At 67.8% G+C, this 112,435-nt stretch carries 109 protein-coding genes and 1 tRNA gene (2 of these 110 running past the window's edge); 68 read left to right on the top strand and 42 right to left on the bottom strand.

Going from position 1 to position 112,435, the window contains the following annotated elements; all coding sequences use genetic code 11:
• On the top strand, positions 1-75 hold the final stretch of the coding sequence (locus tag BLS50_RS22540; RefSeq protein ID WP_074804184.1) for a 3-hydroxybutyryl-CoA dehydrogenase. It extends 936 nt beyond the left edge of the window; the window shows 75 of its 1,011 coding nt (coding positions 937-1,011); the start codon falls outside the window, past its left edge; the stop codon is at positions 73-75.
• An 11-nt stretch (positions 76-86) separates the two neighbouring features.
• Here BLS50_RS22540 and BLS50_RS22535 read toward each other — a convergent pair whose 3' ends face one another.
• Complete coding sequence (locus BLS50_RS22535) at positions 87-1,424, bottom strand: MFS transporter (protein WP_074804182.1); 1,338 nt, start codon at positions 1,422-1,424, stop codon at positions 87-89.
• Between the two features lie 110 nt (positions 1,425-1,534).
• Positions 1,535-2,452 carry a LysR family transcriptional regulator gene (locus tag BLS50_RS22530; protein ID WP_074804180.1) on the bottom strand — a complete coding sequence of 306 codons (918 nt, stop codon included), beginning with the start codon at positions 2,450-2,452 and terminating at the stop codon, positions 1,535-1,537.
• Positions 2,453-2,553: 101 nt separating this feature from the next.
• On the opposite strand from BLS50_RS22530, the gene BLS50_RS22525 reads away from it, so the two are divergent.
• The 10 genes from BLS50_RS22525 to BLS50_RS22480 all read left to right on the top strand — a co-directional run bounded on the left by BLS50_RS22525 (position 2,554) and on the right by BLS50_RS22480 (position 13,431).
• Positions 2,554-4,107 (top strand): AMP-binding protein, encoded by a 1,554-nt coding sequence (locus tag BLS50_RS22525; protein ID WP_074804178.1) that lies wholly within the window; start codon positions 2,554-2,556, stop codon positions 4,105-4,107.
• Positions 4,108-4,118: 11 nt separating this feature from the next.
• A complete protein-coding gene (locus tag BLS50_RS22520) occupies positions 4,119-5,306 on the top strand; it encodes an acyl-CoA dehydrogenase family protein (protein ID WP_074804176.1) in 1,188 nt (395 codons plus the stop codon).
• Positions 5,303-6,445, top strand: coding sequence for a CaiB/BaiF CoA transferase family protein (locus tag BLS50_RS22515; protein WP_074804174.1), 1,143 nt, complete (start codon positions 5,303-5,305; stop codon positions 6,443-6,445). The genes BLS50_RS22520 and BLS50_RS22515 overlap by 4 nt, the downstream gene beginning before the upstream one ends.
• Before the next feature lie 43 nt (positions 6,446-6,488).
• Positions 6,489-7,787 (top strand): MFS transporter, encoded by a 1,299-nt coding sequence (locus tag BLS50_RS22510; RefSeq protein ID WP_074804172.1) that lies wholly within the window; start codon positions 6,489-6,491, stop codon positions 7,785-7,787.
• 114 nt (positions 7,788-7,901) lie between these two features.
• Complete coding sequence (locus tag BLS50_RS22505) at positions 7,902-8,960, top strand: porin (RefSeq protein WP_074806605.1); 1,059 nt, start codon at positions 7,902-7,904, stop codon at positions 8,958-8,960.
• 39 nt (positions 8,961-8,999) lie between these two features.
• Positions 9,000-9,413 carry a BON domain-containing protein gene (locus BLS50_RS22500; RefSeq protein ID WP_074804170.1) on the top strand — a complete coding sequence of 138 codons (414 nt, stop codon included), beginning with the start codon at positions 9,000-9,002 and terminating at the stop codon, positions 9,411-9,413.
• A gap of 46 nt (positions 9,414-9,459) precedes the next feature.
• Positions 9,460-10,794 (top strand): serine hydrolase domain-containing protein, encoded by a 1,335-nt coding sequence (locus BLS50_RS22495; protein ID WP_074804168.1) that lies wholly within the window; start codon positions 9,460-9,462, stop codon positions 10,792-10,794.
• Between the two features lie 342 nt (positions 10,795-11,136).
• Complete coding sequence (locus tag BLS50_RS22490; protein ID WP_074804166.1) at positions 11,137-11,883, top strand: SDR family oxidoreductase; 747 nt, start codon at positions 11,137-11,139, stop codon at positions 11,881-11,883.
• Between the two features lie 152 nt (positions 11,884-12,035).
• On the top strand, positions 12,036-12,890 hold the full coding sequence (locus tag BLS50_RS22485; RefSeq protein WP_027805836.1) for a DJ-1/PfpI family protein: 855 nt from the start codon (positions 12,036-12,038) through the stop codon (positions 12,888-12,890).
• A gap of 67 nt (positions 12,891-12,957) precedes the next feature.
• Entirely contained in the window at positions 12,958-13,431 is a 474-nt protein-coding gene (locus BLS50_RS22480; protein WP_027805835.1) for a YybH family protein, read from the top strand.
• Between the two features lie 101 nt (positions 13,432-13,532).
• Here BLS50_RS22480 and BLS50_RS22475 read toward each other — a convergent pair whose 3' ends face one another.
• Together BLS50_RS22475 and BLS50_RS22470 are read right to left on the bottom strand one after the other, a co-directional pair.
• On the bottom strand, positions 13,533-14,480 hold the full coding sequence (locus BLS50_RS22475) for a GlxA family transcriptional regulator (protein ID WP_027805834.1): 948 nt from the start codon (positions 14,478-14,480) through the stop codon (positions 13,533-13,535).
• Positions 14,481-14,640: 160 nt separating this feature from the next.
• The gene (locus BLS50_RS22470) at positions 14,641-15,162 is read right to left on the bottom strand and encodes a GNAT family N-acetyltransferase (protein ID WP_074804164.1); all 522 of its coding nucleotides are present in this window, start codon (positions 15,160-15,162) and stop codon (positions 14,641-14,643) included.
• A 276-nt stretch (positions 15,163-15,438) separates the two neighbouring features.
• On the opposite strand from BLS50_RS22470, the gene BLS50_RS22465 reads away from it, so the two are divergent.
• On the top strand, positions 15,439-15,822 hold the full coding sequence (locus BLS50_RS22465; RefSeq protein ID WP_011548356.1) for a hypothetical protein: 384 nt from the start codon (positions 15,439-15,441) through the stop codon (positions 15,820-15,822).
• A gap of 167 nt (positions 15,823-15,989) precedes the next feature.
• On the opposite strand, the gene BLS50_RS22460 is transcribed toward BLS50_RS22465, so the two are convergent.
• Positions 15,990-16,847: a helix-turn-helix transcriptional regulator gene (locus BLS50_RS22460; protein WP_027805831.1), complete on the bottom strand. Its 858-nt coding sequence runs from the start codon at positions 16,845-16,847 to the stop codon at positions 15,990-15,992.
• 95 nt (positions 16,848-16,942) lie between these two features.
• Here BLS50_RS22460 and BLS50_RS22455 point away from each other — a divergent pair, with 95 nt between their 5' ends.
• Positions 16,943-17,836 (top strand): SDR family oxidoreductase, encoded by an 894-nt coding sequence (locus tag BLS50_RS22455; RefSeq protein WP_074806602.1) that lies wholly within the window; start codon positions 16,943-16,945, stop codon positions 17,834-17,836.
• Positions 17,837-17,881: 45 nt separating this feature from the next.
• Here BLS50_RS22455 and BLS50_RS22450 read toward each other — a convergent pair whose 3' ends face one another.
• The 5 genes from BLS50_RS22450 to BLS50_RS22430 all read right to left on the bottom strand — a co-directional run bounded on the left by BLS50_RS22450 (position 17,882) and on the right by BLS50_RS22430 (position 22,629).
• Complete coding sequence (locus tag BLS50_RS22450; RefSeq protein WP_074804162.1) at positions 17,882-18,871, bottom strand: zinc-dependent alcohol dehydrogenase family protein; 990 nt, start codon at positions 18,869-18,871, stop codon at positions 17,882-17,884.
• A 123-nt stretch (positions 18,872-18,994) separates the two neighbouring features.
• On the bottom strand, positions 18,995-19,897 hold the full coding sequence (locus BLS50_RS22445; RefSeq protein WP_074804160.1) for a LysR family transcriptional regulator: 903 nt from the start codon (positions 19,895-19,897) through the stop codon (positions 18,995-18,997).
• A gap of 79 nt (positions 19,898-19,976) precedes the next feature.
• Positions 19,977-21,356 carry an FAD-containing oxidoreductase gene (locus BLS50_RS22440; protein ID WP_074804158.1) on the bottom strand — a complete coding sequence of 460 codons (1,380 nt, stop codon included), beginning with the start codon at positions 21,354-21,356 and terminating at the stop codon, positions 19,977-19,979.
• A gap of 181 nt (positions 21,357-21,537) precedes the next feature.
• The gene (locus BLS50_RS22435; protein WP_074804156.1) at positions 21,538-22,116 is read right to left on the bottom strand and encodes a hypothetical protein; all 579 of its coding nucleotides are present in this window, start codon (positions 22,114-22,116) and stop codon (positions 21,538-21,540) included.
• Positions 22,117-22,164: 48 nt separating this feature from the next.
• Complete coding sequence (locus tag BLS50_RS22430; RefSeq protein ID WP_074804154.1) at positions 22,165-22,629, bottom strand: GNAT family N-acetyltransferase; 465 nt, start codon at positions 22,627-22,629, stop codon at positions 22,165-22,167.
• A 150-nt stretch (positions 22,630-22,779) separates the two neighbouring features.
• On the opposite strand from BLS50_RS22430, the gene BLS50_RS22425 reads away from it, so the two are divergent.
• The 5 genes from BLS50_RS22425 to BLS50_RS22405 all read left to right on the top strand — a co-directional run bounded on the left by BLS50_RS22425 (position 22,780) and on the right by BLS50_RS22405 (position 28,968).
• Positions 22,780-23,418, top strand: coding sequence for a LysE family translocator (locus tag BLS50_RS22425; RefSeq protein ID WP_011548348.1), 639 nt, complete (start codon positions 22,780-22,782; stop codon positions 23,416-23,418).
• A 426-nt stretch (positions 23,419-23,844) separates the two neighbouring features.
• Entirely contained in the window at positions 23,845-24,636 is a 792-nt protein-coding gene (locus BLS50_RS22420) for a DUF3348 domain-containing protein (RefSeq protein WP_074804152.1), read from the top strand.
• Between the two features lie 10 nt (positions 24,637-24,646).
• The gene (locus BLS50_RS22415) at positions 24,647-27,694 is read left to right on the top strand and encodes a DUF802 domain-containing protein (protein WP_074804150.1); all 3,048 of its coding nucleotides are present in this window, start codon (positions 24,647-24,649) and stop codon (positions 27,692-27,694) included.
• A gap of 3 nt (positions 27,695-27,697) precedes the next feature.
• Positions 27,698-28,342 (top strand): OmpA family protein, encoded by a 645-nt coding sequence (locus tag BLS50_RS22410; RefSeq protein ID WP_006479648.1) that lies wholly within the window; start codon positions 27,698-27,700, stop codon positions 28,340-28,342.
• Complete coding sequence (locus BLS50_RS22405) at positions 28,339-28,968, top strand: DUF2894 domain-containing protein (protein WP_074804148.1); 630 nt, start codon at positions 28,339-28,341, stop codon at positions 28,966-28,968. The genes BLS50_RS22410 and BLS50_RS22405 overlap by 4 nt, the downstream gene beginning before the upstream one ends.
• Before the next feature lie 32 nt (positions 28,969-29,000).
• On the opposite strand, the gene BLS50_RS22400 is transcribed toward BLS50_RS22405, so the two are convergent.
• Together BLS50_RS22400 and BLS50_RS22395 are read right to left on the bottom strand one after the other, a co-directional pair.
• Positions 29,001-29,573 (bottom strand): NADPH-dependent FMN reductase, encoded by a 573-nt coding sequence (locus tag BLS50_RS22400; RefSeq protein WP_074804146.1) that lies wholly within the window; start codon positions 29,571-29,573, stop codon positions 29,001-29,003.
• A gap of 53 nt (positions 29,574-29,626) precedes the next feature.
• Positions 29,627-30,331, bottom strand: coding sequence for a histone acetyltransferase (locus BLS50_RS22395; RefSeq protein ID WP_171984435.1), 705 nt, complete (start codon positions 30,329-30,331; stop codon positions 29,627-29,629).
• Between BLS50_RS22395 and BLS50_RS36025 the strand changes: the two genes are divergently transcribed.
• Positions 30,330-30,578 carry a hypothetical protein gene (locus tag BLS50_RS36025; RefSeq protein WP_124591469.1) on the top strand — a complete coding sequence of 83 codons (249 nt, stop codon included), beginning with the start codon at positions 30,330-30,332 and terminating at the stop codon, positions 30,576-30,578. The two genes, BLS50_RS22395 and BLS50_RS36025, sit on opposite strands and share 2 nt — an antisense overlap.
• Before the next feature lie 443 nt (positions 30,579-31,021).
• Positions 31,022-32,221: a CmlA/FloR family chloramphenicol efflux MFS transporter gene (gene cml / locus BLS50_RS22390; protein ID WP_074804142.1), complete on the top strand. Its 1,200-nt coding sequence runs from the start codon at positions 31,022-31,024 to the stop codon at positions 32,219-32,221.
• A gap of 62 nt (positions 32,222-32,283) precedes the next feature.
• Here cml and BLS50_RS22385 read toward each other — a convergent pair whose 3' ends face one another.
• The gene (locus tag BLS50_RS22385) at positions 32,284-33,567 is read right to left on the bottom strand and encodes an isoprenylcysteine carboxylmethyltransferase family protein (RefSeq protein WP_012338610.1); all 1,284 of its coding nucleotides are present in this window, start codon (positions 33,565-33,567) and stop codon (positions 32,284-32,286) included.
• 127 nt (positions 33,568-33,694) lie between these two features.
• A complete protein-coding gene (locus tag BLS50_RS36390) occupies positions 33,695-35,917 on the bottom strand; it encodes a collagen-like triple helix repeat-containing protein (RefSeq protein WP_074804140.1) in 2,223 nt (740 codons plus the stop codon).
• Between the two features lie 364 nt (positions 35,918-36,281).
• Here BLS50_RS36390 and BLS50_RS22375 point away from each other — a divergent pair, with 364 nt between their 5' ends.
• On the top strand, positions 36,282-36,680 hold the full coding sequence (locus BLS50_RS22375) for a carboxymuconolactone decarboxylase family protein (RefSeq protein WP_027810390.1): 399 nt from the start codon (positions 36,282-36,284) through the stop codon (positions 36,678-36,680).
• Positions 36,681-36,737: 57 nt separating this feature from the next.
• Here BLS50_RS22375 and BLS50_RS22370 read toward each other — a convergent pair whose 3' ends face one another.
• The 3 genes from BLS50_RS22370 to BLS50_RS22360 are packed head-to-tail and all read right to left on the bottom strand — an operon-like array spanning position 36,738 to position 40,220.
• Complete coding sequence (locus BLS50_RS22370) at positions 36,738-37,721, bottom strand: alpha/beta fold hydrolase (protein ID WP_074804138.1); 984 nt, start codon at positions 37,719-37,721, stop codon at positions 36,738-36,740.
• A gap of 7 nt (positions 37,722-37,728) precedes the next feature.
• Entirely contained in the window at positions 37,729-39,321 is a 1,593-nt protein-coding gene (locus BLS50_RS22365; protein WP_074804136.1) for a flavin-containing monooxygenase, read from the bottom strand.
• On the bottom strand, positions 39,318-40,220 hold the full coding sequence (locus tag BLS50_RS22360; protein ID WP_074804134.1) for an SDR family NAD(P)-dependent oxidoreductase: 903 nt from the start codon (positions 40,218-40,220) through the stop codon (positions 39,318-39,320). The genes BLS50_RS22365 and BLS50_RS22360 overlap by 4 nt, the downstream gene beginning before the upstream one ends.
• An 87-nt stretch (positions 40,221-40,307) precedes the next feature.
• On the opposite strand from BLS50_RS22360, the gene BLS50_RS22355 reads away from it, so the two are divergent.
• From BLS50_RS22355 to BLS50_RS22340, 4 genes are all read left to right on the top strand, one after another.
• Positions 40,308-40,964 (top strand): TetR/AcrR family transcriptional regulator, encoded by a 657-nt coding sequence (locus BLS50_RS22355; RefSeq protein ID WP_006479640.1) that lies wholly within the window; start codon positions 40,308-40,310, stop codon positions 40,962-40,964.
• Positions 40,965-41,278: 314 nt separating this feature from the next.
• Positions 41,279-41,761, top strand: coding sequence for a DUF4189 domain-containing protein (locus BLS50_RS22350; RefSeq protein WP_074804132.1), 483 nt, complete (start codon positions 41,279-41,281; stop codon positions 41,759-41,761).
• A 53-nt stretch (positions 41,762-41,814) separates the two neighbouring features.
• Positions 41,815-42,252: a hypothetical protein gene (locus BLS50_RS22345; protein WP_074804130.1), complete on the top strand. Its 438-nt coding sequence runs from the start codon at positions 41,815-41,817 to the stop codon at positions 42,250-42,252.
• Positions 42,253-42,424: 172 nt separating this feature from the next.
• Positions 42,425-42,769, top strand: coding sequence for a hypothetical protein (locus BLS50_RS22340; RefSeq protein WP_124547969.1), 345 nt, complete (start codon positions 42,425-42,427; stop codon positions 42,767-42,769).
• 97 nt (positions 42,770-42,866) lie between these two features.
• On the opposite strand, the gene BLS50_RS22335 is transcribed toward BLS50_RS22340, so the two are convergent.
• Complete coding sequence (locus BLS50_RS22335) at positions 42,867-43,808, bottom strand: LysR family transcriptional regulator (RefSeq protein WP_074804129.1); 942 nt, start codon at positions 43,806-43,808, stop codon at positions 42,867-42,869.
• Between the two features lie 126 nt (positions 43,809-43,934).
• Between BLS50_RS22335 and BLS50_RS22330 the strand changes: the two genes are divergently transcribed.
• The 11 genes from BLS50_RS22330 (at position 43,935) to BLS50_RS22275 (ending at position 60,314) form a co-directional block, all read left to right on the top strand.
• Positions 43,935-44,579, top strand: coding sequence for a glutathione S-transferase family protein (locus tag BLS50_RS22330; protein ID WP_074804127.1), 645 nt, complete (start codon positions 43,935-43,937; stop codon positions 44,577-44,579).
• A gap of 35 nt (positions 44,580-44,614) precedes the next feature.
• On the top strand, positions 44,615-46,678 hold the full coding sequence (locus BLS50_RS22325; RefSeq protein WP_074804126.1) for a pyridoxamine 5'-phosphate oxidase family protein: 2,064 nt from the start codon (positions 44,615-44,617) through the stop codon (positions 46,676-46,678).
• Between the two features lie 120 nt (positions 46,679-46,798).
• A complete protein-coding gene (locus BLS50_RS22320; protein WP_006486164.1) occupies positions 46,799-47,002 on the top strand; it encodes a DUF2970 domain-containing protein in 204 nt (67 codons plus the stop codon).
• 651 nt (positions 47,003-47,653) lie between these two features.
• Positions 47,654-49,885, top strand: coding sequence for a TonB-dependent siderophore receptor (locus tag BLS50_RS22310; protein ID WP_074806601.1), 2,232 nt, complete (start codon positions 47,654-47,656; stop codon positions 49,883-49,885).
• Between the two features lie 59 nt (positions 49,886-49,944).
• Positions 49,945-50,589, top strand: coding sequence for a nicotinamide riboside transporter PnuC (gene pnuC, locus BLS50_RS22305; RefSeq protein ID WP_006479634.1), 645 nt, complete (start codon positions 49,945-49,947; stop codon positions 50,587-50,589).
• Between the two features lie 36 nt (positions 50,590-50,625).
• The gene (locus tag BLS50_RS22300) at positions 50,626-51,816 is read left to right on the top strand and encodes a phosphotransferase enzyme family protein (protein WP_074804124.1); all 1,191 of its coding nucleotides are present in this window, start codon (positions 50,626-50,628) and stop codon (positions 51,814-51,816) included.
• A 243-nt stretch (positions 51,817-52,059) separates the two neighbouring features.
• A complete protein-coding gene (locus tag BLS50_RS22295; protein WP_074804122.1) occupies positions 52,060-53,373 on the top strand; it encodes a TolC family protein in 1,314 nt (437 codons plus the stop codon).
• A 26-nt stretch (positions 53,374-53,399) separates the two neighbouring features.
• A complete protein-coding gene (locus tag BLS50_RS22290) occupies positions 53,400-54,869 on the top strand; it encodes an efflux RND transporter periplasmic adaptor subunit (protein WP_074804120.1) in 1,470 nt (489 codons plus the stop codon).
• A gap of 128 nt (positions 54,870-54,997) precedes the next feature.
• The gene (locus tag BLS50_RS22285) at positions 54,998-58,210 is read left to right on the top strand and encodes an efflux RND transporter permease subunit (RefSeq protein WP_074804118.1); all 3,213 of its coding nucleotides are present in this window, start codon (positions 54,998-55,000) and stop codon (positions 58,208-58,210) included.
• Positions 58,210-58,893 carry a heavy metal response regulator transcription factor IrlR gene (gene irlR / locus BLS50_RS22280; protein ID WP_006490455.1) on the top strand — a complete coding sequence of 228 codons (684 nt, stop codon included), beginning with the start codon at positions 58,210-58,212 and terminating at the stop codon, positions 58,891-58,893. Before BLS50_RS22285 ends, irlR begins: the two co-directional genes overlap by 1 nt.
• A complete protein-coding gene (locus tag BLS50_RS22275; protein WP_074804116.1) occupies positions 58,890-60,314 on the top strand; it encodes a heavy metal sensor histidine kinase in 1,425 nt (474 codons plus the stop codon). The genes irlR and BLS50_RS22275 overlap by 4 nt, the downstream gene beginning before the upstream one ends.
• A gap of 79 nt (positions 60,315-60,393) precedes the next feature.
• Here BLS50_RS22275 and BLS50_RS22270 read toward each other — a convergent pair whose 3' ends face one another.
• Positions 60,394-60,681, bottom strand: a complete 288-nt coding sequence (locus BLS50_RS22270; RefSeq protein ID WP_053525626.1) for a DUF4148 domain-containing protein — start codon at positions 60,679-60,681, stop codon at positions 60,394-60,396.
• Positions 60,682-60,887: 206 nt separating this feature from the next.
• Here BLS50_RS22270 and BLS50_RS22265 point away from each other — a divergent pair, with 206 nt between their 5' ends.
• Positions 60,888-61,214: a hypothetical protein gene (locus BLS50_RS22265; protein WP_074804114.1), complete on the top strand. Its 327-nt coding sequence runs from the start codon at positions 60,888-60,890 to the stop codon at positions 61,212-61,214.
• A 200-nt stretch (positions 61,215-61,414) separates the two neighbouring features.
• On the opposite strand, the gene BLS50_RS22260 is transcribed toward BLS50_RS22265, so the two are convergent.
• Positions 61,415-62,575, bottom strand: coding sequence for a porin (locus tag BLS50_RS22260; protein ID WP_074804113.1), 1,161 nt, complete (start codon positions 62,573-62,575; stop codon positions 61,415-61,417).
• Between the two features lie 315 nt (positions 62,576-62,890).
• Here BLS50_RS22260 and BLS50_RS22255 point away from each other — a divergent pair, with 315 nt between their 5' ends.
• Positions 62,891-63,166, top strand: a complete 276-nt coding sequence (locus tag BLS50_RS22255) for a DUF4148 domain-containing protein (protein WP_069230756.1) — start codon at positions 62,891-62,893, stop codon at positions 63,164-63,166.
• Positions 63,167-63,228: 62 nt separating this feature from the next.
• Positions 63,229-63,717 carry a hypothetical protein gene (locus tag BLS50_RS22250; RefSeq protein WP_074806597.1) on the top strand — a complete coding sequence of 163 codons (489 nt, stop codon included), beginning with the start codon at positions 63,229-63,231 and terminating at the stop codon, positions 63,715-63,717.
• Between the two features lie 22 nt (positions 63,718-63,739).
• Here the strand turns inward: BLS50_RS22250 and BLS50_RS22245 are convergent, their stop codons facing one another.
• Positions 63,740-64,465, bottom strand: coding sequence for a ZIP family metal transporter (locus tag BLS50_RS22245; RefSeq protein WP_074804111.1), 726 nt, complete (start codon positions 64,463-64,465; stop codon positions 63,740-63,742).
• A 165-nt stretch (positions 64,466-64,630) separates the two neighbouring features.
• A complete protein-coding gene (locus tag BLS50_RS22240) occupies positions 64,631-65,926 on the bottom strand; it encodes an O-acetylhomoserine aminocarboxypropyltransferase/cysteine synthase family protein (RefSeq protein ID WP_074804110.1) in 1,296 nt (431 codons plus the stop codon).
• A 149-nt stretch (positions 65,927-66,075) separates the two neighbouring features.
• On the opposite strand from BLS50_RS22240, the gene BLS50_RS22235 reads away from it, so the two are divergent.
• Positions 66,076-66,747: an O-methyltransferase gene (locus BLS50_RS22235; RefSeq protein ID WP_074804109.1), complete on the top strand. Its 672-nt coding sequence runs from the start codon at positions 66,076-66,078 to the stop codon at positions 66,745-66,747.
• A gap of 12 nt (positions 66,748-66,759) precedes the next feature.
• Here BLS50_RS22235 and BLS50_RS22230 read toward each other — a convergent pair whose 3' ends face one another.
• The 5 genes from BLS50_RS22230 to BLS50_RS36020 all read right to left on the bottom strand — a co-directional run bounded on the left by BLS50_RS22230 (position 66,760) and on the right by BLS50_RS36020 (position 71,794).
• Positions 66,760-67,911 carry a DUF1176 domain-containing protein gene (locus tag BLS50_RS22230; RefSeq protein ID WP_074804107.1) on the bottom strand — a complete coding sequence of 384 codons (1,152 nt, stop codon included), beginning with the start codon at positions 67,909-67,911 and terminating at the stop codon, positions 66,760-66,762.
• A 258-nt stretch (positions 67,912-68,169) separates the two neighbouring features.
• Positions 68,170-68,985 (bottom strand): nucleotidyltransferase domain-containing protein, encoded by an 816-nt coding sequence (locus BLS50_RS22225; RefSeq protein WP_074804105.1) that lies wholly within the window; start codon positions 68,983-68,985, stop codon positions 68,170-68,172.
• A 55-nt stretch (positions 68,986-69,040) separates the two neighbouring features.
• A complete protein-coding gene (locus BLS50_RS22220) occupies positions 69,041-70,264 on the bottom strand; it encodes an RtcB family protein (RefSeq protein WP_027810110.1) in 1,224 nt (407 codons plus the stop codon).
• A 61-nt stretch (positions 70,265-70,325) separates the two neighbouring features.
• Complete coding sequence (locus BLS50_RS22215; protein WP_074806593.1) at positions 70,326-71,465, bottom strand: slipin family protein; 1,140 nt, start codon at positions 71,463-71,465, stop codon at positions 70,326-70,328.
• A 256-nt stretch (positions 71,466-71,721) separates the two neighbouring features.
• Positions 71,722-71,794 (bottom strand) — tRNA-Phe (locus BLS50_RS36020).
• Between the two features lie 338 nt (positions 71,795-72,132).
• On the opposite strand from BLS50_RS36020, the gene rtcR reads away from it, so the two are divergent.
• Together rtcR and BLS50_RS22205 are read left to right on the top strand one after the other, a co-directional pair.
• Positions 72,133-73,749 carry an RNA repair transcriptional activator RtcR gene (gene rtcR, locus BLS50_RS22210; protein WP_011694660.1) on the top strand — a complete coding sequence of 539 codons (1,617 nt, stop codon included), beginning with the start codon at positions 72,133-72,135 and terminating at the stop codon, positions 73,747-73,749.
• An 83-nt stretch (positions 73,750-73,832) separates the two neighbouring features.
• Complete coding sequence (locus BLS50_RS22205; protein ID WP_011548308.1) at positions 73,833-74,372, top strand: SUKH-3 domain-containing protein; 540 nt, start codon at positions 73,833-73,835, stop codon at positions 74,370-74,372.
• 12 nt (positions 74,373-74,384) lie between these two features.
• Here the strand turns inward: BLS50_RS22205 and BLS50_RS22200 are convergent, their stop codons facing one another.
• Positions 74,385-74,981: a nuclear transport factor 2 family protein gene (locus BLS50_RS22200; protein ID WP_011548307.1), complete on the bottom strand. Its 597-nt coding sequence runs from the start codon at positions 74,979-74,981 to the stop codon at positions 74,385-74,387.
• A 139-nt stretch (positions 74,982-75,120) separates the two neighbouring features.
• Here BLS50_RS22200 and BLS50_RS22195 point away from each other — a divergent pair, with 139 nt between their 5' ends.
• Positions 75,121-75,663: a MarR family winged helix-turn-helix transcriptional regulator gene (locus BLS50_RS22195; protein WP_011548306.1), complete on the top strand. Its 543-nt coding sequence runs from the start codon at positions 75,121-75,123 to the stop codon at positions 75,661-75,663.
• 19 nt (positions 75,664-75,682) lie between these two features.
• Here the strand turns inward: BLS50_RS22195 and BLS50_RS22190 are convergent, their stop codons facing one another.
• Positions 75,683-76,894: an IscS subfamily cysteine desulfurase gene (locus tag BLS50_RS22190; protein ID WP_041489420.1), complete on the bottom strand. Its 1,212-nt coding sequence runs from the start codon at positions 76,892-76,894 to the stop codon at positions 75,683-75,685.
• 275 nt (positions 76,895-77,169) lie between these two features.
• Between BLS50_RS22190 and BLS50_RS22185 the strand changes: the two genes are divergently transcribed.
• From BLS50_RS22185 to BLS50_RS22170, 4 genes are all read left to right on the top strand, one after another.
• A complete protein-coding gene (locus BLS50_RS22185; protein WP_050768810.1) occupies positions 77,170-77,697 on the top strand; it encodes a flavin reductase family protein in 528 nt (175 codons plus the stop codon).
• A gap of 35 nt (positions 77,698-77,732) precedes the next feature.
• Positions 77,733-79,211 (top strand): 4-hydroxyphenylacetate 3-hydroxylase family protein, encoded by a 1,479-nt coding sequence (locus BLS50_RS22180; protein WP_074804103.1) that lies wholly within the window; start codon positions 77,733-77,735, stop codon positions 79,209-79,211.
• Positions 79,212-79,261: 50 nt separating this feature from the next.
• On the top strand, positions 79,262-79,648 hold the full coding sequence (locus tag BLS50_RS22175) for a cupin domain-containing protein (protein ID WP_012338573.1): 387 nt from the start codon (positions 79,262-79,264) through the stop codon (positions 79,646-79,648).
• A gap of 64 nt (positions 79,649-79,712) precedes the next feature.
• On the top strand, positions 79,713-80,402 hold the full coding sequence (locus BLS50_RS22170) for a DUF2848 domain-containing protein (RefSeq protein WP_041489492.1): 690 nt from the start codon (positions 79,713-79,715) through the stop codon (positions 80,400-80,402).
• Positions 80,403-80,427: 25 nt separating this feature from the next.
• Here BLS50_RS22170 and BLS50_RS22165 read toward each other — a convergent pair whose 3' ends face one another.
• Both BLS50_RS22165 and BLS50_RS22160 read right to left on the bottom strand, forming a co-directional pair.
• Positions 80,428-81,180, bottom strand: coding sequence for a class I SAM-dependent methyltransferase (locus tag BLS50_RS22165; protein ID WP_011548300.1), 753 nt, complete (start codon positions 81,178-81,180; stop codon positions 80,428-80,430).
• 13 nt (positions 81,181-81,193) lie between these two features.
• A complete protein-coding gene (locus BLS50_RS22160; protein ID WP_074804101.1) occupies positions 81,194-81,820 on the bottom strand; it encodes a LysE family translocator in 627 nt (208 codons plus the stop codon).
• Positions 81,821-81,986: 166 nt separating this feature from the next.
• Here BLS50_RS22160 and BLS50_RS22155 point away from each other — a divergent pair, with 166 nt between their 5' ends.
• The 3 genes from BLS50_RS22155 to BLS50_RS22145 all read left to right on the top strand — a co-directional run bounded on the left by BLS50_RS22155 (position 81,987) and on the right by BLS50_RS22145 (position 84,438).
• A complete protein-coding gene (locus BLS50_RS22155) occupies positions 81,987-82,787 on the top strand; it encodes an AraC family transcriptional regulator (RefSeq protein WP_074804099.1) in 801 nt (266 codons plus the stop codon).
• Positions 82,788-82,907: 120 nt separating this feature from the next.
• Positions 82,908-83,327, top strand: a complete 420-nt coding sequence (locus BLS50_RS22150) for an ATP--cob(I)alamin adenosyltransferase (protein WP_011548298.1) — start codon at positions 82,908-82,910, stop codon at positions 83,325-83,327.
• Positions 83,328-83,433: 106 nt separating this feature from the next.
• Positions 83,434-84,438, top strand: a complete 1,005-nt coding sequence (locus tag BLS50_RS22145) for a LysR family transcriptional regulator (protein ID WP_011548297.1) — start codon at positions 83,434-83,436, stop codon at positions 84,436-84,438.
• 231 nt (positions 84,439-84,669) lie between these two features.
• On the opposite strand, the gene BLS50_RS22140 is transcribed toward BLS50_RS22145, so the two are convergent.
• Positions 84,670-85,590 (bottom strand): LysR substrate-binding domain-containing protein, encoded by a 921-nt coding sequence (locus BLS50_RS22140; RefSeq protein WP_011548296.1) that lies wholly within the window; start codon positions 85,588-85,590, stop codon positions 84,670-84,672.
• Positions 85,591-85,698: 108 nt separating this feature from the next.
• Between BLS50_RS22140 and BLS50_RS22135 the strand changes: the two genes are divergently transcribed.
• Both BLS50_RS22135 and BLS50_RS22130 read left to right on the top strand, forming a co-directional pair.
• Positions 85,699-86,781, top strand: a complete 1,083-nt coding sequence (locus BLS50_RS22135; RefSeq protein ID WP_074804097.1) for a tartrate dehydrogenase — start codon at positions 85,699-85,701, stop codon at positions 86,779-86,781.
• A gap of 177 nt (positions 86,782-86,958) precedes the next feature.
• The gene (locus tag BLS50_RS22130; RefSeq protein ID WP_074804094.1) at positions 86,959-88,269 is read left to right on the top strand and encodes an MFS transporter; all 1,311 of its coding nucleotides are present in this window, start codon (positions 86,959-86,961) and stop codon (positions 88,267-88,269) included.
• A 120-nt stretch (positions 88,270-88,389) separates the two neighbouring features.
• On the opposite strand, the gene BLS50_RS22125 is transcribed toward BLS50_RS22130, so the two are convergent.
• From BLS50_RS22125 to BLS50_RS22110, 4 genes are all read right to left on the bottom strand, one after another.
• Positions 88,390-88,887, bottom strand: a complete 498-nt coding sequence (locus tag BLS50_RS22125; RefSeq protein ID WP_074804092.1) for a P-loop NTPase family protein — start codon at positions 88,885-88,887, stop codon at positions 88,390-88,392.
• A gap of 223 nt (positions 88,888-89,110) precedes the next feature.
• The gene (argG, locus tag BLS50_RS22120; protein WP_074804090.1) at positions 89,111-90,448 is read right to left on the bottom strand and encodes an argininosuccinate synthase; all 1,338 of its coding nucleotides are present in this window, start codon (positions 90,446-90,448) and stop codon (positions 89,111-89,113) included.
• 318 nt (positions 90,449-90,766) lie between these two features.
• Entirely contained in the window at positions 90,767-91,837 is a 1,071-nt protein-coding gene (locus BLS50_RS22115; protein ID WP_011548292.1) for an FUSC family protein, read from the bottom strand.
• Positions 91,838-91,985: 148 nt separating this feature from the next.
• Positions 91,986-93,518 carry a sensor domain-containing diguanylate cyclase gene (locus BLS50_RS22110; RefSeq protein ID WP_074804089.1) on the bottom strand — a complete coding sequence of 511 codons (1,533 nt, stop codon included), beginning with the start codon at positions 93,516-93,518 and terminating at the stop codon, positions 91,986-91,988.
• Here BLS50_RS22110 and BLS50_RS36015 point away from each other — a divergent pair.
• The 5 genes from BLS50_RS36015 (at position 93,457) to BLS50_RS22090 (ending at position 98,239) form a co-directional block, all read left to right on the top strand.
• Complete coding sequence (locus BLS50_RS36015) at positions 93,457-93,699, top strand: hypothetical protein (protein WP_176934231.1); 243 nt, start codon at positions 93,457-93,459, stop codon at positions 93,697-93,699. The two genes, BLS50_RS22110 and BLS50_RS36015, sit on opposite strands and share 62 nt — an antisense overlap.
• Before the next feature lie 405 nt (positions 93,700-94,104).
• Positions 94,105-95,640: an amino acid permease gene (locus tag BLS50_RS22105; protein WP_012338562.1), complete on the top strand. Its 1,536-nt coding sequence runs from the start codon at positions 94,105-94,107 to the stop codon at positions 95,638-95,640.
• Positions 95,641-95,906: 266 nt separating this feature from the next.
• The gene (locus tag BLS50_RS22100) at positions 95,907-96,152 is read left to right on the top strand and encodes a DUF3717 domain-containing protein (protein ID WP_074804087.1); all 246 of its coding nucleotides are present in this window, start codon (positions 95,907-95,909) and stop codon (positions 96,150-96,152) included.
• 262 nt (positions 96,153-96,414) lie between these two features.
• Positions 96,415-97,332: a LysR family transcriptional regulator gene (locus BLS50_RS22095; RefSeq protein WP_006479595.1), complete on the top strand. Its 918-nt coding sequence runs from the start codon at positions 96,415-96,417 to the stop codon at positions 97,330-97,332.
• Between the two features lie 109 nt (positions 97,333-97,441).
• A complete protein-coding gene (locus tag BLS50_RS22090; RefSeq protein ID WP_074804085.1) occupies positions 97,442-98,239 on the top strand; it encodes an alpha/beta fold hydrolase in 798 nt (265 codons plus the stop codon).
• A gap of 38 nt (positions 98,240-98,277) precedes the next feature.
• On the opposite strand, the gene BLS50_RS22085 is transcribed toward BLS50_RS22090, so the two are convergent.
• Together BLS50_RS22085 and BLS50_RS22080 are read right to left on the bottom strand one after the other, a co-directional pair.
• The gene (locus tag BLS50_RS22085) at positions 98,278-98,631 is read right to left on the bottom strand and encodes a hypothetical protein (RefSeq protein ID WP_006482519.1); all 354 of its coding nucleotides are present in this window, start codon (positions 98,629-98,631) and stop codon (positions 98,278-98,280) included.
• A 185-nt stretch (positions 98,632-98,816) separates the two neighbouring features.
• A complete protein-coding gene (locus BLS50_RS22080) occupies positions 98,817-99,437 on the bottom strand; it encodes a TetR/AcrR family transcriptional regulator (RefSeq protein WP_074804083.1) in 621 nt (206 codons plus the stop codon).
• Between the two features lie 95 nt (positions 99,438-99,532).
• On the opposite strand from BLS50_RS22080, the gene BLS50_RS22075 reads away from it, so the two are divergent.
• On the top strand, positions 99,533-100,774 hold the full coding sequence (locus BLS50_RS22075) for a glycosyltransferase (protein ID WP_074804081.1): 1,242 nt from the start codon (positions 99,533-99,535) through the stop codon (positions 100,772-100,774).
• Positions 100,775-100,794: 20 nt separating this feature from the next.
• On the opposite strand, the gene hutC is transcribed toward BLS50_RS22075, so the two are convergent.
• From hutC to BLS50_RS22060, 3 genes are all read right to left on the bottom strand, one after another.
• A complete protein-coding gene (gene hutC / locus BLS50_RS22070) occupies positions 100,795-101,490 on the bottom strand; it encodes a histidine utilization repressor (protein WP_011548284.1) in 696 nt (231 codons plus the stop codon).
• 181 nt (positions 101,491-101,671) lie between these two features.
• Entirely contained in the window at positions 101,672-102,799 is a 1,128-nt protein-coding gene (locus BLS50_RS22065) for a porin (protein ID WP_074804078.1), read from the bottom strand.
• Between the two features lie 136 nt (positions 102,800-102,935).
• A complete protein-coding gene (locus BLS50_RS22060) occupies positions 102,936-103,250 on the bottom strand; it encodes a hypothetical protein (RefSeq protein WP_074804076.1) in 315 nt (104 codons plus the stop codon).
• Positions 103,251-103,927: 677 nt separating this feature from the next.
• On the opposite strand from BLS50_RS22060, the gene BLS50_RS22050 reads away from it, so the two are divergent.
• The 6 genes from BLS50_RS22050 to BLS50_RS22030 all read left to right on the top strand — a co-directional run bounded on the left by BLS50_RS22050 (position 103,928) and on the right by BLS50_RS22030 (position 107,605).
• Positions 103,928-104,617 (top strand): ABC transporter permease, encoded by a 690-nt coding sequence (locus BLS50_RS22050; protein WP_074804074.1) that lies wholly within the window; start codon positions 103,928-103,930, stop codon positions 104,615-104,617.
• Positions 104,614-105,327: an ABC transporter permease gene (locus BLS50_RS22045; protein WP_027805616.1), complete on the top strand. Its 714-nt coding sequence runs from the start codon at positions 104,614-104,616 to the stop codon at positions 105,325-105,327. The genes BLS50_RS22050 and BLS50_RS22045 overlap by 4 nt, the downstream gene beginning before the upstream one ends.
• 33 nt (positions 105,328-105,360) lie before the next feature.
• Entirely contained in the window at positions 105,361-106,128 is a 768-nt protein-coding gene (locus BLS50_RS22040; RefSeq protein ID WP_074804072.1) for an ABC transporter ATP-binding protein, read from the top strand.
• Positions 106,129-106,211: 83 nt separating this feature from the next.
• Positions 106,212-106,646: a cupin domain-containing protein gene (locus BLS50_RS22035; RefSeq protein WP_027813051.1), complete on the top strand. Its 435-nt coding sequence runs from the start codon at positions 106,212-106,214 to the stop codon at positions 106,644-106,646.
• A gap of 294 nt (positions 106,647-106,940) precedes the next feature.
• Positions 106,941-107,078 (top strand): HHHH-motif protein, encoded by a 138-nt coding sequence (locus BLS50_RS36010; protein ID WP_176934276.1) that lies wholly within the window; start codon positions 106,941-106,943, stop codon positions 107,076-107,078.
• Between the two features lie 62 nt (positions 107,079-107,140).
• The gene (locus BLS50_RS22030) at positions 107,141-107,605 is read left to right on the top strand and encodes a DUF3761 domain-containing protein (RefSeq protein ID WP_011548278.1); all 465 of its coding nucleotides are present in this window, start codon (positions 107,141-107,143) and stop codon (positions 107,603-107,605) included.
• An 82-nt stretch (positions 107,606-107,687) separates the two neighbouring features.
• Here BLS50_RS22030 and BLS50_RS22025 read toward each other — a convergent pair whose 3' ends face one another.
• Positions 107,688-109,064, bottom strand: coding sequence for a polyhydroxyalkanoate depolymerase (locus tag BLS50_RS22025; RefSeq protein ID WP_074804070.1), 1,377 nt, complete (start codon positions 109,062-109,064; stop codon positions 107,688-107,690).
• Between the two features lie 287 nt (positions 109,065-109,351).
• Between BLS50_RS22025 and BLS50_RS22020 the strand changes: the two genes are divergently transcribed.
• The 4 genes from BLS50_RS22020 to BLS50_RS22005 all read left to right on the top strand — a co-directional run.
• Positions 109,352-110,014, top strand: coding sequence for a glutathione S-transferase family protein (locus BLS50_RS22020; protein ID WP_074804068.1), 663 nt, complete (start codon positions 109,352-109,354; stop codon positions 110,012-110,014).
• 241 nt (positions 110,015-110,255) lie between these two features.
• The gene (locus BLS50_RS22015) at positions 110,256-111,506 is read left to right on the top strand and encodes a Crp/Fnr family transcriptional regulator (RefSeq protein ID WP_074804066.1); all 1,251 of its coding nucleotides are present in this window, start codon (positions 110,256-110,258) and stop codon (positions 111,504-111,506) included.
• A 13-nt stretch (positions 111,507-111,519) separates the two neighbouring features.
• Positions 111,520-112,284, top strand: a complete 765-nt coding sequence (locus tag BLS50_RS22010) for a flagellar motor protein (protein WP_011548274.1) — start codon at positions 111,520-111,522, stop codon at positions 112,282-112,284.
• A gap of 70 nt (positions 112,285-112,354) precedes the next feature.
• On the top strand, positions 112,355-112,435 hold the 5' end (the start) of the coding sequence (locus BLS50_RS22005) for an OmpA/MotB family protein (protein WP_074804064.1). The gene runs 591 nt beyond the window's last position; the window shows 81 of its 672 coding nt (coding positions 1-81); the start codon lies at positions 112,355-112,357; its stop codon lies beyond the right edge, outside the window.

Genomic DNA, 112,435 nt, shown 5'->3' with positions numbered 1-112,435 from the left:
GAATTCGCGCGGCTGCTCGACCATCTCGGGCTGGCGCCGGCGTTCGACAGCGCGCGGCGCGACGCCGGGCCCTGAGCGGCGCGCGCTCATGCCGGGTCGCCGCGCGAACCGTCGGCGGGCGTGGTGCGCGTCTCGCGCATCACGCACAGCGTCGCGACCGTGACGAGGCCGAGCGCGATGAGGAACAGCGACACCGGCCACGACGCGTGATAGCGCGCGAGCAATGCGGTCGCGATCAGCGGCGACATCCCGCCCGCGAAGATCGACGCGACTTCGTGTCCGAGCGCGACGCCCGAATAGCGCACTTCGGTGCTGAACAGCTCGCCGACGAGCGCGGGCAGCGTGCCGATCATCGCGCCGTGGCTCACCGCCGTGCCGACCGTCAGCGCGAGCCACACAAGCGGCGTCACGCGCGTATCGAGCAGCCAGAAGAACGGAAACGCGCACGCGACGAGGCTCAGCGCGCCGATCAGGTACACCGGCTTGCGGCCGATCCGGTCGGACAGCCGGCCCCACGCGAGCATCGCGCCCATCTCGACGATCATCGCGATCATCACGCCGGTCAGCATCGTGCCGTTCGGAATCCCGACGTACTTGCCGTAGACGAGCGAGAACGCGAGGAAGATGTACGCACCGCCGTTCTCGGCCACGCGCAGCCCCATCGCGAGCAGGATTTCCTTCGGGTGGCGGCGGATGCACTCGACGATCGGCAAATGCGTGTGCGCGCCGCGCTTGCCGGCCTGCTCGAAGTCGCGGCTTTCCGGCAGATGGCGGCGGATATAGATGCCGATCGCGAAGATCGCGACGCTCGCGAGGAACGGCAGCCGCCAGCCCCACGTGCGGAACGCGTCGTCCGGCAGCGCCTGCGCGGCGAGAAACGCAGCCGACGACAGCACGAAGCCGCCGCCCACGCCGAGTTGGCTCCACGCCGCGTAATAGCCGCGCTGATCGGGCGGCGCGTTTTCGCTGATCATCAGCACGCCGCCGCCCCATTCGCCGCCGGACGCGATGCCCTGCAGCAGGCGCAGCACGACGAGCGCGGCCGGCGCCCACAGGCCGACCTGCGCATAGGTCGGCAGCAGGCCGATCGCGAACGTCGACGCACCCATGATCAGCAGTGTCCACACGAGCGATGCCTTGCGCCCGTAGCGATCGCCGACGTGGCCGAACACGATCCCGCCGAGCGGCCGCGCGACGAAGCCGAGCGCGAACGCCGCGAATGCGGCGAGGCTGCCGGCGAGCGGCGATGCGCCGGGCGGGAAGAACACGTGACCGAACACCAGCGCCGCGGCCGTGCCGTACACGAAAAAGTCGTACCACTCCATCGCGTTGCCGGCGACGGAGGCGATGACGATCCGGCGCAGTTGCCGGTCGGCGAGCGGCCGGACGGCGCTCGGGGATTGCACGGTGTCGGTCGGGTACATGGCGGAACTCTGAAGGGGGAGGCGGGCGCGTGCCGTCTCGTGCGGCACTGCGGGCTAGTGTTGTCGGCCCCGCCGGCCCCGGTCAAATCCGCAGAAAAAGGGGAGTGTCATCACTCCCGCAAATGATGGTCGGGGCGCGATGTGGCGCTTTCCCGCAGCAGCGCGATCATCCGCTGCGCGAGCGGCGGCACGTATGCGCCGGCGCGGTGCATCGCGCCGATGCGGCGGTCCAGTTCGAGTTCTCCGGCGCGCAGGTCGAGCGCGCGCAGTCCGGTCACCTGGCCGAGCGCGTCGGCGCCGCCGACGCACAGCAGCGACGTGCCGCGCAGCAACTGCAGCAGCGACGTGTTGCCGAAATCGGTCTCGACACGCAGGCGCGGCGCCGGCAGCCCGCGCGCGCGGAACGCGTCGTCGATCCGGTGCCGCACCGGGATCGTCGTCTCCGGCAGCAGCCATTCCTGGTCGGCGAGATCCGCGAGCGTGAGCGCGCGCTTGCGCTGCAGCGGGTGGTCGGCATCGGCGAGCACCGTGAGCCGGTCGTCGAACAGCACGATGGTGTCGAGCGTCGGGTCCGGCTGCTGCGGCTCGGGCGCCACCACCAGGTCGAGCTCGCCGGCCGCGAGCAGGTCGAGCAGCTCGCGGGCGAGCCGGCAGCGCAGCCGCAGCCGCGCTGCCGGCCGCTCGCGGATCAGTTGCCGGCACGCGCCGAGCACGAACGCATTGGGCACGGTCGGCGAGTAGCCGACCCGCACGACACCCTGTTCGCCGCCGCGGATCGCACGCATCTCCTGCATCGCATCGTCGAATTCGAGCGCGATCCGCTGCGCGCGGGCGACGAAGCGCGCGCCGGCGGGCGTCGGCGTCATCCCGTTCGCGGTGCGCTCGAACAGCGTCACGCCGACCTGTGCCTCCAGCCGCTGCACGGCCTTGGTCAACGCGGGCTGCGACAGCCCCAGCGCGTCGGCCGCCTTGCCGATGCTGCCGTGCTGCTCCACGGCCAGCAGGTACTCCAGATCGCGGGTATCCATCAGGGGATTCCTGTCGGTTATGACTTTATAGCCAGCAATGCATTGTGGTGATGCCTCGGCATCTTACAGACTGGCGGCACTGTTCGACCAGGAGAATCGTCTTGAGCTTCGCCTATTTCCTGCGGCGTGCGGCCCGTTACTGGGGCAGCCAGCCCGCCGTGATCCACCGCGACCGCGCCGTCACGTATCGTCAGCTCGACGAACGTTCGACGCGCCTCGCGAACGCGCTGCGCGGCCTCGGCTTCGCCCGCGGCGAGCGCATCGCCGTGCAGGCGCGCAACTGCATCGAGCTCGTCGAGATCGAGTGCGCGCTGTACAAGGCCGGCCTCGTGAAGGCCGCGCTGAACCCGCGCTTCACGGCGGCCGAGGCTGCCGACGTCGTCGGCAACTGCACGCCCGTCGCGTTCATCGGCGGACGCGGCTATACGGACTACACGCCCGATTCGCCGGGCTTCGGGTCGATCGAGCGGTTCGTGTCGCTCGACGGCGCGGTCTCGGGCTATCTCGACTACGAAACGCTGCTCGCGAAAGGTAGCGATACGCTGCCCGACTACGTACTGGCGGCCGACGATCTCGCGGTGCTGCACTTCTCGTCCGGCTCGACCGGGCGCATCAAGGCCGCGATGCAGAGCTACGGCAACCGGCTCGCGTCGCTGCGCAAGATCGTGCTCGGGATGGACCGTCCCGCGCAACCGGGCGACCGGCTCGCGCTGATCGGGCCGATCACGCATGCGTCGGGGATGCTGATGCAACCGTACCTGTTCTGCGGCGCGACGCTGGTGCTGTTCGACGCGTTCGAGCCCGCGCAATTCCTCGCCGAAGTCACTCGCCAGCGCATCACGCACACGTTCATGGTGCCGGCGATGGTCAACATGCTGCTGAATACGCCGGCACTCGCGCAGGCCGACCTGCGCAGCCTGAAGGTGCTCGGCTACGGCGCCGCGCCGATGGCACCGGCGCGCATCGAAGAAGCATGGGCGCGTATCGGCCCGGTGCTGTCGCAAGGCTACGGCGCGAGCGAATCGACGTCGGGCGTCACGCGGCTGGGGATCGCCGATCACGCGCATGCGCTGCTGCACGACCGCGAGCGGCTCGCATCGTGCGGCCGGCCGCTCGGCGAAACGGAAGTGCGGGTGGTCGATGCGGACGGGCGCGAAGTCGAGGGCGATGCGATCGGCGAGCTCGTGATTCGCGGCGCGGACGTGTTCCAGGGCTACTGGAATGCGCCGGAGCTCACGCGCGAGGTGCTGGTGGACGGCTGGCTGCACACCGGCGACCTCGCCCGCACCGATCGCGAAGGCTTCATCTACCTGGTCGACCGCAAGCACGACATGATCATTTCGGGCGGCTTCAACGTGTATCCGACCGAAGTCGAAGCGACGCTGTACCGGCACGAAAGCGTGCTCGAGGCCTGCGTCGTCGGTGTGCCCGACGACAAGTGGGGCGAGGCCGTGAAGGCCGTCGTCGTGCTGCGTTCTGGTCATGCCGCGCAGGCAGCCGACCTCGTCGCGCACTGCCGCGCGCAGCTCGCCGACTACAAGGCGCCGCGCTCCGTCGATTTCGTCGCGGAACTGCCGAAGAACGCGAGCGGCAAGGTCGCCCGCAAGCTCGTGCGCGAGCCGTACTGGCGCGGCGTCACGCGTCGCGTCAACTGAAGGAGCCCGCCATGTTCGATCATTTGCAACGCCCCGAATTCGTCGCGCTGCGCGCGGCCGTGCTGCGCTTCGTCGACGACGAACTGCGCCCGATCGAGCGCGAGCTCGGGCTCGATTCGGAAGACGTGTGGCCGCGCGACGTGCTGCGCCGCGTGTGGCAACGCTCGGCCGCGCTCGGCTTCTATACCGCGAGCCTGCCCGTCGAGATCGGCGGCCAGGGGCTGTCGATCGCCGAGGTGTGCGCGCTGAAGGCCGACCTGGCCGCTTGCGGCGCGGCGCTCGCGCCGCACGTGCTCGGCGAACTCGGCGGGCCGCCGCGTATCGGCAACATGCTGAAGTACGCGACCACCGTGCAACTCGACCGCTATTTCCGGCCGGTGATGCGCGGCGAGAAATCGACGTGCTTCGCGCTGACCGAGCCGCACTCGGGCTCGGACGCGATGAGCATCCGCACGACGGCGGTCGAGGACGGCGATTCGCTCATCATCAACGGTACGAAGCACTACATCAGCGGCGCGCCGTTCGCCGATTTCGCGATCGTGATGTGCGTGACCGATGCAACCGCGACGCCGCCGCAGATCACGGCCGTGCTGGTCGATCTCGACCTGCCTGGCGTGAGCGTTCAGCACGAGTACGTGCCGATGTCGGGCCAGCATATCGACGCGGACATCCGCTTCGTCGACGTGCGCGTGCCGCGCGAGAACGTGTTCGGCGGGGTCGGCAACGGCTTCCGGCTCGGCATGTCGCGCATCAACGTGAACCGGCTGCTGCATTGCCCGACGATGCTGGGCCTCGCGATGTCCGCGTATCGCGCGTCGCTCGACCATGCGCGCACGCGCCGGCAGTTCGGTGGCCCGATCGCGCGCTTCCAGGCGATCCAGCACATGCTCGCCGACATGGCCGCCGCGCTGTGGGCGTGCGAAAGCATGATCGCGCACACGGCCGCGCTCGCCGATGCGGGCGCCGACCTGCGGATGACGGCGTCCGCGTGCAAGCTGTACGTGTCGGAGCGGTGCTTCGAGGTCGCGGACAAGGCCGTGCAGATTCACGGCAACGTCGGCGTGACGCGCGGCCATCCGGTCGAGCAGACGTTCCGCAAGCTGCGGATGTTCCGCATCCTGACCGGCACGAGCGAGATCCAGCGCAACGCGATCGCGAAGGCGATTCTCGACCCGGCCGGCGCGGGGCGCGACGCATGACGGCCCGCGGCCCGCGCGGTGCGTGGCCGACCGGCGACGATCACGCGCCCGCGTGGTCGTGCCTGCGCGGCGTGCGCATCGTCGATGCCGGCCAGTTGCTGCCCGGCCCGCATGCGTGCGCGCTGCTGCGACAGCTCGGCGCGGACGTGATCAAGGTCGAGCCGCCGGGTGGCGATGCATTGCGGCAGTTTGGCGCCGACACGTTCGCGCAGTTCAACCGCGGCAAGCGCTCGCTCGTGCTCGACCTGAAGACGCCGGACGGGCGCGCGCGTTTTCTCGATCTGGTGCGCGACGCCGACGCGGTGGTCGAAGGCAACCGGCCCGGCGTGATGGCGCGGCTCGGGCTCGATTACGCGACGCTGGCCCGCGCGAACCCGCGCATCGTGCTGTGCTCGATCACCGGCTACGGGCAGGACGGCCCGTATGCGAACCGGCCCGGCCACGACCTGAATTTTCTCGCCGATGCCGGCTACTGGTCGGTGCCCGCGCAACTGCACGACACCGTCGCCCGGCCGCGCGTGCGGCTCGCCGATCATGCGGCCGCGATGCATGCGGCACTCGCGCTGGCCGTCGCGGTGATGAGTGCGCGGGCGAACGGGCTCGGCCAGCACCTCGACGTGTCGATTCACGACGCGATGTTCGCGTGGACCGCGCCGGCCGCCTGGGCGTTGCACACGGGCCACGATACACCGGATACCGCACGCTGGGTGATGCCCGACAACGACCTGTTCGAAACCGCCGACGGGCGGCACATCGCGCTCGCGACGTTCGAGGACAAGTTCTGGGCCGCGTTTGCCGACGCGCTCGGCGATGCATGCCCGGCGCTGCGGGAGCCGCGCTACACACGGCGCGCGGGCCGGCAGCAGCACCGGCACGCGCTCGGCGCGCACTTGCGCGCGCTGTTCGCGACGCGCACGCAGGACGACTGGATGCGCGTGCTCGGCGCGCTCGGGCTGCCGGTGTCGCGCGTGCCCGATGCCGGCGAGCTGTTCGACGATCCGCAGGTGCGGGCTCGCGGCGTCGCGCGCGAAGTGGCGGCCGACCGCACGCTCGCGGTGCGCTTCCCGGTGAAATTCTCGCTCGGGTTGCCGGACGGCGACGACCGTGTGCCGGCGCCCGGCGAACACGGTGGCGGGTAGCGCGACGCTCCGACCGCCCACGATAACCAAACAGGAGACAGCCATGACGAATGGTGCGCAGTACCGCCCCGGACGGGCGTGGTCCATCGCGACGATGCTCGCGCTGATGATGTTGGTGAATTTTCTCGACAAGGTCGTGCTCGGCCTCGTGTCGGTGCCGATGATGCGCGACCTGCATCTGAGCCCGACGCAGTTCGGCGTGATCGGCGGCAGCCTCAACTGGCTGTTCGCGGTTGCGGCGGTCGCGGGCGGCATCGCCGCGAACCGCTGGCCCGCGAAATGGCTGCTGTTCGCGATGGCCGCCGCGTGGGCGCTGCTGCAATTGCCGATGCTGGTGGCCGGCTCGATCTGGGTCGTCATCGCGTGCCGCGTGCTGCTCGGCATCGGCGAAGGCCCCGCGTCGCCGGTTGCGACGCACGCGATCTACAAGTGGTTTCCCGATACGAGGCGCAACCTGCCCGTCGCGCTGCTGCACCAGGGCAGCGCGCTCGGCCTGCTGATCGCGGGGCTGTCGATTCCAGTCATCACGACGCACTGGGGCTGGCGCGCGAACTTCGCGGTGCTCGCGCTGCTCGGAGCCGTGTGGTGCATCGCATGGGCGGTGCTCGGCGAGGAGGGCACGCTGGCACGGACGCCGCGCGCGGCGGGCGGCGATCGCGTGCCGTACGGGCGGCTGCTGACCGACCGCACGGTGCTCGGCAATTTCCTCGGCCACTTCGCGGCGAACTGGATTCTCGCGATGACGCTCACCTGGATGCCCACCTACCTGCAGCTCGGGCTCGGCTTCGGGCCGCACGAGGCCGGCCGCATGTTCGCGCTGTTCGTCGCGGTCACGTCGCCGCTCAGCCTCGCGCTCGCGTGGCTGTCGCAAACCCTGCTCGCGCGCGGCATGCCGTCGCGGCATGGCCGCGGCACCTTCATCGCGATCACGCTGGCGGTCGCCGGCGCGATGCTGGCGATGCTGCCGGTGCCGGACGTCCCGCGCGCGGCCAAGCTCGTGCTGCTGACGCTCGGCAGCGGCCTCACGCTGACGATGTACTCGATCGGCCCCGCGATGCTCGCCGAAGTGACGCCGGACGCGCAACGCGGCGGCGTGCTCGCACTCAGCAACGGTTTCGCGTCGCTCGCCGGCCTGGGCGCGCCGGTCGTCACCGGGATGCTGATCGAAGGCGCCGGCGCGTCGGTGGCGTACGGCTTCGAACAGGCCAGCATCGTGTGCGGCGTCGTGCTGATTGCGTGCGGCGCGCTCGGCGCCTGGTGTCTCGATCCGCAGCGCTCGCTGCGGCGTCTCGCGGGCGAACCGGCGCGCGCCGCGCCGCCGGTCGGCGCGTGCGGTCGCTAGCCCCGCACCGCGCATCACATCGTTTTCAGCGTGCGGCCCGCTTGCCGGGTGGCGGCGCTTTTCGACGGCAGGCAGTACCACGATACGCCGCGCAACGACGCGGCAGGAGGAGACATGAAGAAGATGATCGCGGCGACGCTGGTCGGCGCGCTGTGTGCAAGCGCGCACGCGCAGTCGAGCGTGACGCTGTTCGGCCGAATCGGCGGCGGCGTGCGGTGGGTCAACGGGCTGCCGGGCGGCAGCCAGGTCGGCTTCAACAACAACATCATCGCTGGCAACGAATTCGGCATTCGCGGCCGGGAGGATCTCGGCAACGGGCTGAAGGCGCTGTTCGTGCTCGACGGCGCGTTCAACAGCGGCACCGGCGCGCTCAAGACGTCGGGCACGCTGTTTTCGCAGGCCGCGTATGTCGGGCTCGCCGGCGATTTCGGCCGCCTGACGCTCGGCCGCCAGTTCAACGTCGCGGAAGATCTCGGCATCGCGCTCGATCCGCTCGGCGGGCGCGGGCAGTCGCTCGCGGTCGAGCCGGGTGTGCTGTTCGACGGCAACTTCTTCACGCTCGATTCGCGTTTCAACAACACGATCAAGTATCTCGGGCAGGTGGGCGGGCTGCGCTTCGGCGCGAACTATTCGCCGGGCGGCGTCGCCGGCCGCTCGCATGCGGGCACCAGCTATTCGACGGCCGCGATGTACACGTATTCGGACCTGATGGGCGGCGTGTCGTATGCGAAGACGTACAGCCCCGACGGCTCGCAGTCTGCGCAGACGATCCAGGCGGGCGGCACGCTGCAGCTCGGCCGTGCGCGCTTCTATCTGAGCTATGCGTCGCTGAACGTGCGCGCGAACAAGGCCGGCGCGCCGTCGCGACGCGACGATATCCCTTCGTTCGGCGTCGTCGTGCAGCCGTTGCCGTCGGTGCAGTTGAGCGCGGCCGCGTTCTACGATCGCGCGCGCAATCTTGGCAACGTGTCGGGCGCGGACGGCCACAAGCTGACGACCTACGCGATCGCCGAGTATTTCCTGTCGAAGCGCACTGAGCTGTATGTCGAAATCGACCGCAACGGGATGACGGGCGCGTACATGCGCGACCCGGCGACGATCGCGGCGCTGAACCTGCGGCGCGGCGCGAGCGCGACGACCGGCGTGTCGATCGGGCTGATGACGCAGTTCTGAGGTTTTCCGTTCAACGATTTTCAGGAGCGTGATCCGATCATGCGTACTTCATCCAGATTCACCGTGGGGCTGCTGGTGGCAGCGTGCTGGACCTTGGCCGCCCATGCGCAGCCCGATGCCGCGAGCGCGGCGCTTCCAGCGTCATCGACTGCGATCGCCCCGGAATCCGCGCAAGCGCCAGCGCCAGCGCCAGCGCCAGCGTCGGCCGGCGTGCCGCCCGCGCAGCGCAAGGCGGCCGACCGCAAGCTGAAGCGCCGCGTCAGCACCGCGCTCGCTCGCACGAAAAACCTGAACGCGACACGCATCCTCGTGCGGATGCGCGACGGCGGCGTGACGCTCGCCGGCTCGGTCACCGATACGACCCAGGTGAATCTCGCGGCGGCGGTCGCGCGGCGGGTCGACGGCGTGACGTCGGTATCGAACCAGTTGCGCATCGATGGCCAGCAGCCGTGATGTTGCGCGTATCGCGCGATCCTTTTCCACTACGAGGCATGATTCGATGCGAATTCATCGACGCTTTACCCCGATCCGGCGAGGCCGCCGGCTGGCCGGCACCTTCGCGCTGGCCGGCGGGCTCGCGCTCGCGGCGACGGTTGCCGCCGCAGCCGACGGCGCGGCACCGACCGGCATGATGCAGGGCTTCCCGCCGCCGGCCGACCGGATCGTCGACAAGGCGAACGCGTTCACGCCGGCCCGGCTGCGCTGGGCGTTGAGCAACACGCGGCTGCTCGCGCCGACGGCCGGCATCCGGCATGCGGCCGCGCCGATGCCGCTCTCCGAGCAACCGGCGTCCGGTCTCGACGCGCTGCCCGTGACGATCGGCGGCGAGACGCTGACGCTCGACGCGTACCTGCGTGCGACCCACACCGACGGGTTCATCGTGCTGCAGCGCGGCCGGGTCGTCTACGAGCGCTACTTCGACGGTTTCCGGCCCGACCAGCAGCACGCATGGGCGTCGATGACGAAATCGGTGACGGGGCTGCTCGCCGCGCAGATGATCGAATCCGGCGTGCTCGATGCGAATGCGCCGTTGTCGAGCACGGTGCCGGAGCTGGCCGACACGCCGTTCGGCAGCGCGACGCTGCAGCAGAACCTCGACATGGAAGTGCCCACCGCCTATGCGCCGGGCGTCCCGCCCGATCTCGGGCTGTTCGGCGCGGTCGGGCTCGTGCCCCACCGCGAAGGCGCGCCGGCGAGCATCGTCGATTTCCTGCTGACCGTGCGGCGTGTGCCGGACGCCGCGCCGGGCAGCGTATGGTTCTATCAGAACGGGTCGCCGGAAGCCGTTTCGTGGGCGATGCAGCGTGCGACGGGGCAGTCGTGGAGTGCTTTGGTCGAGCGGTGGCTGTGGCGCGATTTCGCGGAAGACGATGCGTACGTCGCGGTGGACCGCAATGCGATGGCGATGGCGAGCGGCGGGCTGTACACGACGCTGCGCGACGCCGCGCGCTTCGCGGAACGCGTGCGCACCGGGCTCGGCGGCGCGCGCGGCACGCTGCCGGCCACGACGATCCGCGCGGCATTGCAGCCAGCGCACAACGCGGCGCTGTTCGCGAAGGGCAACGTGGTGCCCGGCAAGGACGGCTACGCGTATCGCGACTACTGGTATCAGGTGAACGATGGCGATGGCGCGTTTGCGGCAGCGGGGCGCTTCGGCCAGGCGATTCTCGTCGATCCGAAAGCCGCGCTGACGATCGTGAAGTTCTCGTCGTCGCCGGACTTCGCGCCGCGCGCGCTCGATGCGCAGGGCGAGGCGTCCCGGCCGCGCGCGGCGCTCGAGCGCGGCGATGCGCTGAGCGCGGTCGCGCGCGCGGTCGCGGAGAAACTGCGGTAGCGCAACGCCCGAACGAGCGATAAGCGGGCTATCGGGGAAAACCGTATAGCCGCGTCGCGCGTTGCCGTTTCGTCAGCTTGCTCATGCAAGCCATTCACGTCAGATCGAAGCGCGCACGGTCCAGCGGACCTGCGCGCTTTCGCTTTTCCAGCAGCGTCGCCCGCGCCTGCTCACTTTTCGTCCGTTCGCGGGTAATGGCGTTTTTCGAGGGTTATACGACCTTTGAGCCATTTACGTCCCGTTCCATACTTCACATGAACGATCAAGCCGGAACCCGCATGCAAACGCGATGACGCGTCGCCTATCGGGCCTGGTCAACCACGACATGAAAAGGAACGGAAGATGCGACTCAAGAGCAAATCGGCGTTGATCACGGGCGGTACCAGCGGCATCGGTCTGGCCACCGCGAAGCTGTTCATTGCAGAAGGCGCGCGCGTCGCGGTGACGGGGCGCGACGAATGCGTATTCGAGCGCGTGAAGGCGGAGCTCGGCGAGCATGCGGTCGTGCTCAAGGGCGATGTGCGGTCGCTCGACGACATGCGCGCGATTGCCGGCGAGGTTAACGAGAGGTTCGGCGGTCTCGACGTGGTATTCGCCAATGCCGGCTGGGCGTTTCCGTCCGCCGTCAACGACATCGACGACACGCTGTACAACGACATCATGGACGTCAACGTCAAGGGCGTGGTGTTCACGCTTCAAGCGGCGCTGCCGTACTTGCGCGAAGGTTCGTCGGTGATCCTCAATACCTCGTTCGTCGCGCAGACTGGCAAGCACGGCATCTCGCTGACCGCCGCGGCGAAGGCCGCCGTGCGCTCGCTGGCCCGCAGCTGGTCGTACGAATTTCTCGACCGGAAAATCCGCTTCAACGCGATCGCGCCCGGCGCGATCGATACGCCGCTGCTTTCGAAGTGGGGCAAGCCCGACGAATGGGTACGCGACCGCAAGGCCGAATTCGCCGAAGCGATTCCGGTGGGCCGCATGGGCCACGCCGACGACATCGCGTACGCGGCGCTCTATCTCGCCAGCGACGAATCGTCGTTCGTCGTCGGCACCGAGCTGGTGGTCGATGGCGGGGCGTCGCAGCTCTGAGCCTGCGCTGCACGCTTCCTGAGTCCGGCACGTCATCCCGGCTCATCCCCATACCGATTTGACGTCCGCCACGCCGTTCGCGGTGGCGGTTATTCGATCCGGCCCGGCGTGGTCGCGCTCGCCCATGGGCCGAAGTGCAAGGAGCAATCATCTTGACCGACAGTAGCGACAATCATGCCCCGGCCGGGCAACTTACGCGGGCAGGCCGTTCGCGCCGCGATGCCCTGAAGTTCGGCGGCGCCGCCACCCTCGGCGCCGTGCTGGGCGGCAGCGCGTTGCTCGGGCACGCCGCGCCTGCGCCGGCGCCGACGGGCAGCGCAGCGCTGCTTGCGCCGACCGAGCCGCTCAACATCCTGATCGTCAATTACGACGGCGGCACGCTGCTCGACTTCGCGGGCCCGAGCGAGATTTTCCACCGGCTGCCGAATACGAACGTTCGCTACGCGAGCCTCGACGGCGGTAACGTGACGCTCGAATTCGGCGTGGTGTACGGCAAGACCGAACGCCTGGCCGATATCGACCGGACCGACGTGATCCTCGTGCCTGGCGGCTCCGATTTGTCGGCGCCGATGCGTCCGGCGTATCAGGCGCAGATCCGGCGTCTGGCGGAAAGCGCCAAACACGTGACGTCGGTGTGCAACGGCTCGCTCGTGCTTGCCGCGACGGGCGTGCTCGATGGCAAGCGCAGCGCCTGCCATTGGGCGTTCGTCAACAAGCTGGCCGAGTACGGCGCGATTCCGGTTCCCGATCGCTTCGTCGAAGACGACGACGGCCGCTTCATGAGCGGCGGCGGGGTGACGGCGGGCATCGATTTCGCGCTGCGCGTGGCGGCGAAGCTGCGCGGCCAGCAGGCCGCCGAATACACGCAGCTCGTCGTCGAATACGATCCCGATCCGCCGTTCCACTCCGGTCATCCGAGAGATGCGCGGCCCGAACTCGTCGCGATGGTCGACAAGAAACTGCCCGGCGCGTCGAAGGGACTCGCACGCGTTCCCGGCGTCCGCTGACACGCTGGCCGGCGACGCGTACAGGGTCGCCGCCTCTTCAATTCAAACCCGATTCGGAAATCATACGATGCGTCAGATTCATCTTTGTACGGCTGCGCTTGCAGCGTGCGTGTCCTTTTTTGCATTCACGGCGCCGGCTGTCGCCGGTGGTGCGCAACGCCTGCCCGAAGCGGCGATCAAGGCCGAAAACGCACGGTGGGCGGATGCCTTTGCGCGAGGGGACTACGACGCGATCGGCCGCCTCTATACCGACGACGGCACGCTCTTGCCGCCGGACGGCGACAAGGTCACCGGGCGCCGCGCGATCACCGAGTACTTCACCAGCGGGTATGCCGGATCGAAGCCCGGCACCGTCTCGTTCAGCAATGACGAGTTCTACGGTAACGACCGGGTCGTGACGGAGGTGTCGGATGTGGAGGTTCGCGACGGTGACGGAAAGCCCAAGATCCGCGCGAAGCAGACGCTCGTCTTCCTGAAGCAGGGCGGCACGTGGAAGCTGCATCGCGACATGTGGAACGCTTACCCGCCCGTCAAGGACTGACGGTCGTCGACGTCCGGCGAAAGGGCGCGCTACGTGCCCACGCGCCCATCGCCGGTTAGCGGGAAGTGGACCACGCAGCGCGTGGATCGGCAGGCGCCCGATCAGCGCGCTGCGTTCGACCTGCTCTCGCGCCGAATCGCTTGCGGCGGGTGTCCCAGCAGCTTGATGAAGGCTCGACGCATCCGCTCCGGATCGGTGAATCCCACCGCCAGCGCAATTTGTTCGATCGGTTCGCTGCCGCCCTGCAGGCGCAGCCTCGCCGCTTCGACGCGCAAGCGCTCGACCGCCCTCGCCGGGGTTTCACCGGTTTCCCGGCGAAATGCGCGCCCGAACTGTCGCACGCTCAAGCTCGCTGCATCGGCGAGCCGTTCGACCGGCAACGCTTCGGCCAGGTGCTCGCGGGCGAAATTCAGTGCGATGCGGATGCGATCCGATTCCGGCTCCATCTGCGACATCGCCGAGAATTGCGACTGCCCGCCGGGCCGCCGATACGGCACGACCAGCAGCCGCGAGACCTCGCGCGCGATCTCCGCGCTCATGTCCCGTTCGATCATGCCGAGCGCCAGGTCGATGCCGGAGGCGATGCCTGCCGATGTCCAGACGCGGCCATCGACCACATAGATACTGTCGCCGTCGACCCGCGTGCGAGGGAAGCGTGACTGCAACTGCGCGGCGTATCGCCAGTGCGTCGCGGCTCTCAAACCGTCGAGCGAGCCGGTTTCCGCCAGCAGAAATGCGCCTGTACACACGCTGGCCACTCGCGACGCCTTGGCGGCCAGCTTGCTGGCCGCGGCGATGTTTTCCGAGGTCTGCATCGGCGCGATATCGCCGCCGACGAACACGATGGTGTCGAACGCGCGCCGTCCGACCGGCTTCGTGTCGATCGAAAGGCCGGTATTGCCGGGAATCGGGCCGCCGGTGGGCGAGATGACGTGAAGATCGTAGGGTGTATGGCCGGCGGCCGTGGCCACCTGATTGAAGGCCGACAACGGGCCGCCCAGATCGAGCGCGTCGTAGCCACGGCAAACGAAAAATCCAATGCGATGCATGACGAAGCAATTGATCGAGAACCCCGGAATGGCGAATTTTACCGGGAACCCTCGAATTGTGTCGTTTGACTCGAAACGAGGGAAAAACGTCGTTTACGCCGCCGTCGATCGACTGTATTCGTTTGCGCCGCGCTGATGCGATGCCGACGGAAAGCGACGCTCAGCGACGGTAGATGAACTCCAGATCGGTCGATTCGCCGACCTTGAAATCGTACGTGCCGACCCGCTTGAAGCCGGCCTTCTCGTAGAACGCGATGGCCTTCGCATTGCCCGACCACACGCCCAGCCATACCGGGCCGGGGCGCGTCGCGGCGAGATACTCGAGCGCGGCGTCGAACAACGCCCGTCCGGCGCCGGTACCTTGCGTGCCGCGTCGAAGGTAGATCTGATGGATCTCGCCCGAGCCGTCCGCCACGTCCGGATGCGGAAGCTTGCACGGCCCCGCGTGCGCATATCCGACCAGCGTGCCGTCGTCGCCTTCCGCGACCCATGTGCGGCGTTGCGGGTCGGCGAGCTGTTCGGTGATCGCTGCCACCGAGTAAGTCCGGGCTTCGTATTCGGCCAGATCGTGTGGCGGGTAGTCGATGCCGAATCCGTCCTGCAGAAAGGTTTCGCGAAACGTATCGCGCTTCAATTCGGCAAGCGGGACGGCGTCGGCCAGGGTCGCAACGCGGATCAACATGTGGCTTCTCTCGGTTCGGTATCGGCCTGACAGTTTATCCCGGGTGATGTCGAGCAGTCGCTTCGTCGCCGGCCTACCGGCGACCGTCGCGGTCGTGCAGGCGGCTTCCCGATGCGGGAAAAAGCGCCGATTTTGCAGTGCAGCGAAAGGCGCCGACGCTTGCCTGACCGGCCTCCGTAACCAGCCGAAACTGCCAGTACGGCAATCATGCGGATGCCGATGGTTGACCGCCGTCGGACATGCTAGGATTTCCGTCAAACAACTCCGGAGACTGCGATGCCGTTCATCTGCGAAAACGTTGAATGTCGTGCCGTGCTGGCTCGCGGGCAGGTCAGGCACCATCAGGAGGGCGCCGGCTGGTGCTTCTACTGCCCGGACTGCAACACCAGAAACGAGTTGATGAATATCGGCACGCTCAGCGGCCCTGTCGAGCTGGTTCAGCCGGAGCGGGCGAGCCCGCCGCACAAGGTGGTCGCGACGGCCCGGCCGCTGGACGACGGCCGATACGCGGCGCAGTTGAGCGTCCAGCGGGCGCTCGCCGTGAAAGGCACCTACGCGGCCGAGGAGCACTGGGATCAGCTCGGCGTATTCGGCGACGCGCAGGAAGCCGTCGCGCATGCGAAGTCGTTCGCCACGGACCTGCTGCAGCGCGCCGCGTAGCCGGCGCTTTTCCGTGAACGAACAAAGGGGCGTCGCGCATTCGTGCGCGACGCCCCTTTGCGTTTTTCGCCCGCGTTCGTCAGTGGTGGATATCGAACGACGAGGTCTGCTTCGCGATCCGCCGATACGTGTCGTCCTGAATCAGGCCCCCGGGAAAGCGAGTGAGGTCACGCAGCCGGCGCCTGTGTCGCGCGGGCCTGTTCGCGGGCCGCGACGAGTTCCCTGATCCGCGCGCGGTCGGCCGGCGTCGCCGGCGTGAAGATCACGAGGCTCAGGTCCGGGCTGCCGGTGACCGAGAACGCCGAATATTCGAGCGCGATCCGGCCGGCTTGCGGATGGCGGATCTCCTTCGTACCTTCGTCGTGCGTACGGATATCGTGGTCGCGCCACATCGCGTCGAATTCGGCGCTTGTCGCGCGCATCTCGTCGACGAACGCCTGCACCGCCTGCGTCGCGCCACTGCGCGCGATGTCCGCACGAAACGCGCCGACCGCGAATCGCGCGACACGCTCCCAGTTCGGCTGCGCGTAACGCACGCCCGCGTCGACGAAAATCAGCCGCAGGATGTTGCGCGCGGCCGGCGGCAGCGTCGCATAGTCGGTCAGCGTCGCGGCCGCCGCGTCGTTCCACGCGGCGACGTCCCACGTCGCGGTGCGGATGATCGCGGGGCTCGCGTCGAGCGAATCGAGCACGTGCTGCAGGCGCGGCGTCACGCCGGCCGGCGCGTGATAGCGCACCTCGGGCGGATGGCCGACGCCGATCAGGAACAGGTGCTCGCGTTCGGCCTCGTTGAGCATCAGCGCGCGGGCGAGCCGGTCGAGCACGTCGGCCGACGGCGCGCCGCCGCGCCCCTGTTCGAGCCACGTGTACCACGCGACGCTCACGTGCGCGCGCTGCGCGATTTCCTCGCGCCGCAAGCCCGGCGTGCGGCGGCGCGTCGCCGGCAGCCCGAGCGCGACCGGGTCGAGTTTTTCGCGGCGGTCCCGCAGGTACGCGCCGAGCAGGTTGTCGGGGGCGTCAGCCATATCCTGTTAGTTCGTTTACCAGTAAACCGTCACGACTTCACCGCGAGCGGCGCTCGACAGATAGTAAGCCTCCATTTCATCGGGAGGTGCTGAACATGCGTGTCTTTGTTACGGGAGCATCGGGATTCGTCGGCTCGGCCGTCGTGGCCGAGCTCGTGGCCGCCGGGCACTCGGTGCTCGGGCTGGCGCGGTCCGACGCGGCCGCGGCGTCGGTTGCCGCGGCCGGCGCCGACGTTCATCGCGGGTCGCTCGAGGATCTCGACAGCCTCACGCGCGGCGCCGAAGCCGCCGATGCGGTGATCCACACGGGATTCAATCACGACTTCTCGCGCTTCGCGCAGAACTGCGAACTCGACCGCCGCGCGATCGAGACGATCGGCGCGGCGCTCGTCGGCTCGGCGCGGCCGCTGATCGTCACGTCGGGCCTGGCGCTCGTCGCGCCAGGCCGCGCGGCGACGGAGGACGATCCGCACGTGCCGGTGTCGGAAAATTATCCGCGTGCGTCCGAAGCGACGGCGGTCGCGCTCGAAGCGCGCGGCGTGCACGCGTCGGTCGTCCGGCTGCCGCCGTCCGTGCACGGCGACGGCGATCACGCGTTCGTGCCGCGCCTGATTGCGTTCGCTAGGGAGAAAGGGGTGGCGGCATACATCGGCGACGGTGCGAACCGCTGGCCGGCCGTGCACCGGCTCGACGCGGCGCGCGTGTATCGGCTCGCGATCGAGCGCGGCGCGGCCGGCGCGCGCTATCACGCGGTCGACGATACGGGCGTGCCGTTTCGCGAGATCGCCGAGGTGATCGGGCGGCGGCTGAACGTGCCGGTCGTCGCGAAGTCGGCGGCGGAAGCCGGCGAGCACTTCGGCTGGTTCGCGAGATTTGCGGGGATGGATGCGCCCGCAACCAGCGAGCGCACGCGGGCATCGCTCGGCTGGGCGCCGACGCAGCCGGGGTTGCTGGCCGACATCGACCGGCCGCAGTATTTCGAAAGCTGACGAGCGACGCGCGCCGCTCGCCATGGGGGCGGCTCGGGCAACGGCTCAAACCGTGACGACGATCTTCCCGACCTGCGCACCGGCTTCCATGTAGCGGTGCGCATCCGCGATGTCGTCGAACGCGAACGTACGATCGATCCGCAGCTTCAGCGCGCCGGCCGCGAGGCCGTCGACGACGAAGCGCTTCGCGCGTTCGAGCCGTTGCGGGTCGCCGGTGATCTCGAACAGCTCGTAGCCGCGCAGCGTCAGGTGGCGCGCGAGGAGGTCCATCAGCGGTACCGGGATGTCGCGCGTATCGAGCGCGCCGTACTGGAAGAACGTGCCGTTGGTGGCGAGCGCGCGCAGCAGGTTCGCCGCATCGGGGCCGCCCACCGGATCGAACACGAGGCGCGCGCCGATGCCGCCCGTGAGTTCCGCCACCTGCCGCGGCAGGTCGGCGGGGCTGCCGACGATCACGTGCTTCGCGCCCGCGTCGAGCAGCGCCTGGCGCTTCGCTTCGCCGCGCGTCAGCGCGATCGGCACCGCGCCTACCCGATTCGCCACCTGGATCGCGGCCTGCCCGACGCTGCTCGACGCGGCGCCGATCAGCACCGCCTCGCCGCGCTGGAGCCCGCCGAGTTCGATCAGCGCGCCGTAGGCCGTCACGAACATCATCCACGTCGCGGCCGCCTCCTCGAACGACAGGCTGTCCGGATGCTTGACCACCGCACGCGCGGGCACGTTCACCACTTCGCCGTACATCCCGTAGTCGGCGAACGAGAAGGCCGGCACGACGCTCACCGCGTCGCCTTCCGCGAACGCCGTCACGTTGCGGCCGACCGCCGCGACCACGCCCGACGCCTCGTAGCCGAGCGATGCCGGAAAGCGTGGCATGAACGTGTATTCGCCGCTGCGGAACATGACTTCCGCGCGATTGACGCCGATCGCCTTCACGCGCAGCTGGATGTCGTCGGGGCCCGGCGCGGGCACGTCGACGGTGTCGATCTGCAGGACGTCGGGGCCGCCGATGCGGTGGAAACGAACGATGCGGGTCATGGAGCGCTCCTTCGATGAACGGGTGTCGATGAAGCAGCATCGTAGGCGGGCATCCGCACCGGATAAACGCGCGGCCGGATCATTGATTGTTATTTGACGAATAACAATCGACGCGAACCTGTTTTAGGCCGGATAACGCCGCGCGAACAGCTCGGTCAGCCAGTCGATGAACGCGCGCACCTTGTCGGGCAGATGCGCGCGGTTCGGGTACAGCACCGACACCGGCTTCGGCACGGCCGGCACGCCGGGCAGCAGCTCGATCAACTGGCCCGAGTCGATGCTCGGCTGCAACGCGGGCCGCAACGCGTGCACGATGCCGAGACCCGCAAGCCCGCACGACAGCAGCGCTTCCGAGTTGTCGGTGAGCAGGCTGCTCGCGAGCTTCACCGCGACGGTTTCGCCGTGCGGGCGGAAAGTCCATTCGAGCACGCGGCGATTGCGGCCGGTGAAGAAGTTGACCGCGCGATGCGTCCGCAGATCGTCGAGCGTGCGCGGCAAACCGCGGCGCGCGATATAGGCGGGCGATGCGCACGTGGCCATCGACACCGCGCCGACGGTGCGCGCGACCATGCTCGAATCCTTCAGCGTCCCGACCCGCACCACGCAGTCGATGCCTTCGCCGATCAGGTCGGCCGGCTGGTCGCTCGCGCCGAGCACGAGTTCGATCTGCGGATAGCGCTGCTGGAAGTCGGGCAGCGCCGGAATCACGATCGTCTTCGCGAGCGCGAGCGCAATGTCGATCCGCAGCCGGCCTTTCGGCACCGCGCGCTGCTTGGGGAACGATGCGAACGCATCGTCGATGCCGGCGAGCAGTTGCACGCAGCGCGCATGAAACGCCTCGCCTTCGGCCGTCACGCTGACGCGGCGCGTGCTGCGGTTCAGCAGCCGGACGCCGAGCTCCTGTTCGAGCTGCTGCACGGCTTTCGTGACGGCCGGCCGATGCAGCTGCAGCGCGTCGGCGGCCTGCGTGAAGTTGCCGCGTTCGACGATCTGTACGTAGATCTGCATCGTTTGCAGGCGGTCCATGGCGTTCCCGGATGGCGTGGCGAGCGGCCATCTTCGCACACCGACGGAACCGGATGCGCGGCCGCCCGCCTGCCGTGCGTCATTCGACCGGATGCAGATCCTGCAGCAGCGTCGGCACCAGCTCGGACACGGTCGGGTGGATATGCATCGCGCGGCTGATCGTCGTGTACGGCGCGCCGGCGGTCATCACGTCGAGCATCCCGTGCACGACTTCATCGCCGGTCACGCCGAGGATCGACGCGCCGAGGATCGCATGGCTGTCCGCATCGACGATCACCTTCATGAAGCCCTGGCTTTCGCCTTTCTCGACCGCCCGGCCGACGCGCGTCATCGGGCGCGTGCCGACCAGCAGCCGGCGGCCCGTCTGCTTCGCTTCCGCGAGCGTCATGCCGACGCGGCCGAGCGGCGGATCGATGTACATCGCGTAGGCCGTGATGCGGTCGGACACCTTGCGCGGATCGTCGTCCAGCAGATTGGCCGCGACGATCTCGTAGTCGTTGTACGCGGTGTGCGTGAACGCGCCGCGCCCGTTGCAGTCGCCGAGCGCCCAGATGCCGGGCACGTTGGTGCGCAACTGCTCGTCGACGGTGATGTAGCCGCGTGCATCGGTAGCGATGCCCGCGCGGTCGAGCCCGAGATCGTCGGTGTTCGGCACGCGCCCGACCGCGAGCAGCAGGTGCGAGCCCGCGACCTCGCGGCCGCCGCCCGCGCAGTCGAGGCCGACCACGATGCCGTCGCCGTCGCGGCGCGCGTTCAGGCAGTTCGCGTCGAGCTGCACGTCGATCCCTTCGTTTTCGAGGATCTCGCGCACGGCCTGCGACACGTCCTCGTCCTCGCGGCGGATCAGGCGCGGGCCTTTCTCGACGATCGTGACCTGCGAGCCGAAGCGGCGGTACATCTGACCGAATTCGAGCCCGACATAGCTGCCGCCGACGATCACCAGATGATCGGGCAGGAAGTCGACGTCCATCATCGTCGAGTTGGTCAGGTACGGCACCGAGTCGAGGCCCGGCATCGCGGGCACCTGCGCGCGTCCGCCGACGTTGATGAAGATGCGCTCGGCTTCGAGCACGTCATCGCCCACGCGCACCGCGTTCGCGCGTTCGAACCGGGCGTGACCCTGAAAGACGGTGGTGTTGTCGAGGCCGCGCACCCATTGCTCGACGCCGTGGTTCGAGCGGCCGGAAATCTGGTCCTTGCGCGCCTTCACGGCTTTCATGTCGACGCTGACGGGGCCGCCGACCGACACGCCGTATTCGCTGGCGCGCCGTGCGAGCTGCGCGGCGTACGCGCTCGCGATCAGCGTCTTGGTGGGGATGCAGCCGGTGTTCACGCAGGTGCCGCCGAAGCGGCCGCGCTCGACGATCGCGACTTTCATGCCGGCGCCGGCGAGCCGCGCGGCGAGCGGCGGCCCGGCCTGGCCGGTGCCGATGACGATTGCATCGAAGTGTTGCGTCATGACGTCCTCCTGTGCGGGGGCAACGAGGAAAGGGGCAGGCGCAAGCCGCATGCCGTGCCGGCGGTCGCGCGGGCGACGAGCGCCTATGGTAGACCTGTTGGCCGGGTGCCGCGAGCGGGGGGGGGGGGCGACGTGTCGTATTGAAAAACGGCACCGCCGTGGGCGTCGCGGTGCGCAGCGTCTAGTCCTTGCGCCGCCACTGCCCGAACGACACCGGCCGGTGCGCGTCGGCGCGCGTGACGGTGACGTGGTCGGGCTGGTCGTCGAGCGGAAACGATTCGGTGACGATCTGGTTCGAAAACAGCCAGCCGTGCGTGCGCGGGTCGTAGCGAAACGTGATGTAGTCGGTCCAGTGCTGGCCGCACGCGACGAAATTCTGCACGGTGAAATAGCGGCCCTTCACCGACAAGCCGTTGTCGGCGGCATCTTCAGGATCGAACGGGTCGCACTGGCCGCCTTCGTTCGCGCGCAGCACGACCTGGTCGTTGCGGGCGGCGAGCCGGTAGGTGTGGTCGGCCTGTTCCTCGTAGATCAGCAGCGGGCGCGGCGATGGTTGGTCGCGCGTGTCGACCGCGCGATGCACGACGACGAGAAAGCTGTGGCGGCCGTTGTCGAGATCGGGCCCGGCCTGCGCGAGCAGCGGCTGGTAGCCGGGCGGCAGTTGCGCGGCGATCGGCTTCGGCAGGGTGTCGGCGCGGCCGCTGAGCGGGAATGCGGCAAGCAGCGGGAGCAGCAGGGCGGAAAGGCGAAGAGCGCGCATGGCGGGCGGTCCGGTCGAAAGGGGAAAAGGGGGATGAGTCGCGCGGCGTTACAGATCGCGCCCGAGAAATTCCGTGCCCGGCACCGGATTGAACGCGACGGGCGGCGCGGGCGTGAAGCCGAGCGACGCATACAGTTGCCGGGCGGCGACGAACTCGGGCAGCACGTCGAGGCACATGCGCGCGTAACCGGCCGCCTTCGCGTCGTGCAGCAGCCGTTCGACGAGCTGGCGGCCGACGTTCAGCCCGCGCGCCTCGGGCCGCACGTACACGCGCTTCATCTCGCAGGTCACCGCGTCGATTTCGCGGAACGCCGCGCAGCCGACCACGCGCTCGCCGCGCCACGCGAGCAGCAGCCGTCCGCGCGGCGCCGCGTATTTGCCGGGCAGCGCGGCGATTTCCGGCTCGTAGTCCTGGAAAGCGAGGCTGACGGTCGGGCTCGCGACGTACTCGCGAAAGATCGCTTCGACGGCGGCGGCATCGTCGGGATAGCGGGCGGCGCGGATCGCGATCATGGGGCGGCGCGAGATGACAGGAAAGAGGGCCAGCATAGCAGCGCACGGCCGCTTTCGGCCATGCGCGAAGCGTGCCAGAATCAGCGCTCCGACCGTCGGAAACGACACGCAGGCGCCGGCGCAGCGGCGTCGTTGACCCAGGAGACTTCGATGACCGCATCGGCTGCCGTACTCGCCATCCTCGCTGCGCTGTTTCTCGGCGCGATGATTCCGGGCCCGAGCTTCGTGCTGGTGGCCCGCAACTCGATCGGGCTGTCGCGCCGCGACGGGCTGGCCACCGCACTCGGCATGGGCATCGGCGGCATCGTGTTCGGCGGCGTCGCGCTGGCCGGGCTTTACACGTTGCTGCAGGCCGTCGAATGGCTGTATGTGGGCCTCAAGGTCGCGGGCGGCGTGTACCTGATCTACATGGCGTCGAAGATCTGGCGCGGCGCCGACCGGCCGATCGCGATGGACGATCCGCAGGCGATGGCCGGCGGCAGCGCGCGCAAGTCGTTCTGGACCGGCCTCACGACCCAGCTCAGCAACCCGAAGACGGCGATCTGGTACGGCAGCATCTTCGCGGCGCTGCTCCCGCAGCACCCGCCGCTGTGGTGCTATCTCGCGCTGCCGCCGCTCGTGTTCGCGGTCGAATTCGGCTGGTACACGCTCGTCGCGCTGTGCTTCTCGACGCGCCGGCCGCGCGAACTCTACCTGCGCGCGAAGAAGTGGGTCGACCGCATCGCGGCCGGCGCGATCACGCTGCTCGGGCTGCGGCTGATCCTGAATGCGCCGAAAGCGGGGATCTGAGGGCTTCTCTTTCTCTATCAGCACGTGGCGGCGGCCGGCCGTGGCCGTCGCCGGTTAGCGGCGGGCACCGCCCGCGCCGCTCGCCCGAGCGCGCGTCGGCTTCCCGAATTCCAGGATTACCGGTTCATCGTCAGGCCATGGTCAGGCGCGGCTTGCGGAATGCCCGCCCCCCGTCGTGGCGGCTCGGCCCCTTCATCGTTCACGCCGGCTCGGCACTGCAAACGCACAACGCATGGCTTCCCGATGGCGCGACCGCTCGCCGGCCGCCGCCTCCCATGTTTTCCGCTCGTCCCCACCGCCCGCCGAGCCTTGCGCGACGGGCGTTCCCGTGTATCGCGCGGCACGCCGAACCGCGCCGCTTCCCCGATTCTGGCGGCCGACCGCCCGACGACGTGTAAACTGCTGCCTTTTTTGACGGTTTGCAGCATGGTGCAAGCATCTCCGCGCCCGGCGTTGAGCGGTCCGACGCTCGTCCGGCTGCTCGCGCGCCTGGCCGATGCCGACGTCGCGGAATCCCGGCAGACGCTGTCCGACCGGCTGAGCCAGTGGCTCGGCTGGACCGACGCGATCACGCTGTCGTCCGCGTTGAATGCGAGCCCGCCGGGTGTCGCGGCCGGCGTGCGCGGCTACGACGCCGAGCGCGACTGCGCGCGCGTGCGCCACGACCTCGCGCAGGCGATCACGGCCACCCAGCGGCCGCGCGCGCGGCGGCGGCCGGGCGACCTGCCGCCGCCGGCCGCCGATACGGCCGATTTCGCGGATTTCCGCCAGCGGTATCTGACCCTCCAGCAGGACATGGAAACGGCGATCGGCCAGTTGCGCGGCCGCCTGCGCGTCGCGCTCGCCGCGCGCTCGTCCGGGATGGCGCGGCTCGCGACGCTCGACACGATCATGGAGCGCGTGCTCGGCGCGCGCGAGCGCAGCCTGCTGTCGGCCATACCCGCGCTGCTCGGCACGCGCTTCGCGCGGCTGCGCGAAGCGGAGCGGCAGGCGCTGGCCGAGGCTGAAGCCGTGGCCGCGGCCGCCGCTGCGCCCGACGCCGACGCATCCGCTTCGGCCGATGAGGGCACGGCGGCCGACACCCCGACCGTCGCGGCGATCGTGCCCGGCGCATGGCTCGATACGTTTCGCGACGAGATGCACAGCATCCTGCTTGCCGAACTCGAAGTCCGGTTTCAAACGGTAGACGGGCTGCTCGCGGCCCTTCGCACCTGCTAATCAACACGCTATGTCCAGAATTCGCCTTGATCTCGTTGTCTTCGTCGCCGGTCTGCTCGCTGTGGGCTGGATCGGTGTCGGCTATGTCGCGTCGAACCCGCTGGCGGCGGCCGTCACGCTGCTGATCGGCGCATGCTACGTCGCCGGCGCATGGGAGCTGCTGCGCTACCGGCAGGCGACCGCCACGCTGTCGCACGCGGTCGCCGGCCTGAGCTCGCCGCCCGCGACGCTCGACCCGTGGCTCGACACGCTGCATCCGGGCCTGCGCGGCGCGGTGCGCGCCCGGGTCGAAGGCGCGCGCGTCGCGCTGCCGGGCCCGGCGCTCACGCCTTACCTCGTCGGCCTGCTGGTGCTGCTCGGCATGCTCGGCACGCTGCTCGGGATGGTCGTCACGCTGAAGGGCACGGGCGCCGCGCTCGAGAGCGCGACCGATCTCGATGCGATCCGTGCGTCGCTGATCGCGCCGGTGAAGGGGCTCGGGTTCGCGTTCGGCACGTCGATCGCCGGTGTCGCGACGTCCGCGATGCTCGGGCTGCTGTCCGCGCTCGTGCGCCGCGAGCGGATCGACGCGGCCCAGCAGCTCGACGCGAAGATCGCGACGACGCTGCGCGTGCATTCGTCCGCGCACCAGCGCGACGAATCGTTCCGGCTGCTGCAGCGCCAGGCCGACGTGATGCCGGCGCTGGTCGACCGGTTGCAGACGATGATGACGACGCTCGAGGCGCGCAGCGTCGCGTTGCACGATCGTCAGATCGAAAGCCAGCAGGCATTTTTCGACCGGACCGAGCGGGCGTATGCGGGCCTGGCGTCGAACGTCGGCGACGCGCTGAAGGAAAGCGCCGCCGAAAGCGCGCGCGTGGCCGGCGCCGCGCTGCAGCCGGTCGTCGCCGCGACGATGACGGGGCTCGCGCAGGAGATGGCCGCGCTGCGCGATACCGTGACGGGCGCGGTGCAGCGTCAGCTCGACGGGCTGACGGACGGCTTCGAGAAGACCACCGGCAACGTGACGGCCGTATGGAACCGCGCGCTCGACGAACAGCGCCGCGCGGGCGACGCCGTCGCGCAGCAATTGCGGACGACGCTCGGCCAGTTCACCGACACGTTCGCGCAACGTTCGTCGGATCTGCTCGACGGCGTCGCGACGCGCCTCGAGTCGACCGAAGGCCGCCTGTCGGACGCATGGCGCGAGGCGCTCGCGCGTCAGGAGCAGGTCGGCGAGACGCTGGCCGGCCAGCATGCGCGCGCGCTGGGCGAGGCCGCCGCGACGTTCGAACGCCATTCGGCCGCGACGCTCGCCGCGATGCGCGAGTCGCACGCGGGTTTGCAGACGCAACTGGCAGCGCGCGACGAAGAACGTCTCGCTGCATGGAACGACTCGCTGGCCGCGATGGCCGCGAAGCTCGGCGACGAATGGCAGCGTGCGGGCGCGCATAGCGCGGGCCGTCAGCAGGAAATCTGCGACGCATTGGCGCAAACGACGCGTGATCTCGCGGCACAGGCATCGACGTTCGAACAACGCTCGACCGATCTGCTGTCGACGATTCGCGATTCGCACACCGGTCTGCAATCGCAACTGGCCGCACGCGACGAAGAACGCCTGTCCGCATGGAACGACTCGCTGGCCGCGATGGCCGCGAAGCTCGGTGAAGAATGGCAGCGCGCGGGCATGCATAGCGCCGGCCGTCAGCAGGAAATCTGCGACGCACTCGCGCAAACGACGCGCGACCTCGCCGCACAGGCGTCGACGTTCGAACAACGCTCGAACGATCTGTTGTCGACGATTCGCGATTCGCATACCGGTCTGCAATCGCAACTGGCCGCACGCGACGAAGAACGCCTGTCCGCATGGAACGAGTCGCTAGCCGCGATGGCCACGAGGCTCGGTGAAGAATGGCAGCGCGCAGGCGTGCACAGCGCAGGCCGCCAGCAGGAAATCTGCGACGCGCTTGCGCAAACGACGCGCGATCTGGCAGCACAGGCTTCGACGTTCGAACAACGCTCGAACGATCTGTTGTCGACGATTCGCGATTCGCACACGGGCCTCCAATCGCAACTCGCTGCACGCGACGAAGAACGTTTGTCTGCATGGAACGAATCGCTGGCCGCGATGGCCACGAAGCTCGGCGAAGAATGGCAGCGCGCAGGCGTACATAGCGCCGGCCGTCAGCAGGAAATCTGCGACGCGCTCGCGCAAACGACGCGCGATCTCGCCGCACAAGCGTCGACGTTCGAACAACGCTCGACCGATCTGCTGACGACGATCCGCGAATCGCACGCAGGCCTCCAGTCGCAACTCGCCGCACGCGACGAAGCCCGCCTCGCCGCCTGGAACGATTCGCTCGCCGCGATGGCCGCCGCGCTGCGCGACGAATGGGCGCAGACGAGCGCGCAGGCCGCGGCGCGCCAGCAGGACATCTGCGACACGCTGACCCGCACCGCGAACGACATCACCGCGCAGGCGCAGGTGCACGCGAGCGACACGATCAACGAAATCGCACGCCTCGTGCAGGCCGCATCGGAAGCGCCGAAGGCCGCGGCCGACGTCGTCGCCGAGCTGCGCCAGCGCCTGTCCGACAGCATGGTGCGCGACACCGCGACGCTTGAGGAGCGCAGCCGCCTGCTCGCGACGCTGGAGACGCTGCTCGGCGCGGTCAACCACGCGTCGACCGAACAGCGCGCCGCGATCGACGCGCTCGTCAGCACGTCGGCCGATCTGCTCGACCGCGTCGGCGCGCGCTTCAACGACACCGTCGATGCCGAAACGCGCAAGCTCGATTCGGTGGCCGCGCAGGTCACGGCCGGGGCCGTCGAAGTGGCGAGCCTCGGCGATGCGTTCGGGATGGCCGTGCAGGTGTTCGGCGAATCGAACGACAAGCTGCTGACGCATCTGCAGCGCATCGAGGCCGCGCTCGAGAAATCGCTCGCGCGCAGCGACGAACAGCTCGAGTACTACGTCGCGCAGGCGCGCGAGGTGATCGACCTGAGCGTGATGTCGCAGAAGCAGATCGTCGAGGACCTGCAACAGCTCGCCGGCCGGCGGGCGAGCGTCGGAGCGTAACGCATGCACGACGAAATCGACGGCGGCGCGCCTTCGGCGCCGGTATGGCCCGCGTTCGCCGACCTGATGTCGGTGCTGCTCGGCGCGTTCGTGCTGATCCTGGTCGGCGTGATCGGCATGCAGCTCCAGCTCACGTCCAAGCTCGAGGAAGCGGTGCGCGCGCGCCAGCTTGAAGCGCAGCAGCGCAAGTCGCTCGAGCAGGCGCTCGCCGGGCCGCTCGCGGCCGGCCGCGTGACGCTCGTGAACGGGCGCATCGGCATCAGCGGCAACGTGCTGTTCGCGCTGAACTCCGATCAGTTGCAGCCCGCGGGCCGTGACCTGCTGAAGACGCTGGCCGGCCCGCTCGCCACCTACCTGAAGACGCGCGACGAGATCCTGATGATCAGCGGCTTCGCGGACGACCAGCAGGTGCACGCGGGCAACCGCCTGTTCGCGGACAACTGGGAACTGTCGGCCAAGCGCGCGTTGACCGTGACGCGCGCGATGATCGATGCCGGTGTGCCGGCGTCGTCGGTGTTCGCGGCCGCGTTCGGTTCCGAACAGCCGGTCAGTTCGAATGCGGACGATGAAGGCCGCGCGAAGAACCGTCGCGTGGAAATCGCGCCGGTGCCGCGCAAGTCGGCGTCGAACGGAGGAAAGGCAAAGTGACGGGCGACGCGACGCAGGTTCGCGCGATGCTCGACGCATGGCGCGAGCAGGGCGCCGATCGACTCGACCCGGTAGGTTTTCATCGGATCGATGCGCTCGAACGGCGCGCGGCCGCGCTCGACGGCGCCGCGCGCGCGTTGCTCGACGCGCGGCTGGCGACGTTGATCGACGGGTTTGCGAAGCGCGTCGCGCGCGCCGACGATGACGCCGAAGTCACGCGCGAGACGGTGCAAGCCGCGACGAGCGTGCCCGCGCGCGGCGCGCTTGCCGCGCTCGTCGAAGGCTTCGCGCGTGATGCGCAGGCCGACCGGCGCGGGCTCGATCCCGAACTGATCGACTACTTCCGCACGATGTGGTCGAAAGTCCGCACGGAACAGCAATACCGCCAGTCGCTCGACCAGGTGCCGCGCAACGCGGGGCCGCTCAATTCGAACAGCCTCGTGCACCGCTCGCTCGCGACGATGCGCGAGCTGTCGCCGGAATACCTGCAGCAGTTCCTGTCGTACGTCGATGCGCTCGCGTGGCTCGAGGATCTCGCCGGCGGCGGTGCGCAGCCCGAGAAGGAAGCGCCGCGTGCAAAGGCGGCCAAACCGGCGAGAAAGACGACGCGCGCGAAGGCGCGATAACCCCACGCCGCACCTTCGGGCGTGTGGGCTACCTAGCTGCCTGACGCCGACGTTTCGATCGCCGTGCGCAGCGCGTGCAATGCATCGACGAGCGCCGACGCGAAAGGCGGATGCGCGGCGATGCCCGCCGCATCGAGCCGGCTTCCGAGGATCGGCAACGCGATCGAGGCGGGCTCGACGATGCGCGCCGACATCACCGACAGCGTTTCCCGCAGCGCCGCGTCCGCATGCGTCGCGCGCGGCGACGCGTTCAATACCGCGACCGGCTTGTACACGACGGCCTCGCATCCCACGACCCAGTCCAGCGCGTTCTTCATCACGCCCGTTACGCCGTGCGCGTATTCCGGGCTGGCGATCAGCACGCCGTCGGCCGCGTTCAGACGGTCGATCAGATCGCGCACCGCGGTGGGCGTCGGGTATTCGGCATCGGGATTGAACAGCGGGAATTCGCCGAGACGATCGAAGCGGGCGATGCGCATGCCGCGCGGGGCAACGCGTGCGGCTGCATCGAGCAGCGCCGCGTTGTACGACTGCGCGCGCAAGCTGCCGCATAGCGCGACGATGTCGAGGGAGCGCTTGGAATCGGTTCGGGTTTCGTTGGCCATCGCGGAACGGGGGGTAGGTGGCTCGCGCGGCGGCGGCGCGCGGCTCCGGCGAATTATCGCATCGGTGCGTGAGCCACATGAGTCACGTGAGCCGTACGAGCGACGGGCCGCGCGTGGCCGACGCTTCGCACGGAATGTCGTTCGTGTTCGCCGCGCCACACGTTCACGTTCGCATATTCGGCGGCATCGACGCCGGTCATTCCGGTAGCTTGTGCCAGTTCACCGAGGGTCCATCCGTTGCCGAGCAACAACCGCCGCGTATGCAGCGCGCCGTGCACCTCGTCGGCCACGGTTTCGCCGAGATAGCGCAGCGCGCGGCCCTCGACATCGACGAAGCCATGCCGGTAATCGTGCGCGAGCGCGGTCCACAGCCGCGCGGCGCCGACTGACTGGCGTGCGCCGCTGATCAGGCACAGGCCCGCGTCGAGCCCCCAGCGGTACAGCGTCGTCGCGAGGCCCTTGCGTTGGGCCGAGCCGCGCAGCCGCGTGTGCGGCGCGCGCAGGTAGCGGTCGGCGCGGCGCGGCAGTTCGGGCAGGCGGTTGAACACCGTATAGCCGGCGAGCTGGCGCGCGGCTGGATCTTCGACGTACAGGAAGTATTCGCCGTCCGCCTCGCGGTGGCGGACGATCAGGCCCGAGCGGCCGAGCGCGATGGCTGGCAGCCCATGCAGGCGATGGCCCGGCTGGTGGAGACGTTCATACAGGGTGTCGAGTTCGTCGTCGATGTCGTGCTGGGAATGCTGTACGTCGATACGCATGGCAAAAGGCGCCCGTCTCGGGCGCATCGAGAAAGGGATTCATGGCAACGGGGAAACGGAAATGGAAGCGGCCCCCGGGCTCGGCGAAGCGAGCCGGGGCCGCGAATCAGCTGGGGATGTGCTGGAAACCGGCGGCGATCGCGGCGAGGCCCGCGATGCAGAGTGCGAACAGGATCAGGACTTTGTGGATCACGCCTCTTTCCTCATGAATGCGCGGCGCCGGCGGGCGGCATCGCGGAGACGGTGAGCGGCGGGCACGGCCCGCACGGCCGTCGTGCGGGACGACGGTCGGGTGTCCGGCGACGGATCGTACGCGGACGGCCAGCACCATACGCGACGCACCGGGGGCGGGCAATCGGACTGGCGGAGAAAAGCGACGAAAAGCGGAGAATCGCGGTGTTTCGCGACAATTGGCCGCATGAGGGGGCTGTGGACACGCCATGATTCGCCACGAAGTCCGCGGTTGATCGCGTAGCGGTTTCCGACAGCACCCTCCATTCATGCCGCGAGATCGCATACACTTCACCGCGAACGAACCCCACAAGGATCTGACCATGGGAGCGGGCCCGTCCACGGATCGCTGAGCCGCAACAACGTGCTTCACCCGGTTGTTGCGGCGATCTCCTCTCGTCGATGACTCAGCAGGCAGATTGCCGCCGGATTTCCCTTTTTCCGAGCGGATGTTTCGTCATGCCTGATCAAACCCGAACCACGCCCGCATGGGCTTACTCGTTGCCGTCGGCCCTGCTGCTGATGGCCCCTTTCGATCTCCTCGCGTCGCTGGCGATGGACGTGTATCTGCCGGTGGTTCCGGAGATGCCGTCGGCGCTGCACACGTCGCCCGCCATGGTGCAACTGACGCTGAGCGTCTACATGGTCGTCCTCGGCCTGGGCCAGTTGATGTTCGGCCCGCTGTCGGACCGGCTCGGACGTCGACCCGTGCTCCTGGGCGGTGCGCTACTGTTCTCGGTGGCTTCGCTGGCGCTTGCAATGGCGGGCAGCGGCGGCGTGTTCGTCGCATTGCGCCTGCTGCAGGCGTTGGGCGCGTCCGCAGCGCTCGTGGCGACCTTTGCAACGGTGCGCGACGTGTATGCCGACCGCCCGGAAGGCAGCACCCTCTACAGCCAGTTCGGGGCGATCCTCGCGTTCGTCCCGGCGCTCGGGCCGATGCTCGGCGCAGGCATTGCGCACGGTTTCGGATGGCGCGCGATCTTCATGACCCTCGGCGGCGCCGGATGTCTGGCGTTCTACCGCGCGTTGTCGCGTTGGCACGAAACACGGCAGCAGGCCGGCGGCAAGCCGCGGCAATCCGCCGTATCGATCCTGCGCAGTCCTTCTTTCCTCGTCTATTCGCTCGGTTTCGGCACGTCCATGGGCGCTTTTTTCGTGTTCTTTTCGATTGCGCCGCGTGTGCTGGTCGGACAGGCCGGCTATTCCCGCACCGAATTCAGCGTGGCGTTTGCCACCGTCGCGATCGTGATGATCGGTGCCGCGCGCTTTGCGCGATGGTTCGTGTCGAACTGGGGGATTCCGGGCTGTTTCGTGCGCGGCGCCGGTGTCATGATGGCCGGCGCAACCGCGCTGGCGGCGTGCACGGCCCTGATGGCGCCGTCATTCGTCTCGTTCGTGATGCCGATGTGGATCGTCGCGATCGGCATCGTGCTGATGTCGTCGGTGACGGCGAACGGCGCGCTTCGGGATTTCGACGACGCGGCGGGGACGGCGGTCGCGTTGTATTACTGCGTGCAGAGCCTGATCGTCGGCGGGGCCGGTACGTTCGTGACGCTGGTGCTGCCCGGCGATACGCCGTGGCCGCTGGCGGCGTTTTGTTTCGTCACGCCGACGGCATGCGTCCTCGCGCTCGCCGCATTGAAGCGTACGCGCGGATGAACGCGAATGGGCGCGTTCCCGGCCGGGTCGATGCATCGGCAGCCCGGCCGGGAAGCGGCGCGTCACACCGCCTGCCGCCCACCAAACGCCTGCCTGATCCGCGCGAACAACCCGTGCTGCGCGATCCATTCGGCATACGCGCGATAGTCGGGATCGCGCATCAGGTGACGCTCTTCCGTCTTCGCGCGCGTGTAGTAGATCAGGTTGACGGCGACGAGCCCCGCGCAGTGCATCAGCCCGAGCTGCCAGCCGAGCGGCTCGACGAACGGCACCGACACCATCCAGTACGACAGGTTCTTCGTGATGTAGGCCGGATGCTTCGTGAAGCGGTACGGGCCGGACGTGATGATCCCGCGGTTGGTGAGGTTCGAGAACCGCAGCCCGAACGAGATCGTGCACAGCGCGTAGGTCAACAGCAGCAGGATGATCACCGTGCCCCAGATCACGCGCAGCGTCGGCGCCGACAGCAGCCAGTTGTCCCAGAACATCGAGCCTTCGTAGCGGATGTAGTTGTTCGAGATCAGTGACCAGAACGGCTGGTAGCAGATCAGCGCGGCGACCCAGCCGAGCGTCGTCGGCTCGACGGTGCGCACGTGGCTGTCGAGAATGCGGAACGTGCACAGGTAGCCGACGGTGCCGAACATCAGGTCCATCGTGAACGACAGGTCGTACATGAACACGAAGGTCGCGATCGTCATCGGCGCGTGCATCGCGTTCGCGAGCGACGCGCTCAGGTGATCGGCGTCCTTTGACAGGTAGACGGTCATCAGCGGCAGGAAGAACGCCTTCACGCCCCAGCCGGCCAGCATCTCGCGCACCGGCTTCCAGCTCGCGGGCTGCTCGCGGCGAAACAGGAAGCGGCCCCACAGCAGGTACGCGTCGTCGGTCTCGCGCTGATGGCGGTCCATCCACGCGAAGTAGAACGGCGCGGCGACGATCACGTACGGCGCGAGCGAGCGCAGCAGCGACCAGAACGGCAGGTAGAACGCGCCGTGGTATTCGGGCAGCAGCCAGTAGATCGCGCCGATGCCCGCGTAGATCGACGTCAGCGCGCCGAGCCGCGTCGCGACGCGCGCGATGCCGAGCGGCCGGACGGCCTGCCGTGACAGCCCCGCGCTCGGGCGCAGGTAGACGCGCGAGATGAAGAGTTCGTGCAGCGCGATCGTGCCGATGATCGCGAGGCTCGCGATGACCGCGCGCGTGGCCGCGTCGAGGGCCGGGTGATCGCGCGTGATCCACAGCGCGAAGAGTCCGGCCGTGATGCCGAGCAGGCCGGCGCGGAACGGCGTGGCGGAGCGGGGTGGGCGGTCCGGGGCAGCGACGATGCCGTCGAGCGTGGAGTTCATGATCGGATCCTCGTAGGGATGAGGGCCGGCGCCCCCGCTTGGCGGGTGACGCCGGCCGTCGGCCGGGCTTTGTATGGATGCGCGCCCGGCCATTGGCCTGTCGTTCTGATACGTGATGCGCTACCGCTTACTTCTTGGTGCCGGCGCCCAGCAGACCGCCGAGCAGGTTGGTCACCGGCGACAGCAGGTTGCCGGTGCCGCCCGCGGCGGCGCCGCCCGTGCTGCCGGTCAGGCCGGTCACCACGGAGCCGCTGCCGCCCGGCGTCGTCACGGTGCCTGCTGCGCCGCCGGGGCTGACCGTGCCGGTGGCGCCGGCCGAGCCGGCCGGCGTGCCCAGCGCACCCGTGAGCGTGCCGACCGGGCCGCTCGTCAGCACCCCGCCGAGCGTGCCGGACAGGTTGCCGCCCGGCGTCGTGACGGTGCCGGTGAGGCTCGCGCCGAGCGGCGTCAGCGCGTTGACGAGATTGGTGACCGGCGCCAGCAGGCCGCCGAGGCCTGCGCCACCCGTACCGCTGGTGCCGCCGGTCCCGCTCGTTCCGCCCGTGCCGCTGGTGCCGCTCGAACCGATGCCGCCGAGTGCGCCCGTCACCGTCCCGAGCAGGCCGGTGATCGGTGCGAGCGGGCCGCCGCTGCTGGTGCCGCTGGTGCCGCCCGAACCGCTCGAGCTGCCGCCGCCGAGGCCGCCCGTCAACGTGCCCAGCAGGCCCGTGATCGGCGCGAGCGGATTGCTGCCGCCCGTGCCGCTGCTGGAGCTGCCCGCGTTGTTGTCGTGGACGAGGCCGCCCGTCGACGTCACCGTGTTGCCGAGCTGCGTCACGACGCCGCCGAGGCCCGCGCCGACCGGGTTGTCGGTCGCGCCGCCGACCTTCGTGCCCGCGAGCCCGAGGCCGCTGCCGAGCGTGCTCAGCAGGCCGTTGAGCGGCGTGCCGAGCAGCGTCACGCCGCCGAGCGTCTGCGTGGCGCCCGGCGTCGTGACGCCGCCGGTCAGCGTGTTCGTGATCGGGTTGATCACCTTGCCGAGCTGCGTTTCGAGCTGCTGGACCGGCGAGCTGTTCAGTGCCGTGTTCAGCGCCGATGCGGTCGAGTTGACCGCGGTGCCGACCGTGTTGACGAGGCTGCCGACCAGGGTCGTCGCGGGCGCGAGCGGCGACAGCGGACCGGTGCCGAGACTCGTCACGGCATTGCCGAGGTTGTTGACCGCGCCGCCGGCGCCGGTCAGCAGGCCGGTGGTCGACGTGATCGTCGGCCCGAGCGGGTTCGCCGACACGCCGATCGAGCCCAGGCCGGCCGCGATGCCGTTGCCGAGCGATTGCACGCCGTTGCCGAGGCTGCCGACCGCGTTGCCGATGCTGGTGGCCGTCGTCGGGTTCGTGCCGGGAATCTGCACGCCGCCGATCTGACCGCCGCCGTTCACGACCGTCGTGCCGAGCGCCGTCACGAGGTTGCCGGATTTCTGAAGGACATTGCCGAGCGGGGTGACGCCGGTGCCGGAGGTGCCGGACGTACCCGAGGTACCGGAGGTGCCCGAGGTGCCGGAAGTACCCGACGTACCGGAAGTACCCGAGGTGCCGGAGGTGCCCGAAGTACCGGAGGTGCCCGAAGTACCGGAGGTGCCCGAGGTACCGGAAGTACCCGACGTCCCGGAGGTGCCCGAGGTGCCGGAAGTGCCCGACGTCCCGGAGGTGCCCGAGGTGCCGGAAGTGCCCGAAGTACCGGAGGTGCCTGAGGTACCGGAAGTACCCGAGGTGCCGGAAGTGCCCGAAGTACCGGAAGTGCCCGAAGTACCGGAGGTGCCGGAAGTGCCCGAGGTACCTGAAGTACCCGAGGTGCCGGAAGTGCCCGAGGTACCGGAGGTGCCCGAAGTGCCGGAAGTACCCGAGGTGCCGGAAGTGCCCGAGGTACCGGAGGTGCCCGAAGTACCGGAGGTGCCCGAGGTGCCGGAAGTGCCTGAGGTACCTGAAGTACCCGAGGTGCCGGAAGTGCCCGAGGTGCCGGAAGTGCCTGAGGTACCTGAAGTACCCGAGGTGCCGGAAGTGCCCGAAGTACCGGAAGTACCGGAAGTACCGGAAGTACCGGAAGTACCCGAGGTGCCGGAGGTGCCCGAAGTACCGGAAGTACCCGACGTGCCGGAAGTCCCCGACGACCCCGAAGTCCCCGAACTACCTCCGCCCGACGTCCCCGACGAACCGCCGCCCGACGTCCCCGACGTCCCCGAAGTGCCGCTCGTCCCGGACGTGCTCGGCTTGATCGTCGGCGGGGTCGTCGGTCCATCGACCGAGCCGCAGCCGTACAGCGCGAGCAGTGACGAGACGGCCATCGTTACCGTCGTCTTCTTGAAGAGATTCTGCATGTTGGCCTCGACATTGGAAGTGTGTCCAGGCCTTCTCTGCAAATTCCGCGCCATGACAGGTTTCGGGAAACGGTGTCGCGATTTGTTGCGGAAATCGGGAATATCGATGCGATTTAAACGGAGGAATGGCGGTTTCGCGCGACAGGCGCGCGCGGTGCGCGAGCGTCGCGGCTGCGATGTTCCCGTAAGGCGCCGTAACGCGCGACGGGATGTTACGTAGCGTTCGACCGCCCGTTACGCGACCGGCCGCGAACCGAGGCCCGCATCTTTGACGAAACGCGCCGTCCCGCTGAACATGGTGCGACATCCCCCGGCCGCCGGCGACGCGGCAGCGGCCACGACTTCCAACCACCAGGACACCGACATGAGCGAACAGGACAGGGAATACGGCAAGGCGCGGCGGATCGACGTGATGGGCGAGGCGTTCGTCGAGCGCGCGATGCGCGACCTCGACGGCTTTTCGCGTCCGCTGCAGAACTGGCTGAACGAACATGCGTGGGGCAGCACGTGGCAGCGGGGCGGGATCGACCTGAAGACGCGCAGCCTGTGCACGTGCGCGATGCTGGCGGCGCTCGGCCGCGGCACGGAGCTGAAGGGGCATGTTCGCGGCGCGCTCAACAACGGCGCGAGCCTCGTCGAGATTCGCGAGGTATTGCTGCACAGCGCGCTGTACGCCGGGGCGCCGGCCGCGGTCGAGGCGTTTCGCAACGCGCGCGAAGTGCTCTCGGATCTCGGGCTGTCGATACCCGACGACGAAGCCTGATTCCGTTGCGGCGCCGGCTGCCCGCCACGGAATCAGGCCCCGCTGCGTTGCCGCGAACTACGCGATGCGCACGGGCTGCGCGGCGACGTCGGCCGGCGCGGCGGCGACTTCGAGCAGCCAGTCGGCCGTCGCTTCGGGAATCGTGACCGGCAGCATGTGGCCGCCCTCGACGACCTTCAACCGCACGCGCGCCGATTTTTTCGCGAGCGCGTCGCCGTGCTCGCGCCAGTTCAGGATCGGATCGGCGCGGCCGTACAGCACGTCGACCGGCAGCGCGAGTTCCGCATAGCGACGCTCCATCGCGGGCAGGTCGACGGGCGCCGACAGCAAGTCCGTGGCCGTCGCGTAGAACACGTGCGGGCGCATCCCGAGCAGGCCGCCGCCCTTGACCGGGAAGTCGCGCGGCACGGCCTCCGGCGCGAACACCTGGCGCACGGCCTTGCGGCCGGTCAGGATCGTCAGCGGGATCGCGAAGGTCCACGACACGAAACGGCGCACGAGCGGCGACGGCAGCATCAGCGGCTTGAACGGCGCGGGCGGCTCGGTCTGCTCATGCGACAGCGGTGCGATCAGCGCGAGCCGGCTCACGCGGTCCGCATGGTTGAGGCCGACCGCGAGCGCGATCGCGCCGCCGAGCGAGTGGCCGACCAGCACGGGCTTGTCGAGCTGCAACGCGTCGATGAACGCGGCGACCGTGCGGGCCTGCGCGAACACGTTCGCCTGCGAGGCCGCGCCGCGCAGCGAGCGGCCGGCGCCCGGGCGGTCGAGCAGGATCACGCGATGCTGCTGCGCGAGCCGCGTGAGCGGCAGGTACGCGAAATTGCGCCATTGCCCCGCGAGCCCGTGGACGAACACGATCGGCGGGCCGTTACCGTATTCGACGTAGTGGATACGATCGCCGTCGATGTCGACGAAGCGGCCTTCGGCCGGGAACGCCCGCGTCACGCGACGGGCCACGTAAGCGGAAAACAGCGCGAGCGCGGCGAGCACCGCGACGACGCCGAGCAGTACGTTCTGGATCAGATGGAGCGTAGGAGTCATGTCGGCCTCAGCGGGTTTCGAGTGCGGGTTCGGCAGCCGGTGCGGTAGCGGCCGGGCCGGTTTGGGCGCGGCGTTCGAAGTGCATCGCGGAATCGGCGAGCGCGCTGAACTTCAGCGACGCGAGATCGAGCACGTAGTTCTGGTGGAATTTCCACGGCTTGCGGTGCCCCTGCTTCGGCAGGATGCCGGCCGCGCGCTGGATGTAGCCCGAGCTCAGATTGACGGCCGGCACGTCGCCGAGATCGCCCGCGCCGAGCCGCGGCACGCACGTGTCGTACCCGTTCGCGCGCATGTGGTTGAGCAGCCGGCACACGTAGCGCGCGATCAGCTCGGCCTTCAGCGTCCACGACGCATTCGTGTAGCCGAACGACGATGCGAGGTTCGGCACGCCGCTGTACATCATCCCCTTGTACGACACCGTCTCCGGCAAATCGACCGCGCGGCCGTCGACCGTCACGCGCGCGCCGCCGAGCATCTTCACCTTCAGCCCGGTCGCGGTGACGATCACGTCCGCGTCGAGCTGCTGGCCGCTCTTCAACTGGAGGCCGGTCGGCGTGAAGCGCTCGATTTCGTCGGTGACGATCGATGCGCGGCCCGCGCGGATCGCCTTGAACAGGTCGCCGTTCGGCACGAGGCACACGCGCTGGTCCCACGGCATGTAGCGCGGCGTCAGGTGCTTCGCGACGTCGAAGTCGGGGCCGAGCTGCTTGCTGGCCGCGCGGATGATGAATTTTTTCGTCTGGTCGGGCTTGCGGCGCGACACGTTGTACAGGTACATCGTCAGCAGCACGTTCTTCACGCGCACGAGCCGGTGCGCGAGCCGCGACGGCAGCACGCGGCGCAGCGCGTTCGCGATCTTGTCGCGCGCGGGCAGCGACACGATGTAGGTCGGCGAGCGCTGCAGCATCGTCACGTGCTGCGCGTCGGCCGCCATCGACGGCACGAGCGTGACGGCCGTCGCGCCGCTGCCGATCACGACCACGCGCCGGTTCGCGTACGACAGATCCTTCGGCCAGTGCTGCGGATGCACGAGCTGGCCCTCGAACGTGTCCATGCCGGCCCAGTCGGGCAGGTAGCCGGCGTCGTAGTCGTAGTAGCCGCTGCACATGAACAGGAAGCGGCAGGTGTAGACGAGCGCGTCGGTCGCGCCGTCTCGCGTGCGCTCGATGCGCACCGTCCAGCGCGCGCGGTTCGAATCCCAGTCGGCCGCGACGACCTTCTGGCCGTAGCGGATCGTCTTGTCGATGCCGTAGGCGCGCGCGGTGTCGCGGATGTAGTCGAGGATCGTCTGGCCGTCGGAGATCGCCTTGTCGCTGTGCCACGGGCGGAAGCTGTAGCCGAGCGTGAACATGTCGGAATCCGAACGAACACCCGGATAGCGGAACAGGTCCCAGGTGCCGCCGATCGCGTCGCGCGCCTCGACGATCGCCACGCTCGCATGCGGGCAGCGCTGCTTCAGGTGATACGCGGCGCCGATGCCGGACAGGCCGGCGCCGACGATCAGCACGTCGAGGTCGCGGGTATCGTGGTTATCGCCACTGTCGCGGCGGGTGTCGCGGGCGGGCGGCGCGTCGCGCCGGTCGGTCGTCGTCGTGGTCATGCGAGATCCTTGGTCGGCGTGGTGGGGCGCGTGGCCGGGGCGTGCGCGCGTTCGAGGTTGCGTGCGCGGGCGCGGCGCACGTGGCGCAGCATCAGCCACTGGTAACCGGCGCCGAGCAGGCGCGCGATCCGGTCGAGCCGGCGCGCGTCGGCGCCGACGAGCACGCGGCGCGCATTGCGCTCGACGCCCGCGAGGATCTGCCGCGCGGCCTCGTCGGCCGTCGTCGCGTTGATCAGGCGGTTGGCCTGGCGACGATGCGTCGCTTCATCCTGGCCCGTCAGCGCGTGGATGCTGGTATCGACGCGGCCCGCGTCGACGATGCTCGTCGCGACGCCGCCCGGATGCACGCAGGTCGCGCTCACCGGCGCGCCGTCGAGTTCGAGTTCCATCCGCAGCGCTTCGGTGAAGCCGCGCACCGCGAACTTGGTCGCGTTGTACGCGCTTTGCGTCGGCATCGCGACGAGCCCGAACAGGCTCGACGTGTTGACGACGTGGCCGTCGCCTGATGCGCGCAGATGCGGCAGGAACGCCTGCGTGCCATGCACGACGCCCCAGAAATTGATGCCGACGATCCATTCGAGATCGGCGAGGCGCGCGGTTTCGGCGCTGGCGGCCAGTGACACGCCCGCATTGTTGAAGATCAGGTTGACCTTGCCGTGCTCGGCGCGAACGAAATCGGCCCACGCGAACACCGCGTCGCGGTCGGCGACGTCGAGCCGCCGCGTGCTCACGTGCACGCCGTGCTGCGCACACGCGGCCGCCGTGCCGGCGAGCCCGACGTCGTTGACGTCGGCGAGCGCGACCTCGCAGCCGCGCCGCGCCAGTTCGACCGCGAGGCTGCGGCCCATGCCCGAACCGGCGCCCGTGATCGCGGCGACCTTGCCGGAAAACCCCTTCATTCGTCGTCCTCCCGTTCCGCTTGCGCTGCACCGGCGGCGCATCTATTGTGGTGTTGTTCATCACCACTTTAGTTTTCGGGTGTCCTGATGTCAAATAGCGGAATGGAGAAAGCACTCGAAACGGAAAAAAGGGGCCGGGCGTATGGCGGCGTGGCGCCCGAGGTGCGGGCCGCCGAGCGGCGCGACGCATTGATCCGCGCGGCGACGCGCGTGTTCGGCACGGTGGGTTTTCGCAAGGCGACCGTGCGGTCGATCTGCCAGGAAGCGAAGCTGAACGATCGCTATTTCTACGCGGCGTTCGACAGCACCGAGGATCTGTTGCGCTGCACTTACCTGCATCACGCGCAGCAGTTGCATGACGCGGTCGCGCAGGCGGTCGCCGCGCGCGGCGGCGAGCTGCGCGAGCGCGTCGACGCGGGGCTCGCCGCATTCTTCGCGTTTCTGCGCGACCCGTGCGCGGCGCGCGTGCTGCTGCTCGAGGTGATGGGCGTGAGCGCGGATACCGACATGACGTACCAGCGCATGCTGATCGACTTCGGCAAGCTGATCATGGCGATCGGCGCGCCGGGCGAGGCCGTCACGCCTGCCGAGCGCACCGAGCAGCGGCTGATCGGGCTCGCGCTGGTGGGCGCGATGACGAACGTCGGCGCGGCGTGGCTGCTGACCGACTATCGCGATCCGGAGGCGCAGATGATCGCGAGTTGCAGGAAGGTGCTGCTGGGGACGTTGGGAACGGGCAGGTAGCGGGCGTCGGAAACTGCGGCTCGGGCATGAATCCGTCGAAACAACTCAGGTATATTTGCACGCGCATCCAGCCATGAAAGAGGCGGCGTTTGCGAGAGTATCGCCACTTCACAACGGATAGTCAGTACGTTACCGCGCGCGGGGCCGATTGCTCGCGTTCGTCGATTCGCTTTGATTACCGTACCAAACGCGGGGAGCAGGTCGGTACAACGACAAACGGATCAAGGGCTCCATTGGCTATCTCAGCCCATCGAGTACCGTGAAAATCCAGCGACTGGAATAACACGAAAAGCGCTAGACGCGTTACAGAGAACATGCGATCCAAAATTCTTTCAATCGCTTGCCTGGTCGGTATCAGTATCACCGCGCACGCCCAAGTGGCATGTCCGTCAGGCTGGATTCCCTATAGCGCGACGTCTTGTGGCCCGGCCCCCCGCACGCAGGCGGCACCTACACAGCAGGCGCCCACGTTCAGTTTGGCGACGACGTGGGGAGCGATCGCGACCGATGGTGTAAAGGGCGTACTCGGCACGGCCGTCGGCGGGGAAAGCGAACGCGGAGCCGCGCGCACGGCGATGGCAGATTGCCAGGCCAAGGGCGGGGCTACCTGCAAAGTTCAGTTGACCTACTCCAACGGCTGCGGAGCCATGATCGTTGGAAGCAAAGGATTCAGTACGGCCGGTGCTGGCACCAGGGAAGAAGCCATACAGAAAGGCATGGCGATCTGCCAGACGGATGGCGATACCGCGTGCCGTCTCTATTACACCGATTGCAGCCTGCCCAAAAGCGCTCGCTAGCGGGCAGTTGTCGACCCGGAGCTGGCGCTCGGGCATATGCGGGAACCTCGAACATGAAGCACTTCAACACCCGCCTTCTCCTGTTGAGCGTTGCGACGTCGTTTGCATCGTCCGTTTCCGCGAGCGGCCATTTGCCGCCGGTGGAGATGCTGCCGCAATCGTTCGCCAGTTTCGACGCATGCGTCGAGCATCTTCGTCAGTTGTACGCGCACGACCTCGGCGCGAAGCAGGGGCCTCAACAGATCGAGGGCGGCGCGACGCGCGAGGCCGTTGTCGATACCAAGGGCGTCGTAACCAACGAGCGCGATGAAGCGCATTACGACGCCGAATTGGGTTGGTCGATTCGCAAGCCCGGCGGTGATGCCGTCGGCAATCGCTGGATGCAGACGAACTACAACTTCGAGCGCTGGAGCCGGACCTGTCGGGGCGCTTCGTTGACCGGCACAATGGAAAGCGGCTTCACGTCACCGTCGGTCGAGCCGTTACGTTAGGGTGGCGCCGTGGTGGATGTGGAACGATTCCGCTTCATCGCTGCGGTTGTCATGAGGGATCGATGGTCCCGCGATCCATTGCAATAGGGAGCGGGCTGACGTCATCGACCAGGGAGTGATCGTGAGAGCAAGGTATGTCGACTACAACGGCCGATATTTCGTATGCGTCAGTGTGGCAGTTTTTCTGATGGTGTCGTTCGGGTCGGTGATGACGGTGGTTGACATATCGAATCTGGTCCGCCGGCCGTCGGATGAACTGACGACGATGGCATTCTATTGGGGCTATCTGTTGCTTCCTGCGGTCTTGCTTTGGGCGATGCATTCCGCCGGGATGCTCGAGAAATCCCGCTTCGCCTTCTCGTTGATCGCCCTAACCCTGCTGTGTGCCTGCTTCGTCTGGAGCGCAGCCCATGAACGGAGCGCTTGGGTCTGGGTCGCGTATTGGCCAGCCTGTGTGGCTTGCCTGTTGCTCGCGATGTTGGCGCATTGGGTGCGCAGACGAACCAATAAAATCTGATGCAGCGTCTGCTGACGATACCGGCGGAGCGGCTCGCCGTTATCGGCGAATGCGCTGTCGTCGAATACCGTAAGCGCGCAATGAACCACGCGGCTTGCTACTTCGACCGTGAGCGCTTTGTCGTAGGCGCTGTCGGCGCTCCCCCCAGCTTCCCCTTCATCGCCTCGACAAACGCTCGCACCTTCGGCGAAGGCAGCCGCGTCGACGGATACACCGCGTGGATCCCCGCCGGCGCCGTACGCCAGCCAGGCAGCAGCCGCACGAGCCGGCCCGCCGCGACATCATCCGCGGTCGAGAAATCCGTCAGCAGCCCGAAGCCGCCGCCCGCGAGCACGATCGCGCGGCACGCGGTCGCGGTGTTCGACACGACCGGCGCGACGCAGCGCACCGATGCGTGGCCGCCGCGCGCATCGTCGAGATCGAGCGTATGCGGGCGCGGCAGCGACGACAGCATCACGAACGGCAGCGCGGCAAGCGCATCGGGGTCGCGCGGCAGCCCGTGTCGCGCGATGAACGCCGGGCTCGCGACCAGCCATTTCTCGTAGGTGCCGAGCTGCACCGCGCGATAGTTGGAATCGGCAAGCCGCCCGATGCGGATCGCGACGTCGAGGTTGTCCGCGACGAGATCGACCACGCGGTCGTTCGCGACCAGTTCGACGGCGAGCGCCGGATGCCGGTCGCGCAGCGCGACGACGGCCGGTGCGACCACCAGCGCGCCATAGTCGATCGGCACGCTCACGCGCAGCGTGCCGCGCAGCGGCCCGGCGTCGGAGGACACCGCGTCGAGCGCGGCTTCGGTCGCGCGCACGATGTCGCGGCACGCGTCGTAGAACACGCGTCCCGCGTCGGTCACGCTCAGCCGCCGCGTCGTGCGCACCAGCAGGTTCGCGCCGACCTCGGATTCGAGGCGCTGCATGTGCGTGCTGACGACCGTCTTCGCGAGGCCGAGTCGCTCGGCCGCGGCCGTCAGCGAGCCGGCTTCGACCACCGCGACGAAGATCGCCAGCCGGTTCAGGTTCACGTCGCGCAGATCGGCCATCGTCGATTGTCCTATGAAAGCGGATAATGTTTCAGTGATTATCCGTCTTCTGGCGACGAACGGCGAGCGTTACGCTGGAGCCGTTCGTCGCCGATCCCCGGCGGCGCGAGATTCCGGAGTGTTTCCATGTCTGCCGCCAGCAAGCCCGCCTCGCCGATCCGCGTCTATTCGTTCCTGCTGTCCGGGCACGCGCACCGTGTCCGGTTGTTCCTGTCGCTGCTCGGGTTGCCGTCGAAGACCATCGACGTCGATCTCGCGGCCGGCGCGCAGCGCGAACCGGCGTTTCTCGCATTGAATCCGCTCGGGCAGGTGCCGGTGATCGACGACGGCGGCACCGTGATCGCCGATTCGAACGCGATCCTCGTGTATCTCGCGAAGCGCTACGGCGACGCGCACTGGCTGCCCGACGACCCGGTCGGCGCGGCCGTCGTGCAGCGCTGGCTGTCGTACGCGGCCGGCCCGATCGCGTCGGGTCCGGCCGCTGCGCGGCTCGTGACCGTGTTCGGCGCCCAGCTCGACCCGGAAGCGGCCAAGCGCACGGCCGCGAAGGTGCTCGACGTGATCGATCGCGAACTGGCCGGCAAGCCGTTCGCGGCCGGCACGCAGCCGACGATCGCGGACATCGCCGCGTACACGTACATCGCGCACGCACCGGAAGGCGGCGTGTCGCTCGAACCGTATCCGCACGTGCGTGCATGGCTGGCGCGTATCGAGGCGTTGCCGGGCTTCGTCGCGATGCCGACGACGCGCGCGGGCCTGCTCGCCGCTTGACGCTTACTGCCACCGCGCCTGTTCAGGAGAACGTGATGAATGCGCCGACCGCCGTCGTACCGGGCTGGGAACTCGACACCGCGCCGTTTCATGCGGGCGAGCTTGCCGTGCAGCAGCGCGCGGGCGTGACGGACGCGGCGAGCGCGGCCGGCCGGCGCGGGATTCGGCGCTTCATGCCGGACCAGCACCGGACGTTTTTCGCGCAACTGCCGTTCTTCGTGCTCGGGGGCGTCGATGCGCACGGCCAGCCGTGGGCGACGCTGCGGGTCGGGGCGCCGGGTTTCGTCACGTCGCCGGACGCCCGCACGCTGCGCATCGCGGCGCCCGCGCTGCCGGGCGATCCGCTGGCCGGCGCATGGCAGGCGGGCGCGCCGCTGGGCGGCCTCGGAATCGAATTCGATACGCGGCGGCGCAATCGCGTGAACGGCGTCGTGCGCGCGGTCGACGGCGATGCGCTGACGATCGCGGTCGAGCAGAGCTTCGGCAATTGCGCGAAGTACATCCAGGGCCGCAAGCCGACCTTCGTCGCGCGGGACGTCGCGGCCGCCGTCGCGCCGGACGTGTCGGACGCGCTGAGCGACGCGGATCGCGCGCTGCTCGCACAGGCCGATACGTTCTTCGTTGCGAGTGCGAACACGTCGGCGGAGGCGGGCGCCGCGCGCGGCGCGGACGTGTCGCATCGCGGCGGGATGCCGGGCTTCGTGCGCGTCGACGATGCGCGTACGTTGACGACGCCCGATTTCAGCGGCAACCGGTTCTTCAATACGCTCGGCAACCTGCAGCACGATCCGCGCGCGGGGCTGCTGTTCATCGATTTCGACAGCGGCGACGTGCTGTATGTCGCCGCGCACGCGGAAATCGTGTGGGACGGGCCGGTCGTCGCGTCGTTCGACGGCGCGCAGCGCGTCGTGCGGTTTCATGTGCGGGAAGTGCGGCGCGTGCGGGCGGTGCTGCCGTTCCGGTGGTCGGCGGTCGAGCGCGCGCCGCAGTTCGCGGCGATGGCGGCGGCAACGGCAACGGCAACGGCAACGGCCGGACCCGCGCCGTCCGCGGTCGCGCCTGCATCGGCACCCGCATGGCGGTCGCTGCGGATCGCGAAGATCGTCGACGAAGCCCGCGCGATCCGGTCGTTCCATTTCGAACCGGCGGATGGCGGTTCATTGCCTGCGTACGAAGCGGGTCAGCATCTGACGCTGCGCATCGCGCTGCCGGGCAGCGACGCGCCCGCGATTCGCAGCTACACGCTGTCCGATGCACCGGGCGGCACGCAGTACCGGATCACCGTGAAGCGTGAAGGGCGCGTATCGGCGTGGCTGCACGATCACGCGCAGGCCGGCATGACGCTCGACGCGCAGATGCCGCGCGGCCGCTTCACGTTCGATCTCGCGAGCCGGCGGCCGGCCGTGCTCGTGTCGGCCGGCATCGGCATCACGCCGATGATCGCGATGCTGCGTCGGGCACTGGCCGACGACACACCGTCGCGCCGTATCGTGTTCGTGCATGGCGCACGCGAAGCGGCCGACCGGCCGTTCGCGGCGGAACTGGTGCGCCTCGCGGCCGCCGATGCACGCGTGTCGCTTCACTGGTTCGACAGTCGTTCTCAAGAAAGCGCGGCGGCGCGGGCAGGCCGCATCGACATCGGGCAACTGAAGCGGGTGCTGTCGTTCGACGACTACGATTTCTATCTGTGCGGGCCGTCGGCCTTCATGCGCGACCTGTACGACGGACTGCGCGCGCTGAACGTGCCCGACGAGCGCATCCGCTTCGAGGCGTTCGGGCCGTCGAGCGTCTCGCGCAGCGCGACCCGCGCGGCTGCCGCGCCTGCGGCGGCAAGCGTGCCGGTCGTGTTCCGGCGCACGGGGCGCGACGCCGCGTGGACGCCTGCCGACGGCACGCTGCTCGAATTCGCGGAAGGGCAGCGCGTGGCCGTGCCGTCCGAATGCCGCGCCGGTTCGTGCGGCACGTGCGCGACGCGCGTGCTGTCCGGCGCGGTGGAATACGAGCAAACGCCCGATGCGCCGGTCGAGCCCGGCTGTGCGCTGCTGTGCGTCGCGCGGCCCGCGCAAGGCGCGACCGAGCCGGTCGTGCTCGACCGCTGACGCGCGTGCGACATGCCGCCGCAGAGGGCCTGCTGCGCGAAAACCGTACGCAACTGCTTCTTTTTTCGGATGCCGTCCGGATCGACGATAGCGTCAACCGATTCGATAAAGGAGCCCATCATGAAACTGCTCGGCATGGTCCGCCTGGTCCTGTGGAGTTTCTTCGGCGTGCGCAACAGCAAGGCGCACGCGACCGATCTCGCGAACGCCAACTTCACGCTGCTGCCGTTCGTCGCGATCCTGCTTGCGCTGCTGGTCGGCGCGGTCATTTACGGTGTCGTGCATCTGGTCGTCGATCCGACCGTGACGATGCAGGGGTTCTGAGCGAACGGCTGATGAACCGGTCGCGGGTCGCCATTCCCGCTCCGGTTCGAGGTCGCCCGACCGGCGGAGGATGACGCTGGTGTCGGCGGCCGACACGCACGACGCGCATCGCGACCGAATCGCCGCCGGCGCCGCCGGCGCCGCCGTTGCCGCCGTCGCCACCGTTATCGCGCCGCCCAAGCCGTCTGTCCCCGTTCCCGCTTTCCCCGTCTCCCGTTCCGCCCGATTCCGCGGCCCTTCGCCGCGCCCGGGGTAAAATGCGCGCCACGCCGCGATGTCGCGCGCCGGGCAGGCCGCCGTTCCGATGAACGGCCGGCGTCAGTGCCCGCCGCCCGCACCGGGGCGTTCGAAGCGTCCCCCGCACGACACGACCGCGCGAGGCAGCCGGCCGGCCGACGAGCCGTTGACGAACCCGTCGGCCGCTGCGTCGGTTTCCGGCGCGTCATCCGAATCCGATGTCCCATCCTGCGTTGTTCCGACCGGTCGGCCGCTTCCACGCCGCAGGGTTCGGTTCGTCTGATGAATATCGTGTCGACGCACGTGCCCGGTGACGGGCGCGGCGGCATTCGCGGGCGCACGCTTCGCAGCTTCGTAACGGGTTTGGGGTTTCGGGTTTCGACAGGTCGAGTGGCGAGTTTTCCATCCAGAACAATGACGGTGAATAGAACAACAGCGGCGCCCGCACGGCGGCGGCGCGCGAAGGTCGGGCTCGGTGTCGGTCTCGGCGTCACGCTTTTCGCGGCGCAGGCTGCCGTGGCCCAGGGCGACACGCCCGCGCCGGGCACCGAAGCGGCCGGCAACGCGACGTTGCCCGCGATCACGGTGAGCGGCGAGCGCGGCCAGTCGCTGCGCGCGCGCGAAGCGTCGGTGGCCGGGCTCGACGACGCGCCGCTGCGCGACACGCCGGCATCGGTGAACGTGATCACGCGCGCGCTGATCGACGATCAGCAGGCGAAGCGGCTGAGCGACGTCGTGCGCAACGATGCGTCGGTCGTCAACGACTATGCGCCGGTCGGTTATTTCGAAGGCTTCGCGATCCGCGGCTTTCCGGTCGATCTCGCGAGCGCGATCCGGATCGACGGGCTGACGGTGTCCGGCGAGCAGAACGTGCCACTCGAGAACAAGGAGCGCGTCGAGATCCTGAAAGGGCTCGCGGGCATCGACAGCGGCGTCGTCGCGCCGGGCGGCGTGATCAACTTCGTGACCAAGCGTTCCGCGAACGTCGCGAGCGTGACGGGCGGCGTCGACAGCCGCGGCTCGACGTCGGCGGCCGTCGATTTCGGCCGCCGCTTCGGCCCCGATCATCAGTTCGGGTTCCGGATCAATGCGGCGAAGGAGAACATGCACTCCTATATCGACGGCACGAACGGACGGCGCACGTTCGGCTCGATCGCCGCCGACTGGGACATCAGCCCGCTCGCGAGCCTGCAGCTCAATGCCGAATTCCAGCAGTGGATCCAGCGTTCCGCGCCCGGCTACCAGTTGCTCGGCGGCACGATCGTGCCGTCGGTCAAGACGACGTCGAAGGCCCTCGGCACGCAGCCGTGGGCGAAGCCGGTGACGACCGATGCGCTGAACCTGAACGCGCGTTTCGACTACCAGTTCAACGACGACTGGAAGGCGTACATCGCCGCGGGCCGCAGCCGCACGATGATCGACGACAACAGCGCGTTCGCGTACGGCTGCTCGTATGCGGCGAGCTGCGCGGCCGGCGCGACGTCGCCGTTCTTCTTCGGCGCGAACGGCGACTACGACGTGTACGACTTCCGCAGCCCCGGCGAATACCGGCGCAACGACGATCTGCGCGCGGTCACGACCGGAAAATTCGCGACGGGGCCGCTGCGGCACGAGCTGACGCTCGGCGTGAGCGTGCAGCGCCGCGTCGTGCACATGGCCGACGCCGTGTACGACTACGTGGGCAGCGAGAATATCTACGGGCCCGACCTGACCTTTCCGCCGTCGCCGAATTCACCGGGGCCGTCGTATCCGCGCCTCGACGCGTGGCAGTACGGCGTGTTCGGGCTCGACCGCATCAGTATCGGCGAACACTGGCAGGTGCTCGCGGGCGGCAAGGAAGTGCTGCTGCGCCAGCGCAGCTGGAGCAGCCTCGACGGCGAGACGACGCATACCGACCGCTCGGTGTTCCTGCCGCAGGTCGCGCTCGTCTACAAGCCGGTGAACGTGCTGTCGCTGTATGCGTCGTACAGCAAGGCGCTGTCGCTCGGCGACCAGGCGCCCGTGCGCGCGACCAACGCGTATGCGTTCCTGCCGCCCGTCGAATCGCACCAGATCGAAGTCGGCGCGAAATACGACTGGCTCGACCGGCTGAGCCTCACGGCCGCCGTGTTCTCGATCAGCAAGCCGTTCCAGTTCGCGGACCCGGATGCGTCGGGCACGAGCTACACGTTCGTGCAGCGCGGCACTCAGCGGCACCAGGGGATCGAACTCGGCGCGGCCGGGCGTGTGACCGAGCGGCTGGGCCTGACGGCCAGCGTCGCGGCGATTCGCGCCCGCGCGGTCGATTCGGGGTCGCCCGCCTACGAAGGGCACCAGATCATCAACGTGCCCGCGCTGCGCGCGTCGCTGTACGCGGACTACGCGGTGCCGGGCGTCGCGGGCCTGAACGTGCTCGGTGGCGTGGAATACAGCGCGGCGCGCAACGCGAACGAGGAAGGCACCGCGCGCGTGCCGTCGTGGTTCGTGTTCAATCTCGGCGCGCGTTATACGACCAAGATCGGTGGCCATCGTACGGTGTTGCGCGTGTCGGTGGACAATTTGTTCAACAAGTTCTACTGGCGCGACGCAGGCGAGCAGCAGGGCGATGCATACCTGTTCCCCGGCGCGCCGCGCACCGCGCGTGTATCGTTGACCTATGATTTCTGACCGCCCGGATTCGGCCGCGTGACGCGCGGCCCCGGCAGCCCCTCAGGAGAGTACAGACGATGTCCCCACTCGAAATCGCCGGCGTGATCGTCAGCGCGCTCGCGATTTGGTTGACGGCGAAACGGCGCATGCTGTGCTGGCCGGTCGGCCTCGCGTCGGTCGCGCTGTACGGCTGGATCTTCTTCGACGCGAAGCTGTACTCGGACATGCTGCTGCAGGGCGCCTTCGCGGTGCTGCAGGTGTACGGCTGGCAGCGCTGGCTCGCGCAGCGCGCGAGCGAGGCCGACGGTAGTGCCGACGGCGGGGCTGCGCCAGCCGGCGACGTCGCGCCCGTGACCGGCGTGCGGCCGCTCAGAATGCTGCCCGACCTGATCGCGGCGGTCATCGGCAGTGCGCTGCTCGGCGGGATGATGGCGCGCTGGACCGATGCGGCGCTGCCGTTCGTCGACGCGTCGCTGACTGCGTTCAGCCTCGTCGCCCAATACTGGACCGCGCGGCGCTACATCGCGTCGTGGGGGTTGTGGATCGTCGTGAACGTCGTGTACGTCGGGATGTTCGTGTTCAAGGAACTGTATCTGACGGCCGGGCTCTATGCGCTGTTCATCGGGCTGGCCGTCGTCGGCTGGCGCGACTGGAGCCGGACGGCCGCCGCATTGCGCGCGGCCGCGGGCGGCCCGCTCGCATCGGGCGGCGGCGCGCGCTGATCCGCGCACGGATTCAACCACGGAGCAACGTCGTTCATGTCATTCCCCCTCGAGCCGGACGGCCCTCTGTCGCGCGACGTCGCCCCGCCGCAATTCGGCGTGGACGGCGAGCAGGCCGAACGCGACTGGCCGCTGATCACGCACGACGAGGTGGCGGCCGTGCTCGCGCGGATCGACGGCGCGGGCGAGCCGGTGCGGCTGACGTGGCACAGCCCGCGGCAGTTCGCGGCAGCGGTACTGGTGCGGATGGCGGACGGGCGCGGGTTGTTCGTCAAGCGTCATCACGCGAGCCTGCGCGATGTCGCGGGGCTGGAGGAAGAGCATCGCTTCATCGCGCATTTGCGTGAGCGCGGCGTGCCGGTGGTCGACGTGCTGGCCGATCGCAACGGTGCGACCGCGTTTGCGTCCGGCGAGTGGACGTACGAGGTGCACGTGCTCGCGCCCGGCGTCGATCCGTATCGCGGTGTGATGTCGTGGCAGCCGTTCACGCATCCGTCGCATGCGTATGCGGCTGGCCGCGCGCTGGCCGAACTGCATCGCGCGTCGGCCGGCTACGATGCGCCTGCGCGCCCCGTGCGCACGCTGCTGTCGAGCTTTCGGGTGCTGTCGTCCACCGATCTGGCGGGCGCGCTCGAACGCTGGGTCGACGCGCAGCCGCTGCTGGTGCGCGCACTAGGCTCGCGCGACTGGCGGGGCGACGTGGCCGACGTGATCGGCCCGTATCACGCGCGCCTCGTGCCGCTGTTGCCTGCGTTAGCGCCGCTGTGGACGCACGGCGACTGGCACGCGTCGAACCTGCTGTGGACCGATGCGGGGCCCGGCGCGCAGGTGCGCACCGTGCTCGATTTCGGCTTGTCGGACCGCACCTGCGCGGTGATGGATCTCGCGCTCGCGATCGAGCGCAATACCGTCGACTGGATGGCGCCGGCCGATGCACGGCGCGTGGAATACGACCAGATCGACGCGCTGCTCGACGGCTACGAATCGCTCGAACCGTTGAGCGACGACGCGTATGCGGCGCTGGTCGCGCTTTTGCCGATCGTGCATACGGAGTTCGCGCTGTCGGAAGTCGCGTATTTCGGCTGCATCATCGATGCGCCGGCGATCGTCGATATCGCGTACGACGGCTACCTGATCGGGCATGCGCGGTGGTTCGGCGAACGCGACGGGCGGCAGTTGCTCGATTGGCTCGAGCAGCGGCGGCGCGAGAAGCAACGCATCACCTGATTCACGTGCGGGGCCGTACGGCCTGCGCGTGTCAAATCTCCGAACCTCTGCATTCTTTCGTGCGGCCATCGCGCCGCGCGCTCACTGAATCTTCCTGATCGTCGAAAGGGGATGCCGTCCCCACAGGGCACCGCACGTCTGCGTACGGCTACGCCCAACATGACGGAAATATCATCTTCGCCTCATGTTCGCACTGCGGCCGGTCCGTAGCATCGGTCGCGAACCGTTACCGCAGAACCGAACATGCTCAAGCTCAACCTCGTCGCGGCCATCGTCTTCGTGATGGTCGCGACGGCTCATGCGCAGCCATCGCTGACGCCGGGCCCGGGCGCCGCTGCCGCCAGCAGCGCGACGCCGATCGGCGCTCCCCCATCCGATACGCTCCCCGCGTCGTCATTGACGCTCTCCGATGCGCTCGCGGTCGCGGCGCGGAACAATCCGGCGCTGCGCGGCGCACGCGCGGATGTCGATGCGTCGGCCGGCACGCTGATGCAGGCCGGCGCGCGACCGAACCCCGAAGTGTCATTCCTGCAGGAAGGCTTCAGCCGCGCCGAACGCACGTCGACTGCATTGATCAACCAGACCATCGAACTGGGCGGCAAGCGCCGCGCGCGGCTCGACGTGGCGTCGTACGGCCGCGAGGCGGCCAACGCGTCGCTCGACGAGCAGGGCGCGGCCGTGCGCGCCGACGTGATCGCCGCGTTCTATGGGCTGCTCGCCGCGCAGCGCCAGCTTCAGGTGACCGAGGAATCGGCCGCGATCGCCGCGCGTTCGGCGGATCTCGCGGGGCGTCGCGCGCAGGCCGGCAAGGTGTCGCCGGTCGAGGCGACCAAGGCGCAGGTGGCGGCGGCCGGCGTGCAGATCGAAGTCGTGACCGCGCGCGGCCGTGTCGAGGTCGCGCGCGAGAAGCTGAACGCGGTGATGGGCGAAGCGCGCAACGACCGGCTCGCGGTGCGCGGCGACCTGGAAACCGTGCCGCCGGTCGAGCCGCTGTCCGCGCTGACCGTGCAGCTCGACGACGCACCGCTCGCACGGGTCGCGCGTGCCGAAATGCTGCGCTCGAACGCAGCCGTGTCGCTGGAGCGCGCACGGCGCATTCCGGACGTGACGGTCAGCGCGGGCTTCAAGCGCGTGACCACGGGCGGCGTGCCCGACAACCAGGCCGTGGTCGGCGTATCGATCCCGATTCCGCTGTTCAACACGAACAAGGGTGCGCTGCTCGAGGCGACGCACAAGGCCGAGCGCGCAAACGCCGATCTCGATCGCGAGCGCACGCGCCTGCGGCTGGAACTGACGCAGGCATACGCGAATTTCGAGGCCGCGGAGCAGGAAGCGCAGCGGCTGAAGGTCGACATCCTGCCGGCCGCGCGTCTCGCGCTCGATGCGATGTCGCGCGGCTACGAACTCGGGAAGTTCAGCTTCCTCGATGTGCTCGACGCGCAGCGCACGCTGTTCCAGGGGCAATCGCAATACGTGCGTGCGCTCGCCGGCGCCCATGCGGCCCGCGCCGATATCGGCCGGCTCGTCGGCACGCCGCTCGCGGCCGTCGCGCAATGAGCGCTCCTCTTACCTGAAGGATCATCATGTCACGCAGCAGAATCTTCGTTATTGCGGCGGCCGTGCTCGGCGGCGCAGGGATCGTGATCGGCGCGCTCGCCGTCACGCGGGGCGGCAGCAGCGCATCGGCGCCGCCGGCCGCCGATGCCGCGCAGCCGGCCGAGGGCGCCGGTGCGCGCGGCGGTGTCGTGCTGAAGCGCGGCAAGCTGTCCGTCGAGATCGTGATGACGGAAAAGCCGGGCGACGCGCGGCTCGTCGTCTATCCGTTCGTCGACGGCAAGCCGGTGGACAAGGGCGTGACCGTGTCCGGCACGCTGGTGCGGTACGACCGCACGCACGAGCCGTTGCGATTCGACGCGGCCGGCCAGAAGTTCGTGTCCGCGCAGTCGATCGCGAAGCCGCACGTGTTCGATGCGACGATCGACGTAAAGGCCGGCAACGACGCCGCGTCGTTCCCGTTCGCGCGCGCCGACGGCGCGATCGCGCTGACCGACGCGCAACTGGCGACGTCGAAGATCGCGCTCGCGAAAGCCGGCCCCGCACAGATCGCGACGCCGTTCCAGCTTCCCGGCGAAATCAAGTTCAACGAGGATCGCACCGCGCACGTGGTGCCGCGCGTGGCCGGCATCGTCGAGCAGGTGTCGGTATCGCTCGGCCAGAACGTCGCGAAAGGGCAGGTGCTCGCCGTGATCGCGAGCACCGACCTGGCCGACCGCCGCAGCGAGTTGCTGACGGCCGAGCGCCGGCTGTCGGGTGCGCGCGCAACCTACGAGCGCGAACGCACGCTGTGGAAGGAGCGTATTTCGGCCGAGCAGGATTACCAGCAAGCGCAGGTGCAGTTGCGCGAGGCCGAGATCGCCGTGCAGAACGCACGGCAGAAGCTCGCCGCGCTGAATGCGCCGGTCGGCGCCGGTGCGCTGAACCGTTATGAACTGCGCGCGCCATTCGCGGGCACGATCGTCGAGAAGCATGCGACGCCCGGCGAGGCGATTGCCGCCGACGCGAGCATGTTCGTGATCTCTGACCTGTCGACCGTGTGGGCCGAGATGGCGGTGCCCGCGCAGCGGCTCAACGACGTGCGCGTCGGTCGCGATGCCACGGTGAGCGCGACCGCGTTCGAATCGCGTTCGAGCGGCCCGATCGCGTACGTGGGGTCGCTGCTCGGCGAGCAGACGCGCACCGCGCCGGCGCGTGTCGTGCTGCCGAACCCGGATCGCGTGTGGCGCCCGGGAATGTTCGTGAACGTGTCGGTCGACGCTGGCAGGCAGGGCGTGCCGCTCGCGGTCGCGAGCGACGCGTTGCAGGACGTCGACGGTGCGCCGTCGGTGTTCGTGCGCTCGCCGAAGGGCTTCGTCGCGCAGGCCGTCGAAACGGGGCGGCGCGACGAACGGGCGACCGAGGTGCTGAAGGGGCTCAAGCCCGGCCAGGAATACGCGGCGTCGAACAGCTTCGTGCTGAAGGCGGAGCTCGGCAAGGGGAGCGCGGAACATGAATGAGCAGCAATACGCGTGCGCCGTGGCGCGACTGGCGGCCCGCTATGCGGCCTGCTTTCCGGTCGGCCGGGTGACCGGCCGCGCAGCCCGTCCGGTGCGGCCGACCGTGCCCCGTTTCAAGGAATCCCGACATGTTTGAGCGCCTGATCCGCTTTGCGATTGCGCATCGCTGGCTGGTGATGCTGGCGATCGCGGCCGTGGCTGCGCTCGGCGTGTTCAGCTACCAGCGGCTGCCGATCGACGCGGTGCCCGACATCACGAACGTGCAGGTGCAGATCAACACGTCCGCGCCCGGCTACTCGCCGCTCGAGGCCGAGCAGCGCATCACCTATCCGGTCGAGACCGTGATGGCCGGGCTGCCGGGGCTGGAGCAGACGCGCTCGATCTCGCGCTACGGGCTGTCGCAGGTCACCGTGATCTTCAAGGACGGCACCGACATCTACTTCGCGCGGCAGCTCGTCAACGAGCGCATCCAGGAAGCGAAGGACAAGCTGCCGGCCGGCATCGCGCCCGCGATGGGGCCGACGTCGACCGGCCTCGGCGAGATCTACCTGTGGGCCGTCGAGGCCGATGCCAACGCGCGCAAGCCAGACGGCACGCGCTATACGGCGGCCGATCTGCGCGAGCTGCAGGACTGGGTCGTGCGGCCGCAACTGCGCAACGTGCGCGGTGTGACCGAGGTCAACTCGATCGGCGGCTACGTGAAGGAATACCGCGTCGCGCCGAATCCGGCGAAGCTGATGTCGTACGGGCTGACGCTTGCCGACGTCGTGCGCGCGCTCGAGCGCAACAACGACAACGTCGGCGCCGGCTACATCGAGAAGCGCGGCGAGCAGTATCTGGTGCGCGTGCCGGGCCAGGCGCGCACCGTCGACGACATCGCGAACATCGTGCTGACCAACGTCGGCGGCGTGCCGGTGCGGATGAAGGACGTCGGCGCGGTCGACATCGGCCGCGAACTGCGCACCGGCGCCGCGACGTCGAACGGCGAGGAAGTCGTGCTGGGCACGGTCTTCATGCTGATGGGCGAGAACAGCCGGACGGTGTCGAAGGCCGTCGCCGCGAAGATGGAGGACGTGAACCGCACGCTGCCGGCCGGCGTGAAAGCGATTCCGGTGTACGACCGGACGGTGCTGGTCGAGAAGGCCGTCGCCACCGTGAAGAAGAACCTGCTCGAAGGCGCGGTGCTCGTGATCGCCGTGCTGTTCCTGTTCCTCGGCAACATCCGCGCGGCGCTGATCACCGCGCTCGTGATTCCGCTGTCGATGCTGATGACCTTCACCGGCATGGTCAACGCGAAGGTGAGCGCGAACCTGATGAGCCTCGGCGCGCTCGACTTCGGGATCATCGTCGACGGCGCGGTGGTGATCGTCGAGAACTGCGTGCGGCGGCTCGCGCATGCGCAGTCGGCGGCCGGCCGGCCGCTCACACGCGACGAGCGCTTTGCCGAAGTGTTCGGCGCATCGCAGGAGGCGCGCCGCGCGCTGATCTTCGGGCAACTGATCATCATGGTCGTGTACCTGCCGATCTTTGCGCTGACCGGCGTCGAAGGCAAGATGTTCCACCCGATGGCGATCACCGTCGTAATGGCGCTCGCCGCCGCGATGGTGCTGACCGTCACGTTCATTCCGGCGGCCGTTGCGTTGTTCATCGGCGAGCGGGTCGAGGAGAAGGAGAACCGGTTGATGGGCTGGGCGCGGCGAGCGTACGAACCGGTGCTCGCCGCGTTCATGACGCGCCCGGCGCGCGTGATGATCGGGGCGGGCGCGATCGTGCTGGTCACGCTAGGGCTCGCGACGCGGCTCGGCAGCGAGTTCATTCCGAGCCTGAACGAGGGCGATCTGGCCGTGTCCGCGCTGCGGATTCCCGGCACGAGCCTGTCGCAGTCGGTCGAGATGCAGAAGTCGATCGAGAAGACGCTGAAGGCGCGCTTTCCCGAGATCGAGCGCGTGTTCGCGCGCACCGGCACGGCCGAGATCGCGGCCGACCCGATGCCGCCGAACCTGTCGGACGGCTACATCATGCTGAAGCCGGCCGACACGTGGCCCGACCCGAAGAAGCCGCGTGACCAGCTCGTGCGCGAGATCGAGGAAGCGCTCGCCGAGCTGCCGGGCAACGCGTACGAGTTCTCGCAGCCGATCCAGCTGCGCTTCAACGAACTGATCTCGGGCGTGCGCAGCGACGTCGCCGTGAAGATCTTCGGCGACGACATGGCCGTGCTGAACCAGACCGGCGAGCAGATCGCGGCCGCGTTGCAGAAGGTGCCGGGCGCGTCGGAGGTGAAGGTCGAGCAGACCACGGGCCTGCCGGTGCTGACCGTCAACCTCGACCGCGACAAGCTCGCGCGCTACGGCGTGAGCGTGGCCGACCTGCAGGACTCGGTGGCCGCGGCCGTCGGCGGGCAGAAGGCCGGCACGCTGTTCCAGGGCGACCGCCGCTTCGACATCGTCGTGCGGCTGCCCGACGAACTGCGCTCAGACATCGAGGCGATCAAGCGGCTGCCGATCGCGCTGCCCGCGCCGGCCGCCGGCGCCAGCGCGCCGCTCGCGGCGGCGCCGTACGTGCCGCTCGCGGAGCTCGCGACGATCGACGTAGCCCCCGGCCCGAACCAGATCAGCCGCGAGGACGGCAAGCGGCGGGTGGTCGTCAGCGCGAACGTGCGCGGCCGCGACGTCGGCTCGTTCGTCGCCGATGCGCGCGAGCAGTTGCAGCAGGACGTGCGGGTGCCGGCCGGCTACTGGGTATCGTGGGGCGGGCAGTTCGAGCAGTTGCAAAGCGCGAGCGAGCGCCTGAAGCTCGTCGTGCCGCTCGCGCTGTTCATGGTGTTCGTGCTGCTGTTCGTGATGTTCAACAACGTGAAGGACGGGCTGCTGGTGTTTACCGGCATTCCGTTCGCGCTGAGCGGCGGCGTCGTATCGTTGTGGCTGCGCGGGATTCCGCTGTCGATCACGGCGGCGGTCGGCTTCATCGCGCTGTCCGGCGTGGCCGTGCTCAATGGTCTCGTGATGATCTCGTTCATCCGTAACCTGCGCGACGAAGGCATGCCGCTCGATGCCGCGGTGCACGACGGCGCGCTCACGCGGCTGCGGCCCGTGCTGATGACCGCGCTGGTCGCGTCGCTCGGCTTCCTGCCGATGGCGTTCGCGACCGGCACCGGCGCCGAGGTGCAGCGCCCGCTCGCGACGGTCGTGATCGGCGGTATCCTGTCGTCCACGGCGCTGACGCTGCTGGTGCTGCCGGTGCTGTACCGGGTCAGCCATGCGGTGTCGTGGCGCGCGGCGTTGCGCGGCGGCTTCGGCGCGGGCGTGCTGCGCCGACTGGGTTTTTTCAAGGGTAATGCGTGATGCGAATTCTGATTGTCGAGGATGAACCGAAAACGGGCGCGTATCTGCGCAAGGGTCTGACCGAGGCCGGCTACGTCGTCGACTGGGTCGAGGACGGCATCACGGGCCAGCACCAGGCAGAAACGGAGGAGTACGACCTGCTCGTGCTCGACGTGATGCTGCCCGGGCAGGACGGCTGGACGCTGCTGCAGAACCTGCGGCGCAGCAAATCGACGCCCGTGCTGTTCCTCACTGCCCGTGACGACGTCGGCGATCGCGTGAAGGGGCTCGAACTCGGCGCGGACGACTATCTCGCGAAGCCGTTCGACTTCGTCGAGCTGACCGCGCGCATCAAGTCGATTCTGCGGCGCGGCCAGCCGCGCGATTCGAACACGCTGCGCGTGGCCGATCTCGAACTTGACCTGACCCGCCGCAAGGCCACGCGGCAGGGCGACACGATCCTGCTGACCGCGAAGGAGTTCGCGCTGCTGTGGCTGCTGATGCGCCGCGAAGGGGAGATCCTGCCGCGCGCGACGATCGCGTCGCAGGTGTGGGACATGAACTTCAACAGCGACACGAACGTCGTCGATTCGGCGATCCGCCGGCTGCGCTCGAAGATCGACGACGCGTACGAACCGAAGCTGATCCACACGGTGCGCGGCATGGGCTACGTGCTCGAAGCGCGCGGCGGCGCGGCCGCATGATCGCGCGCCTGCTGCCGAGGACGCTGCGCGGCCGGCTGACCGCGCTGATTATCCTGTCGACGTCGGTGATCCTCGCGTCGAGCGGCGTCGCATTGTACGAAGCGCTGAGCAACCGTGTCGAAACGACGGCAGCCGAGCAGATGGCCGGTATTTCCGCCGCATTGGGGGCGCACCTGGCCGAGGCGCGCACGACGGCCGACGTCGCGCGCAACACCGATATCTGGATCGACCAGTTGCACGGTCATCCGAACATGGATCTCGCGATCTTCGATGCCGCCGGTACGCGCCTCGTCGGCACGCCCGGCTTCCGTCCGTACGCGCCGCTGATGTTGACGGACGCCGGGCGCGTGCCGGTCGGCATCGCCCCGCCCGGCGCAAGACACCAGTATCTGCTGACGACCGTGCCGCTCGCCGGCGCGGGTGCGCCGGTGGTGCGCGTCGCCGTGCAGTACGATCGCAGCGCCGACGTGCTGCTGCTGCGCACGCATGCCTATACGATCGTCGTGATCGAGGTGTTCGGCGTGGTGCTTGCGGCCGCGATCGCATACGGCATCGCCGCGCTCGGGCTGAGCCCGCTGCGGCGGTTCGCGGCGCGCGCGGAGCAGATGTCGTCGAGCCGGCTCGCGCATCCGCTGCCGGAACTCGATACGTCCGGCGAGCTGAAGGAGCTCGAGCATGCGTTCAACGGGATGCTCGCGCGGCTGAACGAATCGTTCACGCGGCTGAGCCAGTTCTCGTCGAATCTCGCGCACGACATGCGCACGCCGCTGACCAACCTGCAGGCGGCCGCGCAGGTCGTGCTGTCGCAACCGCGCAGCGCGGACGAATACCGGAGCGTGATCGAGTCGAGCATCGACGAATACCAGCGGCTGTCGCGGATGATCGAGGACATGCTGTTTCTCGCGCGTTCGGAACAGGCCGGCACGTCGATCGGGGTGCGGCGCCTGAATGCGGCGGAGGAGGCGGAGCGGGTGGCCGGCTACTACGAGCCGCTGGCGGAAGACGAAGGCGTGACCGTGAAGGTCGACGGCCACGCATGGGTCGATGCGGACCTGACGCTGTATCAGCGCGCGTTGAGCAACCTGCTGTCGAATGCGTTAACTTATGCGCCGCGCGGCAGCGTCGTGACGATCGATTGCGTCGAGCAGGGCGGTGCGACGACGATCGCCGTGTCCGACACGGGGCCCGGCATTGCCGCCGAGCATGTCGGGCGGATTTTCGAGCGCTTTTATCGCGTCGATCCGTCGCGGCACAATTCGGCGTCGGGCACGGGGCTCGGCCTCGCGATCGTCCGGTCGATCATGGACAATCACGGCGGCGAATGCGGCGTCGACAGCGAGCCGGGCCGCCGCACGACTTTCTGGCTGCGCTTTCCGCGACGGCCGGCCGAACCGGGACGGCCGGCCGCCATCGGCACCTGACAGCGCGGGCGGGAACGCCCGCGCGTTTGCCGCGAGGCGGCCGCGCGCGGTGCGCTGCCCGCGGCCATGTGGCCCGCCATCATTGCTTCGCGGTCAGGTTGTCGTGGTTGTCGGTCTGCGGCTTCTTCTCGCCGCCATGCACCGAAATCCCGTGAAGCTCCTTGTTGCGCGCGACGATCTCGCCGGTCGGCGGGTACTGCGTCTTGCTGATCGGCACGACGCCGTCGTGCTGCGCCTGCTTCAGTTCGTTGATCACCTGCGTGCGGGACTTGCCCTGCGTTTGCGTTTGGGCGAACGCGGCCTGCGTGGCCATGCCGAGCGACAGCGTGGCGGTGACGAACAGTGCTGCGAGTTTTGCCGTTTTCATCGAGTGCTCTCCTTGATCAGGGCCGCCGGGTGGCGAACCATGGACCCAGTATGCGAAAGCAGCCGTGCGTGATCGTGATCGCGAGATGAAAAATGCGTCAGATTGCGGGGGGCAAGAAGGCGTCATGCGGACTCGGTCGACATGACGCAACCGTCATGTTCGCGTCACGGATGCGATGAGCGGGAAGCGGAACATGAAGCCTGCCGTTGGCCGATGCGCCGGCGGCATTCGTGCCGATCGCGACAGCCGCATCGATCGCGGGCGGCGCCGTTCAGACCTTCATTCCGGACCGAAAATTGCCTCGTCCCGCCATTCGCCTCGCCTTGATCGCAATCCTGATTGCCCCGCTGTTCGCGGGCTGCGCATCGACACGTTCCGACACCACGGCCACTTACGGCGCCGCGCGCAAGCCCGTGCCGGCCGACCTGGCGCCGGGCGAGCAAGTCGACTATGCCGGGCATCGCTGCGGCAATCCGAACCTGTACGTGAAAACGCATCCGTGCATGTACCCGCGGCGCAATTCCGCGCCGTGAGCGTCGGACGCGCGTAAAAAATGGCCCGGCACTCGACGAGCCCGGGCCTAACGCGTGATCGTGCCGTGCGGCAGCGACCCGCTGCGTGGACGGGAACGGGCAGGGCCCGATACCGTGCCGATCGTAGCGACGCGACGCATCGCGAAGCTGATCGGAACATGACATTTTCGTCACGCAGCGCGCAGGGTCGGTTGCCTCGCTCAGAAGCGGTGGCGCAAACCGAGATTGACGATGCCCTGCGTGCGCGTGCCGCCGTAGCCATATGAGCCGATTGACGCCTGGGCCGCCTGCGTGCCGCCGTCGAGCGTGCGCTGTTCGCCGTTCGCGCGTTGCCACGCGCCGACCGCATAGAGATCGGTGCGCTTGGACAGCACGTAGTCGGCGCCGGCGGACACCTGATGGTAGGTTGCGCTCGTATCGCCGCGGGCCTTCGTGTAGCTGTAGCCGACGCCGACGAGCAGGCTCGCGGTTGCCTGATAGTTGAAGAACCCGCGCGCGGTGTCGTATTTCTGCGTGCTGCGAAAGGCCGACATCGCATCGGCCTTGTACTGCGCATTGCTGTAATCGATACCGATCGTGAACGGCGCGAAGGTGTAGCGCAACGCGCCGCGTGCGATGCCGATCGACTTCGCGGAGCGGTAGCCGCCGTTGACCAGCGACCCGTCGAACGTGCCGTCCGACGTGCCGTTCCAGCCGGTCCGGACGCCGTTGGCGAGCGAGGCGCGGTTGGCCGCATAGTAGTAGCCGCCCGCCGCGTCGAACGGGCCATGGTTGTACGACAGGCCGGCCGACCAGGTTTGGCCGGCGCCGCTCTTGCCGGCCACGCCGCCGAGCGCGTACATGCCGACGAACTGGAAGCCGCCGACCATGGGCGACGTGTACTTCACCGCGTTGTCGGTGCGCGACGACGTGTCGTAGTTGTCGACGTCGCCAGGCGTCGCGTACACGCTGCCGAAGTAGAAATCGCCGGTGATCGGCCACGCGACATCGGCGAGCGCGTCGTACTGGCGGCCGATCGTGAGTGTTCCCCAGCGAGCGCTTTCCAGCCCGACGAACGCCTGCCGGCCGAACATCCGGTTGCCTTGCCCGAGCGCGCCGGTGTTCGGGTTGAAGCCGTTTTCCAGCGTGAAGATCGCTTTCAGCCCGCCGCCGAGATCTTCCGCGCCTTTCACGCCGAAGCGGTTGCCGAGCAGGTTGCCGTTGCCGAGGCCGACGAGGTTCCTGCCTTGCGCATCGGCATTCCACACAACCGTCAGCGATGTATCGAACAGGCCGTACAGCGTGACTTCCGTTGCATGAGCCGCGTGCGAGGCCGTCAGCAGCGCCCCTGACATCATGACGAGTCGAACTGGAGTTTTCATGGTGTGTCCCTGAAGTTCAAGATGAACGTTTCGTGCATCGTTCGATGCAGGCGCCGCGCGTGGCAGCGACGGGCCGGCATATCGCGATTGCGCTGGCGATTCTGGAAAGCGTTCGGATCGTGGAGGTGAGGAACAAATGAGAAAAATGTCATCGCGGTGTCATGCGTGCGGAAACATGCGGTGATTTCGATTCGTACTGCGATGTACAAGATGCGTGGACGGTGACGAAAACGTCATGAAGCGGTCACGCATCCGCACCGCCGCGGGATCAAAGTGAAGGCTCCTGTCACGGAATTCCAGTAAGGAGCCCACCCCATGAACATTCCGCGTCCGCTGATCGGCATTGCTGCCGTCGCGCTGTCGATTGCCGCCTTCTCGCAGGCCGTGGCCGCGCAGCCGAAGAGCCGCCAGGAAGTGATTCAGGAACTCGTGCGTGCGCGCCACGACGGCGTGATCCCGAGCCCCAATCACGACTATCCGGCGAGCCCGGCTGCCGTCGCGCGCAATCAGGAGATTCATCGCTCGACCGTTCATCGTGGCGAGAAGACGCCGATGGTCGATGCACACGACAACCGCTTCGCGGTGCTTTGATCGTTCATTCGCGGCCGACCGGGATGACGCCCGACGGCCGCCTTTACGGAAGGGAGCGTGCGATGCGCCATGTCGCGAAAGGAATCGTACTGGCGGTGTGCCTGATGTCGACGGCCGCGATGGCGGCCGGCTGGCCGGAACGTGCGCTGTCGCACGCGCCGGCGCATGACGTTGGCCGCCGCGCGAACGAGCGGATGCGCTGCGAATTTGCTGCCGTGCCGGCCGGTGCGTGGACCGCGACGTTCGCGCGCGGGCAATGTGAGGTCGACAACGGCCGGTTGACGTTCGTGCCGGCCGATGCGGGCGACGAGAAACGGATCGTGCTCGGCGACGTCCGTACCGCGTCGCATCAATCGCGCAAGCTGAAGGAACAACTGCAGCTGACGATGCGCGACGAAGTGATCGCGCTGAACGTGCTGACCGACGATGGCAGCCGCAAATCACGCGAGCACGCGATCGACCTGTGGACCGCGCTGCACAACGAGGGTGTCACGCCGGTCAACGGCACGCGCATCGTCGACACCTATCCGACCGGCGCGACGACCTGGTAAGCGCCGCGCCGTCGTGCGCGGCTTACCCGGCCTTCACCGATCCTTCGATCAGGAAGAACACGATGAAGCCGATGAAGAACGCGGCCGTCGCGAACGGCGTTTCGGGTACCTCGTGCGCTTCGACCAGCAATTCCTCGGTGACGAGGTACAACAGTGCGACGGTGCCCAGCCCCAGAAGCGCCGCATAGATATTCGCGGGCAGTCCGGCGAACGCCGCATTGCCGGCAACGGCCGCGACGCTCAGCAGCGCCGCCAGCGCGACCGGCACGACGATCGCCAGCATGCGGCCGACGCCGGCCGCGGCCAGCGCGGCGCTGACCGACAGCGCGAGGAACAGCACCTCGAGCGTCAGCGCGACCGTCAGGATGATGCCGCTTTCGTCGCTCGCGGAAAAGGCGATGCCGAGCACCAGGCCGTCGACGACGAGGTCGATCGCGGTGACGATGATCAGGCTCACCGGCAAACGCGCGTCCTCGAAGCGCGTCTCGATCGCGCCCGACAGCGCGCGGATCGCCAGCATCAGCGCGATGCCGAGCACGAAACCGACGACGACGGGAAACAGCGCATGCGCGCGGTCCTGCGGCAGCAGTTCGAGCGCGGCGGCCGCGAACACGATACCGCCGGTGAAATGCTGGATCACGCTCGACGTCTTCGGGCCGGGCGCGCGCCATGCGGCCGCGAGGGCGCCGATACAGGCCGCCAGCACGGGCGGTAACGTGAGCAGCGCAAGCTTCGCGGTCGGTGTCATGAGTCCTCTCGGCGGTTGGCGTGGCGCAGCGGAAGCCGCGTGGCACGATCGTACGCGCCGGGCATTGCCCCGGCGTCAACCGGGGGATTGAACACCTTGAAGCCGCTCCAGAGTCAAGCGGTTTGATGTGGACGCACCGGCAAGCGGCCGGCGTGCCCGTTGCGGTCAAAGCTGCGCGAGCGCCTGGTCTAGATCGGCGAGCAGGTCGTCGATATGCTCGATGCCGATCGACAGCCGCACCGTTTCCTCCTTCACGCCGGCCTTCGCGAGTTCGGCCGGCGACAACTGACGGTGCGTGGTCGAGGCCGGGTGCGTCGCGAGCGACTTGGTATCGCCGATGTTCACGAGTCGCGTGAACAGCTTCAGCGCATCCTGGAACTTCGCACCGCCGTCGCGGCCGCCTTTCACACCGAACGTCAGGATGCCCGGCGCACGGCCCGACAGGTAGCGGCCGACGAGCGGATGATCGGGATGCTCGGGCAGGCCCGCATAGTTCACCCATTCGACGTGCTGGTGGCGCGCGAGATGCTGCGCGATCTTCAGCGCGTTGTCGCTGATCCGCTCGACCCGCAGCGCGAGCGTCTCGATCCCCTGCAGGATCTGGAACGCGTTGAACGGCGAGATCGCCGCGCCCATGTTGCGCAGCGGCACCACGCGGGCGCGGCCGATATACGCGGCCGGCCCGAACGCTTCGGTATAGACGACGCCGTGATAGCTGACGTCCGGCTCGTTCAGCCGCTTGAAGCGGTCCGCGTGCTCGGCCCACGGGAATTTGCCCGAATCGACGATCGCGCCGCCGAGGCTCGTACCGTGCCCGCCGAGATACTTCGTCAGCGAGTGCACGACGATGTCCGCGCCGTGCTCGAACGGGCGCAGCAGGTACGGCGACGGCACCGTGTTGTCGACGATCAGCGGGATGCCGTGGCGATGCGCGACTTCCGCGAGCGCCGCGATGTCGGTGACGTTGCCGAGCGGGTTGCCGACCGATTCCGCGAAGATCGCCTTCGTGCGCGCATCGATCAGCGGCTCGAACGAGGAAGGGTCGCGCGGGTCGGCGAAGCGCGTGGTGATCCCGTATTGCGACAGCGTGTGCGCGAACAGGTTGTAGGTGCCTCCATACAGCGAACTCGCGGACACGATATTGTCGCCGGCTTCGGCGATCGTCTGGATCGCGTAGGTGACGGCGGCTTGCCCCGACGCGAGCGCGAGCGCGCCGATGCCGCCCTCGAGCGCGGCGATCCGCTGCTCGAGCACGTCCGTCGTCGGGTTCATGATCCGCGTGTAGATGTTGCCCTGGACCTTCAGGTCGAACAGGTCGGCGCCGTGCTGCGTGTCGTCGAATGCGTACGCAACGGTCTGGTAGATCGGGACGGCGACCGCGCGCGTGGTCGGGTCGGGACGATAACCGCCGTGCACGGCGATGGTTTCGAGACGCCAGTTCGAATGGGCCTGATCGGTCATGGGTGCTCCGCTTGTTGTTGTGAAGGTCGAGGGGGCCTGCCGTCCGGCGATTATAGGAGCACGTGTGCCGCTACCCTTAGAACGAATGGTGGGTTGCTTATGGGCGCGCGGCGCATAGAATGCCCTTTTCCGCAGACGATAGGTGCGCGATGAATCAGGATCGGTGGAACCAGGTGGATGCGTATTTCTCGGCGACGCTCGTGCCGTCCGACGCCGTGCTCGACGCCGCGCTCGCGGCGAGCGACGCGGCCGGGCTGCCGGCGATCAACGTCGCGCCGAACCAGGGCAAGCTGCTGCAACTGCTCGCGACGATCCGCGGCGCGCGACGGATTCTCGAAGTCGGCACGCTCGGCGGCTACAGCACGATCTGGCTGGCACGCGCATTGCCGCCGGGCGGCTCGCTGGTGACGCTCGAGCTGAACCCGGCACACGCGAAGGTCGCGACGGAGAACATCGCGCGCGCCGGGTTTGCGCAAGTCGTGTCGGTGGTGGTCGGCAGCACGAAGGATAGTCTTGCGCGGCTCATCGACGCCGGGGAGGCGCCGTTCGACTTCGTCTTCATCGATGCGGACAAGGACAACAACGCCGTTTATCTCGACGCGGCGCTGAAGCTGTCGCGGCCCGGCACGGTGATCGTCGTCGACAACGTCGTGCGTGGCGGGCGCGTGGCCGATCCGGACAATCGCGAGCCGGACGTGGTCGGCGTGCGCGAGGGGTTCGCGCGGCTCGCGGCCGAGCCGGCGCTCGCGACGACCGCCGTGCAGACGGTCGGGCAGAAGGGCTGGGACGGGTTCTCGATCTCGATCGTCGGTGCTGCGTGACGTGATCTGACGTCAGTGCGAGCCGCCGGCCGCCTCGGCTCGGCGATACAGGCGCGGCCACTGGTCCTGGAACAGGCCGTTGCACGCGCCGTGCGTCGCGATGTCGTCGAGCAGGAAGCGCCGGCCGTCGAAGATCCACGATGCGGTCGAGCCGCAATCGCCGGCGCTGCGCAACCGCACCTTGCTCGATAGCGTCGCGCTGGCGGGATCGTAGCCGGCGTCGGTCAGTTCGTTTGCGAACGACGCCGAATCGAGTCCCGCGTTCGCGTTCTCGCCGAAATTCATCGCCGTCGGCGAGTAGGGCGCAGTTCGCCGCACGCGATACCACAGGTCGGTGTGGTTATACATGCTGCTGGTCTGGCACGGTATCGCGACCAGCGCTTCGTCGGCGGAGACGGCCACGGCAGTCGACGCCTTCCTGCGATCGCTCGCCGGCATTTCGTCTTCGACATCGGCCGCACATTGCTTCACGTCGCCGCCGAACTTCGCGAGCACCGCATCGACGAGCGGCCGTTGCTCCGCGGCCGACAGGTTTGCGACGGCCGGGGCCGGCGTGACGGCGGGTGGCAGTGCCGGTGCGACGGGCACCGCCGACGCCGGCCGGGTGCCCGGGCGCAGCAACGCCGTGACGGTGCCGACACGGCCCTGCGTGTCGTCGATCAACAGCAGCGCGGCACTCAATCCCGTCAACGGTGTGCGGGCGGTTTGTGCCGACGCCGGATCGCCGAAGCTCAGCAATTGTGCATTGCGCGATGCGGTGAGCCATGCGGCAACCGTTGCCGGATCGTTGGTCCGGATCCGGAACGGGTGCGCGTCGTCATCGTCCGGTTTGCCGCCGAACGCATGCCATCGGGCCGCCATTGCATCGAACGGGCGACCATCCACGCGTGCGCTGCGCAGGTCCAGCGGCGCCGACGCATAGATGTCGAGCGAGGCTTGCGCATCCGGGCCGGCATCGCGCGTCACGCGCAGGATGAGGCTGGTGCGTGCGTCATCGATATCGTCCGCGTGGCTTTCGGCAATGCAGCGGTTGCCGTTGTCGCAAACGACCGACCAGTTCTTGAAGTCGCGTTCGACCGGTGGCCGCGCGAGCGGGCGAGCCTCGGCAACGAACGGGGAAACGGCGAGGAGGGCGGCGATGGCGAGCGAAAGGCGGTGCGACATGACGGTTCGTATCGACTGTGGATGGGCGGGCGGAAGATGTCGGACTGCAAGCGCATCGTCAGCAGGCGGGCAGGTCGAAGGCTGCGGCGCATGCGGCGGCGCGCTGTGCCGAACGGCATCGAGTATACCGCCGCGATGGGGCTGCGATCGTGACGACGACACGTAGTACGCGGGCACGATCGTTGCTCGTCTGCATTGATCGGACGAGTGCGGATGCAAAAATGGCGCGATCCCCGGAGGCATCGCGCCGTTCACTTTTCATCGGCCGTCGACCACGTCACGCAGGAACGCGTCGAGCATCGCCACGTCGCCCCACGGCCGCTTGTATTCGCGATCGTGTTCGGCATCGGCGAGCATCGTCTCGACCAGCGCGTGGATCGCCGGCCGGCGCGGCCCGTATTCGCTTTCGTTCGCGCTCATCTTCAGCGCGAGCAACGCATCGAGCTCCGCGCGCACCGTCGGCTCGTGCACGGTCCCGTCGACGAGATCGACGAAGCGCATCGGCGGCATGCCGAGCCCCATGTCGATCCAGCGCACCGCGAGCAGCGGACGCAGTACGTACAGGTACTTCTTGTAACGCACCGTGTCGCCTTGCAGATAGCCGCGAAAATTTTTCTTCGCCATCGCGAGGTAGTGATGACGCCCGCGTACCGGCGAGAAGAACGCCGATGCCAGCGATCTGAGCCGCGGTGCCCAGCGCGCATCTTCGTGATACACGACGGGCGAGTCGAGCCATTCGAGCAGCGTCGGATTCGAGCGTCGCAGCAGTTGCAACGCCTTGCGCAATTCCCAGCCGCTGACGTCGAGCTCGTCGTCGAGCGGCCGCTCGATCACGTCGCGTTGCGGTTCGACGCTCAGGTACCAGTCGCGCCGGTGTGCATACACGAAGCGTACGTCGTAATCGCTGTCCGGCGAAGCGAATCCCCAGCCGCGGCTGCCCGATTCGCACGCGAACAGCACGCATACATCATGGCGGCGTTCGACTTCCGCGAGCTCCGCCATCACGCGTGCCCGCACCACCGGGTCGATCGGATGCGCGCTGCGCACGGTCGTCATTGCCTTGTCGGTTTTCATCGTTGTCGTTTTCCTTTCGTTGTGCGCGGCCGCTGGCCCTCGGCCGCACACCGCGCTATCCCTTCACACACACCACCTGGCGCAGCGTATGCACCACTTCGACGAGGCTGCGCTGGGCCGCCATCACCGCGTCGATGTCCTTGTACGCCATCGGGATTTCGTCGACCACGCCCGCGTCCTTCCGGCATTCGACGCCTTGCGTCGCCTTCGCCTGATCGTCGGCCGTGAAGCGGCGCTTCGCTTCGGTGCGGCTCATCGTCCGGCCCGCGCCGTGGCTGCACGAGCAGAAGCTTTCCGGGTTGCCGAGCCCGCGCACGATGAAGCTCTTCGCGCCCATCGAGCCCGGAATGATCCCGAGCTGCCCCTTCTGCGCGGACACCGCGCCCTTGCGCGTCACGAGCACGTCTTCGCCGAAGTGGCGTTCGCGCTGCACGTAGTTGTGGTGGCAGTTCACCGCGTGCTCGTCGACCGAGAACGGCTTCGCGATCACGCCGCGTGCCGCACCGATCACCGCGTCCATCATCGCCTGCCGGTTGCGCCGCGCGTAGTCCTGCGCCCAGCCGACCGCTTCGACGTAATCGTCGAAGTGCCGGCTGCCTTCGGTGAAGTACGCGAGATTACGGTCGGGCAGGTTCGCGATATGTTGTCGCATGTCGGCCTGCGCGAGTTCGATGAACAGGCTGCCGATCGCATTGCCGACGCCGCGCGAGCCGCTATGCAGCATGAACCACACGCGGTCCGCTTCGTCGATGCACACTTCGATGAAGTGGTTGCCGGTGCCGAGCGTGCCGAGATGCGCGTAGTGGTTCGTCTTTGCCAGCTTCGGATACTTGTCGACGATGCGCTGGAAGCCCGGCTGCAGCGACTTCCACGCGTCGGTCACGGCGGCCGGCGTGCGATCGCCCCATGCGCCCGGATCGCGGCGACCCGGCGCGCGGCCGTGCGGCACCGCGCGTTCGATCGCGCTGCGCAGCCCGCCAAGCGAATCGGGCAGGTCGGCCGCCGTCAGCGTCGTGCGCGCGGCCATCATCCCGCAGCCGATGTCGACGCCGACCGCGGCCGGGATGATCGCGCCCTTCGTCGGAATCACGCTGCCGATCGTCGAGCCCTTGCCGAGGTGCACGTCCGGCATCACCGCGACGTGGCCGAAGATGAACGGCATCTGCGCGGTGTTGCGCAGTTGCGCGCGCGCTTCGTCCTCGACGGCGACACCTTGCGTCCACATCTTCACCGGCTTGCCGTTCGCCAGTTCCATCACCTGATAATCCATGTCGGTCATTTGCTTCACCTGATTCATTTCGGGACCGGCGCGACCCATCTGCATCGCGCCGGAGCCTGCATTACGTGCCCTTGATGCTGACGAGCCCGTTCAGCACCTGGTCGAGACCGCCGAACACCGAGATGCGGTCGATCCGTTCCGCGACGCGCTCGAGCGTTTCCAGCTCCTTGAGCCGCAGTGCGGTCGGGTTTTCTTCCATCACCTTCGCGGTGTTCAGCAGCGAACGCGTGGCCGCCGTTTCCTCACGGCGGCGAATCACGTTCGCCTGCGCGGATTTTTCCGCTTCGACCACTTGCGCGAGGATCGTCTTCATGTCGCCCGGCAGCACGATATCCTTCACGCCGACGCTGCGCACGTCCACGCCCGAACCGTCGAGACGGGCGCGCACCTGCGCGATCACGACCTCGTCGAGCGACTGCTTGTCCTCCAGCAACTCGTCGAGCGAGCGCGTGCCGACCGCCGAACGCAGCGCGAACTGCAACTCGCGATACAGGTGTTCGACCGGCTTCTGCAACTGGCCGAATGCATGCAGCACGTCCGCATAACGCCACGTCGCCGACAGGTTCAGCCGCAGCGCGACCTTGTCGCGCGTCAGGATTTCCTGCCCGCCGACCTCGATCGCCTGCAAGCGCAGATCGACCAGCTCGACCGCGACGTCGCGGTTGAAGCGCCAGAACGCCGACGCGCCCGCGTCCAGCAACCGCTCGATCTTGCCGTCGATCTTCAGCACGCCGACGTGGTACGCCGGCACCTGCGCCAGCAGCACGCCCGTCAGCCCCGCCACGCCGCGCGCACGCAGCGACGGTTGCGCGATGCGCTTCACCAGCGCCGCAGGCAGCATGCTGTCCTGCGCGAGATCGATGCGCTCCAGCCGGTGCGCGGTCAGGCCGCGCCAGTACAGCCGGCGCGTGCCCGGCGCCAGAATCTCGACGAGCACGTCGTCTTCGTAGCGCAGGCCGGCTTCGTCGTCGGCGAGATCCATCGCGACGAAATACCGCGCGAGCACGTCCGGTGCGTCGTGACGCAGGTAGTCGGCCAGCGCTTCGTCGGCGAGCGGCGCGTCGAGACGCGCGGTCTGCACCGACAGGCGCTTGAACGGATCGAAGGCCTTGAACACGCCTGGTTCCAGCACCTTCACGAAATCGCCCTCGCTCATCAGCAGCGCGCGTTCGTTCTTTTTCACCACATGACGCTTCCACATATTTTTGTCCTTTTCTTCAATGGCCGCCGGGTAACGCGCATCGTGCGGATCGCGGGGCGACGCAATCGGGCGGGCGGCGCGCTGGCCGGCGTCGAAGTGCATGGCGACGCCTGCTGCATTGCGTCGTCGTGCGCCTTCGCGCGGGCCGTGCGGCCGCCCGGCCGATCGCGCGGAACCGCAACCGGTCCGACGCGCGGCGGGCCTGTCGGCCCGCACCGGCGGGTACTGCCTTCATACGAGACCGTCCTTGCGGACAGCGTTCGAGCGGGATTTGAACCCGCCACCGGCCGGCTTTCGCCGGCTGCTCCACCTGGCTGAGCTTTCGAACAATGGGCGCCCCGGGATTCGAACCCAGGCGAGGCATCCTGGCGCGCGCCCCTTTGCCTTCGTCTGTCCATGGCGGCATGCGCTACCGCGACGAACGAGGTTCGGCGGCGGCGCACCAGCAGGGCTTGTTGAACCCTGGCTCGTGGGCCAGCGGGACATCCGGCGTCTTTTATTTAGCGAGGAGCGTGCCAGTGAGCGGCTGGCGCTTCTGGAAATCTCTCAACACATTGAAGTTAAAAGGGAATTATCTGTTTTGCAGTGTCTGGCATCGACGCTGTCGGCACGTCACGATCCTGCATATTCGATACAATTGGATCGCTTCTTATCCCATGAGATAAACATGCGCAAAACCGTTGCGATCGGTTTTCTCGGCACCGTGCTCGACCAAGGCGGCCGCGCGCCGCGCCGTTACCGCAAATGGCGGCCGACGATTTCGCTGTGCGAGCAGCCCGACCTGCCGATCGACCGGCTCGAACTGCTGCATTCGCTGGACTACACGCGTCTCGCCAACCAGGTGCGGGACGATCTCGCGCGCGTGTCGCCGCGAACCGACGTGCGGCTCACGCCGGTCACGATCCACGATCCGTGGGATTTCGAGGAGGTTTATGCGACGCTGCACGATTACGCACGCGCGTACCCGTTCGACCTCGAACACGAGGATTACCTGATCCACATCACGACCGGCACGCACGTCGCGCAGATCTGCTGGTTCCTGCTCGCGGAAGCGCGCTATCTGCCCGCGCGCCTCGTGCAGACCGGGCCGCCGCAGCGGACCGACGAAGGGCCGAGCGGGCCGGGCACGATCTCGGTGATCGATCTCGACCTGTCGCGCTACAACCGGATCGCGCAGCGCTTCACGCGCGAGCGCGACGAAACGGTGTCGTTCCTGAAGGCCGGCATCGCGACGCGCAACGCGCGCTTCAATGCGCTGATCGAGCAACTCGAGCGCGTGGCGGTGCGTTCGCGCGCGCCGATGCTGCTGGTCGGGCCGACGGGGGCCGGCAAGTCGTTTCTCGCGAAGCGCGTGTACGAGCTGAAGCGTGGCCGGCATCGGCTCGCGGGGCCGTTCATCGAGATCAACTGCGCGACGCTGCGCGGCGACGCGGCGATGTCGACGCTGTTCGGTCACGTGAAGGGTGCGTTCACAGGGGCGCAGTCGGCGCGGGCGGGGCTGCTGCGCGCGGCGGACGGCGGGCTGCTGTTTCTCGACGAGATCGGCGAACTCGGGCTCGACGAACAGGCGATGCTGCTGAAGGCGATCGAGGAGAAGCGCTTCCTGCCGGTCGGCGCGGACGTCGAGGCGACCAGCGATTTCGAACTGATCGCGGGCACGCACCGCGATCTGCGGCAGATGGTGGCGGCCGGCACGTTCCGCGAGGACCTCTATGCGCGGATCAACCTCTGGACCTATGAATTGCCGGGACTGGCCGAGCGCCGTGAGGACATCGAGCCGAACCTCGAATTCGAGCTCGACCGTTTCGGTCGCGAGCAGGGCGAGCAGGTGCGGTTCAACGTCGAGGCGAAGCGGCGCTATCTCGCGTTCGCGGCCTCGCCGCGCGCGACGTGGGCCGGCAACTTCCGCGAGCTGTCGGCGTCGGTCACACGGATGGCGACGCTGGCCGATGCGGGGCGCATTACCGAGGCGCTCGCCGAACAGGAAGTCGAGCGGCTGACGCGCACGTGGTCGTCGCCGGGTGGCGCGAGTATGGCGGACGCGTGCGTCGACGCGGTGTTCGGTGCGCGTGCGGCGGAACTCGACCTGTTCGATCGTGCGCAGCTCGAACGCGTGCTCGACGTGTGCCGCACGTCGGCGAGCCTGTCGGAAGCCGGGCGCACGCTGTTCGCGGTGTCGCGGCAGAGCAAGAAGCAGCCGAACGACGCGGACCGGCTGCGCAAGTATCTCGCGCGGTTCGGGCTCGATTGGGACGGTGTGCGGCGCGCGCTCGACGGTGTGTGAGGGCGAGCGCGGCGCATGATGTCCGCGCTGCGGAGAGCGTTCGCGCGTGTCGTATCGTATGCGGTAACTTCAGGAGCATTCTAGTGATCGAGATTCCGTTGACGGTCAGGCCGTTGTTTGTCGCGGCCGGGTGGTGCGGCCCTGCCGACGGCCGCCTGTCGGCCCGCGACGGCGAACATCCGGGTGATGCGATCCTGCGTGAATTCGGCACGTTGATCGTGGGTGCGGAGCCGGCCCGGCGCAGCGGGGAAACCTGCGCGCCGATGGGAATCGCGTTTCGCGCACTGGAGCGTCAGGATGAACAGATTGCCGCGTGGGAGCGGGCGCTCGACACGACGATGATCGGAATCGCCGAGGACGATCTCGGCTACGTCGAGTTTTATGTCGATACGCAGGGCCGCGTGTTCACGACGAATTGCGTGATGGACGGCGTCTATCTGGCGGGATTCACGTTCGGCGACGCGATCGAACGCACGCTGCTCGGGCGGGTCTCGATTCCGCTATTGCTCGACAAGCAGGCGTCGATCGCCTATTACGGCGCGCATCTGACGGGCGACGACCCGCGCGTCATGACGGCCGCGCAGTTGCGGGCCGGCAATGACGGATCGCGCGCGGCGCCGTGATGCGGCGGAGCTTCAGCCGATGGCCGACGCGGCCGCCTCCTGGAACGGGGCCAGGAATGCCCAATCCGAATGCGCCGCCGCGATGTCCGCCAGCCCGCGCGCGAACGCGTGCACCGGCAGCCACGGATACCCGAACGCCGCGTGCAGCCGATCGAGTTTCAACGACTGCGGATCGTCGATCGTATCCATCCGTGCGATATGAATGTGCAGCGCGGCAACCCGCGCAACGTCGTCGTTTTCACCATCGATGGCGAACTGCCAGCGGTACGTGCCGTGTCCGATCCGCAGCGCGCCGCTGTCCTTTTGCCGCATCACGACGAGCCACGGCATGCTGCTGACGCCGTGCTCATCGACGGGCGGGGTCGTGCAGACGTAATAGGTTCGGCACTGCTCGAACCGCTCGCCGAATGCCTCGACCAGCGTATGCGCAATGGCCGCCGCGCCCGTCACGCGCGGCGGAAAATCGATGTCGTCGTTGGCGAGGGAAAAGCTCAGTTCGGCATTGGCCGCGAAGCAGTCCGCGATCAGCGCGGCCTGGTTCAGGTCCTTCGCGCGCAGATAGCATTCGAGCAGCGCGCGAACCGTGGCGGGATGAAGCGGGAAGGGCATGTTCGAGCCTCCTGTGTCGGGAAAGTATCGGGAAATCGGGCCGCCTGCAGGCCGCTAGGCTGGCCGAGGCCGCCGGTGCCTTTGCCGTATAATTTCGTTCCAAAGCTAAATTCGCATGACCGCACGGAGCGTCGACGTCATGGCCAAGCAGCAAGAGGAGTCCGTTCTGACCATTACCAACCCGGCCTGCCTGATCGACGGCACGGACACGGAATTTCGCCACCTGATCAACGGGCTGCTGCCGTTCGCGGCGCGCCTGCTGTCGGTGCGCGACGGTTTCGGCTCGTTGATCGGCCTCACCGGCATCCAGTATTCGCTGCTCGTGTCGGTCGCCCATCTGTCGCATGACGACGTCGTGACCGTCAACCGCCTCGCCGATCATCTGCACCTGAGCGGCGCGTTCGTCACGATCGAGACCGGCAAGCTGAAGAAGCTCGGCCTGATCGACAAACGCCCGGACCCCGACGACAAGCGCAAGATGCGGCTCACGGTCACGCCGGCCGGCTCGAAGCTGCTGAAAGCGCTCGTCGATACGCAGCAGCGCATCAACAACGTGCTGTTCGAAGGCGTGACGAAAACCGAATTCAAGGCGCTCTGCTCGGTGATCGACCGCCTCGTCACCAACGGCGATCGCGCGACGCTCGATCTCGCGCACATGATCGCTCGCCAGGAAAAAGGCTGACGCGCGCCGGCTGCCGCGCTCAGTGCGCGGCCCACTCGATCGTATCCAGGTCGACCCCTTCGAGATGCATGTCCCACAGCGGGCTCAATTCGCGCAGCTTGCCGACCGTGTCGCGCACCTGCGCGATCACGCTGTCGACCTCGGCTTCGGTCGTGAAGCGGCCGAGCGTGAAGCGGATCGAGCTGTGCGCGAGCTCGTCGCTTCGACCGAGCGCACGCAGCACGTAAGACGGCTCCAGCGACGCCGACGTGCACGCCGAGCCTGACGACACCGCGACGCCCTTGATTCCCATGATCAGCGATTCGCCTTCGACGAAATTGAAGCTGACGTTCAGGTTGTGCGGAATCCGGCGTGCGAGGTCGCCGTTCACGTAAACCTCGTCGAGCGTCGACAGGCCGGCCAGCAGCCGGTCGCGCAACGCGCCGACGCGGCGGCTTTCCTCTGCCATTTCTTTCTTCGCCAGCCGGAACGCTTCGCCCATCCCGACGATCTGGTGCGTCGGCAGCGTGCCGGAACGCATTCCGCGCTCGTGGCCGCCGCCGTGCATCTGCGCTTCGATGCGCACACGCGGCTTGCGGCGCACGTACAGCGCGCCGATTCCCTTCGGGCCGTACACCTTGTGCGCGGTCACCGTCAGCAGGTCGACGTTCAATGCATTCACGTCGACCGGAATCTTGCCGGCCGCCTGCACCGCATCGCAGTGGAACACGATGCCGCGTGCGCGGCACAGTGCCCCGATCTCGGCCACCGGCTGGATCACCCCCGTTTCGTTGTTCGCGAGCATTACCGACACGAGGATCGTGTCGGCGCGCAGCGCCTGCCGTAACCCATCGAGGTCGAGCAGGCCGTCCTCCCGCACGTCGAGGTACGTGACGTCGAAGCCCTGGCGCTCGAGTTCGCGACACGTATCGAGCACGGCCTTGTGTTCGGTCTTCACCGTCACGAGGTGCTTGCCTTGGCCCTGATAGAAGTGCGCCGCGCCCTTGATCGCGAGGTTGTTGCCTTCGGTCGCGCCGGACGTCCATACGATTTCGCGCGGATCGGCGCCGAGCAGCGCGGCGACGTGCGCGCGCGCTTCCTCGACCGCCTGCTCGGCATCCCAGCCGTAGCTGTGGCTGCGTGAAGCCGGGTTGCCGAACTGCTCGTGCAGGAACGGCACCATCTTGTCGACCACGCGCGGATCGACGGGCGTCGTCGCGCTGTAGTCCATGTAGATCGGACGGGATTGCATCGAAAGGGACTCCGGAAAGCGACGTTTCGCGTGGGTCGCGAGCGCCGGTGAATACGGTTGGCGCAGTGTACGTGGACATTCGCGCGAGCCGCGCAACATCCATCCCGCCAGTAGGGTTGTCTTTCAAACAAAGCTTTCAAGATCAGGGTTTACGACATCTTGAACCGGCTTTTGTGTTTACATTTAATAAAAGCTAAATAACAAAGCTAATTAACGGTGCTTTGTTGATGCGGATTCCTCAGGGGAATCCGGAAATGCAACCCAAGGAGAACGAGATGAGCGAGAACCACGCAGGAACCGGCGCGGATGCCGACGAGCAGCGGCGTTTCCGCGCCGCGCTGTCGATGTTCGCGACGGGCGTCGCGGTGATTACCGCCCCGCGCAAGGAGGGGATGCCGATCGGCATCACGGTCGCGTCGTTCAATTCGGTGTCGCTGGACCCGCCGCTGATCCTGTTCTCGGTCGACCGCCGCAGCCTGAGCCTCGGCGACCTGGCCGGCGCGGATGGCTACGCGGTCAACGTGCTTGACGAGACGCAGCAGCACCTGTCGAACTCTTTCGCGAAAGCGAACGGCGACAAGTGGGGCTGGCGCGGCGGCGCGGCTGGCGACGACGGCATGGTGCTGCTGCCTGACGCACTCGCGACGTTCGAATGCGAACCGTATGCGCAGTACGACGGCGGCGACCACGTGATTTTCGTCGGCCGCGTGACGCGGCACCGCGCGCGCTCGGACGGACGCCCGCTGATCTTCTTCGGCGGTCGTTACCGCGCGCTCGACGGCGCGCATGCGCCATCCATGTGAATGCAACCCACGATTCATTCCCCCAGGAGCACATCATGATCAAGAACGGCACTCAGCACATCGCGTCGCTGAGCGACGGACGGCAGGTCTACCTGAACGGCCAGCCGGTCGGCGACGTGACCGCGCACGCGGCATTCCGCAATTCGATCCGCAGCTACGCGAGCCTGTACGACTACCAGGCGCGCGACGAGAACGTCGAGAAGATGACGTTCGTGTCGCCCGACTCGGGCAACCGCGTGAGCCGGATCTGGCAACTGCCGACGTCCTATGACGAACTCGTCGAGCGCCGTGCCGCGCTGGAAGCGTGGTCGGAGCTGCATTACGGCTTCATGGGCCGCTCGCCCGACCACGTCGCGTCGTGTCTCTCCGGCATGTATATGGGCGCCGACGTGTTCGAACAATACGACCCGGCACGCGCCGGCGCGCTGCGCGACTACTACCGTTATGCACGCGACAACGACCTGTTCCTGACCTACGTGATCGTGAATCCGCAGGCGAACCAGTCGAAGGCCGCGCACGAACAGGAGGACAAGTACCTCGCGGTCGGCATCGTCGATCAGGATGCCGAAGGCATCACGGTGCGCGGTGCGAAGATGCTCGCGACGAGCGGGATCATGGCGAACGAGGTGTTCTGCAGCTGCATCCAGCCGCTGCGCGAAGGCGACGAGATGTATGCGCTGTCGTTCGCGGTGCCGATGAACGCGAAGGGCATGAAGATCATGTCGCGCAAGTCGTACGAGGAGAGCGCGACGTCGGTGTTCGACAACCCGCTGTCGAGCCGCTTCGACGAGAACGACGCGGTGCTGTACTTCGACGACGTGAAGGTGCCGTGGGAGCGGATCTTCGTCGCCGGCAATACGGCGATGTGCGCGAAGCAGTTCCACGCGACACCCGCACACGTGTACCAGAACTATCAATGCCAGGTGCGCCTGATGACGAAGCTGCGCTTTCTCGTCGGGCTCGGCCTGAAGATCTCCGAGGTCAACGGAACGAACACGTTCCCGCAGGTGCGCGAAACGCTGGGCCAGCTCGCGGCCGAAGCGTCGATGGTCGAGGCGTGGGTCTACGGGATGGAAGCGAAGGGCACGGTCGTCAACGGCTTCTACGTGCCCGACCGCAACATGCTGTACGGCTCGCAGGTCGTCACGCAGCAACTGTATTCGAAGGTGCTCAACACACTGCGCGAGCTCGCCGGCGGCGGAATGATCATGTTGCCGTCCAGCGTGCGCGATTTCGAGAACCCCGACCTGCTGCGCATCATCGAGAAGACGCAGAAATCGCCGGTGTGCTCGTCGGAGGAACGCGTGAAGTTCTTCAAGCTCGCGTGGGACGCGGTCGGCTCCGAATTCGCGTCGCGCCACAACCAGTACGAACTGTTCTATGCCGGCGCGTCGTTCGTCACGAAGGGCCATGCGTATCGCACGTACGACTGGCAGCGTGCGTCGCATCTGGTCGATTCGATGCTCGGCAGCTATTCGCTGAACCAGGAACTGTCGACGCCGCGTGCCGCTTGACTAGCCGCATCGCAACCCCTTTTACCCGCTATCGCAATCAGGAGAGACAGATGGCCATCAACAAGCTTCACGACGAATTCCACACGCTGGACATGCAGCGCGACTGGCGGCTGCCGGAAGGCTATGACCCGGCGTCCGGCGCGCAGGAGCTGATCTTGTCCGGCGCGCTCGACACCGAGCGCAAGCGCGGCAGCCGCACGCGCCTGCTGCGCCTGCCGGCCGGGCTGCACACGAAGCAACCGTTCGTGCACGACTACTGGGAAGAGGTGTTTCTGGTCGAAGGCGACCTGACCGTCGGCAACGACGAGCACGGCGACGGCGGCACGCCGTTCAAGGGCTACACGTACGCGGTGCGTCCGCCCGGCGCGTGGCATGGCCCGTTCAAGTCGAACGGTGGCTGTGTGCTGCTGGAAATCCACTATTACGATCCGGCCTGAGTTCGGCCGATCCATGACAGACGGCGGGCCGCTGTATCGCGCGGCCCGCGACGAGGAGCATTCGATGAAAACCATCACGTTCGCGATCGACGGTCGCGACGGGCGCACCGAGCGCGCGATCGCGATCCACACGCTCGTGATCGCGGGCTGGACCGGCCGCGATACGGTCGCCATGGAAAGGCATATCCGCGAGCTGGAAGCGCTCGGCGTCAAGCGCCCGGCGGCGACGCCGGTGTTCTACCGCGTCGCGGCCGATCGCCTCGATCCGTCGCCGGCGATCCAGGTCTCGGGCGGGCAGAGCAGCGGCGAAGCGGAATTCGTGCTGGTGCGAGACGGTGGCGACACGTTCGTCGGCATCGCGTCCGACCACACCGACCGCGAGGTCGAGACATACGGCATCACGGTCTCGAAGCAGATGTGCGGCAAGCCGTGCGCGAACACGCTGTGGAGGCTCGACGACGTGACCGGTCACTGGGATCGGCTGGTGTTGCGTGCATACGCGACGATCGACGGCGAGCGCGTGCTGTATCAGGAAGGTAGCGTGACCGCGATGCGCACGCCGGACGATTTGCTCGCGCAGTTCGCGCGCGACGGCGGCCGCTTCGAGGACGGCACCGCGATGCTGTGCGGCACGCTCGCGGCGATCGGCGGCATCCGGCCGGCCGAGCGGTTCGAGGTCGAGCTGGAAGATCCGGTGCTGGGCCGCACGATCCGGCATGTGTATGCGGTGGACACGTTGCCCGTCGCGGGCTGACGCGAACCGAACCGCGAATGCGCGCTCAAGCGCGACAGATCGCAATGATCTCCGCGCTCGTCGCCTCGTCGAATGGCGCGTGCTCCCAGTCGCCGTACCAGTCGGCCGACACGAAACCGGCTGCCGTCACGCGCGCCTGCAATTCGGCGTGCGCGATGAAACGCAGCCGGCTCGTATTCGCCAGCAGCGTATCGTCGCGGCGGAAGCGGTAGTGCGTGTCGAACGTCACGATCGCGCCGTCGATCGCCCGCGCCGCGTGATGGAGATCGACGATGCCGAGTTCGTGCGACTCGACGCTGCGTGCCGATTGCGCGGGTGTCCATGCTCGCCACGGTTCGGTGCGCGGGTTGCGGGTATCGAACAGGAAGCAGCCGCCGTCGTCGAGCACGCGTCGCACGCCGCGCAGTGTCGCGTCGATGTCGTCGTCGGTCAGCAGGCACTGGAACGCGTGCCCGGTCATCACCACTGCATCGAACGGCGCACCGGGCGGCAGGCCGTCGAGCGCGCACGCGAACCAGCGTACGGCGTCGGCACCCGGCTGGCGTCGCGCGTAATCGATCATCGCCGGCGCGGGATCGATCGCGACGACGTCATGCCCGGCCGCCGCGAGCCGCCGCGCGAACGTGCCGGTGCCGCAACCGAGATCGAGGATGCGTCGCCGGGCGGCGCCGATCGCGGCGGCGTAGAACGCGAAGTCCCGATCGCCCGCGTTGAACAGGTCGTACACCGCGACGAGGCGCGGGTCGGTGTAGAGCAGGTCCGCGTCGGCGCGCGTCATGCGGCCGCTTGCGTCAGCGCTGCTGCACGGCTACCCGCAGCCCGAGCGCGATGAAGATCGAGCCGATGATCTTGCCCTGCCAGCGCGTGAGCCACGTGAGCCGCTTCACGATGCGGCCGAGCGGGCGGATCGAGCATGCGATCAGCGTCGTGTAGAGCGAGCTGAGCACGACGAAGATCAGCCCGAGCACCGCGAACTGCACGAACGTCGAGCCGCGTTCCGGATGCACGAACTGCGGCATGAACGCGAGAAAGAACAGCGCGGTCTTCGGATTCAGCACTTCGGCGGGAATCGCCTGCAGGTACGCCTTGAGCGGCGTGACGGGCGACACCTGCGGCAGCGACGGATCGGACGGTTTCTCGAGCAGCGCCCGCACGCCGAGATAGATCAGGTATGCGGCGCCGACCAGCTTCACGACGTTGAACGCGAGTGCCGACGTCATCAGCAGTGCGGACAGCCCGACGGCCGCGAACAGCGTATGCACGAAGTCGCCGCTCGCGACGCCGAGGCCGGTCAGGATGCCGGTCTTGCGCCCACCCTGCACGGTGCGGCTCAGCACGAGCAGCACGGCGGGGCTGGGGATCAGGAACAGGCCCAGAACGACGGCCGTGAAGGTGGTCAGCGTGGTCAGGTCGAACATGGCGGCTCCGGCAGGTTGGCGCGGCGGCAGGGGATCGGCGCATTGTATTCGGTTCGGCGCGCGGCCGCAGACGCGCCCTCGAACGGCGCGGCTGCGCCGGCGCCTTTCTGGTATAAGCACGACAGGACGCGCCGGCGTCCGGCCTTTTTTCACAGCCCGTCGTTCCATGCGCGACCTTCCATCGATCACCGATCCTGCCGCGGACACCGACGTCTATCACGTGCCGCGTCCGCTCGTCGTGTTCGGCGGCTCGGTCGTCGAGCCCGAGTGGCGGCTGGAGCGGCACAGCCATCGCCAGGCGCAGCTGCTCTACACGCTGAGCGGCGTCATCTATTGCGAGATCGACGGCGGCGTGTGGACCGCGCCGCCGCAATGCACGGTCTGGATTCCCGGCGATGTCCCGCATGCGGCGCGCGGCTCGGCCGGCGCCACTTTCTACGCGGTACTGGTTGAACCCGACGCGGCGCTCGACCTGCCCACGCGCTGCTGCACGCTCGCCATGTCGCCGCTGTTGCGCGAGCTGCTGCTGAAGGCGGCCAGCTTCCCGAACCTGTACGACGTCGACGGGCCGCAAGGGCGGCTGGTGGCGACGCTGCTCGACGAGCTCGTCGCGGCCCCGGTCGAGGACTTGTACTTGCCGATGCCGGCCGATCGCCGGCTGCGCAAGCTGATCGACCATCTGCTCGACGACCCGGCCGACAAGTCGCCGCTGCCCGAACTCGCGCGGCGTGCGGGCATCAGCGAGCGCAGCCTGACGCGCCTCGCGACGAAGGAGCTCGGCATGAGCCTCGGCGACTGGCGCCGGCGGCTGCACGTCGCGCTGTCGCTGCGGATGCTGACGACCGGCCGCCGCGTGCATCAGATCGCGATCGATCTCGGCTACGAGAGCGCGAGCAGCTTCGTCACGATGTTCCGCAAGGCGACCGGTAAGCCGCCGACGCAATTCCTGACCGACCGGCAACGCTGAACCGCCGGACTGCGCGCCCGCGCCCGTTTGGCCGGATTGAAAAAGCAGTTGGCCGGGATGAGAAATGACGCATGAGGGCTCGATCCATAAAATGAGAATCGTTCTCATTTGGAGGCCGACATGCAAATCACCACGACCGAATTTCCGTTTGTCTGGCTGCGTTACAGCGGCTCGACCCACACCGATCCCGCCCGACTGATTGCCGAACTCGACGCGTTGCTCGCGCGCCGCGAGCGCTTCGTTCTTCTGACCGACGATGCGCCGTCCGGCGACGACCGCGCCGACAATGATCACGAGATGCGCAAGCAGCTCGCGAAGTGGAGCAAGGCCAACCGCGCGCTGTCGCGTGAATGGATTCCCGGGATGATCGCGATCGAGCCCAATGCGGCGCGGCGCGTGGCGCTCAATGCCTTTTCGGGCGCCTTCGAGAAAGTCTGGGGCTATCCGCTGAACGCGGCGGCGAGCCGCGACGACGCGCTGGCGCTCGCGCAACGGCTGCTCGCCGAACCGGCGCCCGGCATCGCGGCGGCGAACGCCTGACCCGACGGCCGCGCCGCTCGCGCGATTTGCGTCGACCTCGACCTCGTCACGTCGCACGGTGCGCGCCCGCGCGCCGCGGCCTATCGCAACCACGCAGAGGTGTCCGGTGGACAATCCGATCCGCGCGATGCGCATCTTCACGCGCATCGTCGAAATGAACAGCTTCACGCGCGCGGCGCAGGCGCTCGGCATTTCGCGCGCCACCGCCACGCGCACCGTGCAGGAACTCGAAGCGGCGCTCGGCATGCCGCTGCTGGTGCGCACGACGCGCGCGTTGCGGCCGACACCCGAAGGCGACGCGTATTACCGGCGCTGCGTCAGCATCACGGCGGACGTCGACGAGCTCGAAGCCAGCATCCGCGGCGCCGCGCTGCATCCGAGCGGGCCGCTGCGCGTCGAGCTGCCGGCGTCGGTGGCGAGCACGATCGTGTTGCCGGCGCTCGGCGAATTTCATGCGCGGCATCCCGATCTCGAGCTGACGCTTGCCGTGGCCGGGCGCGCGGGCGACCGCATCGGCGACGCGATCGACTGCAGCATCCGGCTCGGTGCGCTGCCCGATTCGTCGCTCGTCGCGCGCCGGCTCGGCTCGCTCGAACGCGTGACGTGCGCGAGCCCCGCGTATCTCGACCGCTTCGGCGTGCCGCGCACGCCCGACGATCTGGGCGCGCATCGCGCGGTGGGCGGGTCGCACGTGTTCGGCCAGCGTTCGGCGGAGCTCGAGTTCGTGGTGGACGACGCGGTACGCAAGGTGCGGCTCGACGGCATCGTCAGCGTGGACGACGAGCAGGCGTATCTCGCCTGCGGCGTGCACGGCCTCGGGTTGATCCAGCCGACGCGCGTTGCCGCGCAGCCGCTGATCGATGCGGGACGGCTGCGGGAAGTGTTGGCGGGCTGGCAACCCGATGCGCTGGCCGTGTCGGCCGTCTACGTGAAGCGGCCGCACGTGTCGCCCGGCGTGCGCGCGTTCGTCGACTGGATCGCGGAGCGTTTCGTGCAGGCTGGCTACGAGCAGGAAGGGCTGGCGGCGGCGGGGGCGGTGGGGTGGCGGCCGGCGCTGCCGGGTGCAGCCGCTACCGGCGATCGCTACAGCGGACTGGTAGCGGTGGCGTGACGGCAGCAGACTGACGGAAGACCTCGAGCAGCGTTCGCGAGGCGGAACGCGCCGGCCATCCATCCGATCTGTATCGAACGATATAAATATTTTGGCGATTCAGCACGAAATTCGCCGGAATATTTTCATCGGGGGCCGAACGGCCAGCCGTGCAGCCGTATAGGGCGAGTCGGGGTGTGCGCGTGCATCACGCATCGACACCCGACACACACGGCGTATGGAACGGGCGCGCTACACCGCCCTGAGCCGCCCCAATTCTTCCGCCAGGAAGTCGACGAACGCGCGAATCCGCGTGGACATCTGGTGACGCTGCGCATACACCGCGTAGATGTCGGCGCTCGGCGTTTCATGATCGGGCAGCACGACCACCAGCCTGCCGTCGGCGAGATAGTCGCGCAGATCCCATTCCGCACGCATCAGGATGCCGTGCCCGTCGAGCGCCCACTTCACCGCGATCTCGCCGTCGTTCGTCGTCAGGTTGCCGTTGATCCGCACGGCTTCCGTGTGGCGGGCCGCGCCGCGCCCGCTCGTCAGGCGCCACACGCCGTAACCTTCGTCGCCTTGCCGGATGCCGATGCAGTTGTGCCGCGTCAGGTCGTGCGGCGTGCCGGGCACCCCGTGCCGCGCGAGATACGCGGGCGCCGCGCACAGCAGCCGGCGGTTCGGCGCCAGCCGCCGCGCGACGACGCGCGTGTCGGGCGGCTCGCCGAAGCGAATGCACACGTCGAACGCGTCGTCGGTGAGCGGCGGTGGCATCACCGACAGCTGCAACTGCACCGACACTTCCGGATAGCGCGCGACGAAACGCGAGATCGCCGGGCCGACGTGGCTGCGCCCGAACCCGAGCGTCGCATTCACGCGCAGCAGCCCCTTCGGCCGCTGCTTCGCGCTGCCGAGCAGCTCGCCGAGTTCGTCCATCTGGTCGAGAATCCGGCGCGCGTATTCCAGGTACACGTCGCCTTCGGGCGTCAGCATCATCCGCCGCGTCGTGCGATTGACGAGCGTCACGCCCGCGCGCCGCTCCATCTGCGTGAGCCGCTTGCTGACGGCCGCCGCGGTCAGCCCGAGTTCGCGCGCGGCCGCGCTCAGGCTGCCCGACGCGGCCAGCGTCGAGAAGAAGCCGAGATCGGCCGGCTGGACGGTATCCGCCATGACGGGATTCGTGAATTGAAGTTAAAGATGCTTTGAGTATAGCCCCGGTTTACACACTCCCGGTTCGGTAAAGTGCGTTCACGCTCACGATCAATCGAGGATGTCCGCATGAAGACCTACCGTATCGCAACGATTCCCGGCGACGGCATCGGCAAGGAGGTGGTGCCGGCCGGCAAGCAACTACTGGAAGCGCTGGCCCGCGGCAGCGACCGTTTCGCGTTCGAGTTCGACGATTTCGACTGGGGCGCCGATTACTACCGCCGGCACGGCGCGATGATGCCGGCCGACGGCCTCGACGCGCTGCGCGGCAAGGACGCGATCCTGTTCGGCTCCGCGGGCGACCCGGACGTGCCCGACCACGTGACGCTGTGGGGCCTGCGCCTGAAGATCTGCCAGGGCTTCGATCAGTACGCGAACGTGCGCCCGACGCGCATCCTGCCCGGCATCGACGCGCCGCTGAAGCGCTGCGGGCCGGACGACCTGAACTGGGTGATCGTGCGCGAGAACTCCGAAGGCGAATACGCGGGCGTCGGCGGCCGCGTGCACCAGGGCCATCCGATCGAGGCCGCGACCGACGTGTCGATCCTCACGCGCGCCGGCGTCGAACGCATCATGCGTTTCGCGTTCCGGCTCGCGCAGTCGCGGCCGCGCAAGCTGCTGACCGTGATCACGAAGAGCAACGCACAGCGGCACGCGATGGTGATGTGGGACGAGATCGCGAAGCAGATCGCGCAGGAGTTTCCCGACGTGACGTGGGACAAGGAACTCGTCGACGCGGCGACCGCACGCATGGTCAACCGCCCGGCGTCGCTCGACACGATCGTCGCGACCAACCTGCACGCGGACATCCTCAGCGATCTCGCCGCCGCGCTCGCGGGCAGCCTCGGCATCGCGCCGACCGGCAACATCGATCCCGAGCGCCGCTATCCGTCGATGTTCGAGCCGATCCACGGCTCGGCGTTCGACATCATGGGCAAGGGGCTCGCGAATCCGGTCGGCACGTTCTGGTCGGTCGTGATGCTGCTCGAACATCTCGGCGAGACGGAAGCGGCCGCGCGCGTGATGCATGCGATCGAGGCCGTGACGGCCGACCCGTCGTTGCATACGCGCGACCTCGGCGGCAGCGCGACGACCGCGCAGGTGACGGCGGCCGTCTGCGAGCGCGTCGCGAACGCGGCGGTCGCGGCCTGACGGCGGTGCGGGGCGGGCGGCCCCGCGCGCGTGCGCAGCCACCCGGGCGCCGACCGTTCGTTTTACTCACGCATTTTTTCTGCCCGCGACTCGCGCATCCGACGCGAGCCGGGCGCCGGCCGGCGCTCGCGGTCCACCGACCGACGGCGTACGGCCCGACCTCGAAGGAGGAGACACATGCAAGCGGATCTGGAAACCCGCGTCGCGCGGAAACTGATGTGGCGCATCATTCCGTTCGTGATGCTGCTTTACTTCGTCAGCTTTCTCGATCGCGTGAACGTCGGCTTCGCGGCAATGACGATGAACAACGCGATCGGCCTGTCGCCGACTGCATTCGGGTTCGGCGGCGGCCTGTTCTTCATCGGCTATTTTCTGTTCGAAGTACCGAGCAACCTGATTCTCCATCGTGTCGGCGCGCGCATCTGGATCGCACGCGTGATGATCACGTGGGGCATCGTGTCGGCCGTGTCCGCGTTCGCGGCCGGGCCGACCAGCTTCTACGCGCTGCGTTTCCTGCTCGGCGTGGCGGAAGCCGGCTTCTTCCCCGGCATCATCCTGTACCTGAGCCTGTGGTTTCCCGCGAAGCAGCGCGCGGTGGCCGCCGCGTGGTTCATGGCGGCCGCGCCGATCTCGACCGCGATCGGTTCGCCGCTGTCGGGCGCGATCATGCAGATGCCGCCGATGTTCGGGCTCGCCGACTGGCAGATGCTGTACATCGTCGAAGCGCTGCCGGCGGTCGCGCTCGGCTTCGTCGTGCTGAAGCGCCTGACCGATGCGCCGTCGCAGGCCGCGTGGCTGCGCGCCGACGAGCGCGACTGGCTGATCGCGAAGCTGAAAACGGAAGCGGACGCGCGCCACACGCACGCCGGGCACACGGCCGGTGCGTGGCAGGCGCTGCGCGACCCGCGTGTGCTGGCGCTCGCGCTGATCTACTTCGGCACGTCGGCGGGGCTCTATACGCTCGGGCTGTGGGCGCCGCTGATGGTCAAGCAGTTCGGCTTCAGCGCGTTGCAGACCGGCCTGCTGACCGGCATTCCGAGCATCGCCGCCGTGGTCGCGATGATCGGGTGGGCGCGGCATTCGGATCGCACCGGCGAGCGCACGTGGCACGTCGTGATTCCGTGCATGCTGGCCTGTATCGGCTTCGTGTTCGCGGGGCAGGCGAGCACGGCGCTGCTGACCGTGCTCGCGCTGGTCGTCGTCAACATCGGGATCAGTGCGGCGAAGGCGCCGCTGTGGGCGATGCCGAGTGCGTTCCTGTCGGGGGCCGGTGCGGCGGCGGGGATCGCGATGATCAATTCGATCGGCAATCTCGGCGGGTTCGTCGGGCCGTTCGCGATCGGTTGGCTCAAGCACGCGACGGGCGGGTATGCGGCGGGGCTGTACGTGGTGGCCGGCACGCTCGCGGTGTCGGCGGTCGTCACGCTGATGTTGAGCCGCAAGGGGGCGCGGGAAGCGGCCGTGCCGGGCGTGCGGCATCACTCGTAAGCGCGGCAATGTGCGATGCGGGGCGGCCGGACGGGCGCGTGGCGTACCCGTCCGGCTTCATGCGTGGCGGCGCGCGATCAGCGGTGCGTGGCGTCAGTCCATGTTCGCGCACGGGAGCCGCTACGAGGCCGTCGCCGCGACCTGCCGCGCGATGCGCGCCGCACACGCATCGGGTGTCGCATCGGACGTATCCAGCACCATCTCGCTGAACGCCCGCGCCGCATACCCCTCCCGATACATCTCGGCGATCCGGTTGCGCTCCCAGTCCGTCAACGCACGCGAGCCGCGATTCGACGCCGCGACCGCTTCGGGCGGCGCGAGCGTGACGACGAACAAGCGCGCGTCACACGCGTCGCAGGCCACGCGCAGCCGTTCGAATTCCGCTTCGCCGATCGGATAGGCGATGACCAGATGGCGTTCGCGTGCGGTTGTGATCTGCGTGACGAGGCGTTCGAGCGCGATCGCCCATTGCACGTCGAACGGCGCGTCTTCGGGCGCATCGTGATCGTCGCCGTCGATGAAGCGCGCATCGGGCAGCACGCGTGCGAGCGCGAGGCCGATCGTCGTCTTGCCGCTGTTGATCGGCCCGTTCAGGTGAATGACAGTCAGGATGGTCATGAGTCGACGCAGGAATCGGACGATTCGCAGCTTGCCATGACTGGCGCGGCGGTGCAGTGCCGTTGAGGTGTCACGCGGCGGGATGCGAATACGGCGGGAAAGCGGACAGGCGGGGAAAGGGGGGAGGGGAAGCGGCAGGCTGCGTGCGTAACGATGCGCTACACGGGCAGCCTGCCCGACCGTGCCGCATACGACGATGCGGCACGGCGTCGAACGACGCGACTTAATTGTCGCCGTCGCCCTTGATCTGCGGCAGCGCCGACGTTTCGCCCGGCGTCAGCAGCCCGACTTGCGAATACACGCGCAGCTTGTCGCGCGTATCGGTGATGTCGAGATTGCGCATCGTCAGCTGGCCGATCCGGTCGCGCGGCGAGAACGTCGATGCCACCTTCTCCATCGACAGGCGTTCCGGCTGATACGTGAGGTTCGGCGACTTCGTGCTCAGGATCGAGTAGTCGTTGCCGCGGCGCAGTTCGATCTTCACTTCGCCGGTGATCGCGCGTGCGACCCAGCGTTGCGCGGTTTCGCGCAGCATGATCGCCTGCGGGTCGAACCAGCGGCCCTGGTACAGCAGGCGGCCGAGGCGGCGGCCGTTCTCGCGATACTGCTCGATCGTGTCTTCGTTGTGGATGCCGGTGACGAGACGCTCGTACGCGATGTACAGCAGCGCGAGGCCCGGGGCTTCGTAGATGCCGCGGCTCTTCGCCTCGATGATCCGGTTCTCGATCTGGTCGCTCATGCCGAGGCCGTGGCGGCCGCCGATGCGGTTCGCTTCCAGCAGCAGCTCGACCTGATCCTTGAACTCGACGCCGTTCAGCGCGACCGGCTGGCCGGCTTCGAAGCGCACCGTCACTTCCTCGGCGGCGATCTTCACGTCGTCGCGCCAGAACGCGACACCCATGATCGGGTTCACGATCTTGATGCCGCTTTCGAGGCTTTCCAGATCCTTCGCTTCGTGCGTCGCGCCGAGCAGGTTCGAGTCGGTCGAATACGCCTTCTCGGCCGACATCTTGTATGCGAAGCCGGCCTGGTTCATGAATTCGGACATTTCGGCACGGCCGCCGAGCTCGTCGATGAACGTCTGGTCGAGCCACGGCTTGTAGATCTTCAGATCCGGGTTCACGAGCAGGCCGTAGCGGTAGAAGCGCTCGATGTCGTTGCCCTTGTACGTGCTGCCGTCGCCCCAGATGTTGACGCCGTCTTCCTTCATCGCGGCGACGAGCATCGTGCCGGTCACGGCGCGGCCGATCGGCGTCGTGTTGAAGTACGTGACGCCGGCCGTCGTGATGTGGAACGCGCCGCTTTGCAGCGCCGCGATGCCTTCGGCGACGAGCTGCGCGCGGCAGTCGATCAGGCGGGCGCCGGCTGCGCCGTATTCGATCGCGCGCTTCGGGATCGCGTCGTAATCGTCTTCGTCGGGCTGGCCGAGGTTCGCCGTGTATGCGTACGGGACGGCGCCCTTCAGTTTCATCCAGTGCAGCGCGGCGCTGGTGTCCAGGCCGCCGGAGAAGGCGATACCGACCTTCTGGCCGGTCGGGAGGCTTTCGAGAATCGTGCTCATAGGAATTACCGTGGATTGAAGCCGGTGGGATCGTATTTCGCGGAATATGCGAGTATCGGCTGTCCGGGAAGTTGGGGCAAGGGTTGATTTTGGTGCGGAACCGGCGTCGCGCCTGTCGCGGCGGGCCTGACGGGCGGTGAGCCGGCTGGAGAACACCGTGCCGGACGGCGTTGTATCGCCGCCGAAACGCGCGCGGACAAGCCGGCCGCCGGCCGGATTTCCGGGGCCGGATCGGCCGTCAACCCAGTTCGCGCTCCTCGGCGCGTCGCTTCATTTCATCGAAAGGCATATGAAAGAATTGCGCACCCATCCGGCCCCTCAGATATTCCACGACCGAGCGGTATCGAGCAGCCGCTCGCGCAATTGATCGACTTCGCCGGCCAGCTTGGCCGTGATCGACACGTAGCCGGACAACTGCGGCGGCGGCGCGTCGTGCAGCGGGTCGACCGGCCGCCGGCGCGGGGCAAGCCGGCTCGGCGTGCCGAACTTGAGCGCGCGGCTCGCGCCGACCAGCGTGTCGCGGATGCGCCGGTTCAAGGTCTTCATCTCGACGCGCATGTATTCGCGGGCCGCCACGTCGTCGGCGGCCGGCAGCGCGCTCGACAGGATCTCCAGATAACCGATGCACAGGCGCAGGCTGCGCTGGATCGCCTCGAGCTGCGTCATCGACGTCTCGCATTCCTTCGACACCGACGGCATCAGCGAGCGCAACTGCACGAGCAGCGTGCTCAGCGCGGCCATTTCCTTCAGGTGCGCATCGTCGGTGACCTGACGGTCGCCCGCGAGCCGCGCATGCACGGCCGCGCACGCGCGCAGCGCGTCGGCGAGCTTGTAGCGCCATGAGTAGGTCGCGTAGAGCGGCAGCGCGAACGAGAACGCCAGCGCGATCGCGATGCCGGCCAGCACGTTCACCGCGCGCCACAGGCCGTCGACGATCTCGTTGTCGCCGTGCCCCGCGACGATCACCATCGTGATCGCCGACAGCAGCGCGATGTAGCCGGCCTTGCCGATCGCGTGATACGCGCAGACGCCGCACCAGACGGCCATCAGCAGGTAGATCGCGAACGGCGCGTGCAGGAACGAGTAGAGGAGGATCAGCCCGAGCCCCGCCAGCGCGCCGATCGACGTGCCGAGCGCGCGCTCGGCCGCCTTCTTGCGGATGTTGCCGTGATGCTGCAGCCCGCCGACGACGATCAGCACGGTGATCGTCGACCACTCGCCATGCGGCACATTCAGCCCCGTGGACAGCGCGATCGACACGAGCACCGCGAGCGCGACGCGCGCCGCGTGGATCAGCTTCGCGTGCCGGTAGCGGCGGTACGGGTCGAGCAGCGGGCGGAGCGCGTGGCGCACGAGCGGCGGCAGTCGGGTCGGGAGCGGAGCGGTCATGACGAAGCGGAAGTGGCCGGAACGCGCACGGCGGCCCGCGCGGGCCGGCGCCGCGCCGCATGCGCAGCAGACGTAACGCTAGCCGAACATGGGTGGGCTGTCCACGGCGGGGCCGCCGGGCAGCCGCATCCGGCCACGGCACGGCGCGTCACGCGTCGGCCGCGGTCGACTGCGCGTCCAGCACGCGGTTGCGGCCGCCCGACTTCGCGCGGTACAGCGCTTCGTCGGCGCGCCGCAACAGCGTCGCGGCGTTCATCCGGCCGTCGTCGGCGGTGGCCGTGCCGATGCTGACCGTGACGCGCCCGTACTGGCTCTTCACGTGTTCGATCCCGAGCTCCGCGATCGCGCGCCGGATGCCCTCGGCGACGGTGGCCGCGCCTGGCCCGTCGGTCTCGGGCAGCGTGACGACGAATTCCTCGCCGCCGTAGCGCGCGACGTGATCGCTGTCGCGGCGCAGGCAGCGCGACAGCGACTGCGCGACCTGGCGCAGCACGTCGTCGCCGGCCGGGTGGCCGTAGTAGTCGTTGAACGCCTTGAAGTGGTCGACGTCGACGAACAGCACGGACAACGGCCGGCCGCTGCGCGACGCGCGCTGGGTCTCCTTCGCGAGCACCGTGTCGAACGTGCCGCGGTTGTCGAGGCCCGTCAGCGAATCGGTGTGCGCGAGCCGGTACAGCTTCGCTTCGGCCTCCTGCCGGCGTTTCAGCTCGCGCGACAGCGCGAGCGAGCCCCACGCGATGAACGCGGTGAACAGGCTCATCAGCACGACGGTCCAGATCGCGCGGTGGTGCCACGACGCGTAGATGTCGATCTCGGCGGGCGCGACGTCGACGATCAGCGGCAGCCCGGCGAGATGCTTGTAAACATAGACGCGCCGCACGCCGTCGATGGCGCCGACCCCGGTCAGCTCGCCGGTGCGGCTGCGTTGCGCGTCGATGAACAGCGGCGAGTCGTGCAGGTCGAGGCCGACCACCCGGGTGTCGTACGGCAGGCGCGATACGAGCGTGCCGTTGTCCTCGACGATCGCCGCGCTGCCGTGCCGGCCGACCGCGAGGCCGTCGAGCAGCGCGCGGAAGTAGTCGATGCTGAGCGTGCCGACGACGATCCCGCCGAAGGTGCCGTCGGGCCGGTTGATCCGGCGGCTCAGCGCGATCGTCAACGCGCCGCCGCGCAGCCGGGACGCGTACGGCCGGCTGATGTAGAGGCCGGGTGCGAGCCGGTCGCGGTGCACGGTGAAATAGTCGCGGTCGGCGAAATTGCCTTGTCGCGCGGGCGATGCGCTCGAATCGATCGCGATATTGCCGTGCGCATCCATTACGAAAATCGAACCGAGATAGGCGCCGGTCGCCGCGCGATCGAACAGTAGCCGGTGGCGCTGGCGCGGCGGCAATGTCATCAGTTCCGGATCGGCCACGCCATCGACGACGTTTTGCAGCGACAAATCGTAGAGTTCGATATTGCGCGCGATATCGCGTTCGATCAGCAGCATCAGGTTGCGCGCATTTTCGACCGCATGGCCATACGCGTCGCGTCGCGCCTCGATTAATAGCGACGTGGAAAGTCCCCAACTGAACATCAGCAGGACGATGCCCGCCACGAGTACGCCGCGGGGCGACAGAATGCGTGCCACGATCGACGCGGTATGGCGGCGCAGCGTGGCGGGCAGCGGGAATGACTTCATCCTCGGGGGTGGCGGGCGGCGGCTACTCGCGTCATTGGCGGTTCCACGCGCTGATTATTTCGAATTAAGCGTCATTATCCCGCGAATTCCTGAAATTCGCGCGCGCATGCAAAACATGCATGCGGCGACGGCGATTCGAAACGGTTACGCATCATTACTGCAGTGCGCGCGGGCGATTTGATTTGAATCAATGACCAGTGTCGGCCTTTTCGTCTGATTAATAACGCGCTGATCGGTCGATTTTGCGTATTGAATCCGGTATTTGGCGGATCGAGACAGGATTACGCGCGGCGGGGGAAATGAAAATCGAATGACCCGATCATCATCGAGGGTTTCGCGACGCCGGGCGGCAGTGGCGCGGCCGACACGGCCAACCCGTTGATTCTGCAAAATCCGCGGCGGTGGCGGCGGGCGGGGCGAGCGCAGCTGTCCCTCTATCGAATCAGGTAGAATCCGCGCTTCGCCGCAGGCGCCCGCCGCGCAACGCGTATCGGGGCCGCATCGAATGCATCGCAGGACGCGCCCCGCGCTCCGATACCGCATGCGCCGGCTACGGATGCCGGCCTGCTCAACGTTCGTCTCGTTTATGTCCGCCATTCCGAATTCCGACCCACCCGGTTCCTCCGCGAACCCACCCAAGCTTCATCGCGCGCTGAAGGCGCGCCACCTGACGATGATCGCCATCGGCGGCTCGATCGGCACGGGCCTGTTCGTCGCGTCCGGCGCGTCGATCTCGCAGGCCGGCCCCGGCGGCGCGATGGTCGCGTACATGCTGATCGGCCTGATGGTGTACTTCCTGATGACGAGCCTCGGCGAGATGGCCGCGTTCATGCCGGTGTCGGGCTCGTTCGCGACCTACGGCGCCAAATACGTGGACGAAGGCTTCGGCTTCGCGCTCGGCTGGAACTACTGGTACAACTGGGCGGTGACGATCGCGGTGGAGCTCGTGGCCGCGCAGCTCGTGATGCACTACTGGTTTCCGGACGTGCCGGGCGTGTGGTGGAGCGCGGCGTTCCTCGCCGTGATGTTCCTGCTCAACGCGCTCACCGTGCGCGGTTTCGGCGAAGCCGAATACTGGTTCGCGCTGATCAAGGTCGTCACCGTGGTCGCGTTCATCGGCGTCGGGCTGCTGATGATCTTCGGCATTCTGAAGGGTGCGCCGGCCAACGGCTGGGGCAACCTGACGATCGGCGACGCCCCGTTCGCGGGCGGCCTGCCGGCGCTGATGGGCGTCGCGATGATCGCGGGCTTCTCGTTCCAGGGCACCGAGCTGATCGGCGTCGCGGCCGGCGAATCGGAAAACCCGCGCACGACGATTCCGCGCGCGGTGCGCCAGGTGTTCTGGCGCATTCTGCTGTTCTACGTGTTCGCGATCTTCGTGATCGGCGTGCTGATTCCGTATACCGACCCGAACCTGCTGAAGACGGACGTGACCGACATCGGCGTGAGCCCGTTCACGCTGGTGTTCCGCCACGCGGGTCTCGCGTTCGCGGCCGGCGTGATGAACGCGGTGATCCTGACGGCCGTGCTGTCGGCCGGCAACTCGGGCATGTACGCGTCGACGCGCATGCTCTACAACCTCGCCACCGAAGGCCGCGCGCCGAAGGTGTTCGCGAAGCTGTCGCCGGGCGGCGTGCCGCGCAACGCGCTGTACGCGACCACCGCCGTCGGCGCGCTGTGCTTCTTCACGTCGCTGTACGGCGACAAGACCGTGTACCTGTGGCTGCTGAATACATCGGGGATGACAGGCTTCATCGCGTGGCTCGGCATCGCGGTCAGCCACTACCGGTTCCGCAAGGGCTACGTGAAGCAGGGTTACTCGCTCGACCAGTTGCCGTATCAGTCGAAGTGGTTCCCGTTCGGCCCGCTGTTCGCGTTCGTGCTGTGCCTCGTGATCGCGCTCGGCCAGGATTACCAGGCGTTCCTCGCGAACCGGATCGACTGGGCCGGCGTGGCCGCGACCTATGTCGGCATTCCGCTGTTCGTCGTCGTGTGGCTCGGCTTCCGGTTCCTGAAGAAGAGCCGGTTCGTGCGCTACGAGGATATGGAGATCGCGCCGTGGATCGCCGCGAGCCGCGGCGCGCAGCGGCCGCCGGTGGCGAACCGCGAAACCACGGGATGACGCCGGCGCGGCACGCGGCCGCGCGACGGGCGACGAGAAACGGGAAGCTGCGTGCTTCCCGTTTTTTTTGCCCGGCTATTGCCTGCACGGGGTCAAAGCCGGTTATATTGCCCGACCCTACCGGGCCACGGCCCGGCCGGCGCGACAGGCGCGGCGCGGATCGGCATCCGGCGCGCGCGACGCGCGGCGGCCGGCGAGATGCCCGGCGTTTTCATCGTTCCATCCGGGCCGATATGGCCCACGGAGCGCGCAACCCAGAGGAATCCATGAGCGCATCACCCGCCGAGCGGAAGGCCGGACCCGTTTCCATCGTGCGAATCGAAGCCGCGATCAATGCGTGGCGCGAAGTGTACCCGCCGGCGCCGGACGGCGAGGACGGCTACGCACTCGACGCCGGCAGCAACTGCCTGGCCGAGCTGTACGGCACGATGATCTGCTATCAGTTGCCGGACGTGCCGCTCGACTCGCTGAGCCCCGAGCAGCGCGACGCGTTGTACGCGACCGAGGTGTGATGCGGTCGGCGCGATGCCGCGGCGCGGCGTCGGTGAACGAACGGGAAGCCTCGCGGCTTCCCGTTTTGCTTTGCGCGACCCTGGGCGTCGCCGCGAGCACGACGCGGCTCGAGCCGGTTCCGGCGCCGGCTGAGGTATCGTGACGGGATCGGGAAGCAGGCGATCGAGGAGGCCGGTACGAAGCCGGCGAGGGTGGCCGGTGCGGACGCTGTCCGCGCGGTGCCGGATGAGCGTCCGTTGCCTGTCCCGGGAGGATTCGAACATGGAGTTGAGACACCTCCGCTACTTCGTCGCGGTAGCCGAAGAGCGGAATTTCACGCGGGCGGCGGAACGGCTGCATATCGCGCAGCCGCCGCTGAGCCGGCAGATCCAGCAGCTCGAGGAAGCGCTCGGCGTGCCGCTGTTCGAGCGCACCGCGCGGCCGCTGAAGCTGACCGATGCCGGGCGCTTCTTCTATTCGCATGCGGTGCAGCTGCTCGCGCAGACCACCGAACTCGAATCGATGACGAAGCGGGTCGGCAAGATCGAGCGCAGCATGTCGGTCGGTTTCGTCGGCTCGACGCTGTACGGGATGCTGCCGAAGATCATCCGGCGCTTTCGCAGCGAATATCCGGCCGTCGAGCTGAGCCTGCACGAGATGTCGACGATGGACCAGATCAAGGCGCTGAAGGAAGGGCGCATCGACGTCGGGTTCGGCCGCATCCGCCACGAGGACCCGAGCGTGCGGCGCGTCGTGCTGCGCGAGGAGCGGATGATCGTCGCGCTGCCGGTCGGCCACGTGCTCGATAGCGCGAAGCCCGTGCTGTCGCTGCACGATCTCGTCAACGACACGCTGATCATCTTTCCGAAGGCGCCGCGCCCGAGTTACGCGGACCAGGTGCTCGCAGCCTTCCACGATCGCGCGCTGCAGCCGCGCAGGATCTACGAGACGCGCGAGTTGCAGATCGCGCTCGGCCTCGTCGCGATGGGCGAGGGCGTATCGGTCGTGCCGCAGAGCGTGTACGGGCTCAAGCGCGACGACATCAGCTACAAGCCGCTCGACGATCCGAACCTCGTGTCGCCGATCATCATGAGCATGCGCATGCTCGACGAATCGGAGGATATCCGCGCGATGCAGGCGCTGATCTACCGGCTGTACGACGAAGCGCAGATGGAGTATCTGCCGCCGCAGCCCGAATGAACGCGCGGGCGGCAGGGGCTTCTCTTGACGCTGCGCGCGCCGGCAGGCCACCATGCCCGGATTCGATCGGCCGCCGACGGGCGGCCGCTTTCATGCAGACGACCGACACATGACCGATATCGTGACCGAGGAGACGACCGTCGAGACGCCGCAAGGGCGTCTCTTTGCGAAACGCTGGCGTGCGGAGCCGGCACGGCACGCGGCCGCGCCCATCGTGCTGCTGCACGATTCGCTCGGCTGCGTCGACCTGTGGCGCGACTTTCCCGTGCAGCTCGCCCGTGCGACGCAGCGCGACGTGATCGCGTACGACCGCGTCGGTTTCGGCCGCTCCGATCGGCATCCGGGCACGCTCGGCACGACGTTCGTGCGCGACGAAGCCGATCATGCATTCGCTGCGGTACTGGAACGGCTCGGCGTCGATGCGTTCGTCGCGTTCGGGCACAGCGTCGGCGGCGGGATGGCGGTCGGCTGTGCGGCCGCGCATCCGGCGCGTTGCCGCGGCCTCGTGACGGTCGCCGCGCAGGCGTTCGTCGAGGATCGCACGCTGGCCGGCATTCGTGACGCGGGGCGGCAGTTCGACGAACCGGGGCAGCTCGACCGGCTCGCGCGCTATCACGGCGACAAGGCCGAATGGGTGCTGCGCGCGTGGGTCGACACGTGGCTGTCGCTGGCATTCCGCGACTGGAGCCTCGACGACGACTTGCCGCGCGTGCAGTGCGCGACGCTCGCGATTCACGGCGAAGACGACGAATACGGGTCCGACGTGCATCCGAAACGGATCGCCGCGCGCATCGCGGGGCCGTCGTCGTTCCTGCTGCTCGCCCGCTGCGGACACCTGCCGCACCGTGAGCGGACGGACGACGTGCTGGCCGCTGTCGCGACGCTGCTGCGCGACGCGGGCGCCTGAGCGTTCGTCATCGCCAGCGGGCGGACGCCCGCCGGCCGTCAGAACGAAAGCTGGATCGCGAGATCGATCGCCAGCAGTACGATCGACAGACCGATGCCGAGAATCACGTTCGGCAAGCGGTGCTCGAAATCGCGATGATCCTTGCGCATCGCCGCGCCGAGCAGAAAGATCGCCTCGACGACGATCTGCAGTCCGACGAACAGCAGCATCAGCAGATACTCGTAACCCATCTGCTTGAACGCGACGAATTGCATTCCGTGATCGCGAATCCATTGGCCGACGCGCAGCAGTTCGTAGACGAACAGCAACGCGGGGAACAGGTAACTGATGAAGTAGGTCGGCGCGGTGGCGTGCCGTAGTTCGAGGTGGAAGTGCTGATGCGTGGTAGCCATCACAACCCTCCTTGCAACGCGTGATTGCGGTCGCGACGGCGGCGCGTGTCGCGTGCGAACGACGGATTGCCCGACGCACAATGCGCAGCCGTACGGCATCAGCATACTGCTGCTCAGGAAATTTGGCATGCGAAGTGTGGGTTCGTTGTAACAAAATGTGTGCGCCACGCGACGCGTCGGCTGCGTCACCGTTTCGCTTCCGCGCCTTCGATGAACAGCTTCGCGACCGACTGAAACTCCCGTTTCAGCGACAGCCCCGGCACGGTCAGCCAGCGCAGCATCGCCGCGAGATACAGGTGATGGAACCACGTTGCGAGCTGATCGGGCCGCAGCGCGGCGTTCAGTTCGCCGGCCTGCTGGCCGGCGGCGATCAGTTGCTGCCACACTAGCGCGATATCGCTGCCGTTCTCTCCCGCACGCTCCGGTTCGGCTGCGCCGATGCTCAGGAAGCGATGCCGCAGGTACGCGAGCAGGTACGCGGGATGGTGTTCGCACCACGCTGCCGACGCGTCGAGCACGCAACCCATGCGCGACGCAAAGGTCTTGCGCCGCGCGACGTCGCGCTGCAAATGCGCGAGATCGCGCGCGAGTTCGCCTTCGAGCCAGTGCGCGAGCACGGCTTCCTTCGTCGGAAAGTGGTTGTACAGCGTACGTTTCGCGACATCGGCCTCGGCGGCGATCTGCTCCATCGTGACGGCCTCGTAGCCGTGCGCATCGAACAGGCGTGCGCCGGTCGCGGCGAGATGCGCGAGCATCTGGATGCGTTTGCGCGCGCGGCGGCCCGGATCGTCGGTCGGAATCGTCATGGCAGGGCGGTTGACTGAAAGTGTACGAATTGCATTAGTATACGACGTACACTTTTACGAAACCATTCTTTTCCGTCGTGCACGAGGAGCTCCGCATGAAACTCGTCATCGCCACCTACGGTACCGAAGGCGACACGCGTCCGCTCGCGGCGCTCGGCCGCGCGCTGATGGATGCCGGGCACGAGGTCCGGCTGCTGGCCGATGCGGCGACGCTCGGGTCGGCTGCTGCGCTCGGCGTGCTGTCGGCGCCGTTGTCCGGCGATATCCGTCACGCGATTGCGCCGGAAGGCGCGTTGGCCGATGCGGTGCGCGGGCGCGGCGGCTTCAACGACACCTCCAAGGCGCTCGCGGCGATCGCGAATGCGAACACGGGCGCATGGATGCGCGAAGTGGCGGACGCGTCGGCCGGGTGCGACGCGCTCCTGGTGTCGGGGCTCGTGTCGTTCGTCGGCTTGTCGGTCGCAGAATATCGCCGCATCCCGGCAATCGGCACGGGCATGATCCCGATCACGCCGACCGCCGAATTCGCGTCGCCGTTCTTGCCGCCGGGGAAGCTGCCGCGCTGGCTGAATCGCGCGAGCCATCGGTTCGTGAATGCGCTGCTGTGGCAGGCGTTCAGGAAGTCGACGAATGCCGCGCGCGCCGGCGTATGCGGATTGCCGCCGCGCCAGCACGTGTGGACCGATCATCCGATGCTGTATGGCGTGTCGCCGGCGCTGCTGTCCGGCCCGGCCGACTGGCCGTCGAACGTGCAGGCCTGCGGCCAGTGGCGGATCGATGCGCGTGCGTGGGCGCCGTCGCCCGAACTTGCGGCGTTTCTCGACGCGGGCGAGCCGCCCGTGTACATCGGTTTCGGCAGCATGGCCGGCTTCGATCGCGCGGCGATGGCCGCGGCGCTGACGCAGGCGCTGGCTGGCCGGCGCGCGCTGTTCTATCCGGGCTGGAGCGGCATCGATGCGTCGCTGCTGCCCGCGCACGTTCGCGTGATCGGCGACACGCCGCACGACTGGCTGTTCCCGCGCGTCGCGATGGCGGTGCATCACGGCGGCTCGGGCACCGCGCATTCGGCCGCGCGGGCCGGTATTGCGTCGGTGGTCGTGCCGTTCGCGGGCGATCAGTTTTTCTGGGCGAACCGGCTGCAACGGCTCGGTGTCGCGGCTGAGTCGGTCGCGGGGCGGCGTATGGACGCCGTCGCGCTGGCGCGGGGCATCGCGTTTGCCGAACGGGGCGAGACGAAGGCGCGGGCGACAGAACTCGGTGCGCGCCTCGCGCAGGAGGATGGCTTGAAGCAGGCCGTCAGCGCGATCGAACGATGGGGCCGACCGCGCGCGAGGTGAGCCCGCGCATCGGCATCGGATCAGAAATGCCCGGTGAACCGGTAGCGGCTGCCCGGGTGCCACAGATTGGCGACCGATGCGACCAGCCCCTGCGACCACGTGCGCCGATGCAGCAGCAGGCACGGCTCGCGATCGTCCATCGTCAGGTGACGGCGCGTTTCGGCGTCGGGCATCGCGGCTTCGATCCGGTATTCGACGCGCTGCAGCGGCGCGACGCGCGTCAGGTACTGGTTCGGCGTCGTCGTCGTGAAGTCCTGCAACGCGTATTCGGGCGCGCAGGCCGGGTTGACCCAGCGTTCCTCGAGTTGCACCGGCGTGTCGTTCTCGAAATGCAGCACGCGCGAATGGAAGATCGGGCTGCCGGTGTCGAGCTGCAGTTCGTCGGCGAGCTTCGCATCGGCGACGGCCGCGCCGACCTGCAGCACCTGCGCGCGATAGCCGTGGCCGCGCGCGGCGACTTCGTCGGAGATGCTGCGGATCGCGACGAGCGTCGATTCGTATTTCGGCGACGCGACATACGTGCCGGAGCCGCGCGTGCGCGTGAGCACCTGCTCGGCCGTCAGTTCGCGCAGCGCGCGGTTGACGGTCATCCGCGCGACGTTGAATTCGCGCGCGAGCTCGTTCTCCGACGGCACCTGGTCGCCTTCCGCCCACTCGCCGGCATGAATGCGCGCGAGGATGAAGTCCTTGATTTCCTGATAGATCGGTGTGGTCATGGGATCACGATTCAGAGTCGGCAGCGGGCCGCCGCCGAATGCCGATCCGGCGCGCGCCCGGCGCCGAGTGTACCGGTTTCGCGGGCGCGCCGGCCCGGATTCCCTGAATGATCCCCGTTCGGCCGGTGCGCGTCCATGCGGGATTGCACAGAGCGGCCGGCCTTCCGCGGCCCGCTTGCGCTCAGAACCGATGCCGGATGCCGACCGTTGCGACCACCTGCGTACGCGTCGACGAAGCCGCGAGCCCCGTGACGTTCGCGAACCCGAGCGTCGCGCCCGATGGCACGCCGAACGCGTGCTGGTACACGGTTTCCGCGTACACGTCGGTGCGCTTGCTCAGTGCGTAGTCGGCCATCAGCGTCGCCTGGTGCCAATTCGGCCGGTGGCTGCCGGTTGCGTCGTCGTAGCGGCCGTCGGTGAACGTATAGGCGCCCGTGAACGAAACCGCCGGCGTCAGCGCATAGCGCGCGTTGACTTCGTAGTTGTCGAAGCGCAGCGCATTCAGTGCGCCGGGCAGCGACGACGCGCCCGTTTCGTCGAACATCGCATGCGTCCACAACGCGCCGATCGTCAGCCGGTCGAACGCATAGCTGCCGCCGGCGCCCATCACGCGCTGCCTCACGGCCGGGAAGTTCGGCGCATCGTTCGCCGACAGTGCGCCGCCCGTCGTCAAGCCGCCGCGATTGAGTTGCAGGTACGCGGCGCCGAGGCTGACCGGCCCGTTCGCATACGACACGCCCGCACTGTATGCGCGGTTGTTCGCGAAGCCACCGGCCGCGTTGCCGAACCCGTACAGGCCGCCGAACTGCCAGCCGGCGAGCGTCGGGCTCGTGTATTTCACCGCGTTGTCGATATAGAACGAATCGTCGAGGTTGTCGTTGTCGAACGGATGCGACGCGAGGTTGTTGCCGTCGCCGTTGTTCGCCATCGCGAGCGGGCCGAGATAGTCGACCACGGCGTCGTACTGGCGGCCGATCGTCAGCGTGCCGTATTGGTCGCTCTGCAGGCCGACGTACGCACGGCGGCCGAACAGCGTGTTTCGATAGGATTGCGTGCCGTTGTTCAGGTTGAAGCCGCTTTCGAGGCGGAACAGCGCATGCAGGCCGCCGCCGAGATCCTCGTTGCCGCTCAGCCCGAAGACCGTATTCGACAGCAGGCCGCTGCCTTGCTGCCACGCGCTTTTGCCCGACTGGTTGTTCGTATAGGCGATACCGGCATCCAGCATCCCGTAGAGCGTGACGCTGCTTTGCGCATGCGCGACGGCGCTGACGAAGGCGAGCGAGAGGGTACCGACGACTGCTCTTTTCATTACGTGTATTTCCTGGAAAGGCCCGTTGCGACGGGAACGGCGATCCGCCGCGCGTGGCCGTGCGGACATGCGCGTTCGAATCGATGAAAAGGGGAAGCGCGTGACGCGTGTCACGCGCGGCGGCGGCGAACGCCGGCTAGTGCTGCAACAGGCGGATCGTGCCGAACTCGGCGGCCGGCAGCACGCGCAGGATCGACAGGATCGCGGGCGATGCCTGCGAACGCGGGACTTCGAACTCGATGCACGCGCGCCCGGTGCGGTGGTCGAGCGCGGCCGTATAGAAGTTGAGCGCCGCGCCGACCGCCTGATGCAACCGGCGTCGCACGAGCGCGAGGTCGTCCGCTTCGACGCGGATCGACAGCAGCACGAGCGCGTCCGCGGAGGAGCGGCGCCGCGAGCGATCGGGCAGCAGATCGCATGAAGCGGCAAGTTCCGTTCTGGTCGGTGTCATGTGCTCATCCCCGTCACGTCGTGCTCCGCACTGCGGAGGCCTCGTCTTGGACATGAAGCCCATTCTAGGAATCGCCGCGGCGAAACGGTGTATAGACTCGCCGCGCGTCTGCAAAGGGGGCGTAAACGCGCGGTGCGGTGCTGGTGCTCAAGAGGGAAGGGCATGACGAGCGCGCGGCGGCCACGCCGTCGTGGGATGACCGGCTGGCCGGCGTGGAAAAATCGTCGCAGCCGGGGAAGTCTAGACAGCCGCCGCGCGCCGTTCGGCGGCTTCCGTACGCCGCAAGAAAGCCGTCATTCAGCTTCGCGTAACCAATAATTAATTGAAAACTAAGGAAAATCCTGCGCGCGGCCCTAATCCGCCGACAATTAGAGATAAACACGGATTGCTGACCCCATCCCGGAAAAGGCAAAGTTGTATGTACAACTTGGGCGTCGCCGAAGGAGGCGATCCACCGGTTGGAAGGGGTCACGGCAGGCAGCCCGCCCGGAACCCGCCGCCGGTTCGCCTCCGACAGGAACGCCATGAAGAAACTCGCACTCGGTATTGCCCTCGCCGCGCCGTTCGCGTGATACGTCCGGCTTGATGAGCCGGCAGCATCACGTCGTGCGTAGAACTCGTTTGATGCGCCGTTAATGGCTATCGACAATCCAGCCACCTCGTTCTGGGTCCCTCATATGATCTTCCAAGGATTTGGCCCGCTGCTGTGGGCCGGCACGGTCGAGACCGTGAAGCTCGCGGTGCTGTCGCTCGCCGCGTCGCTGATACTGGGCCTTGCAGGCGCGGCCGCGAAACTGTCGGCTAACCGCGTGCTCAAGTCGGTCGGCACGTTCTACACGACGCTGATCCGCGCGGTGCCAGACCTCGTGCTGATGCTGCTGCTGTTCTACGGGATCCAGATCCTGCTGAACGACGTGACGGACCTGCTCGGCTGGGACCAGATCGACATCGACCCGTTCGCGGCCGGCGTCGTCACACTGGGCTTCATCTACGGCGCGTACTTCACCGAGACGTTCCGCGGCGCGTTCCTCGCGGTGCCGCGCGGCCAGCTCGAAGCCGGCTTCGCGTACGGGATGAGCGGCTGGCGCGTGTTTCACCGCATCCTGTTCCCGCAGATGATGCGCTTCGCGCTGCCGGGCATCGGCAACAACTGGCAGGTGCTCGTGAAAGCCACCGCGCTCGTGTCGATCATCGGCCTCGCCGACGTCGTGAAGGCGTCGCAGGACGCGGGCAAGAGCACGCTCGATTTCTTCTTCTTCACGCTGGCGGCAGGCGCGATCTACCTCGCGATCACGACGGTGTCCAACGTCGTGCTGCATCACCTCGAGAAGCGTTATTCCGTCGGTGTCCGGAGGCTCGCACTGTGATCGAACTCGTCGGCCAGTACTGGCAAAGCTATCTCTATTCCGACGGCTACCGCTTCAGCGGCCTCGCGATCACGCTGTGGCTGCTGGTCGTGTCGATCGCGCTCGGTTTCGCGCTTGCGGTGCCGCTCGCGATCGCGCGGGCATCGTCGAACCGCTGGATCTCCGGCCCCGTGTGGCTCTATACGTACGTGTTCCGCGGCACGCCGCTCTATGTGCAACTGCTGATGTGCTACACGGGTATCTACAGCCTGCAGGTCGTGCACGATCACGTGCTGCTCGACACGTTCTTCCGCAATGCGATGAACTGCACGCTGCTCGCGTTCGTGCTGAACGAATGCGCGTATGCGACGGAGATCTTCGCAGGCGCGATCAAGGCGACGTCGGCCGGCGAGATCGAGGCCGGGATGGCCTACGGGATGTCGCGCTTCAAGCTCTATACGCGCATCATCCTGCCGTCCGCGCTGCGCCGCTCGCTGCCGAGCTACAGCAACGAAGTGATCCTGATGCTGCACGCGACGACGCTCGCGTTCACCGCGACCGTGCCCGACATCCTGAAGGTCACGCGCGACGTCAATTCGGCGACGTACATGTCGTTCCAGGCCTACGGCATCGCGGCCGTGCTGTACGCCGTCGTCGTGTTCGCGCTCATCTGGGCGTTCCGCAAGCTGGAGACGCGCTGGCTTGCGTATCTCTCGCCGCGCGGCCACTAACGCATTCGCAAGCTCCGCAACGAAGGACCCCGCATGTACAAGCTTACCGTTGACAACCTGCACAAGAAATTCGGCGACAACGAGGTGTTGAAGGGCGTGTCGATGAAGGCGAGGGCCGGCGACGTGATCAGCATCATCGGCTCGAGCGGCTCAGGTAAGAGCACGTTTCTGCGCTGCATCAACTTCCTCGAGCAGCCGTGCTCGGGGCAGATCACGATCGGCAGCGAGCCGATCCAGACCACGCGCGACCGCAACGGCTCGCTGCGCGTGGCCGACCAGAAGCAGCTGCAGCGCATGCGCACGAAACTGTCGATGGTGTTCCAGCACTTCAATCTGTGGGCGCACATGACGGTGCTGGAGAACGTGATCGAGGCGCCGATGGCCGTGCTCGGCGTCGGCAAGGACGAGGCAATCGACCGGGCACGCAAGTATCTGGAGAAGGTCGGCCTCGCGCCGCGCGTCGAGGGCATGTATCCGTCGCACCTGTCGGGCGGCCAGCAGCAGCGCGTGGCGATCGCGCGTGCGCTCGCGATGGAGCCGGAAGTGATGCTGTTCGACGAACCGACGTCGGCGCTCGACCCGGAACTGGTGGGCGAAGTGTTGAAGGTGATGCAGAAGCTCGCCGAGGAAGGCCGCACGATGGTCGTCGTCACGCACGAGATGGGCTTCGCGCGCAACGTGTCGAACCACGTGATCTTCCTGCATCAGGGGAAGATCGAGGAAGAGGGCGATCCGCAACAGATTCTCGTGAATCCGAAGAGCGAGCGGCTCGGGCAGTTTCTGTCGGGGCGGTTGAAGTAAGTACGCGCACGGATTCGACCCGCCGCCAAACTGGAACGCTTAATGCTTGTCTCGCGTGATCCTTTCGATGAAGGAGCACCGCGATGAGCACGCCGACCACCACCGCTTTTTCCCACGTGAAGCCGCAGGACACCGCCTTTCAAGGCGAGGGCCTGCGCGACTTCTTCCTGTACCGCGATCTCGGTATCGCCGCCGCGACGAACGGCAAGGTCGTCGCGCAACTCGTCAGGGCCAATCATGCACCGGAGGCGGGCACCGGCTGGCACCGTCACGAGGCCGAGTTCCATATCGTGATCATGCTGAAGGGCTGGGCGCGCTTCATGTACGGCGAACAGGAAACGCTGGTGGCGGCCGGCGACTGCGTGCACCAGGCGCCGGGGATCGTCCACTACCTGTTCGACTACTCGCCGGACATGGAGTACCTGGAGATCGTCGGGCCTGCCGACTTCAAATCGATCGACGTCGACGGCCCGTGCGCGGTGCCGGAGCCGACGCCGTGGGGCGAGGCCGGTGCGTAGCGTGCCGGTTGGGTGTGCGTTTTCGACGAACCGCCTGCACTCAGGCGGTTTTTTCTTGCTCCACTGACTTTCGCGAACGGCTTTTCGCTTAGACACATTCCTTCGAATTCCAAACGATCGCGAAGCTGAAGAACCAGAAAGAAAAGAAAGACATTCGTCAGCTTCGGCCATCGATCGGCGAGGCGATGTCAAAGATCGTCAATTGCACATGGGTGCGGTGCACGGCCCGTCGACGACCGGCGTTAAGGAGGTACCAGCCGGATCGCCGGCTGACCTGTCCGGGAGAGTTTCACCATGACCCGCATCGCGAAGATCCTGACGGCCACCGCACTGGCTTGCGCCGTGCTCGTGCCGGCACTGGCCGAAGCGCATTCGCACCGCGTGTGCCACTTCGATCATCACCACCACCGCGTGTGCCGCTGGGTGCGGTAACCGTCGCTGTTGCCGGGAAGGCCCCGGAAGTTTTCATCATTCAGGCAAATCAGGAGAGGACCATGAAAAAAACGATGTTGATCGCCGCGCTGGTCGCCGGCATGGGTGTGTCGATCGGTGCGTTCGCGCAGGTTCCGGCCAGCGCGCCGGCCGGCACGACCGGGCTGTGCAAGGACGGTTCGTTCTACTCGGGCGCATCGAAGAAGGGTGCGTGTGCAGGGCACAAGGGCGTGAAGACGTGGTACGGCGCATCGGCCGCCGCCGCGGCGAGCGCACCGGCCGCGGCGCCCGCAACGGCGGCTTCGGCTGCGCCGGCATCGGGCACCGCACCCGCGAAGAGCGCCGCCGCGACGACCGCCGCAGCGCCGGGCGGCGGCGCGGGCAAGGTGTGGGCGAATGATGCCTCGAAGGTCTATCACTGCTCGACCGACAAGTACTACGGCAAGACGAAGCACGGCAGCTACATGTCGGAAGCCGACGCGAAGGCGAAGGGCTACCACGCGTCGCACGGCAAGGCCTGCTCGTAACGAGTCCGGCGCGCGAGTCGTTTCACTCGCGCGCTGTCCTGATGCCGCAGCAAACGTCGCCCCGCGTCTTTGGCGGGGCGATTTACTGTGTCGCTACCCGCGTTCCGTCCGCGTGAGGCGATTGCGTTTCGGTTGCCGTATCGATGCCGATTGCGCGCGCATCGAGCAGCGCACGCAGCGTGACGTAGTGAGTGCCGCTGGTGTTGCCTTGCGCGTCCGTGGTGCGATCGTACGGCTCGTTGTCGTGGATCGTCGCGCGTACGATCGGATAGATCTGTGATTCCCATCGGCTGCCGTTGAACACGCCGTAGTGCCCCACACCCGTCTGTACATGGTGCGTCTTCAGGTACGACGGCAACCCCGAACACAGTTCCTGTGCGGCAACCGTCTGGCCCACCGCGCAGATGTCGTCCTTCTCGCCTTCGATCGTCAACAGTGCGGTGCGATGAATCGCCGCCGGTTCGACGAGCGTGTCGCCCACCGCCAGCTCGCCGCGCGCGAGCGCGTACTGCTGGAACACCTTCTCGACCGTTTCCAGATAGAACTCCGCGGTGAGATCAGCCGTCGCGAAATATTCGTCGTAGAAGTGCCGCAACGTGTCGGCTTTCGCCGGGTCGCCTTTCGCGCGTTCGTAGTACAGATCGGCGAACGACGCCGCATGCCGGTCCGGGTTCATCGACATGAACGCGCCGACCTGCACGAAACCCGGATACACGCACCGCTGCGCGCCGACGAAACCCGTCGGCACCACGCTGATCAGGTTGCGCGCGAACCATTCGATCGGCTGGCTCGTCGCGAGTTCGTTGACCTTCGTCGGATTCACGCGGCAGTCGATCGGGCCGGCCATCAGCGTGAGGCTCGCGGGCTGCGCTGGATCTCCGCCGGCCGCCATCAGCGACACTGCCGCCAGCGACGCGACGGTCGGCTGGCAGATCGCCAGCACGTGTGCGTCTGGGCCGATGTGGCGGATGAAGTCGATTACGTGGGTGACGTACTCGTCGAAACCGAAGCGCCCGGCCGCCAGCGGGATGTCGCGCGGGTTGTGCCAGTCGGTGATGTACACGTCGTGATCGGCCAGCATCGTGCGTACCGTGCCGCGCAGCAGCGTCGCGAAATGCCCGGACATCGGCGCGACGATCAGCACGCGCGGCTGGCGCGCGACTGGCCGGGCCTTGCGGAAATGCAGCAGCGTCCCGAACGGCGTGGTTGTCGCCGCTTCCTCGACGATCGGCACCGTTTCGCCGTCGACGACGACCGACGCGATGCCGAACGGCGGCCGCCGGTGCGAGAACGCGCAGCATTCGAGCAGTTCGCACAGCGCGTCGACCATGCGGCCCGTCGGCGTCGAAGTCGCCGGCGGCCACAGCGACATCGTCGCGCGCGTCGCGGCCGCCCAGGCACGCGCCGGGCGCAGGCATTCCGCAGACCATTGATAAAACGGATAGGCAAGCAGATTCATGACCGTCGCTCGTGACGCCGCAGTGAAGGGAACGAGGCAAGCCGTATGCCAGCATGCTCGCTGGCACGCGCGTTGCACGTGGTTCCGGAACGCGGCGGCGCGCGGTACGTGATGGCGGCAGGGCAAAGGCCGTGCATAGCCGCGCTGGTCGGCGTGCGACACGTGCCGCGATGCCGGGCGATGTTGCGCCAGTTCGGCGAACGCGCCGCACAGGCGTGGTGCGGTCGTTCATGCGGCACGTCCGTTTACGGTGCAGGGGCACGAACGACATTCAGCAGGGGAGAAACATGGAATCCAACGCACGGACGACGCTGACCATCAGCAGCCGCAATTACTCATCGTGGTCGATGCGCGGCTGGTTGCTCGCGAAGCTGAGCGGGCTCATGTTCGAGACGATCAGCGTGCCGATCGATGCGACGTCGCGCGCGGAGCTGCTGCTGCTGTCGCCGTCGATTCTCGTGCCGTGCCTGACGCACGACGGCAACGCGGTGTGGGACACGCTCGCGATCGCCGAATACCTGAACGAGATCCGCCCGCAGGCGCGGCTGCTGCCCGACGACCGGCATGCACGCGCGCATTGCCGGTCGATCTGCGGCGAGATGCATTCCGGCTTCAGCGCGTTGCGATCCGCGCTGCCGATGAACCTGCGCGGGCATTTCCCCGGCTTCCGGATCTGGTCGCGCGCGCAGCATGACATCGAGCGAATCGTGACGATCTGGCGCGAGTGCCTGGCCGAATACGGCGGCCCCTGGCTGTTCGGGGCGGAGATCGGCATCGCCGACGCGATGTATGCGCCGGTCGTCACGCGCTTCCTGACCTATGACGTGAAGCTCGAACCGGACGTCGCCGAGTACTGCATGCGCGTCCTCGCGCATCCGTTCGTCGCCGAGTGGATCGAGGAGGCGAAGGCCGAGCACGAAGACATCGACGAGCTCGACATGGAGTTCTGACCCGACGCGGGCGGTCGCGGCAGGCTTTCAATTTCACTACTTGCGCAAGCGGCGAAACGAACGATCGTTGCGCCTGCGCAATCCGCAAACGTTTCACCTTGATTTCGGTTCGAAACGAGTACGAATGCCCTAAAGGATGTTGCGCACGATGACGTAAACGAGTCACGGGGACGACTCGTGATCGCATGCTTCAGACGTGCGACGCGCGGTCCGCAATAACCAGCGCAGCAGGGGAATCGACTTGAATCGTCAGCAATCGTGGACGCGTACCGCGGCGCCCGGAGAAATCATCTACTCGGAGGGCTTCGCGGGCGAGCCCGTCCTCTTCCTCATTACCGACGGCAAGGTCGAGCTGTCCACGCGCTGCGACGACAAGCGCGTAATCGTCGCGACGCTCGGCCGCGGCGAGTTCTTCGGCGAATCGGCGCTACTTGCCGCCGAACCGCGTGCGCATACCGCGAAGGCGCTGTCGTTCTGCCAGCTCACGGTCGTGCCGGCCGGCGTGCTCGATGAAGAAATCGAGCGCGTGTCCGCGCTGCTGCGCCATATCGTGCGAACGATGATCCGCCGCGTGAAGCGCAAGGACGACCAACTCGCGACCTATACGCATGCGGACTTCATGCCGGGCGTGCTGTCGTATGCGCACGTGCTGTCGCTGATGGCCGGCGCCGATGCGCGCGAAGCGGGCGACACGTGGGCGCGCCGGGCGATGCAGGCGCATGCGGCCGAAACGTCCGTGCCGCTCGCCGAAGTGATCCGCAAATGCCGTGCGATTGCCGGCCATTCGCGGCCGCACGTGCTCGCGATGCTGCGACGCATGGAGAAGCTCAACCTCGTCACGATCGAAGCCGCGCAGGGCGACGGTGCCGGCGTCGCGAGCGACTACGCGGCTTCGTCGGATGCGCGCCAGGTCGTCACGTTCGACGCCGCACGCGTGATCGACCGCGCGCAGCAGGTCGCCGATCACGATCTCGATCTGTCTATCAACAGCGAACTCGAACTCATCGAGCTGGCCGATCTTGAATCGCTGATCGGTGTCGACAAGACGCTGCTGCTCAACAAGCTGTCGAACGGCGAGATCGCGGAAGAAGTGTTCGCGTTCCGCAAATCGAAGGTGCTCAACTACGTCGAACAGAAGGGCGTGGCGTACTTCTCGCGTCGCAACGGGCGCCGCGGCGGCGACGTGCGCGCGCTCGAGGATCTCGTGTGGATCGACCAGCGCACGCTGTTCGACGTGATCAGCGCGTTCGATACCTACGACCTCGCGAAGCTGATCGCGAACCTCGACGATCGAGCGGTGGCCGACAAGCTGTTTTCCGTGATGACCGAGGCGCGGCGCAACGAGGTGTCGTGGGTGATGCGCCGCGAACTCAAGCTCGATCCGGTCGAGATCGAGGACATCGAGCAGCGCGTGCTGGAGGCCATACGTGCGGCGAAGGCGCCTGCGGCGGGTGCGACGGCCGTCGCATCGGCTTCAGCGTCGGATGCGTGATACGGGGGTACGTATGGATCTGTTGACCCTGGTCGGTGTGGTGCTGGGTGGCGCGGCGATCGTGTTCGGGTTCGCGCTGGAAGGCGGGCACTTCTCGATGCTGTTCCAGTTCGAGGCGCTCGTGATCGTGCTCGGCGGCACGCTCGGCGCGGTGATGATCCAGAACACGTGGGCGCGCTTCTTCGACGCGGTGAAGCAGTTGCGGCTCGCGTTCGTGCGGGCGCGCGAAGTCGATCGCAAGAACCTGTCCGATCTGCTCGAATGGGGCGACCGCGCGAAGCTCGACGGGCTGCTTGCGTTCGAATCGATGGATGTGAGCGGCATTCATCCGTTCGCGCGACGCGGGCTCGAACTGCTGGCGAACGGCGTGTCGACCGCGGTGCTCGAAGATGCGTTGCAGCGCGAACTCGATGCGTACGAACGCAGCCGCCTCGCTGCCGTGCGTGTGTGGCAGCAGGCGGGCGGCTATGCGCCGACCTTCGGCATTCTCGGCTCGGTGCTCGGGCTCGTGCAGGTGACGAGCCATATTCTGGAGCCGGCGCAACTTGGGCCGGGTATCGCGGTGGCGTTCATCGCGACGCTGTACGGGCTCGCGTTTGCGAACCTCGTGTTCCTGCCGCTGTACGGCAAGCTGCGCGCACAGATCGATAGCGAGATGCGGTTTCGCAAGCTGTATCTCGACGGCTTGCTCGCGATTTCGCGCAAGGAGTCGCCGCATACGATCGAGACGCGGTTGACCGGCGATGTGCGCGGGCGGGCGGCGGAATCGCTGGCGTGATGTTCGTGCGTTTTGTGCTTGCGCATGGGCCTGTATCTGTACCGCATGACGAACCCGGATTCCCGATAGCATGACGGCTCGAACTGACGGCGCGTCCGCTGCCGATCGCGACGATGACGAACTCGAAGGCGCGCAGTCCGGACGCTGGCTG

The organism is Burkholderia orbicola (genome assembly GCF_900100915.1).
Taxonomy (GTDB): Bacteria; Pseudomonadota; Gammaproteobacteria; order Burkholderiales; family Burkholderiaceae; genus Burkholderia; species Burkholderia orbicola.
Note: the sequence above shows the minus strand (reverse complement) of the source record. Positions and strands in the feature narration are given on the sequence as shown.

Bases quoted from the DNA above. Each gene is read 5' to 3' on its own strand.
- BLS50_RS22535 (WP_074804182.1), bottom strand. From the start codon at position 1,424: ATGTACCCGACCGACACCGTGCAATCCCCGAGCGCCGTCCGGCCGCTC.
- BLS50_RS22530 (WP_074804180.1), bottom strand. From the start codon at position 2,452: ATGGATACCCGCGATCTGGAGTACCTGCTGGCCGTGGAGCAGCACGGC.
- BLS50_RS22520 (WP_074804176.1), top strand. From the start codon at position 4,119: ATGTTCGATCATTTGCAACGCCCCGAATTCGTCGCGCTGCGCGCGGCC.
- BLS50_RS22515 (WP_074804174.1), top strand. From the start codon at position 5,303: ATGACGGCCCGCGGCCCGCGCGGTGCGTGGCCGACCGGCGACGATCAC.
- BLS50_RS22510 (WP_074804172.1), top strand. From the start codon at position 6,489: ATGACGAATGGTGCGCAGTACCGCCCCGGACGGGCGTGGTCCATCGCG.
- BLS50_RS22505 (WP_074806605.1), top strand. From the start codon at position 7,902: ATGAAGAAGATGATCGCGGCGACGCTGGTCGGCGCGCTGTGTGCAAGC.
- BLS50_RS22500 (WP_074804170.1), top strand. From the start codon at position 9,000: ATGCGTACTTCATCCAGATTCACCGTGGGGCTGCTGGTGGCAGCGTGC.
- BLS50_RS22495 (WP_074804168.1), top strand. From the start codon at position 9,460: ATGCGAATTCATCGACGCTTTACCCCGATCCGGCGAGGCCGCCGGCTG.
- BLS50_RS22490 (WP_074804166.1), top strand. From the start codon at position 11,137: ATGCGACTCAAGAGCAAATCGGCGTTGATCACGGGCGGTACCAGCGGC.
- BLS50_RS22480 (WP_027805835.1), top strand. From the start codon at position 12,958: ATGCGTCAGATTCATCTTTGTACGGCTGCGCTTGCAGCGTGCGTGTCC.
- BLS50_RS22475 (WP_027805834.1), bottom strand. From the start codon at position 14,480: ATGCATCGCATTGGATTTTTCGTTTGCCGTGGCTACGACGCGCTCGAT.
- BLS50_RS22470 (WP_074804164.1), bottom strand. From the start codon at position 15,162: ATGTTGATCCGCGTTGCGACCCTGGCCGACGCCGTCCCGCTTGCCGAA.
- BLS50_RS22465 (WP_011548356.1), top strand. From the start codon at position 15,439: ATGCCGTTCATCTGCGAAAACGTTGAATGTCGTGCCGTGCTGGCTCGC.
- BLS50_RS22460 (WP_027805831.1), bottom strand. From the start codon at position 16,847: ATGGCTGACGCCCCCGACAACCTGCTCGGCGCGTACCTGCGGGACCGC.
- BLS50_RS22455 (WP_074806602.1), top strand. From the start codon at position 16,943: ATGCGTGTCTTTGTTACGGGAGCATCGGGATTCGTCGGCTCGGCCGTC.
- BLS50_RS22450 (WP_074804162.1), bottom strand. From the start codon at position 18,871: ATGACCCGCATCGTTCGTTTCCACCGCATCGGCGGCCCCGACGTCCTG.
- BLS50_RS22445 (WP_074804160.1), bottom strand. From the start codon at position 19,897: ATGGACCGCCTGCAAACGATGCAGATCTACGTACAGATCGTCGAACGC.
- BLS50_RS22440 (WP_074804158.1), bottom strand. From the start codon at position 21,356: ATGACGCAACACTTCGATGCAATCGTCATCGGCACCGGCCAGGCCGGG.
- BLS50_RS22435 (WP_074804156.1), bottom strand. From the start codon at position 22,116: ATGCGCGCTCTTCGCCTTTCCGCCCTGCTGCTCCCGCTGCTTGCCGCA.
- BLS50_RS22430 (WP_074804154.1), bottom strand. From the start codon at position 22,629: ATGATCGCGATCCGCGCCGCCCGCTATCCCGACGATGCCGCCGCCGTC.
- BLS50_RS22425 (WP_011548348.1), top strand. From the start codon at position 22,780: ATGACCGCATCGGCTGCCGTACTCGCCATCCTCGCTGCGCTGTTTCTC.
- BLS50_RS22420 (WP_074804152.1), top strand. From the start codon at position 23,845: ATGGTGCAAGCATCTCCGCGCCCGGCGTTGAGCGGTCCGACGCTCGTC.
- BLS50_RS22415 (WP_074804150.1), top strand. From the start codon at position 24,647: ATGTCCAGAATTCGCCTTGATCTCGTTGTCTTCGTCGCCGGTCTGCTC.
- BLS50_RS22410 (WP_006479648.1), top strand. From the start codon at position 27,698: ATGCACGACGAAATCGACGGCGGCGCGCCTTCGGCGCCGGTATGGCCC.
- BLS50_RS22400 (WP_074804146.1), bottom strand. From the start codon at position 29,573: ATGGCCAACGAAACCCGAACCGATTCCAAGCGCTCCCTCGACATCGTC.
- BLS50_RS36025 (WP_124591469.1), top strand. From the start codon at position 30,330: ATGGCAAAAGGCGCCCGTCTCGGGCGCATCGAGAAAGGGATTCATGGC.
- BLS50_RS22395 (WP_171984435.1), bottom strand. From the start codon at position 30,331: ATGCGTATCGACGTACAGCATTCCCAGCACGACATCGACGACGAACTC.
- cml (WP_074804142.1), top strand. From the start codon at position 31,022: ATGCCTGATCAAACCCGAACCACGCCCGCATGGGCTTACTCGTTGCCG.
- BLS50_RS22385 (WP_012338610.1), bottom strand. From the start codon at position 33,567: ATGAACTCCACGCTCGACGGCATCGTCGCTGCCCCGGACCGCCCACCC.
- BLS50_RS36390 (WP_074804140.1), bottom strand. From the start codon at position 35,917: ATGCAGAATCTCTTCAAGAAGACGACGGTAACGATGGCCGTCTCGTCA.
- BLS50_RS22375 (WP_027810390.1), top strand. From the start codon at position 36,282: ATGAGCGAACAGGACAGGGAATACGGCAAGGCGCGGCGGATCGACGTG.
- BLS50_RS22370 (WP_074804138.1), bottom strand. From the start codon at position 37,721: ATGACTCCTACGCTCCATCTGATCCAGAACGTACTGCTCGGCGTCGTC.
- BLS50_RS22365 (WP_074804136.1), bottom strand. From the start codon at position 39,321: ATGACCACGACGACGACCGACCGGCGCGACGCGCCGCCCGCCCGCGAC.
- BLS50_RS22360 (WP_074804134.1), bottom strand. From the start codon at position 40,220: ATGAAGGGGTTTTCCGGCAAGGTCGCCGCGATCACGGGCGCCGGTTCG.
- BLS50_RS22355 (WP_006479640.1), top strand. From the start codon at position 40,308: ATGTCAAATAGCGGAATGGAGAAAGCACTCGAAACGGAAAAAAGGGGC.
- BLS50_RS22350 (WP_074804132.1), top strand. From the start codon at position 41,279: ATGCGATCCAAAATTCTTTCAATCGCTTGCCTGGTCGGTATCAGTATC.
- BLS50_RS22345 (WP_074804130.1), top strand. From the start codon at position 41,815: ATGAAGCACTTCAACACCCGCCTTCTCCTGTTGAGCGTTGCGACGTCG.
- BLS50_RS22335 (WP_074804129.1), bottom strand. From the start codon at position 43,808: ATGGCCGATCTGCGCGACGTGAACCTGAACCGGCTGGCGATCTTCGTC.
- BLS50_RS22330 (WP_074804127.1), top strand. From the start codon at position 43,935: ATGTCTGCCGCCAGCAAGCCCGCCTCGCCGATCCGCGTCTATTCGTTC.
- BLS50_RS22325 (WP_074804126.1), top strand. From the start codon at position 44,615: ATGAATGCGCCGACCGCCGTCGTACCGGGCTGGGAACTCGACACCGCG.
- BLS50_RS22320 (WP_006486164.1), top strand. From the start codon at position 46,799: ATGAAACTGCTCGGCATGGTCCGCCTGGTCCTGTGGAGTTTCTTCGGC.
- BLS50_RS22310 (WP_074806601.1), top strand. From the start codon at position 47,654: ATGACGGTGAATAGAACAACAGCGGCGCCCGCACGGCGGCGGCGCGCG.
- pnuC (WP_006479634.1), top strand. From the start codon at position 49,945: ATGTCCCCACTCGAAATCGCCGGCGTGATCGTCAGCGCGCTCGCGATT.
- BLS50_RS22300 (WP_074804124.1), top strand. From the start codon at position 50,626: ATGTCATTCCCCCTCGAGCCGGACGGCCCTCTGTCGCGCGACGTCGCC.
- BLS50_RS22295 (WP_074804122.1), top strand. From the start codon at position 52,060: ATGCTCAAGCTCAACCTCGTCGCGGCCATCGTCTTCGTGATGGTCGCG.
- BLS50_RS22290 (WP_074804120.1), top strand. From the start codon at position 53,400: ATGTCACGCAGCAGAATCTTCGTTATTGCGGCGGCCGTGCTCGGCGGC.
- BLS50_RS22285 (WP_074804118.1), top strand. From the start codon at position 54,998: ATGTTTGAGCGCCTGATCCGCTTTGCGATTGCGCATCGCTGGCTGGTG.
- irlR (WP_006490455.1), top strand. From the start codon at position 58,210: ATGCGAATTCTGATTGTCGAGGATGAACCGAAAACGGGCGCGTATCTG.
- BLS50_RS22275 (WP_074804116.1), top strand. From the start codon at position 58,890: ATGATCGCGCGCCTGCTGCCGAGGACGCTGCGCGGCCGGCTGACCGCG.
- BLS50_RS22270 (WP_053525626.1), bottom strand. From the start codon at position 60,681: ATGAAAACGGCAAAACTCGCAGCACTGTTCGTCACCGCCACGCTGTCG.
- BLS50_RS22260 (WP_074804113.1), bottom strand. From the start codon at position 62,575: ATGAAAACTCCAGTTCGACTCGTCATGATGTCAGGGGCGCTGCTGACG.
- BLS50_RS22255 (WP_069230756.1), top strand. From the start codon at position 62,891: ATGAACATTCCGCGTCCGCTGATCGGCATTGCTGCCGTCGCGCTGTCG.
- BLS50_RS22250 (WP_074806597.1), top strand. From the start codon at position 63,229: ATGCGCCATGTCGCGAAAGGAATCGTACTGGCGGTGTGCCTGATGTCG.
- BLS50_RS22245 (WP_074804111.1), bottom strand. From the start codon at position 64,465: ATGACACCGACCGCGAAGCTTGCGCTGCTCACGTTACCGCCCGTGCTG.
- BLS50_RS22240 (WP_074804110.1), bottom strand. From the start codon at position 65,926: ATGACCGATCAGGCCCATTCGAACTGGCGTCTCGAAACCATCGCCGTG.
- BLS50_RS22235 (WP_074804109.1), top strand. From the start codon at position 66,076: ATGAATCAGGATCGGTGGAACCAGGTGGATGCGTATTTCTCGGCGACG.
- BLS50_RS22230 (WP_074804107.1), bottom strand. From the start codon at position 67,911: ATGTCGCACCGCCTTTCGCTCGCCATCGCCGCCCTCCTCGCCGTTTCC.
- BLS50_RS22225 (WP_074804105.1), bottom strand. From the start codon at position 68,985: ATGAAAACCGACAAGGCAATGACGACCGTGCGCAGCGCGCATCCGATC.
- BLS50_RS22220 (WP_027810110.1), bottom strand. From the start codon at position 70,264: ATGACCGACATGGATTATCAGGTGATGGAACTGGCGAACGGCAAGCCG.
- BLS50_RS22215 (WP_074806593.1), bottom strand. From the start codon at position 71,465: ATGTGGAAGCGTCATGTGGTGAAAAAGAACGAACGCGCGCTGCTGATG.
- rtcR (WP_011694660.1), top strand. From the start codon at position 72,133: ATGCGCAAAACCGTTGCGATCGGTTTTCTCGGCACCGTGCTCGACCAA.
- BLS50_RS22200 (WP_011548307.1), bottom strand. From the start codon at position 74,981: ATGCCCTTCCCGCTTCATCCCGCCACGGTTCGCGCGCTGCTCGAATGC.
- BLS50_RS22195 (WP_011548306.1), top strand. From the start codon at position 75,121: ATGGCCAAGCAGCAAGAGGAGTCCGTTCTGACCATTACCAACCCGGCC.
- BLS50_RS22190 (WP_041489420.1), bottom strand. From the start codon at position 76,894: ATGCAATCCCGTCCGATCTACATGGACTACAGCGCGACGACGCCCGTC.
- BLS50_RS22185 (WP_050768810.1), top strand. From the start codon at position 77,170: ATGAGCGAGAACCACGCAGGAACCGGCGCGGATGCCGACGAGCAGCGG.
- BLS50_RS22180 (WP_074804103.1), top strand. From the start codon at position 77,733: ATGATCAAGAACGGCACTCAGCACATCGCGTCGCTGAGCGACGGACGG.
- BLS50_RS22175 (WP_012338573.1), top strand. From the start codon at position 79,262: ATGGCCATCAACAAGCTTCACGACGAATTCCACACGCTGGACATGCAG.
- BLS50_RS22170 (WP_041489492.1), top strand. From the start codon at position 79,713: ATGAAAACCATCACGTTCGCGATCGACGGTCGCGACGGGCGCACCGAG.
- BLS50_RS22165 (WP_011548300.1), bottom strand. From the start codon at position 81,180: ATGACGCGCGCCGACGCGGACCTGCTCTACACCGACCCGCGCCTCGTC.
- BLS50_RS22160 (WP_074804101.1), bottom strand. From the start codon at position 81,820: ATGTTCGACCTGACCACGCTGACCACCTTCACGGCCGTCGTTCTGGGC.
- BLS50_RS22155 (WP_074804099.1), top strand. From the start codon at position 81,987: ATGCGCGACCTTCCATCGATCACCGATCCTGCCGCGGACACCGACGTC.
- BLS50_RS22150 (WP_011548298.1), top strand. From the start codon at position 82,908: ATGCAAATCACCACGACCGAATTTCCGTTTGTCTGGCTGCGTTACAGC.
- BLS50_RS22140 (WP_011548296.1), bottom strand. From the start codon at position 85,590: ATGGCGGATACCGTCCAGCCGGCCGATCTCGGCTTCTTCTCGACGCTG.
- BLS50_RS22135 (WP_074804097.1), top strand. From the start codon at position 85,699: ATGAAGACCTACCGTATCGCAACGATTCCCGGCGACGGCATCGGCAAG.
- BLS50_RS22130 (WP_074804094.1), top strand. From the start codon at position 86,959: ATGCAAGCGGATCTGGAAACCCGCGTCGCGCGGAAACTGATGTGGCGC.
- BLS50_RS22125 (WP_074804092.1), bottom strand. From the start codon at position 88,887: ATGACCATCCTGACTGTCATTCACCTGAACGGGCCGATCAACAGCGGC.
- argG (WP_074804090.1), bottom strand. From the start codon at position 90,448: ATGAGCACGATTCTCGAAAGCCTCCCGACCGGCCAGAAGGTCGGTATC.
- BLS50_RS22115 (WP_011548292.1), bottom strand. From the start codon at position 91,837: ATGACCGCTCCGCTCCCGACCCGACTGCCGCCGCTCGTGCGCCACGCG.
- BLS50_RS36015 (WP_176934231.1), top strand. From the start codon at position 93,457: ATGCGTGCCACGATCGACGCGGTATGGCGGCGCAGCGTGGCGGGCAGC.
- BLS50_RS22110 (WP_074804089.1), bottom strand. From the start codon at position 93,518: ATGAAGTCATTCCCGCTGCCCGCCACGCTGCGCCGCCATACCGCGTCG.
- BLS50_RS22105 (WP_012338562.1), top strand. From the start codon at position 94,105: ATGTCCGCCATTCCGAATTCCGACCCACCCGGTTCCTCCGCGAACCCA.
- BLS50_RS22100 (WP_074804087.1), top strand. From the start codon at position 95,907: ATGAGCGCATCACCCGCCGAGCGGAAGGCCGGACCCGTTTCCATCGTG.
- BLS50_RS22095 (WP_006479595.1), top strand. From the start codon at position 96,415: ATGGAGTTGAGACACCTCCGCTACTTCGTCGCGGTAGCCGAAGAGCGG.
- BLS50_RS22090 (WP_074804085.1), top strand. From the start codon at position 97,442: ATGACCGATATCGTGACCGAGGAGACGACCGTCGAGACGCCGCAAGGG.
- BLS50_RS22085 (WP_006482519.1), bottom strand. From the start codon at position 98,631: ATGGCTACCACGCATCAGCACTTCCACCTCGAACTACGGCACGCCACC.
- BLS50_RS22080 (WP_074804083.1), bottom strand. From the start codon at position 99,437: ATGACGATTCCGACCGACGATCCGGGCCGCCGCGCGCGCAAACGCATC.
- BLS50_RS22075 (WP_074804081.1), top strand. From the start codon at position 99,533: ATGAAACTCGTCATCGCCACCTACGGTACCGAAGGCGACACGCGTCCG.
- hutC (WP_011548284.1), bottom strand. From the start codon at position 101,490: ATGACCACACCGATCTATCAGGAAATCAAGGACTTCATCCTCGCGCGC.
- BLS50_RS22065 (WP_074804078.1), bottom strand. From the start codon at position 102,799: ATGAAAAGAGCAGTCGTCGGTACCCTCTCGCTCGCCTTCGTCAGCGCC.
- BLS50_RS22060 (WP_074804076.1), bottom strand. From the start codon at position 103,250: ATGACACCGACCAGAACGGAACTTGCCGCTTCATGCGATCTGCTGCCC.
- BLS50_RS22050 (WP_074804074.1), top strand. From the start codon at position 103,928: ATGATCTTCCAAGGATTTGGCCCGCTGCTGTGGGCCGGCACGGTCGAG.
- BLS50_RS22040 (WP_074804072.1), top strand. From the start codon at position 105,361: ATGTACAAGCTTACCGTTGACAACCTGCACAAGAAATTCGGCGACAAC.
- BLS50_RS22035 (WP_027813051.1), top strand. From the start codon at position 106,212: ATGAGCACGCCGACCACCACCGCTTTTTCCCACGTGAAGCCGCAGGAC.
- BLS50_RS36010 (WP_176934276.1), top strand. From the start codon at position 106,941: ATGACCCGCATCGCGAAGATCCTGACGGCCACCGCACTGGCTTGCGCC.
- BLS50_RS22030 (WP_011548278.1), top strand. From the start codon at position 107,141: ATGAAAAAAACGATGTTGATCGCCGCGCTGGTCGCCGGCATGGGTGTG.
- BLS50_RS22025 (WP_074804070.1), bottom strand. From the start codon at position 109,064: ATGAATCTGCTTGCCTATCCGTTTTATCAATGGTCTGCGGAATGCCTG.
- BLS50_RS22020 (WP_074804068.1), top strand. From the start codon at position 109,352: ATGGAATCCAACGCACGGACGACGCTGACCATCAGCAGCCGCAATTAC.
- BLS50_RS22010 (WP_011548274.1), top strand. From the start codon at position 111,520: ATGGATCTGTTGACCCTGGTCGGTGTGGTGCTGGGTGGCGCGGCGATC.